Raw genomic sequence first — 113,064 nt, 5'->3', positions numbered from 1 at the left:
TCGAAGGCCGGCGCGAGCGGGCCGTCCTCGTCGCCGGGCAGCGCCTGCAACTGCACGCCGAGCTGCGCGGCGATGGCCTTGATGCCGGGATAGGCCAGCGTGTCCAGGCAGATCGCCTGGCCCGGCCGGGACAACTGCGACAGCAGCGCCACCAGCGCGCTGTGGATGCCGGGCGCGATCAGCACGGTCTCCGCGCTGCAGGCCGGCACCAGCCGCCGCAGCCAGCCGGTGGCCACCGCGCGGTCGGCCGGCGTGCCGCCGAAGTCCTGGTAGCGCAGCAGCGTGTACGGATCGGTGGCGCCCATCAGGCGCGTCATCGACTCGCGCAGCCGCGCGGCCAGCGCCGGCGGCTCGGGCGGCATGTTCATGGTCATCTCGGCGCCGGTGCCGGCGCGCAGCGGCAGCGCCGGCGCGCGCCCGCGCACGTAGGTGCCGCTGCCGGCCTTGGTGTCGATCAGGCCACGCTTGCGCGCCTCGTTGTAGCCGCGCGCCACCGTCGTGTAGTTGAGCTTGAGCGCGTCGGCGAGGTCGCGCAGCGCGGGCAGCCGGTCGCGCGCCTGGAGGCGGCCGCTGGCGAGCGCCTCCTCGATCAGGTCGGGAATCATCAGATAGGCCGGCTTCGGACTCTCTGCGATGCGCTTTTCCCAATGGTTCGTCAGGCCAGACAAGGCGGGCTCCGGTAGCTGGATTCGAGCCTCAAGGCTAGCACCAAGCGATTGCTTTTCCCAAGCAATATTGATTGCATCAATTCGCGCAGCATGATGGTGCGTGAACGAGCCTGATTGCACCGATTGAGCGCATGCGATCGCCCCGCCGGCCGCGCCGCGGTGCATTCCGGGCAGCCGGCGCGTGGCCGCGAGGTGGCAATCGCGGTACTCGCCGCGCGCGAATCGCTGCCGATCACTGATGCGATCAATGCGGCTGCGCCTGCCAGATCGCAGATTGATCGCATGGCCATGCCGCGCGGATGGCATACCGGTTGCACAAGGTTCCACGTCGGCCCCCCGGCCGATCGATCGATCGACGGATCGCTTGATCGACTGAACCCCAACGAATTGGAGCAAAAACATGCCCGCAGTGAACAAACCGGCCCACAAGAAGGGCGATTTCCTGGTCGACTACGAAGAGAAGGTCTTCGAGGACGTGAAGGCCGAGCCGGGCGAGAAGGCGCTGGTGACCTTCCACACCGTGGCCTTCGAAGGCTCGATCGGCTTCGTCAACATGCTGCAGGCCACCCGCCTGCAGCGCAAGGGCTTCGAGACCTCGATCCTGCTGTATGGCCCGGGCGTCACGCTGGGCCTGCAGCGCGGCTTCCCCACGCTGGGCGACGAAGCCTTCCCGGGCCACCTGAACTTCAACAAGCAGCTCACCAAGTTCATGGACGAAGGCGGCAAGGTCTACGCCTGCCGCTTCGCGCTGCAGGCGCTGTACGGCCACGGCGAAGCCTCGCTGATCGAAGGCGTGCGCCCGATCAACCCGCTCGACGTGCTCGACCTCAAGCTCCTGCACCGCAAGGAGAACGCGCTGATCATCGACACCTGGACGGTTTAAGCACAGAGAGGCGGGTATCACCATGTCACAGAAACGCATCGTGCGCGCAGCCGCGGTCCAGATCTCCCCGGACCTCGAACACGGCGAGGGTACGCTCGGCAAGGTCTGCGAGGCGATCGACAAGGCCGCCCTGGAGGGCGTGCAACTGATCGTCTTCCCCGAGACCTTCGTGCCGTACTACCCGTATTTTTCCTTCGTGCGGCCGCCGGTGCAGGCCGGCGCCGACCACATGCGCCTGTACGAGCAAGCCGTGGTGGTACCCGGCCCGGTCACGCACGCCGTCGCCGAGCGCGCGCGCCGGCACGGCATGGTGGTGGTGCTCGGCGTCAACGAGCGCGACCACGGCACCATCTACAACACCCAGCTGATCTTCGACGCCGACGGCCGCCTCGTGCTCAAGCGCCGCAAGATCACCCCCACCTACCACGAACGCATGATCTGGGGCCAGGGCGACGCCGCCGGCCTCAAGGTCGCCGACACCGCCGTCGGCCGCGTAGGCGCGCTAGCCTGCTGGGAGCACTACAACCCGCTGGCGCGCTACGCGCTGATGACCCAGCACGAGGAAATCCACTGCAGCCAGTTCCCGGGCTCGCTGGTGGGCCCGGTCTTCGCCGACCAGATCGAAGTCACCATCCGCCACCACGCGCTGGAGTCGGGCTGCTTCGTGGTCAACGCCACCGGCTGGCTGACCGAGCAGCAGATCGCCTCCGTGACCACCGACCCGGAGCTGCAGAAGGCCCTGCGCGGCGGCTGCAACACCGCGATCATCTCGCCCGAGGGCAAGCACCTCGCCACGCCGCTGCGCGAGGGCGAAGGCCTGGTGATCGCCGACCTGGACATGTCGCTCATCACCAAGCGCAAACGCATGATGGACTCGGTGGGGCACTACGCGCGCCCCGAACTGCTGAGCCTCGCCATCAACGACCGGCCGGCCACCACGGTCTCGGCCATGAGCACCGCATTCGCCAACTTCAACGGGAGCCCCCAACATGCACTCCAGCGAGACGACGCCGGCCTCGAGCCGGCAGTTGATGACTGAGCTTCAATCCGTCGGCATGCGCCTGGAAGACCCGCGCGCGGGGGCGGCCAGCCGCCGCGGCGGCGCGGGCCCGTCGGACCACAAGGCGGTGACCATCGACGGCGTGACCATCATGGTGCCGGTGCATACCAGCACGGCCTGGGATTCGCCGTTCGTCGCCTCCGCGCCCGACGCCAGCGGCGCGGTCAGGCTCACGCGCGGCACCATCCCGATCGCCAGCATCAGCTTTCCCAGGACGCCGCGCTTCTACGCCATGCAGACGATGGAAGGCGTGCCCTACTCGCACATCGCCACGCTGCACGGCGCCGACGTGCTGGCCACCACCGTGCTGCAGACCTGCATCCGCTACGAAAGCCGGCGCAAGACCTGCAAGTTCTGCTCGATCGGGCAGTCGCTCGCGGCCGGCCGCACCATCGCCCGCAAGACGCCCGAGCAACTGGCCGAGGTGGCGCGCGCCGCGGTGCTGCTCGACGGCGTCAAGCACATGGTGCTGACCACCGGCACGCCGCCCACGCCGGACCGCGGCGCCAGCATCCTGTGCGACAGCGCGTTCGCCATCCGCGCCGCGGTCGACCTGCCGATCCAGGCGCAGTGCGAGCCGCCCGACGACGACCGCTGGTTCAGCCGCATGCGCGCGGCCGGCATCGACACGCTCGGCATGCACCTGGAAGTGGTCACGCCGTCGGTGCGCGAGCGCATCATGCCGGGCAAGGCCTCGGTGCCTCTGTCCCGCTACATGGAGTCGTTCAAGGCCGCGGTGGCGGTGTTCGGCCGCGGCCAGGTCAGCACCTACATCCTCGCCGGCCTGGGCGACACCGCCGAGGCCATCCTGTCGATCTCGCGCGAGCTGCTCGACATCGGCGTCTATCCGTTCGTGGTGCCGTTCGTGCCGATCTCCGGCACGCCGCTGGAAGACCACCCGGCGCCCACGCCCGAATTCATGAAGTCGGTGCTGCAGCCGCTCGGCGCGATGGTCGCCGCGGCCGGCATGCGCTCGGCCGACATCAAGGCCGGCTGCGGCAAGTGCGGCGCCTGCTCGTCGCTGTCGTCCTACGAAGGGCTGGCAGCATGAAAGCCGATCTCTGCGTCGAAGTGCCGGCCGCCGAGGTCCTGCGCGTGCGCTGGGCCGACGCGGCCTGGGAAAGCGAGCAGGCCTACCGCCTGCGGCGCGCGGTGTTCTGCGACGAGCAGGGCATCTTCGCCGGCGACGACCGCGATGCCGTCGACGACGTGGCCCAGCTGCTGGTGGCCGTGGTGTCCCGGCCCGGCCAGCCGGAGCAGGTGGTCGGCACCGTGCGCATCCACGAGAGCGAGCCCGGCGTGTGGTTCGGCTCGCGCCTGGCGGTGGACGCGGCCTTCCGCCGCCACGGCAAGATCGGCGCCACGCTGATCCGCCTGGCCGTGAGCAGCGCCAACGCGCTGGGCTGCCAGCGCTTCCTGGCCCACGTGCAGAGCCAGAACGTGCCGCTGTTCCGGCGCCTGCACTGGAGCGTGCTGTCGGAGGAAACGCTGCTCGGCCATCCGCACCACCTGATGCAGGCGGACCTGAACATGTACCCGCCCTGCCACACGCCGCGCGAAGGCTTCGTCGCCGAAGGCAGGGCCGCGCGATGACGCTCGACGAACTCGTGCGCGCGCAGCGCGCCAGCCGCGGCTTCGGCCACAAGACCGACATCGCCGGCATGCTGTCCTCGCTCGGCAGCGCCCTGCCCGGCGGCGCGCGCGACCTCGACCAGGCCGTGGCCGTGGGCGACGACTGCGCCGCCATCGCCGACGGCGGCGGCTACCTGCTGTTCGCCATCGAAGGCATGGTCAGCGACTTCATCCGCACCATGCCGTGGTTCGCCGGCTACAGCGCGGTGATGGTCAACATCAGCGACGTGTGCGCGATGGGCGGGCGCCCGCTGGCGGTGGTCGACGCGATCTGGAGCCAGGGCGTGGACGATGCCGCCGAGGTCTTCAAGGGCATGGCGGCGGCGGCCTCGCGCTACGGCGTGCCGATCGTGGGCGGGCACAGCAACGCCCGCGCCGACCAGGCCCAGCTCGCGGTGGCCATCCTCGGGCGCGCCACGCGCCTGCTCTCCAGCTTCGCCGCGCGTCCCGGCCAGCGCCTGCTGATGGCGGTGGACCTGCGCGGCGCCTTCGTCGAGCCGTATCCGTACTGGAACGCCTCCACCGAGGCGCCGGCCCAGCGCCTGCGCGGCGACCTGGAGATCCTGCCGGCGCTGGCCGAGGACGGCCTGTGCGCCGCCGCCAAGGACATCAGCATGGCCGGCACGCTCGGCACCGCGCTGATGCTGCTGGAGTGCTCCGGCGTGGGCGCCGTCATCGACCTCGCGCGCATCCCCGCCCCGCCCGGCGTGGACCCGCAGCGCTGGCTGAGCGCCTTCCCCAGCTTCGGTTTCCTGCTGGCCGTGGACGAGCAGGACGTGGAAGCCGTGGGCGCGCGCTTCCGCGCGCGCGGCATCGCGTGCGCGGACATCGGCGCCATCGACGCCACGCGCGCGGTGCGGGTCGAGCGGGACGGCGAGCGCGCCGTGCTGTGGGACTTCGCCAGCGACGCCTTCATCGTGCCGCGCGGCACGGAACCGCTTACCGCATAAGGACTACCCATGCCAGTCACGCATTTCCGGGTGCAATGGCCGGACAACAGCCAGGCCACCTGCTACTCGCCCTCGTCGGTCGTCACCGAGTATTTCGCCGCCGGGCAGGACTATCCGCTCGAGGACTTCCTCGCGCGCGCGCGCCAGGCGCTGGGCAGCGCCTCCGAGCGCGTGCGGGCCAAGTACGGCTACGCCTGCTCCTCGGCGATGGACCAGCTCGAGCAGATCGAAAACACCGCCGCCAGGTGGAGCGCCCAGCCGGACGCCACCGTGCGCGTGCTCGGCTTCGGGCGCTAGCGCGGCCCGGGCAGCACGCCAGTCATTCGCGCATCACCGCTATCTACGAAGGAACCATCATGTCCAATACTCTCGGCGCAAGCCAACCCGGCGGGGCAGCCGCCAAGCACTACAGCGTGATCGTGGTCGGGGGCGGCCAGGCAGGCCTGTCCATGAGCTACTACCTGCAGCAGGCCAGGATCGACCACCTCGTGATCGAGAAGCACACCATCACCCACACCTGGCGCAACCAGCGCTGGGATGCGTTCTGCCTGGTCACGCCCAACTGGCAATGCGCGCTGCCCGGCTACCCGTACCGGGGCAGCGACCCCCACGGCTTCATGAAGAAGGACGAGATCGAGGCCTATCTGGACGGTTTCATCCGCATGGTCGACGCGCCGGTGCTCGAGCACACCGAGGTGCGCCGCGTCAGGCCGCGCGAGCACGGCGGCTACGAGGTCTTCACCTCGAACGGCGACTTCACCGCCGACCAGGTGGTGGTGGCCTCGGGCGGCTATCACGCGCCGATCGTGCCGCGCATGGCCGAGCGGCTGCCGGCCGGCATCCGCCAGATCCAGTCGTCCGAGTACCGCAACCCGCAGGCGCTGCCCGAAGGCGCGGTGCTGGTGGTGGGCTCCGGCCAGTCCGGCGCGCAGATCGCCGAAGACCTGCACCTGGCCGGGCGCAAGGTCTACCTGGCGGTGGGCGAGGCGCCGCGCTGCGCGCGCTTCTACCGCGGCCGCGACGTGGTGGACTGGCTGGCCGACATGCAGTACTACGACATGCCGGTGGAAGAACACCCGCTGCGCGAGGGCGTGCGCGACAACACCAACCACTACGTGACCGGGCGCGACGGCGGGCGCGACATCGACCTGCGCAAGTTCGCCAGCGAAGGCATGGAACTGTACGGCGTGCTGGACGACTACCGCGACGGCCACCTGCGCTTCGCGCCCAACCTGGCGGCCAACCTGCAGGACGCCGACGACACCTACAACCGCATCAACGCCGGCATCGACAAGTACATCGAGAAGCAAGGCATCGCGGCGCCGCCGGCCAGCGTCTACGAGCCGGTGTGGCGGCCCGCCGGCGAGCGCACCGCGCTGGACCTGGGCAGCGCCGGCATCGGCAGCATCATCTGGTGCATCGGCTTCCGCCCGGACTTCAGCTGGCTGGAAGTGCCGGTCTTCAACGGCCGCGGCTATCCCGGCCACGTGCGCGGCGTCACCGCGCAGGCCGGCCTGTACTTCCTCGGCCTGCCGTGGCTGCACACCTGGGGCTCGGGCCGCTTCTCCGGCATCGCGCGCGACGCCGAGTTCCTGGCCGCCAAGGTGATCGCCGCGCGCACCGGCGAAGAAGCGCTGGCGGCCTGACATGCACCGCGCTCGCACCGACTACGTGGCGGGCATGCCGCAGTTGTCGTACACGGGGCTGTCGGAGAACTGGCTGCTCAAGACCTGCGGCGACCTGCACTGGCAGGGCCTCGCCGCGCTGGCCGGGCAGGCCGTGCCGGAGTTCCGCGACGCCGGGGGACACAAATCCTACGCCGCCTTCCTGGCGATCCGCGTGCGCGAGGCCGCGCTGGAGACGATGGGCGAGCACGCGGCATTCGCCATCGACAGCGAGCTCCAGCGCGTGACCGGCGCGCGCCACCACAGCACGCACCGCGTGATGGCGGGCGAGGCGCGCCGCGCCGAGGTGACGATGATGTCCACCTTCATCCGCCGCGAGCGCGAGCGCGACAACCGCTCGGTGGTGCGCGCGGCCTTCGGCCCCGCGCCCGAGGCGCCGCTGCCCGCCGCCGCCGAGATGGCGACGCTGGCCAAGCGCTTCCGCGCGGGCGACTGGGGCGCGCACCTCGGGCTGGCGCAGACGCTGGCGCCCGCGCGCCACACCGCCGAATACCTGCCCTGCCCGTACACCGACTTCAACGGCGCCGACCTGCTCTACTTCGCCAGCTTCCAGGCCATCGTCGACCGCGCCGAGTGGCAGTGGCAGCGCTTCGAGGAACCGCCCGCGGTGTCGCAGCGCGACCTGTTCTTCCACGGCAACGTCAACCTGGGCGACGCGCTGGAATTATCGTTCAGCGCCGTGCACAGCGGCCCCGGCGGGCTGGCGCACTGGTGCGAGATCCGCCGCGCCAGCGACGGCGAGAAGATCGCCGACGTGGTCACGCGCAAGCACTGGAGAACGCGATGAGCAACGGCCACCACGGCGTGCCCCGGCGCGCCGTCTATACCGCCGCCGACCTCGACGGCATCGCCCATCTGGGCACCCTGCCCGGCGAGGCGCCGCTCGTGCGCGGCGTGCACCGCACCATGTACGCCGGCAAGCCGTGGACCATCCGCCAGTACGCCGGCTTCGCCGACGCCACCGCTTCCAACCTCGCCTACCGCACCGCGCTGGCGCAGGGCGCGCAGGGCCTGTCGGTGGCGTTCGACCTGCCCACCCACCGCGGCTACGACTCGGACCACCCGCTGGCGCAGGCGGACGTGGGCATGGCCGGCGTGGCGGTCGATTCGGTCGAGGACATGAAGCGCCTGTTCGCGGGCATCCCGCTGGAGCGCGTCTCGGTGTCGATGACCATGAGCGGCGCGGTGCTGCCGGTGCTGGCCGCGTTCCTGGTGGCCGGCGAGGAAAGTGGCGTGCCGCTGGCCCGGTTGAGCGGCACCATCCAGAACGACATCCTCAAGGAGTACATGGTCCGCAATGCGTGGATCTTCGCGCCGGCGCCGTCCATGCGCATCGCCGGCGACGTGGTGGCGTGGCTGGCGCGGCACGTGCCGCGCTTCAACGGCATGTCGATCTCCGGCTACCACTTCCAGGAAGCCGGCGCCGACCCGGTGCTGGAACTGGCGCTGGCATTGGCCAACGGCCAGGCCTACGTCGAGGCCATCCGCGCGCGCGGCATCGGCGTGGACGAATTCTGCGGCACGCTGAGCTTCTTCTTCGGCGTGGGCAAGGATTTCTACCTGGAGATCGCCAAGCTGCGCGCCGCGCGCCTGCTGTGGTGGGAGATCATCCAGGCCGCCGGCGGCACCAGCGCGCGCGCCGGCGCGCTGCGCACGCACTGCCAGACCTCGGGCTGGTCGCTGACCGCGCGCCAGCCGCTCAACAACGTGGTGCGCACCACGGTGGAGGCGATGGCGGCGGTGTTCGGCGGCACCCAGTCGCTGCACACCAACGCCTACGACGAAGCGCTGGCGCTGCCCGGCGCCGACGCCGCGCGCCTGGCGCGCGACACCCAGCTCATCCTGCAGCGCGAGATGGGCCTGTGCGAAGTGGCCGACCCGTGGGCCGGCTCCTACATGATGGAGTCGCTGACCGACGACGTGGCGCGCCGCGTGCGCGCGCTGATGGCCGAGATCGCGGCGCGCGGCGGCGTGCTCGCCGCGCTCGAATCGGGCTGGGTGCATGCCATGATCGCGCGCGGCGCCGCGCGCACGCAGGCCCGCATCGACTCGGGCGAGCAGGCCATCATCGGCGTCAACCAGTTCCGCGGGCCGGACGAGGAGCCGGCCTGCTTCATGGTGGACGGGCGCGCGGTGCAGGCCGCGCAGGCGCAGCGCCTGGCCGCGCTGAAGCAGGCGCGCGACCCGGCGGCGCTGCAACGCGCGCTGGCCGCGCTGACGGCGGCGGCGCGCGACGGCGGCGGCAACCTGCTCGCGCTCGCCATCGAGGCCATGCGCTGCCGCGCCACCGTGGGCGAATGCACGGCGGCGCTGGAACAGGTCTGGCCGCGCCATCAGGCCAGCCCGGTGTTCGCCGCCGGCGAATATGGCAGCGCGCGTGGCAACGCAGGCGACACGGACGCCGCCTGGGAACAGGCTTGCGCCCGCGTGCGCGCGCTGGCCGCCGGGCTGGGCCGCGCGCCGCGCGTGCTGATCGCCAAGCTCGGGCTGGACGGGCACGACCGCGGCGCCAAGGCGGTGGCCGCGGCGCTGTCCGACGCCGGCTTCGCCGTCACGCTCGGCCCGCTGTTCCAGCAGCCCGAGGACGTGGCCGCCGAGGCCGCGCGCGGCGGCTACGACGCGATCGGCATCTCCACGCTGGCCGGCGCGCACCTCGCGCTGCTGCCGCGCTTCCTGCGGGCGCTGGCGCAGCGGCAACCGGGCACGCCGGTCTTTGCCGGCGGCATCGTGCCGGACGCCGACGCGCGCCTGCTGCTCGGGCTGGGCGTGCGCGGACTGTTCGGGCCGGGCACGCCGATGGAGGCGATCGCCGTGCGGTTCGCCGACGCGGTGGCGGAGACTGCGGCGCCAGCGGCAGACACGAAACACGCGGCGCCGCCGCGCGTGCTGCACGAAAGCCTCTGAACCTGCGGTCCGGCTGACCGGGCGCGCCGCCTTCAGCGCTTGCCGCGCGCCTTGCCCGGCCGCCGCGGCGCCGGCTGCGCGTCCTCGCGGATCATCTCGATCAGCGCGCGCAGCCCCGCCGGCACGTGGCGGCGGCCCGGGTAGTACAGGCTGAGCCCGTCGAACGGCGGCGTCCAGTCTTCCAGCACGCGCACCAGCGTGCCGGCGGCGAGGTCCGCCTCCACGCTCCACTCGGTGAGATAGGTCAGGCCCATGCCGTCGCGCGCCGCGTCGAGCATCAGGTAAGGATCGTCCAGCGTGAGCTCGCCCTGCACGTCCACGCTGAGCGCTTCGCCGTGGCGCGAGAATTCCCAGCGGTAGAGCGTGCCGCTCGGCAGGCGCGTGCGGATGCAGCGGTGCGCGAGCAGGTCGGCCGGCGCGCGCGGCGGCGGGTTGGCGGCGAAGTACGCCGGGCTGCCGACCACGGCGAAGCGCTGCGGCCGCCCCAGCGGCACCGCCACCATGTCCAGCGGCACGCTTTCGGCCAGCCGGATGCCGGCGTCGAAGCCGGCCACCACGATGTCGATCAGGCGCCCTTCGGTGACGATGTCCAGCCGCATCTCGGGATAGCGCCGCAGGAACGCCAGGAACAGCGGCATCGCCTGCCGCGCGGCGCCCGACGAGGTATTGATGCGCAGCGTGCCGGAGGGCGTGTCGCGGTGGCTGCCGGCCTGCTCCATCGCGCCGCGGATGGCCGACAGCGCGGGCGCGATGCCGGCCACGAACTGCGCGCCGGCCTCGGTCAGCGACACGCTGCGCGTGGTGCGGTGGAACAGCCGCACGCCGATGCGCGCCTCCAGCGCGGCGATGGCATGGCTGAGCGCCGAGGTGGAGACGCCCAGCTCGGTGGCCGCCGCGCGGAAGCTGCGCAGGCGCGCCACCGCGGCCACGCCTTCGAGCTCGCCGAGTCCGGAAGTCTGCATTGTCCTAAATTACTCAATAGTTCGTGCGGAATTATATGGCTAGACCGGCCAATGCCGCGGGCTTATCTTCTGCCCCATGTTCCTACGCATCCTGCGCATTCCCGGAGTTCCCATGCATCGCATCGAACAGATCTACATCGACGGCGCCTTCGTCACCCCGCACGGCGAGGAATGGTTCGACCTGTACAACCCCGCCACCGCCGCGCCCAGCGGCCAGGTCCGGCTGGCCGACGCGCACGACGCGCGGCGCGCCATCGCCGCAGCCAGCCGCGCGTTTCCCGCCTTCTCGCGCACCAGCAAGGCCGAGCGCATCGAGTGGCTGCGGCGCATGCACGCCGCGGTGCAGGCGCGCGAGGACGAGCTGTTCGAGGCCATCGTCGCGGAGTACGGCGCGCCGGTGTCGCGCGGGCGCTGGATGGCGCAGCATGCCGCCAGCGTGCTGCTGGAGGCGGCCCGCGTGCTGGAGGACTACGCCTTCACGCGCCGCATGGGCACGGCGGACGTCATCATGACGCCGCTCGGCGTGGCCGGGCTGATCACGCCGTGGAACAGCAACGGCAGCTTCATCTGCGGCAAGCTCGCGGCGGCCGTGGCGGCCGGCTGCACCGCCGTCATCAAGCCCAGCGAGATGAGCGCCGTGCAGACCCGCATCGTCACCGAGGCGCTGCACGAGGCGGGCCTGCCGCCCGGCGTGTTCAACATCGTGACCGGCCGCGGCGAGGTGGTCGGCGCCGAGATCAGCGCGCACCCGGACGTGGCCAAGGTGTCGTTCACGGGCTCCACCGCGGTCGGCAAGGCCATCCTGCGCGCCGGCGCCGACACGCTCAAGCGCGTCACGCTGGAGCTGGGCGGCAAGTCGCCGGTGCTGGTGCTCGACGACGCCGACTTCGCGCAGGCGGTGCCGCTGGCGCTGCAGGCCGGCTTCATGAACAGCGGCCAGGCCTGCATCGCCGGCACGCGCATCCTGGTGCCGCGGCAGCGCCTGGCCGAATTCGAGGCGGCCGTGGTGGCGGAGGTGGCGCGCATCCGCAGCGGCGACCCGCGCGACCCCGAGACCGCCATCGGCCCGATGGTCAGCCAGAAGCAGTGGGAGCGCGTGCAGCGCTACATCCGCATCGGCATCGGCGAAGGCGCGCGGCTGCTGGCCGGCGGCGAAGGCCGCCCGCAGGGCACGCGCGACGGCTGGTTCGTGCGCCCGACCGTGTTCAGCGGCGTGCGCAACGACATGACCATCGCGCGCGAGGAAATCTTCGGCCCGGTGCTGGCGATCCTGCCTTACGGCGACACCGAGGAAGGCATCGCCATCGCCAACGACACCAGCTACGGCCTGCAGGGCTACGTGCTGTCCACGGACGCGGCGCGCGCCCGCGCGGTGGCGCAGCGCATCGAGGCCGGCCGCGTGCTGGTCAACACGCTGGCGCACGAGCCGGCCGCGCCGTTCGGCGGCTTCAAGCAGTCCGGCATCGGCCGCGAGTACGGCACCTTCGGGCTGGAAGCGTTCATGGAGCCCAAGTCGCTGCTGGGCGTGGCCTGAGCGCGGCGGCGCGCGCGCCTCACGCGGGGTCGCGCGCGCCCTCGGCGCCGGCCTGCCGCAGCCCCAGCCGGGTCAGCCGCAGGGATGTGGATTTTTCAAGCGTGGCACCGTCGAATGCCAGCAATTGCGCATCGAGCAGGCGCTGGATCTGCCACCAGGCGATGTGCACGTCGTGCTCGAGCGACGGCGGGTGCTTCAGTATCGCCGCGGGAATCCGCCCGCCCCAGGGATTGACCGCCAGGGTCAGCGTGGCCCCCTGGCGCATTCGCAGAAGAATCTCGTCTTTTCGCATTGCAAAGCACTCCCCGCACCCCGGTGCTGCGAAAAAAACGATTCTCCTGCGTTGCCTCGACGTGTGTCCGTCGATGGCGTGCGCGTCACGTCTTGCGGCGTTGCGTATTGCATATTGCATATTGGCGGCGCCGGGAGCGGAATCCCTGCGCCACGCCGCGTCTGCCCATCCCCAAAGCCGGGGAAATCATTGCCGCGACGGCCCGCGGAAGTCAAGCAAGATGCGTTCCCTGCTCGCGGATGCCGCCGCGCCGCCGCGCCATCACGCGCCCGCGCCGATCACCGAGACGTTGACCGCCACGATGCCCAGCGGCTCGCGCCCGGCGTCGCCGGCGGCGTCCGCGCCGGTCCAGCCGCGCAGCGTGTCCCGCAGCGCGTGCAGCAAGGCGCCGTTGTCCTCCGTTTCCTCATCCAGCCCCAGCAGCACCTCGAACGCGGCATCGTGCTCGCCCGCGGCCTGCAGGCGCGCGTCGAGTTCGGCCAGCACCGCGTAGACCGCGCCGGCCATCTGCTGCACGAAGCCGCGCTGCACGCCCAGCGCGACGCAGGACGCGCGGATCCACGATTCCACCAGCGTGACGAAGATCACGCCGGTTTCGTCGGCATTGATCTCGAACGCGCAATAGCCCACGGGATCGAGGTCGCGCGCGAGGATCAGGCGGTAGAACAGCACCTGCCCGCAGATCTCGTCGCTGTCCATGTCCATCTCGAAGGCCTGGCCCGGCTCCCAGTCGTCGCTGTCGAGCGTCTCGCCGCTGGCCTGCGCGCCGCCCTGCGCGGCCAGTTGCGCGCGCAGCCCGGCCAGCACTTCCTCGCGGCCCGGCGCCTGCGGCGGTTCGGTGTAGATGGCGAAGCGGCCGGCCTCGGCGCCGTCCAGGAAGCCGGCGCCCATCAGCGGCGAGAGTTGCAGCGGCAGCGGCTCCTGCAGGGCCTGGCGCAGGGTGTCGGTGTTGGTGGAAGCGGTCATGGCGTGGATAGGAAAGGAAGGGAGAAGACGCGGAAGAGGCGGAAGACGGAGAAGATGACGACGATGTGGCATTCGGAAGGCAGCGGCGAGTTTGCCACAGATACGGCACGCCGAGCCACCGCGCGGGGCGCTGTGCCACAATCCTGCACGCGGGCCGCGCCGCCCTCCCCATGAAACACAATTCCCGCCAGCGGCCGCCGGCATCACCCACCCGCGATCCCGATTCCTCCAGCCAGAAAAAGGAAGCAGCATGCCCTCCCGCCGTGAGTTCCTGAAGACCGTGCCGATCGCCCTGGCCGCGGGCCTGGCGGCCACCGCCGCCGCGCCCGCCGCGGCGGCCCTGCTCGACGAGCAGGACCCGCAGGCCGTCGGCCTCGGCTACAAGGCGGACACCCGCAAGGTCGACCAGGCCAAGTACCCGAAGCACGCGGCCAGCCAGACCTGCGCCAATTGCCAGTTGTTCCAGGAAGGCAGCAGCCCGGCCACCGGCAGTTGCGTGCTGTTCGGCGACAAGCAGGTCGCGGCGGCGGGCTGGTGCAGCGCCTGGGAACAGGGCTAGCCCATCGCCGTGAACAGCAGGCCGGCGATGCCCAGCCCCACCGCGGCCAGCGCATCGCCGGCGATCAGCCCGCCGCCCACCAGCGAGGTGGTGCTCATGTCGGCGGGCAGCGGGTCCGCCGCCGCGCGCCGGCCCGGCAGCGCGTCGACCACGCTGGCCACCACGCCGCCGGCGGCAAACCAGGCCGAGGTCGGCAGGTTGACGAAGCCGCCGAACGAAGACGCATAAGGCGAAGGCAGCAGCACCGTATCGACCAGGAAATCGAGCACGCGGCCCTTGCCGCCGGCCGCGACAAGACGCTGGTAGCCCGCGCGCGACCTGACCAGCAGGCGCAGCAGCGCGGTGGCCAGGCCGAGGCCGATCCCCAGCGCCACCGCGGTGCGCTGGTGCGGCAGGTCCTGCGCCAGCCCGCGCAGCGCGCCGACGATCTTGTAGGTCATGGCCGAGGCCCAGCGGTGCGGCTGCGCGTCGGCGGCCAGCATGGTCTGGTCCAGCGCCAGTTCGGGATAAGCGCGCATGAACAGGCGCGCGAACAGCACCGCCAGCACCGCGCCGGCGGCGATGCCGGCCACCTGGAAGCGGAACTGCACGGTGCGGTCCGTGCCCAGGCGCCAGCCGGTGGAGCGGTCCTGCTGCATGTCGCAGGCCTGGCCGGTGGACACCAGCAGCACCGTCGCGGCGATCAGCCCCACCTGCGGGTCCTTCAGGCCGAGCGCCGCCATCAGGATCACCGACAGCACGAAGGCCGAGGAAATCGGGTTCTGGTCCACCATGCCGACCGAGATGCCGTTGACCATCGCGAACAGGAACACCAGCACCACGGCCAGCAGCAGGTAGCCCGGCGGCTGGCCCAGCAGGCCAGATCCCACCGCGACGATGGCCGCGCCCCAGAACACCACCCATGCCAGCAGCCGCCACGACGCGCCGCCCGGCGCGCGCGGCTGGGATGCGCGCGCCTCGCGGACCGCCCGGCCCTGCCGCCAGGCGCGCCGCAGCAGCAGCGACATGTCGACCAGCGCCGCGCCCATGATCATGCCCAGCGCGATCAGGAACGTGATCTTGCGGAACGGGTCGCCCGGCGCCAGCCAGCCGATCGAGATGAAATACGGCACCAGCGCCTGGCTCGCGAGCCCGGCCGCCAGCGCCGCCAGCCCGATGCGCGCGCCCACGATCATGCCCGCGCCGAAGGTCGAGGCCGACAGGTCCACCGCCGCCAGCAGCGCCACGCGCGCCGCGCCGACGCCGCAGGCCACGCCCAGCGCGGCGCCGCCGGCCAGCCGCGCGACCGAAAGCCGCAGCAGCACCGGATCGGTCAGCGCGCGCAGGATGTTGGCCACCGCCAGCCCGGACGGAAACGTCAGTTGCAGGCGGTCCACCAGCACCGGCGTGTACAGCATGCCCACGCCCACGCCGAACATGCCCACGCACAGCATGTACAGCATCAGCTGCCACAGCGGCGGCTCCGGCAGGCCCATCCACGTCATCGCCTGGATCACCACCGCCATCGCGCTCATGCCGGCCACCGAGGCGGCAATGGTCTGGATGTAGTTGGCGCCGTGGCGCCCCTGCGCGCCGTAGCCGTAGGTGATGGTCGAGCCCAGGATGCCGGCCAGCACCTGCCCGCCCACGAAGAAGCCGAGCGAGAAATTCATGTAGGCCGCCGCGACCCCGCCCAGCGGCCCCAGCACCAGCACCCCGACCGCGCCGAGCAGCGCGTAGTAGCCCCAACTGCCCTGCGCCGGCAGCCACTCCCAGCGGCGGCCGGCGGGCACGGCATCGCCGGGCGGTGGAACGGTGGCTTCCGTCATTGGCTTTCCCATGCGCCTTGGCGTCGGTCGGATCTGCGGAGGTGGAACGGCAACGGCGGCAACACGGTGGGCGCCGTCACGCGGGAGATGCTGGAAGCGATGCTACCGCAACGCCGCGCGGCGGGGATGGGCGGGCTGGCGGAAAGAAGGAAAGGATGGCGGGAAGGGAATGCGGCGCGGCCGCCACGCGGTATCCGCATGGCGAAAAAAATCCGGACACGTCGGTGTCCGGAAACCCATTTGCTGACTCAGATCGTGTCACAAACCTGAGACAACAAATAATAATGATTATCATTTGCCTGGTCAAGATATGTATACCAAGTCTGTCATGCGCCCGCGGCCGGTGATCGAAATGACTGGCGCCAAGCCCGAGGCGCAGTCTTTGTTTCCGTATCCACGCCGGCGCGGAACGCGACATGGCGCGCGCCATTGCCGCGCGGGTCCGGCGCCAGGCCGACGCCCTGCTGGCGATGGCGCCGGCGATCCCGCCGGTCGGCCAGGACCTGCCGTGGGCGCCCCGCTCAGGCGGTCTTGCGCTGCGCCGCCAGGTGCCGCCCCGCGTCCGGCGCCATGCGGACGTAGCCGATCAGCGAGACCAGCGTCAGCACCCCGGCGAACAGGAAGGCCCAGCGGAAATCGCCCAGCGTGAAATGCGGCAATCCGCCCGGCTGGGCCGACTCGCCGCGCAGCGCCGCGGCCACGCGCAGCGACAGCGAGCCGAACGCGATGCCCAGGCCGATGGTCATCTGCTGGGCGGCGTTCCACAGCGTGTTGGCGCCGCTCATCTGCGCCGGCGGAATGTCGGCATAGGCCAGCGAGGCGAGCGTGGAGAACTGCATCGAGCGCGTCACGCCGTACACGAACACCACGAACAGCACCAGCGCCAGCGGCATGTCCGAGGTGAGCAGCCCGCAGGCCACGATGAACACGCCGGCGAGCGCGGTGTTGACGATCGCCGTGGAGCGGAAGCCGTAGCGGTGCAGCACGGGCGTGGTGAGCGCCTTCATGCCGAGGTTGCCGACCGCGCTGGCCAGCAGCAGCAGCCCCGCGCGGAACGCGGACAGGCCGAAGCCGACCTGGAACAGCAGCGGCATCAGGTACGGCACCGCGCCGATGCCCACGCGCGTCAACGACCCGGTAATGACCGTGACGGAGAAGGTCGGCACGCGCAGCGTGGTGAAGTCGAGCAGCGGATGCGGGTGGCCCGCCGCGTGGCGCACGGTCAGCACGCCGGACAGCAGCCCCGCCGCCACGCAGCCGCCCGCCAGCGCCAGGCTGGCGCCGTCCTGGCTGGCCAGCTCGGTGCCGTACAGCACCAGCGTCAGGGTGGCGCCGCCGAGCAGGAAGCCGATCACGTCGAGCGGCTTGCGCTCGGCCGCGCGCGCGTTGCGGATCATCATGAAGGTGGCCACCAGCGCGGCGATGCCGAACGGCACGTTGAGCAGGAAGATCCAGCGCCAGGACGCATAGGTGGTGATGAAGCCGCCGATCGGCGGCCCCACCACGGGCGCGGCGATGGCCGGCCAGGTGATGGTGGAGATGGCCTTGATGAGATCGCGCTTGTCGGTGTTGCGCACCACGATCAGGCGCCCCACCGGCACCATCATCGCCCCGCCGATGCCTTGCAGCACGCGCGCCGCGGTGAACTCCGCCAGCCCGCTGGACGCGCCGCACAGCACCGAGGCCACCGTGAACACCACGATGGCGCCGCCGAACACGGTGCGCGAGCCGTAGCGGTCCGCGATCCAGCCGCTGATCGGGATGAACACCGCCAGCGCCAGCATGTAGGCGGTCATGCCCAGGCTGAGGTCGTTCGGCCCGACCCCGAACGACTGCGCCATCTGCGGCAGCGCCGTGGCGATGACGGTGGTGTCGAGGTACTCCATGAAAAAGGTGGCGGCGACGAGATAGGGCAGGAATCTCATCGAAGACTGGCTTTGCATGGTTGTCATGGACTGGCGCGCGCGGACCGGCGGGATGCCGTCCGGCGTCGGGGAGGGTTGATCTTGGCGGCGGCCCGGGCTGGCGCCGGGGCGAAAGCGCCATGATACCGGGCATCGGCGCCGGCCGTTGCCCGCCCCGGGCGGCTCAGCGCGGCAGGTGCACCGGGTCCATGTGCGTCATCACGTCGAGCACGTCGGTCACTTCCATCGCGCGCCGGCGCGCCTCGAGGGCGATGTGGTGGCCGGCCTCCACCGTGAGCGCGCCGTCGATCTCCAGGTGCACGTCGGCCAGGACGAAGTCGCCCATCTTGCGCGTGCGCAGCCCGTGCAGGCCGTGCACGCCGGGCGTGCCGAGCATGGCCTCGCGGATCGCCGCCACGGTCTGCGCGTCCACGGCGCCGTCCATCAGGTCGTGCATGGCCTCCCACGAGAACTTCCAGCCCATGCGGCTGACCATCAGGCCGACCACCAGCGCCGCGATCGGGTCGAGCATGTGCACGCCCAGCATGTTGCCGCCGATGCCGAGCGCCACCACCAGCGAGGACGCCGCGTCCGAGCGCGCGTGCCAGGCATTGGCCGCCAGCATGGCGGAGCGCACGCGCTGGGCCACCGCCAGCATGTAGCGGAACAGCAGTTCCTTGGCCGCCAGCGCGCCCAGCGCCACCCACAGCGCGATCTCCTTGACCGGCTGGATCAGCTCGGGATGCTCCAGCTTGCTCACCGCCGTCCACAGCATGCCCACGCCGACCGCCAGCAGCAGGATGCCGATGCCCAGCGAGGCGGCGGTCTCGAAGCGCTGGTGGCCGTACTGGTGGTCGGCGTCGGCGCCCTTGCGGCTGTGGTGGCTGGCGAACAGCACCACGAAATCGGAGATCAGGTCGGACAGCGAGTGCACGGCGTCGGCGATCAGCGCCTGCGAGCCGGCGAACAGCCCGGCCGCCATCTGCATGCCGGTCAGCAGCAGATTGACGCCGACGCTCACCAGCGTGCTGCGGCGCGCCTCCTCGGTCTTGGTCGGCGCGCCGGCGCCGTCGTGCTCGCCGGCCATGCGCGCCTCGGCCCTCGCGCGGCCCTCGCCGGGCCCCACGGCGCTCATCGCGCCGGCGCGGCGCAAGTCCGCCCGCGCCGCTCCAGCCATTCGAACAGCATCATGCCCGCCAGCATGGCCAGCACGAACACCGCGCCCTGCCACGCGCCGGCGCCGAGCAGCACCAGCGCCGGGCCCGGGCAGATGCCGGCCAGGCCCCAGCCCGCGCCGAACAGCAGGCTGCCGCCGACGAGGCGCGCATCGATGCCGCGCGCGCCTGGCAATCGCATCGGCAGCCCGAGCAGCGACACGCGGCGGCGCCGCGCCAGCGCGAACGCCACCAGACCGAGCGCGATGGCGCCGCCCATCACCAGCGCCAGGGACGGGTCCCAGGCGCCGGCGAGGTCGAGAAAGCCCAGCACCTTGGCGGGATTGGCCATGCCGGCCAGGATCAGCCCGAGGCCGAACACCAGCCCGGCCAGCAGCGCCGACAACAGGGAAGACAGCGGGGAAGACAGCGGGGAAGCCACGCGCGCGGCGCCGTGGGACGCGGTATCGGGAGTCGTCATGGGCGTGGCCATCTCAAGCCCCGACCAGATGGCGGACCACGTAGACCGTGGCAAAGCCGGTGGCCATGAAGGCCAGCGTGGCCACCAGCGAGCGCGGCGACAGCCGCGACAGCCCGCACACGCCATGCCCGCTGGTGCAGCCCGAGCCGTAGCGCGTGCCCAGCCCGACCAGCAGCCCGGCCACGGCCAGCACGCCGGTGCCGGCCTCGATGCGGATCTCCGGCAGCGCCGCGAACAGGCGCCAGCACAACGGCGCCGCGACCAGCCCGGCCACGAAGGCCAGCCGCCAGGCCACGTCCCCGCGCGCCGGGCGCAACAGGCCGCCGACGATGCCGCTGATGCCGGCGATGCGCCCGTTGAGGAGGATGAACAGCGCCGCGGCCAGCCCGATCAGCAGGCCGCCGGCCAGTGCCGGCAGCGGCGTGAAATGCGTCCAGTCGATTGTCATGATGGTCTTGTGGGGTTCCCGGCCCGCCGTGCCGCGGATGGCGCCGGTGCCGCCGGCCGCGCGCCGCCCGGCGCCGACGCGACGGTCGATGCCGCGGTCGACGGGATAGTCGATGCGGTAGTCAATGCGGTAGTCGATGGGATAGTCAATGCGACATCAGCACAGGAATCTCTGCTTGCCGCATCAGCGTGCGCGTGGTGCCGCCCGTGACCAGCTCGCGCAGGCGCGCGTGTCCGTAGCCGCCCGCGATCAGCAGGTCGGCCCGCAGCTCGCGCACCGCGCCCAGCAGCAGCGGCCCGGGCCGCTGGCCGCCCGGCGCGGCATGGATGGCGGCCACGATGCCGTGGCGCGCGAGGTGCTCGCACAGCGCGGCCGGCGCGGCATGCGGCTCGGGCGCGCCGCCGTCGGCGCCCGGCGCGCTGATCACGCTCACGCGCGCGGCCCGGCGCAGCAGCGGCATGGCGTCGGCCACCGCGCGGGCGGCCTCGCGGCCGCCGTCCCAGGCGATGGCGACGTGCCCGCAGTCCAGCCGGCGCACGCCCGGCGGCACCAGCAGCACCGGCCGGCCCGCCTCCAGCATCACGTATTCGGGGGTCTGCGCCACCAGCACCGGCAGCGACTCCAGCCCCGGCAGCCGGGCCAGCACGATCAGGTCGGCCAGCCGCCCTTCCCGGGCCAGCGCCCAGCCCGGCTCTTCCTCGATCAGGCGATGGTTGCAGCCCAGCTCCGGCGCGGTTTCCTGCATGACGCGGTGGAAATCGGCGCTGGCCGCCGCGGCCTGGGCCAGCAACTGGCGCCGGGCCAGCTCGGCGTAGCGGCCGGCGTCGTCGCCGGCACCGCGGAACGGCTCCAGGCGCGTGCCGGTCGCGGTCACGCCGGTGACGTGGGCGGCACTGTGCCGCGCCAGCTCCGCCGCCAGGCGGACCCGGTCGGCGCAGCCCGGGTCCGGGCCAAGTTCGACCAGCAGGGTCTTGAATTCCATGATGTCTCGGGCTCCGGGCAGAGGACGGTGTAAGAACGGTGGAAGAACAGTCAGCAAAGGCGGCGAATGGCCGCGCCGCAATTATGCCAAGCCCGGGCGTGCCTTGGCAGCCCCGCCGGCGCGCGCCCGGTGAGCGCCGAAAAAATAACTTCAGGATCGGGGCCGCCATGCCGATAGCAATGCCAGAGCCGAGTCATTGTCACGCAGGGCCCCGTCGGGGCGGGCAGGCATTATCGGTCGTTAGCGACGTTTACCTCACCCATGCCAGACAGAGACAAAGCGCTCGGCATAGCCGACCCCCATCTGCTATTCCGCAATTCGCTCGAACAGGCCACCGATGCCGTCTTCGTGGTGGACGCGGATGGCCAGGTGATCTTCCTGAACGCGGCGGCCGAGACGCTCTGCGGCGCCTGCCGCACGCAGGTGCTCGGCCGGCACGTCGACACGCTGGTGCAGCCGCTGCCCGGCGCCGGCCCGCAGCCCGCCGGCGAGCATGGCGAGCTGCTGCCGGCGGTGCAGGTGCTGCGCCCGGACGGCGGACGGCGCTTCGGCTTCCTGGCCGAAGCCGTCGCCACGCCGGGCAGCGCCGCGCTGCGCACCCTGCTGGTCAAGGTGCCGGACGGCGCCGGCGTCGGCCGCGACGACCATCCGCTGCTGTCGGTGATCGCCGACGAGATCGACAGCGCGGTGCTGGTGGTGGATACCGACTGGCGCATCGTCTATGTCAACGCCGGCCTGACGCGCCTGCTCGGCTACGCGCCGAGCGACATGTTCGGCCGCACGCCCGCCGACGTGCTGGCCGGCGAGTTCACCGACCCCGCCGCCATGCGGCGCCCGCAGGCACAGCGCGCCGCGCCCGCGGTGGAGCGCCACGAGGCGCTGATCTACGCGCGCGGCAACAGCCCGCTGTGGGTGTCGGTCACGGTGCGCCACCTGGTCAGCACGGTGGGTGGGCACCACCACGGCATCGTCATCCTGTCCGACATCACGCAGAAGAAAACCTACGAGCTGCTCCAGCGCAAGGTGCTGCACGCGATGGTGATGGATCAGCCGCTGCCGGCGGTGATGGAGCTGATCTGCCAGGAAGTGCAGCGCGTGGCGCCCTCGGTGGTCGCCTCCGTGCTGCGCGTGGACAGCGAGCGGCGCTTGCGCCCGCTGGCCGCGCCGGCGCTGCCGCCCGAGTACTCGGCGGCGCTCGACGGCGTGCCGGTCGGGGCCGCGGTGGGCTCCTGCGGCACCGCCGCCTGGCTGGGCGAGCCGGTGGTGGTCAGCGACATCGCCACCGACCCGCGCTGGGCGGACTTCCGCCACCTGGCCCTGCCGCTGGGCCTGGCGGCCTGCTGGTCGTACCCGATCAAGGCCGGCGACGGCCGCGTGCTGGCCACGCTGGCCTTCTATTTCCGCAGCGTGCGCGAGCCCGACGCCTTCCACCAGCAGGTGGTGGAAGTCTGCGCCTGGCTGTGCAAGCTGGCCTTCGAACGCGACGACGCCGCCGAGCGCATCCAGCAGCTCGACCACTACGACTCCCTCACCGGCCTGCCCAACCGCAGCCAGCTGCAGCGCCAGGCCGGCAAGCTGCTGCTGGCGGCGCGCCAGGCCGGCGCCGCGCTGAGCGTGCTGTTCGTCGACCTGGACCGCTTCAAGTACATCAACGACTCGCTCGGCCACAGCGGCGGCGACAAGATGCTGCGCGAGGTGGCCAAGCGCCTGGTCGCCCACGCCGGCGAGAGCGCGCTGGTGGCGCGCCTGTCGGGCGACGAGTTCGCGCTGGTGCTGCCCGGCGCCGACCGCACCCGCACCATCGCCACCGGCCAGCGCCTGCTGGTGGCGATGCGCCAGCCGCTGCGCATCGACCACGCCAGCATCGCGCCCTCGGCCAGCATCGGCATCAGCCTGTTCCCGTCGGACGGCGACACGCTGGACTACCTGCTGCACTGCGCCGAGATGGCCATGTACGACGCCAAGGCGGCCGGGCGCAACCTGTTCCGCCTCTTCAGCATCGAGATGAACTGGGCCGCGCAGGAGCGCCTGGCGCTGGAATCGGCGCTGCGCGACGCGCTGCTCAACGAGGAACTCCACCTCAACTTCCAGCCGCAGGTGTTCCTGCGCGACGGGCGCCTGTACGGGCTGGAAGTGCTGGTGCGCTGGCACCACCCGCATTTCGGCAAGGTGCCGCCCGACCGCTTCGTGCCGCTGGCCGAGGACGCCGGCCTGATCGGCACGCTGGACCGCTGGGTGCTCGAGCGCGCGTGCGCGCAGCTGGCCGCCTGGCGCCACGAGGGCATCCCGGTGCCGACCATCTCCGTCAACATCTCGCCGGGCAGCTTCCGCGACCCGGCGCTGGCCACCGACGTGGCCGAGACGCTCTCGCGCCACGGCCTGCCCGCCCATGCGCTGGTGCTGGAGATGACCGAGGGCCTGCTGATGGAGGACGATGCCGGCATCGCCGCCACCGTCGCCGCGATCCACGCGCAGGGCGTGCGCCTGTCGATGGACGATTTCGGCACCGGCTATTCGAGCCTGGGCTACCTGCGCCAGTTGCCGGTGCATCAGCTCAAGCTCGACAAGAGTTTCGTGATTGACCTGGAGAGCGACGCCGCCGCGCGCGAACTGGCCAGCGCCGTGATCCGCATCGGCGACAGCCTGAAGCTCGCGGTGGTGGCCGAAGGCGTGGAGAACGACGCCCAGCGCCAGTTCCTGCTCTCGCAGGGCTGCCACATGGGCCAGGGCTACCTGTTCTCGCGCCCGCTCGATGCCGACGCCGCGGCGCAGTGGATGAAGTCGCAGCACCCGGCCGAGCGCGCGGCCCCGCAGCCCAACCACTCGCTGCGCTAGGCCGGCGCGGCGGCCCGCGTCACGATGCGCGCAACACCTCCGCCAGCGTGCCGAACAGCGTGTCGATCTGCGCCGGCGCGATGACCAGCGGCGGCGACAGCACCATCGTGTCGCCCGCCGCGCGGATCAGGCAGCCGCGCGCCAGGCAGGCCAGGTGCGCCGCATGACCGCGCTGGCCGGGCTGGCCCGGCAGCGGCTCCAGCTCGATGGCCGCCAGCAGGCCGATATTGCGCACGTCCGCCACGTGCGGCAGGCCGCGCAGGCCGTGCGCCGCGTCGGCCCATTGCCGCGCCAGGTCGTTGGCGCGCGTAAACAGCCCCTCGCGGCGGTAGATGTCCAGCGCCGCCAGCCCGGCCGCGCAGGCCAGCGGATGACCCGAATAGGTGTATCCGTGCGGCAGCTCGATGCTGCCCGGCGCGCCCTGCATGAGGGCCTCGTACACATGGCCGCCCACCAGCGTCGCGCCCATCGGCACCGCGCCGTTGGTCAGGCCCTTGGCGCTGGTCATCAGGTCCGGCGCCACGCCGAAGGCCTGCGCGGCGAACGGCGCGCCCACGCGGCCGAAGCCGGTGATGACCTCGTCGAAGATCAGCAGGATGCCGTGCCTGTCGCAGATCTCGCGCAGGCGCTGCAGGTAGCCCACGGGCGGCACCAGCACGCCGGTGGAGCCGGACACCGGCTCGACGATCACGGCGGCGATGGTGGATGCGTCGTGCAGCGCGACCAGGCGCTCCAGCTCGTCCGCGAGGTGCGCGCCCCACGCCGGCTGCCCGCGCGAGAACGCCATCGCCGCGCGGTCGTAGGTGTGCGGCAGGTGGTCCACCCACGGCAGCAGGTTGCCGAACGGCTTGCGGTGGCCGGCAATGCCCGACACCGACAGCCCGCCGAAACCCACGCCGTGATAGGCGCGCTCGCGCCCGATCAGGCGCACCCGCTGCGGCTCGCCGCGCGCGCGGTGATAGGCCAGCGCGATCTTGAGCGCCGAATCCACCGCCTCCGACCCGGAATTGGAAAAGAACACGTTGGACAGGCCGGCCGGCGCCTCGGCCACCAGCGCCTCGGCGAACGCGAAGGCCAGCGGGTGGCTCATCTGGAACGACGGCGCGTAGTCCAGCTCATGGGCCGTGCGCGCGATGGCCTCGACGATCTCCGGGCGGCGGTGCCCGGCGTTGACGCACCACAGCCCGGCCATGCCGTCGAGCACGCGGCTGCCGTCCGGGCGCAGGTAGTACATGCCGTCGGCGCCCGAGAACATCTGCGGTTGCGGCTGCTGCTTGAAGCGGCGGTTGGACGTGAACGGCATCCAGTACGCGGCCATCGCGGCGGCGGGATCGGCGTCGGAGACAGAAATGGAAGCGGAAGCGGAGTCAGAAGCGGGCAATACGCTGTGGGCGGTCATGGCGGGGCTCGTCGAAGTGGCGTTGCGGTAAGGTACGGTCCCAGCCATTTTGTACTAAATATTAACAAAGTACAATGTTGCGCGAATACGGCCCATGCCCGCGGGACAGGCGCGCGCATAGCCGCACCGCGCCCGGCACGGCCGCGCATTGCGATGCGTTCGGAGGAAGGGAGGCGGCGTGAAAGGCGGAGTGACAAGCCGCGTGACAAGCGGCGGCGCGGCCGCTCAGTTGCTGTGGGCGCGCGCGTTCAGCAGGTGCCGGCGCATCAGCGCGGCCGCCCATTCGCGGTCGCCCAGTTCCAGCGCGTCGAGGATCTGCAGGTGCTCGCGGCAGGCTTCGACGAGGTCGATCTCGCGGTAGAACGCGGCATGCTCCTCCAGCCGGCGCAACTGGGTCTGCTGCTGCACCGCCTGCACGATGAAGCGGTTGCCGGAAAAGCGCGCCAGCATCTCGTGGAACGACGTGTTCAGCGCGAAGAACCCGGCCGGCGACAGGCTCGCGCCGCCGTCCGCGATGACCTGCTCGTAGGCCTTGCGGCAGCGCGCGACCTGCGCCTTGTCGGCCTCGAAGGCCGGCTCCAGCAAGGCGCCGCATTCCACGATCATGCGGAAGCGGTAGCTCTCGGCCAGCGCCTCCGGCGTTTCCAGCGACGGCAGGAAGCGCCAGCCGTGGCCGGCGCGCTTCTCGATCAGGCCGTCCGCCGCCATGCGCGTCAGGGTCTTGGCCAGCAGGCTGCGCGACACCGGATAGGCGCGCAGCAGCTCCTTCTCGGTCAGCGTGTCGGGCAGCTGCTTGCCGGCGCGGCCGTCCACCAGCTGGCGGTACAGCTCGTCGCCGCCCATGCCGGACTCGCCGAAGTCCGGCACCGCGGCGCCGTGCGCCGGCGCCTCGACGAAATAGCCGCTGTTGGCGCGGTAGCGGATCAGGCCATGCCCGGCCAGCAGCCGCAGCGCCGCCCGCACCGGCGTGCGCGACACCGCGAAATGGCTCGCCAGGGTTTCCTCGGCGAGGTGCGCGCCGGGCGCCAGCTCGCCCTCGGCCACCTGCCGCGCGATGCGGCGCGCGAGGTCGATCTGCAGCGGCGAGGCCGGTTTGCTGGAAGCGGGCATGGGCAGTGGGATCGGGTGGCGCCGGTGGCGCAAGCCGTGCCGGCGCGCAAGCGGCGCGGCCGGACGAGAGCCGCGATGGTAGCCCCGAAGCCGGGCGCGCGCAAATATTGCCGGCAGCCTTATTGTATTTTAAAACAATCTAGTACATATCCATCTCGCCGCATGCCGGCCCAGGAAAGCGCCGGTCCGGCGCCCCGCGCGGGCCTCGCCGCGCGTCATGCAAGCGTGCCGGGCGGGCCGCCGGCCGCGGGCACGGCGCCGCGTGGATTACCATTCCATCCATTGCACCTTGCTCCACCCACGGCCGCTCACGGAATCCGTCGCCATGCCCATCCCCTACCTGCGCAGCCTCGCCGGGCGCCAGCGCAGTCCGCAAGCCAACCGGCAGCTCGCCTGCTACCTCAGTTTCGTCGCCGGCGCCGCCAACGCCGGCGGTTATCTCGCGGTCCAGCAATACACCTCGCACATGAGCGGCATCGTCTCCGCGATGGCCGACCATCTCGCGCTCGGCGAGGCCGGGCTGTTCCTGGAGGGGCTGGGCGCGCTGCTGTCCTTCCTGGCCGGCGCCGCCACCTCGGCCGTGCTGATCAACTGGGCGCGGCGCGAGGACCTGCACAGCGAATACGCGCTGCCGCTGCTGCTGGAAGCCGTGCTGCTGCTGTGCTTCGGCCTGATGGGCGGCAACCTGGAGATGCACCGCTGGGCGCTCGGCACCGCCACCGTGATCGTGCTGTGCTTCATCATGGGCCTGCAGAACGCCATGATCACCAAGATCTCCAATGCCGAGATCCGCACCACCCACGTCACCGGCATGGTGACCGACATCGGCATCGAGCTCGGCAAGCTGTTCTACTGGAACGCCACCGGCGCCGTCGCCGGCAAGCCGGTGGTGCTGGCCAACCGCTCCCGGCTGCGCATGCTGGCCACGCTGGTGGGGCTGTTCTTCGGCGGCGGCGTGATCGGCGCGCTGGGGTTCAAGCACCTGGGCTTCAGCGCCACGCTGGCGCTGGCGGCGCTGCTGCTGGCGCTGGCGGTGGTGCCGGTGGCCGACGACGTGCGCGGCCACCTGCGGCGCGCGGTGGTGCGCTGCCGCGTCTGGGCGCGCGAAGTGCTGCGCGACGTACATGCGCTGTGGCTGGCCGCGCGCGACCCGCGCACGCCCTGGTATGCCAAGGTGGTGGCGCTGCTGGTGGCGGGCTACGCGCTGTCGCCGCTCGACCTGATCCCGGATTTCATCCCCGTGCTGGGCTATCTCGACGACGTGGTGCTGGTGCCGCTGGGCGTGCTGCTGGCGGTGCGGATGGTGCCGCCCGAGCTGATGCGCGAATACCGCGCGGCCGCCGTGGCCGCCGCGCAACGCCCGCGCAGCCGGATCGCCGCGGTGGTGATCGTGCTGTTGTGGATCTGCGTCACCGTGCTGACCGGCGCGCTGCTTGCCCGCCACTTCGGCCGGCCATGATGTGACGGCTCGCCGGCCCCGCCCCGAAAAGGCCGGCAAAAGGTTGGCGCGGACACATTGCCTTGCATTCGGGCGCCCGGCGGCTCACTACACTCGAATCATCGAGCGGCACGAGCCGCCTGTCCCGAGCCAGCAACGCATCATGCAGCAAGACGCCGACATTCCCACCGTGACCTGCCTGCAGGGCCTGCGCGATCTGGCGGCCCTGCTGACCGCCGGGTCCCTGCTCCAGCGCGCCACCTTGCAGGTCATCGCCGAATACGAGCGCGAAGCGCGCGACTCCGAAGACCGCTACAGCGCCCTGCGCCACTGCTGGGACTGAGCCCGGCCCGGCGGGTTCAGTGCTGGCAGGCCAGCGGCACGCGCGCACCGCCGTCGCGCGCCAGCGGCAGCAGCGCCGGCGCCAGCGACTTGAGCAACTGCACCGACAAGGCGCTGGTGAAGGCGTAGCGCGCCGCGTAGGGCTCCTGCACGTAGGCGGTGACGTTGCCGAAATAGCGCTCGCCGAGGAAGAACACGAAGGTCGCCGAGCGGCTGACCACGCGCGACGAAATCAGCCGGCCGCCCGGCCCGTAGACCTCGTAGCGGTGGTCGCCGGTGCCGGTCTTGCCGCCGGCGACGATGCCGCTGCCCGCCAGCGCCGAACGCAGCGACCCGGCCGTGCCCGAGTTCACCACCCCCACCAGCGCGGCGCGCACCACCTGCGCCAGGTCCTCGCTCAGCAGGCGCTTGCCGTGCATGTCCAGCCCGAACACCGTGGCATACGGCGTGCCCTCGGCAAAGTCCAGGCGGCGCAGCGCGGTGGCCTGCTCGCGCACGCCGCCGTTCTGGATGATGCCGACCAGTTCCGCCAGCGCCGCCGGGCGGTCGCCCGCCGCGCCGATGGCCGAAGCGTAGGACGGCGTGATCGCGCCGAACGGATAGCCCAGCCGCTGCCAGCGCCGCGCGATCTCGCCGAAGGCCTGGCGCTCGAGCTGGCCGCGGATGCGCCGGGTCTGCCCGCCCGGGTTGCGGGTCTTGAACAGCCATGCGTAGACCTCCTGGCGCTGCGCGGTGCTGTCGCGCAGGACCTCGTCCAGGCTGGCGTCGGGGTGCTGGCGCAGGTAGTCCAGCAGCCACAGTTCCAGCGGATGCACGCGCGCGAGGTAGCCGCGGTCGTTCAGGTTGAAGCTGCGCGGGCCGTACTTGCCGTACATCCTGGCCAGCGCTTCGTCGGTCAGCGGCGCCTTGGCGATCTTCGGCAGCGTGGCGCGCATGATCCTGGCGAACTGTTCCAGGTCCATGTCCGGCTCGATGCTGCGCAGCGTGACCGCCAGCCCGACCTGGCTGAAGCGCCGGTTCTCCAGCGCGCGCCGGAACCGCTCCGGCCAGGTCTTGCCGCGGTACTTGCCGTAGAACGCGCGCAGGTAGTCGCTGCCCTCCTGGTCGGCGAAGCGCACCAGGTAGGCGCGGCGCTGGGGCGCGGCCGGGTTGTTGAGCCATGCGTCGGCGTCCGGGTGCAGCCGGTAGGTTTCGTAGCGCACGATGTCGCGCATCAGGCGCACGAACACCAGGTTGACTGAATGCTCGAAGGCCTCGCGCACCGGCATGATCTTCAGGTTTTCCCAGCGCTCGAAGTTGGAGAAGGTCTGCAGGCCGCCGCCGGTGAAGAAGGCCTCGCCCGCGCCGCCGGAGTACTTGCGCAGCATGGCCGCCTCCAGCATCGCGCGCAGGCTCTTGTCGGGCTGCGTCAGCAGGTAGTTCTGCGCCCACAGGCTGAGCGCGTCGAGCCTGGCCGGCGTGACCGCCTTGAGCTGCGCGGGCGTCATGGCGGAGAACGCCTCGTGCAGCTCGGAGAGGATTTCCAGGTAAGTCACCAGCGTGCGCAGCTTGGCGGTGGAGCCCAGGTTGAGGCGCGCGCCGCGGTTGAGGTCGAACGGCAGGTCGAGGTTGTCGGCCTGCACGCGCAGCAGGTTGGCGCCGCCGGCGCGCTCGTACAGCGTGAAGCTGATCGCCAGCCGGCCGGGGTCGTCGCCGTCGCGCAGCAGGTTGCGGCCGTACAGCCCGGTGGCGCGGGCGCCGTCGCGCGTACCGGCCTTGAGCAGCGCATCGGTGACGACGCGCTGCAGCCCGGTGTCGATGGTGCTGTGGGCGGTCAGGTCGAGGCGGTCGAGCTCGTAGCTGCTGCCCAGGCCGAGATAGCGCAGCAGGTCGGTGCGCACGCCGCTGATGGCCTTGCGCGAGACGAAGGAGATCTCCGGGCGGTCCTGCGCGCCGGCGTCCTCGCCGCGCAGCCTGAGCGGCTGGGCCAGCGCGGCGTCGCGCAGCCACGGCGGGATGGCGCCGGCGGCGGCCAGCAGGCGGAGGTAGCTGTCGGTCAGCGCCGCCAGCGCGGCGGTGTCGCGCCGCAGGAAATGCGACGGCCCGCGCTGCGCGATGATCAGCGACAGCGCCTCCTTGAACACGCGCGCCTGGGTGGCGCCCTGCTCGCCCGGCAGCGGGCCGCTGCCCGGCCCCGGCCCCATGCCGGCCGCGCCCAGCAGGCGGTTGGCCTCGCCGAAGTCCTGGCCGTACCAGGCCCACAGCCCGTCGCCCAGGCCGTTGATCTCGCCCACGCCGGCGCGCGCCGACAGCGGCACCGTGTTCAGGTAGTCGAGCAGGATGCGCTGGCGCGCGCCGATGGTGTCCGGCCCGTCGAGATAGGCCCGCATGGACGCGCTCGCCATCTGCCGAAGCTTCTCGTGCGGCGAGCCGGTGCGCCCGGCGCGCGAATGGCGGTACTTCTCGATCTGCGTGGCCAGCGTGCTGCCGCCGGGCGCCTCGTGGCGGTCGTTGAACAGGCGCACGCCCTGGTCCATCGCCGCGCGCGTGAAGCGGCGCACGTCGAGCGCGGGGTTGCGGGTGGGGAACTCGGGATCGAGCAGGTCGCGGTTCTCGATGTAGAGCAAGGCATTCACCAGCACCGCCGGGATGTCCCGGAAGCCGGCGTAGGCGCGGTCCGGCGCCGGCGCCGCGCCGAAGGGCTGGTCGTTGCAGTCGAGCAGCGCCAGGCCGGCCCGGGTCTTCTCGCGGTAGGGCGCGAACAGGCCGGAATCGGTGATCTCCAGCAGGCGGGCGGACCAGCGCGCCTGGCGCTCGCGCCTGTAGCCGCGCGCCTCCAGCAGCTCGGTGAACTGCGGCAGGCGGCTGTAGCCGAAGCGCAGGTCGTAGGGGCCGTCGTCGGGGAAGCGGATGCGGTCGCTGGGCCCGGCCGCGTCGGCGTAGCCCGCGTCCCTGACGCGCGCCGAGAAGTAGCGGGCCTGCAGGCGCGAGGTGGACAGCTCCTCGGCCACGACCGCGTACAGGACATAGCCGCCCCCCACCAGCAGGGCCAGCATCACGAGCCTGGGCCAGAGACGTCGTCGCACGATTCAGGTCCGCTTTCAGGTCCGTCCCGCAAGGAAACCGGGGCATGCCCGGCGCGTCGGCCAGCACTGGCCGCCTGCTGGCAACGATGGCACCAATCGGGCGCCTCCGTCACAACGTATACCCTAGACTAATGCGGCCTGACGCACAAAGTGCGCGTGCAGCATCATGGCCGCCGGCCGCGCGCCGGGCGCCTGGACGCGGAACGCGGCGATGGCCCGGGCCGGGATTTGATCTTGCTCAATATCCGGCGCCGCGCGCGTCAAGTCCGGGCCCGACAGTCCGTTAGCGTAGACATCCCAATTTCATAACTGCCGCGAAGATGAAAAACCTGAGCGTACGCATTGCCCTGCTGGCCATTCTGGTGACGTTTGCATTGATGATCGTATTCGGCGCGGTAGTCGGCGTGTTCGCGCTCGGCGCCGCCAACCAGGCCACGGTGCGCGTACAGCAACTCTCGGCCAGCACCCTGCTGCTCAACGACGCCTACAAGGACATGACGCGCGCCCGCGCCGCGCTTTCGCGCGCCTACGCCTCCGCGCGCGAAGGCGGCGGCGGCGTCAATGCCGACGCGCTGGCGGCGGCGGCCAAGTCGCTGGGCAGCGCGGCGCAGCGGATGCAGCGCTTCGCCGCCGCGCCCGCGCAGGACGGCGAGGCCGACGGCCAGCGCCGCCAGCTCGCGCAGGCCGCCCAGCAGCACGCCGGCGCCATCGAGCGCGCCGCGGCCGCGCTGCGCGCCGGCGACCCGGCCGCCTACGCGGCCATCAACGACCAGGACATCACGCGCTCGGGCGCGGACTTCTCCACCGCGCTGGAACAATTCCAGCAGCAGGCCAGCGCGCTCTCGCTGCACGAGACCGAGACCAGCGGCACGCGCTACCGCCTGGTGGTGAAGCTGGTGGCGGTGGGCATCAGTGCCTCGCTGGCGCTGATCGTGGCCGTGCACCTGGGCCTGCGCACCTTCGTGGTGGCGCCGCTGGCCGCCGCCGCCGAGCATCTCGACCGCGTGGCCGAGGGCGACCTCACGCAGCGCGCCGAAACCGCCAGCGGCAACGAAGTCGGCCGCGTGCTGGGCGCCGTGGCGCGCATGCAGGCGGCGCTCACGCGCACCGTCAGCCAAGTGCGCGCCAGCTCGGACTCGGTCAACATCGGCGCGCGCGAGATCGCCGCCGGCAACGCCGACCTGTCCGGCCGCACCGAGCAGCAGTCCGCCTCGCTCGAGCAGACCGCGGCCAGCATGGAGCAGTTGACCTCCACCGTGGGCAACAACACCGAAAGCGCGCGCCAGGCCAGCGCGCTGGCCGCCGAGGCGGCCCGGCTGGCCACGCGCGGTGGCGACGACGTGCGCGGCGTGGTGCAGACGATGGGCGACATCAGCAGCAGTTCGCAGCGTATCGCCGACATCATCGGCGTGATCGACGGCATTGCCTTCCAGACCAACATCCTGGCGCTCAACGCCGCCGTGGAAGCGGCGCGCGCCGGCGAGACCGGGCGCGGCTTCGCGGTGGTGGCGGGCGAGGTGCGCGCGCTGGCGCAGCGCAGCGCGCAGGCCGCGCGCGAGATCAAGAACCTGATCGACGACTCGGCCAACAAGGTCGCCGCCGGCAACGCGCTGGTGGCGCAGGCCGGCCACACCATGAACGAGGCGGTCGAGGCCGTGCAGCGCGTGGCCCGCATCGTGGAGGACATCTCGGCCGCCTCGCTGGAGCAGAGCGCGGGCATCGTGCAGGTCAGCCGCGCGGTGACGCAGATGGAGGAAGTCACCCAGCAGAACGCCGCGCTGGTCGAGCAGGCCGCGGCGGCGGCCGGTTCGCTGGAGACGCAGGCGCGCCAGCTGGCCGAGGCGGTGGGCGCGTTCCGGCTGGCGCCGGCCGCGTGAGCCCCCTGCCCGGCTACGCCGCCAGCCCGCGCTGCAAGGTGGTCTTGAGCATCGAGAACACCTGGCGCGCCACCGGGTTGGCGGCGTTGGGCCGCGCCCACAGGTAGTAGGTCACGTCCGGCAGGCGCGGCAGGCCGTCCTTGTCGCCCAGCACGCGCATGTCCGCGCCGAGCAGGTCGATGCTGCGCGCGGTGATGCCCAGCCCGGCGCGGATCGCCGCCTTGATGCCGATCAGGCTCGGCGCCAGGTAGGCCGAGCGCCACGGCACGCCGGCTTCCTTGAGCGCTTCCAGCGCCAGCCGGCGGAACAGGCTGGGCTCGTCGGCCAGGATCAGCGGCACCGGGCTGCCCGCCTCGTAGGCGAAATCCGCCGCGCACACCCAGATCGTGGGCGAGGTGCGCAGCACCAGCCCGTCCAGGCTGGCGTCCTCGCGCGTGGAGACCGTCAGGTCGATCTCGCCGCGCCGCAGCGACTCCATCAGGAACGGGCTGCGCCCCACGTGGATCTCCAGCCGCAGCGCCGGCGACGCCCGCGCGATGTGCGACAGCAGCGGCGGCAGGATGGTGTCGGCCACGTCGTGCGGCGCGCCGATGCGCAGCGAGCCGGTCAGGTCGCCTTCGCGCAGCACGCGCAGCGCCTCGTCGTTCAGGCCCAGCAACTGGCGCGCGTATTCCACCAGCTTGTTGCCGTGCCGCGTGAGCTGCTTGCCGCGCCCCTGCCGCTCGAACAGCGGCAGCGCCACCTGCTCCTCGAGGCGTTGCATCTGCTGGGTCACGGCGGACTGCGTGCGGTGCAGGTGCTCGGCGGCGGCGCCGAAGGTGCCGCGGTCGGCAATGGCCACCAGCGTGCGCAGCAGGTCGAGGTCGAGATTACGCATTCATCAGACTTGCTTAAGTGTTTTTATCGGTGATTAAGTGGTTTTGGCCGGCAAGGTTCATTAAAGTGAGGCCAGACAACGCCTCCGAGCGCCCCGCAAACCCGAGAACCATAAGACTGAGCAAGGATTCTAGAGATATGTCGATCGCACAACAACGCCAGCAAGCCGTTGGGGACGCCATCCGTTCCATCAAGGACATCGTCGCCGCCGGCGGCGTCACCCGCGCTTCGCTGGACGCCGTGCTGGGCCAGGTCAAGCAACTGGCGGCCCAGCCGCAACTGTGGGCGCAGGACGAGTTCGCGCCGCCCGAGGACGGCGAGCGCCAGGCCCGCTACCTGATCGCCGAAGACGCCGACCAGACCTTCGCGCTGTACCTGAACGTGATGCGGCCCGGCAAGCGCATCCCGCCGCACAACCACACCACCTGGGCCTGCGTGGCCGGCGTGGTCGGCACCGAGTTCAACGACGTCTACCTGCGCACCGACGACGGCAGCCAGCCGGGCGTGGGCACGCTGGCGCACGCGCGCACGGTGGAGGTCGGGCCGGGCAGCGGCATCGCGCTGCTGCCCGACGACATCCATTCGGTGGAGATCCGCGGCGACAGCGTGATCCGCCACCTGCACATGTACGGCCGCGCGTTGGAGACCCTGACCGAGCGCCTGTCCTTCGACCTCGAAACCGGCCGCTGCCAGATCATGAACGTGGGCGTCAAGACGCGCCGCTGACCGCCGCCGGGCGGCACCGGGCCGGGTCGTCGCGCCGGCCCGCGCCCGCCCCGGGGCTTCCCGCTTTCCCCGCTTTTCCCGTTACGACGCATTTCCCCTTGCCTCCCGCGCTCGCGCGGCCACGAGGCAGGCCCCCTTCTTGCCTGGACCAACCGCATGCCCCAGCCACTTTCCGCTCATCCCGCCCTGGTCGATCCCGCCACGCTCAAGGCCTGGCTGCACGGCCCCGGCGAAATCGCCCTGCTCGACGTCCGCGAGCACGGCCAGTATGGCGAAGGCCATCCCTTCCACGCCGTGCCGCTGCCATACAGCCGGCTCGAGCTCGAGATCGGCCGCCTGGCGCCCAACGCGGCCGCGCGCATCGTGCTGGCCGACGACGGCGACGGCGTGGCGGCGCGCGCCGCGCGGGCGCTGGCCGGGCTGGGCTATGCGGCCGTGTTCGTGCTCGACGGCGGGGTGCCGGCCTGGCAGGCCGCCGGACATGCGCTGTTCGCGGGTGTCAACGTGCCCTCCAAGACCTTCGGCGAACTGGCCGAGCATCACTACGGCACGCCGCGCGTGTCGGCGCCGGAGCTGGCCGCGATGCTGGCCGGCGAGCGCCCGCCGGTGGTGCTGGACGGGCGGCCCGCGAGCGAATTCCGCAAGATGAACATCCCCGGCGCCGTCTGCTGCCCCAACGGCGAGCTGGCCTACCGGCTGCGCGACCTCGTGCCCGACCCCGCCACGCCGGTCGTCATCAACTGCGCCGGGCGCACGCGCAGCATCATCGGCGCCCAGACGCTGATCAACCTCGGCGTGCCCAACCCGGTGTTCGCGCTGGAAAACGGCACGCAGGGCTGGTACCTGAACGACTTCGCGCTGGAGCACGGCGGCACGCGGCGCTATCCGGACAATGCCGCGCCGGCGGGGCTGGCAGAGGCGCGCGCCGCGGCCCGCGCGCTGGCCACGCGCTTCGCGGTGCCGCACGCCGGCGCCGGCGAGGTCGATGGCTGGCTGCGCGACCCCGCGCGCACCACCTACCTGTGCGACGTGCGCACGCCCGAGGAATTCGCCGCCGGCTCGGTGCCGGGCGCGCAGAACACGCCGGGCGGCCAGCTGGTCCAGGCCACCGACCAGTACGTCGGCGTGCGCCGCGCGCGGCTGGTGCTGATCGACGCCGACGGCGTGCGCGCCCCGGTGGCGGCAAGCTGGCTGCGCCAGATGGGACACGACGCGGTGGTGCTCGAAGGCGGGCTCGGCGCCGCGCTGGCGGCGGGGCTTGCCGCGTCCGCCGGCCCGCGCGCGCCGGCCTGCGCGCTGCCGCGCGTCGGCGCGCGCGACCTCGCCGCGGGGCTGGCGGCGGGCCGGCTGCTGGCGCTCGACGTGCGCCCCAGCATGGCCTACCGCGCCGGCCACGTGCCCGGCAGCCGCTGGTCGATCCGCCCGGTGCTGGCGCGCGACCTGGCCGGCGTGCCGCGCGACATGCCGCTGGCGCTGATCGGCGACGAAGACGGCGTGGCCCTGCTCGCCGCGGCCGAGCTGGCCGCGCTCGGCTTCGGCGGCGTCAGCCTGCTCGACGGCGGCATGCGGGCGTGGCAGGCCGCCGGCCTGGCGCTTGCCGACGATGCCGGTGCGGCGGTGCTGCCCGACGCGCGCTGCATCGATTTCCTGTTCTTCGTGCACGACCGCCACGACGGCAACAAGGAGGCCGCCCGCCGCTACCTGGCGTGGGAGACCAACCTGATCGGCCAGCTCGACGAGCAGGAGCTGGCCACTTTCCGCTTCGCCTGATTCGCCGCGCCGGGTCGCGTTTTTGCTTGTCCGCTCGTCCACTTGTCCGCTTCAGACATCGCTCCACGCCCAAAGCCAGAAAAGGAGGTCCCCATGTCTCGCCCCACGCAAGTCCTCGCCGGCGCCCTCGCCGCCACCGCCGTGCTGTGCGCCGGCCTCGCGGCGGCCCAGCCGCTCGCGCCCGTCGGCGGCTTTCCGGCCCAGCCGCTGCGCATCGTCTCGCCGTTCCCGGCCGGCGGCGGCAACGATGCCGTCACGCGCATCGTCGCCACCCACCTGGGCGAGGTGCTGGGGCAGACCGCCGTGACCGACAACCGCGGCGGCGCCGGCGGCAATATCGGCACGCGTTTCGTGGCCGAGTCCAAGCCGGACGGCTATACCCTGCTGACCTCGCAGGTCTCCGTGATGGCGGTCAACCCCTCGCTCTACAGCGCGCCCGGCTTCGACCCGGTGAAGCAGTTCGCGCCGGTCACGCAGATCAACGCCGCGCCGCTGGCCATCGTGGTGGCCGCCAACGCGCCGTGGCAGAGCTTTGCCGAACTGGCCGCGCAGGCCAGGGCCCAGCCGCACAAGATCACCTTCGCCACGCCCGGCAACGGCACGCTCTCGCACCTGGTCGGCGTGGTGCTGGACAAGGACAGCGGCGTCGCCCTGCAGCACGTGCCCTACAAAGGCGCGGGCCCGGCCATCAACGACCTGCTGGGCCACCAGGTGGACGTGCTGATCACCTCCACCTCGTCGGTGGCGGGCTTCATCCAGGGCGGGCGCATGCGCGCGCTGGCCGTCACCAGCCCGCGCCGGCTGGGCGTGTTCGCCAAGGTGCCGACGCTGGAAGAGCTCGGCTACCGCAATGCCCGCTTCGAGGACTGGTACGGCGTGTTCGTGCCGGCCGGCACCTCGCCCGAGCGCATCGCCCTGCTCAACCGCGCCATCGTGCAGGTGCTGCAGATGCCGGAGGTGGTCAAGCTCATCAACGACGGCGGCAGCGACGTGGTGGCCAGCAAGCCCGATGCGTTCGCGGCCCAGCTCAAGGGCGACATCGCGCGCTGGTCGCAGATCGTCAAGCTGTCCGGCGCGCACGTGGACTGAGGCCCGACGATGACACACCGCCCCCTGACCCGCCTCGTCCACGGCGGCCGCGCCACCGCCGTGGACGGCGGCCGGCCCGTCAATCCGCCGCTGGTGCGCGCCAGCACGGTGCTGTTCGATTCCACCGCGCAGATGCGCGAGATGCGCGGCCGGCGCGGCAGCGAGCGCCTGTTTACCTACGGCGCGCGCGGCACCCCGACCGCCTTCGCGCTCGAAGACATGGTCACGGAACTCGAGGGCGGCTACCGCACGCGCCTGTTTCCGACCGGCCTGTCCGCCGCGGCCATGACCCTGCTGGCCTGCCTGCGCCCGGGCCAGCACGTGCTGCTGCCCGACTGCGTCTACGAGCCGGTGCGCAGGCTGGCCACGGGTTTTCTCGCCCAGCACGGCATCGCGGCCGGTTTCTACGCCGGCGACGGGCACGACCTGCAAGCCCGGCTGCGGCCCGAGACGCGGCTGGTCTACGTGGAAACGCCCGGCTCGCTGGCCTACGAGATGTGCGACCTGCCCGCCATCGCCGGCATCGCCCACCGCCACGGCGCGCTGGTCGCCGCCGACAACACCTGGGGCTCGGGCCTGCTCTACCGCCCGCTGGCGCTCGGCGCCGACATCTCGCTGATGGCCGCCACCAAATACCTGTCCGGCCATTCCGACGTGATGATGGGCACGGTCTGCGCCACCGAGGCCGCGTGGCCCGCGCTGGCCGGCGTGGCCGACGCCTTCGGCATCGCCGTCAGTCCGGACGACGCCTACCTGGTCCAGCGCGGCATGCGCACGCTCGGCGCGCGCATGGCCCAGCACGAGCGCGGCGCGCTCGCGGTGGCGCGCTGGCTGCAGGCGCGCGCCGAGGTGGCCGAGGTGTTCTGCCCCGCCCTGCCCGGCGACCCTGGCCACGCGCTGTGGCGGCGCGACTGCCACGGCACCAACGGGCTGCTGTCGTTCGCGCTGCGCGAGGCCGCGCCGGGCGCCGCCGGGCACTTCATCGACCACCTCGCGCTGTTCGGCATCGGCGCCTCGTGGGGCGGCTTCGAAAGCCTGGCGGTGCTCGCCGACATGCGCGGCGCGCGCAGCGTGACCGACTGGTCGGCGCGCGGGCAGGTGGTGCGGCTGCATATCGGGCTGGAAGACAGCGACGACCTGATCGCGGACCTCGCGCGGGGCTTCGAGGCGATGGCGCGGATGGCCGCATACGGCATCGACAGCGACGGCGGCGGCGAACAGCACCAGTGACACGCGCCGCCCATGTGCTAGCATTGCATGCAACGCAAGCACGGGAGCCGGCATGGCAACGCTGACAATCCGCAATATCGACGAGGCGCTCAAGGCGCGCCTGCGCCTCGAAGCCGCCCAGCACGGGCGCTCGATGGAAGAAGAGGTGCGCGCCATCCTGCGGCAGGCGCTGAGCAAGCCGTCTCGCACGGAGGGGCTGGGCAGCCGGATCCGGACGCATTTCGCGCACCTGTCCGACCCGGGCGTGCCGCTGCCTCCCCGCGACGAGCCGCCGCGCGCGGCGGACCTGCCGGAATGATCGTCCTCGACACCAACGTGCTGTCGGAGCTCATGCGCGCGGCGCCGGACGCGGCGGTCGTCGCGTGGCTGGACCGCGCTTCCGAGCAGGCCTTCGCGGTGACGGCCGTCACCGTCGCCGAATTGCTCACCGGCATCGCCCTGCTCGCGGATGGCCGGCGCAAGGCCGGGCTCTACGCGGCGGCGACCGGCATGCTCGACGCGGAATTCACCGGCGCCGTGCTGCCGTTCGACGCCGAAGCCGCGGGCTGCCATGCGGAGATCGTCGCCATGCGCACCCGGGCCGGCCGCCCGATCAGCATGGCCGACGCGCAGATCGCGGCGATCTGCCTGCGGCACGGCGCCGTGCTCGCCACCCGCAACGGCAAGGACTTCGGCGGCATCGGCCTGACCGTGGTCAACCCGTGGCACGACTGAGCGGGACCTTCCTGCCCACCTGCATCCGCCCATGACCGACCACGCCGACGCCGTCTTCACGCCCCACGACCAGCAGCGCTTCTACGACCTCGTGGCGGCGCGCCGCGACATGCGCCATTTCATCGCCGGCGCGACCGTGGACGAAGCCGTGCTGCTGCGCCTGCTGCGGGCCGCGCACGCGGCGCCTTCGGTCGGCCTGATGCAGCCCTGGCGCTTCATCCGCATCGCCGATCCGGCCATGCGGGAGGACATCGCCGCGCTGGTCGAGGCCGAGCGGCAGCGGACCGCGCTGGCGCTGGGCGAGCGCGATGCCGAATTCCTGCGGCTGAAGGTGGAAGGCGTGCGTGAATGCGCGGAGCTGCTGGTGGTGGCGCTGGCGCCGGACGACGGCACGGTGTTCGGCCGGCGCACCATGCCGCGCGAGATGGCGCTGTGCTCGGCGGCCTGCGCGATCCAGAACCTGTGGCTGGCCGCGCGCGCGGAAAACCTCGGCATGGGCTGGGTCTCGATGTTCGCGCCCGAGGCGCTGGCCGCGCGGCTGTGCATGCCGCCGGGCGCGCAGCCCATCGCCATCCTGTGCCTGGGGCCGGTGCGCGCGTTCTATCCGGCGCCGATGCTGGAAATCGAGAACTGGCGCCACGGCCGGCCGCTGGCGGCGTTCGTGGCGACGGACGGCTGGGACACGCCGGCGTCCTGAGCCGCGCCTCAAGGCGCCACGGAGGGCTCGCGCTTCATGGTGCGCAGCACGAAGGTGGAATGGCTGTGCCGCAGGCCGGGCAGCTTGTACAGCTTGTGGCGCAGGAACTGCTCGTAGCCTTCGGTGCCGGCGACCGCCACCTTGATGAGGTAGTCGTACTCGCCGGTCAGCAGGTAGGCCTCCATCACCTCGGGCAATTCGGCCAGCGCCTCGCCGAAACGGTCGAGCATGTCGTCGTCGTGCCGGTCGAGCGTGACCTCGATCAGCACGGTGTCGGGCAGGCCGAGCGCTTTCTGGTTCAGCAAGGCCGCATAGCCCTCGATCACCCCGCTGTCTTCCAGCGCGCGCACGCGGTTCCAGCACGGCGTGGGCGACAGGCCGACCTGCTCCGCGAGCTTGAGGTTGGAGAGCCGGCCGTCGCGCCGCAGCGCGCGCAGGATGCGGCGGTCGGTTTCGTCGAGTTTGGGAGAGCTTGCCATGACTTTGCGTGACCGAAAGAAGGATTCACCCACGATCCTATCATTCACGGATAATTCATCTCCATATTTGTGGGAATGGCAGGGAATAAAGAAGCCCATTCCGCACCGCCGCTGGTAAATTTGTCGCATGAATCCGACGCCGCTTTCCAGCCCTGCCATGCCCCCCATGCCCACCCTGAATCTCGCGCTGCGCCTCGACCGCGGCGATGTCTTCGGCGCCATCGAATGGACGCTCGCCAATGCCCGCCGCACCGGCCTGACCCTGGCCGGCATGGATTTCGATGCCGCCGCGCCGTGGGCGCTGACGCTGTCGGTCGCCGCCGCGGACGCGGACCTGCTGGACCTGTTCGTCAGGCGGCTCGGGAACGGCGTGGACGTGCTGGAAGTGCGCGAGGTCGCCGCGGCTGCGCCCGCCACCGCGCTTGCCGCCGCCGCGCCGGCTCGGTATCCTCAGGCCGCCAACAGGCTGCCCTCGGGAACGTCTCATGCCGCTTCGTCTTCCACCCCTCTCGGCGCTGCGCTTCTTTGAAGCCGCCGGCAGGCACCAGAGCTTCAAGCTCGCCGCCGCCGAGCTGAACGTGACGCCGAGCGCGGTCAGCCACGGCATCACCGGCCTGGAACAGGCGCTCGGCGTGGCGCTGTTCGTGCGCGAGCCGCGCGGGCTGGCGCTGACCCCGGCCGGGGCGGACTACCTGGCCTACATCTCCGAGGCCTTCGCGCTGATCGCCACCGGCACGCAGCGCCTGCCGGACCGCCGCGCCGGGCGCACCATCGCCGTGAGCTGCGCGCCGACGCTGGCGTCGCGCTGGCTGCTGCCGCGCCTGCACGATTTCCGCCGCCGCTGGCCGGACGTCAACGTGACCGTGAATACCTCGCGCCGGCTGGTGGGATTCCCCGCCGACGGCTTCGACTTCGCCATCCGCATGAGCCGCGCGCCGGTGCCCGGCACGGCGTGGGACCGCCTGTTCGGCGAGCAGTTGCTGCCGGTATGCAGCCCGGCCTGCCGCGCCGGCACGCTCGACGCGCAAGGCCATTTCGATCCGCGCCTGGCCACGCTGATCCACGTGGACACCGCCGGCGAGGACTGGCCCGCGTGGCTGGCCGCCACCGGCATGCCGGACGCGGCGCCGGCCGGCAACCTGCGCTTCGACACCATCCAGCTCGCGCTGGAAGCCGCCGCCGCGGGCCTGGGCGTGGCGCTGGGGCGGCGGCCGCTGGTGGACCGCGAACTGGCCGCCGGCACGCTGGTCACGCTCGGCGCGCCGCCGCTGGCCGCGCGCACGGCCTACTGGCTGGTCAGCGCCGAGGGCGCCGCCGAGACCCGGGGCCGGCCCGATCTCGCCGGCTTCCGGCAATGGCTGCTGGCCGAGGCGCGGGCCTGCGCGGAGCCCGTCGCGCCACCAGTAGCGCCGGCGCCGGCCCTGCGCTGAGCGCGGGCACAGGTGAGCCCGCCTCACGCGCAGCCGAATTCTTTTCCTTTGTCGCGCGTGCCGCCCGCTGCCAGTATTGGCGCAGGAGGAACACCACCATGCCGACGGCGCCAGCCCAAGACCACCACGACCCGCGCAGGGGTTCCCTGCGCAACCCCGCGCTGCCGGTAGTGATCGCGGCCGCGCTGATCCTCAGCGCGGCGATGGGCGTGCGGCAGACCTTCGGGCTGTTCCTCGGTCCCCTGTCGTTCGACCGCGGCATGCCGGTCACGCTGATCGCGTTCGCCATCGCGCTGCATAACCTCGTATGGGGCCTGGCCCAGCCGTTCGCCGGCGCCGCGGCCGACCGCCACGGCTGCGCGCCGGTAGTGGCGTTCGGCGGCGCGGCCTTCGCGGCGGGCCTCGGGCTGGCGGCGGTGGCGCCGTCGGGCGCCATGCTGGTCATCGGCATGGGCGTGCTGGTCGGCATCGGCATCAGTTGCACCAGCTTCGGCGTGGTGCTGAGCGCGGTGGGCCGCGTGGCCACGCCCGCGCAGCGCAGCATGGCGATGGGCATCGCCAGCGCGGGCGGCTCGCTCGGGCAGGTGCTGGTGGTGCCGCTGGCGCAGTCGGTGCGCGCGGGCGCGGGTGTCGGCGCCTCGCTGTTCGTGCTCGCCGCGGTGATGCTGCTGGCCGCGCCGCTCGGCCTCATGCTCGAAAAGCGCCACGCCGGCGGCGCGCCCGCGCGGCAGGCGCCGGCGGAGCCGCTGCGCCCGGTGCTGGCGCTGGCAAGCCGCCACCGCGGCTACCGGCTGCTCACGCTCGGTTTCTTCACCTGCGGCTTCCAGCTAGCGTTCATCGGCACCCACTTGCCGGGCTACCTGACGCTGTGCCACCTGCCCGCGGGGCTGGGCGCGACCGCGCTGGCGCTGATCGGGCTGTTCAACATGGCGGGAAGCTGGACCTGCGGCTGGCTGGGCGGGCGCTTCCGCCAGCAATACGTGCTGGGCTGGCTCTACCTCGTGCGCGGCGTGGCCATCGCCGCCTTCCTGCTGCTGCCCAAGAGCGCCACCTCGGTGATGGTGTTCGCGGCCGTGATGGGCCTGACGTGGCTTGGCACGGTGCCGCTCACCAGCGGGCTGGTGGCCAAGGTGTTCGGCACGCGCCATCTCGGCACGCTGTTCGGCGTGGTCTTCCTCAGCCACCAGATCGGCTCCTTCCTCGGCGCGTGGCTGGGCGGCTTCATGTTCGACCTGACCGGCTCCTACTCGCTCGTGTGGGCCGCCACGGCGCTGGCCGGGCTGGTGGCGGCGCTGCTGCATTTCCCGATCGACGACAGCGTGGCCGGCACGCCCGCGCCGCCGCCAGCGCCGCGCGGCGCGGCTCCGCGCTCCGCCTGACCCGCCACCGGGACGCTACCGGTTGTCCGGCAGCAGTTCGATGCCGTCCAGTTCGGCGGCGCAGGTGTCGCGCACGATGGAAACGAAGTCGCGCACATAGGGCCGCTGCGCCAGCGCCGCCGGCGTGGTCGCGTACAACTCGCTCCACAGCCCCCGCGCGCCGATGCGCTTGGCCAGCACGTAGTCGTGGTCGACATAGTTCTTCACGCCCCAGTTCGGCAGCGCGGCCACGCCGCGGCGGCTGGCCACCAGTTGCAGCACCGCCACCGTAAGCTCGGCCGTGCGCCGCTGCAGCTTGATGCCGGCGGGCTCCAGCACCTCGCGGATCAGGTCGATGCGCTGCTCGGGCACCGGGTAGGTGATGAGCGTCTCGCCGGCGAGGTCCTGCGCCTCGATGCGGCGCTTGTTGCGCAGCCGGTGCTCGTTGGCGATCACCGCCAGGATCTCGAAGCGGAACAGCGGCGCCACCGCCAGTCCGCGCTTGGCCGGCGGCAGCGAGCCGATCACCATATCGGTCCGGCCTTCGGCCAGCAGCGCCAGCGGGTCGGCATGGAAGCCCGCCACCAGGTCCACCTCCACTTCCGGCCAGCGGCGGCGGAACTCGTCCATCACCGGCATCAGCCAGTCGAAGCAGGTATGGCATTCGAGCACGATGCGCAGCTCGCCGCGCGTGTCGCCCTTGAGCCGCGCGAGGTCGCGCTCGGCCGTGCTGATGGCGGCCAGCGTCTCGCGCGCCAGCGCCAGCAGGCGCTCGCCGGCGGGCGTGAAGCGCAGCCCCTGGCGGGTGCGGTCGAACAGCGGCAGGCCGTAGTGCGACTCGATGCCCTTGATCTGGTGCGACAGCGCCGACTGGCTCACGTGCACGCGCTCGGCCGCGGTGGCGAGCTTGCCCGATTCGGCGATCGCCACGAGGGAACGCAGGTGCCTGACTTCGATCATGACTGGCCGCTCCGCCTGATATGAAACTGATTCATACGTTGATTAAATCTTATCGCTTGATTCATTCTACGCCGGATCCGACACTGGGCGCCATCGTCACACACCACATACGGAGTACCAGATGGCACGGACACATATCGCGGGCTTTCCCCGCATCGGCGCCCAGCGCGAACTGAAATTCGCCCAGGAAGCCTTCTGGCGCGGCGAGACCGCCGAATCCGACCTGCGCGAAGTGGCCGCCGGCCTGCGCCGGCAACACTGGCAGGCCCAGGCCGAGGCGGGCCTGGACAGCGTGGCGGTGGGCGACTTCGCCTACTACGACCAGGTGCTCGGCACGAGCGCGCTGCTCGGCGCCCTGCCCGCGCGCTTCGGCTTCGACGCGAAGCAACTGAGCCTGGCGCAGTATTTCGAGCTGGCGCGCGGCAACAAGGCGCAGCCCGCGCTGGAAATGACCAAGTGGTTCGATACCAACTATCACTACCTGGTGCCCGAGCTTGGACCCGACACCCGCTTCGACGGCGGCGTGGACTGGTTCTTCGACGAGGTGGACGAGGCGCTGGCGCTGGGCCTGTCCGCCAAGCCGGTGCTGATCGGGCCGGTCACTTACCTGTGGCTGTCCAAGAGCCACGTCGAGGGCTTCGACCGCCTGAGCCTGCTGCCGGCGCTGGCGGCCGCCTATGCCCGCATCCTGGCGCGCCTGCGCGAGCGCGGCATCGAGTGGGTGCAGATCGACGAGCCGGCGCTGTGCCTGGACCTGGAGCCGGCCTGGCTCGACGCCTATGACAGCGCCTACGCGGCGCTGGCAGGCAGCGGCGTCAAGCTGCTGCTGGCCACCTACTTCGACACCGCCGCCGACCACGCCGCGCGCGCCGCCGCGCTGCCGGTGCAGGGCTTCCACGTCGACCTGGTGCGCGCGCCGCAGCAGCTCGACGCATGGCGCCGCGTGCTGCCGGCCGGCGCGGTGCTCTCGGCCGGCGTGATCGACGGCCGCAACATCTGGCGCGCCGACCTGCGCCGCGCGCTGGCCGTGCTGGCGCCGCTGCGGGCCGAGCTGGGCGAGCGCCTGTGGGTGGCGCCGTCCTGCTCGCTGCTGCACGTGCCGGTGTCGCTCGCGGCCGAGCACAAGCTCGATGCCGAGATCAAGAGCTGGCTGGCCTTCGCCACCGAGAAGCTCGCCGAGGTGAACGTGCTGGCGCGCGCGCTCGACGAAGGCGAAGCCGCCGTCGCCGCGCAGCTTGCCGCCAACGACGCCGCGCTGGCCTCGCGCCGCAACTCGCGCCGCGTGGTCAACCAGCAGGTGCAGGCGCGCATGGCCGCCATCACCGCCGACATGGCCGAGCGCGACAGCGCGTTCGACGTGCGCATCGCCCGCCAGCGCGACGCGCTGCAACTGCCGGCGCTGCCCACTACCACCATCGGCTCGTTCCCGCAGACCGCGGCGATCCGCCAGACGCGCGCGGCCTACAAGCGCGGCGACATCGGCGCGCTGGAATACCTGCAGCGCATCCGCGCCGAGATCGAGACCGCCGTGCGCAAGCAGGAAGCGCTGGGTCTGGACGTGCTGGTGCACGGCGAGGCCGAGCGCAACGACATGGTGGAATATTTCGGCGAGCAGTTGTGCGGCTATGCGTTCACCGCCAACGGCTGGGTGCAGAGCTACGGCTCGCGCTGCGTCAAGCCGCCGGTGATCTACGGCGACGTGTACCGCCCCGAGCCGATGACGGTGGAGACCACGCGCTACGCGCAGTCGCTCACCGAGCGGCCGATGAAGGGCATGCTCACGGGCCCGGTGACGATGCTGCAATGGTCGTTCGTGCGCGACGACCAGCCGCGCTCGGCCACCGCGCTGCAACTCGCGCTGGCGATCCGCGACGAGGTGAGCGACCTCGAGCAGGCCGGCATCCGCGTGATCCAGATCGACGAGCCCGCGCTGCGCGAGGGCCTGCCGCTGCGCAAGGGCGACTGGGCCGCCTATCTCGCCTGGGCCGTGCATGCCTTCAAGATCTCGGCCGCCTCGGTGGCGGACCAGACGCAGATCCACACCCATATGTGCTATGCGGAGTTCAACGACATCCTGCCGGCCATCGCCGCGCTCGACGCGGACGTGATCACCATCGAGACCTCGCGCTCGGCGATGGAGCTGCTCGAAGGCTTCGGCGAGTTCGACTATCCCAACGAGATCGGGCCGGGCGTGTACGACATCCACTCGCCGCGCGTGCCCAGCGTGGAGGCCATCACGCATCTGCTCGAGCGCGCCTGCGAGGTGATCCCGCCTCAGCGGCTGTGGGTCAACCCGGACTGCGGCCTCAAGACGCGCGCATGGCCGGAGACCGAGGCCGCGCTGGCCAACATGGTGGCGGCCGCGCGCGCGCTGCGCGAGCGCGTCGGCAACGACGGCGCCGCGCGCTGGCAGCGTGCCGGCGCCGCGGGCCAGGCGGCGCATCACGCCACGCAAGCCTGCGACTGCGCCGGCCACGCGCGCTGAACCGGCGCGCCGGCCCGTCGCGCGGGCGGGTTGGCGCCGCCGTTTTCCCGCCGGCTTTCTTCCCTTGCGTCGCTGTGTCACATAGCGTGCGGCAAGCCTTGTTTCGTATCGTACGCGGCTTGTCCAGCACGATACGAGGCGCGTGTCCCACGCAGGACCGCCGCCACAAGGGAAGAAGATGAAACGAAGCAGATACTGGAGGCGGCGCGCGGCCGCGCTGCCCGCCGCGGCATTCACCACGGCCGCGCTGGCGCAGGCCGGCGCCGATGTCACGGTGACGCTGCCGGCCGCCACCGTGACCGCCCGCGCCGAAGGCTCGCTCACGGTGCCCGCCGTGAGCCAGCAGAAGGAAACGCTGTTCGGCACCGCCGGCTCGGTCGGCTTCGTCGACGCCGCCGCGTATGGCGACAGCTACGCCAGCAACCTGCGCGACGTGCTCAAGGACGCGCCGGGCGTGTACGTGCAGGAGCGCTACGGGCAGGAGCTGCGCCTGTCGGTGCGCGGCTCGGGCATCGCGCGCGGCTATCACGTGCGCGGGCTGGAAATCCTGCAGGACGGCGTGCCCACCAACTTCGCCGACGGCAGCGGCGACTACTACCAGATCGACCCGCTCGCGCTGAGCGCGGCCGAAGTCTACAAGGGCGGCAACGGGCTGGCCTACGGCAGCACCACGCTCGGCGGCGCGCTCAACTTCACCACGCCCACGGCGTTTACCGCCGAGGCGCGCAACGAGGTGCGCGTGGACGGCGGCAGCTTCGGCACGGCGCGCGCCAGCGGCCAGGTCTCGCGCCAGATCGGCGCATTCGATTTCCTGGCCAGCCTGAGCGTCAACCACGCGGACGGCTTCCGCGCCCACGAGCGCGGCCAGTACGAGCAGTTCAACGCCAACTTCGGCTACCGCTTCAGCCCCGCGGTGGAGACACGCTTCTATCTCGGCGCCTACGTCGTCGACCAGCAGCTGCCGGGCTCGCTCTCGCTCGGCGACGCGCTCGGCAGCCCGCGCAAGGCTTCCGCCAGCGCGCTCTCGGGCGACCAGGCGCGCGACACACGCACCGAGCGCGTGGCCAACGTCACCACGGTGAAGCTCGACAGCGGCCAGCTCGACTTCAGCACCTGGGTCATCCACAAGAGCCTGTACCACCCGATCTTCCAGGTCGTCGACCAGGACTACTGGACCTACGGCTTCGCGCCGCGCTACACCGGCACGCACACCATCGGCGGCCTGCGCAACCAGGTCATCGCCGGCGCGCGCTTCTTCGGCGGCAACAACGATGCGCGCCAGTTCGTCAACAACGCCGGCAACCGCGGCGCGCAGACCCTCAACGCGGCGCAGGACGCCTACAACTACGAGGCCTATCTCGAAGACCGCCTGTGGATCACGCCCACGTTCGCGCTGATGGCCGGCGCCAAGGCCTACCGCAGCGTGCGCGACTACCACGACTACGGCGGCCTGCCCGCCAACCCGGCGGCCAGGTCGGACCGCGCCACCTTCAGCGGCGTCAATCCCAAGTTCGGCGTGCTGTGGGAACCCGCGCGCGACGTGCAGGCTTTCGCCGACATCACGCGCAGCACCGACGTGCCGGACTTCACCGACCTGAGCCAGACCATCGCCGCGACCACGCGCTTCGTGCCGCTGGCCGCGCAGCATGGCTGGACGATGGAGATCGGCACGCGCGGCAAGCGCGAGCGCTTTGCCTGGGACGTGACGGCCTACCGCTCGCTGGTGCGCGACCAGTTGCTGCAGTACACCACCAACCCGGACGTGCCCGCCTCCACCTTCAACGCCGGGCGCACCACGCTGCAGGGCGTGGAGCTGGGCGTGTCCGGCGACGTGCTGCGCAATGTGTTCGGCGCCGGCGACGCGCTCACGCTGTCGCAGCTGTGGAACTACAGCGATTTCCGCTTCGACAACGATGCGCAGTACGGCAACAACCGCATCGCGGGCGTGCCCGAGCACGTGCTGCGCACCACCGTCGCGTACAGCCGCGCGGGCGGACTGCGCGTGGCCGGCACCATCGACTGGGTGCCGGGCGGCGCCTACGTGGACTATGCGAATACCTTGCGCACGCCGGGCTACGCGCTGTTCGGCCTGCAGGCCAGCTACGCGTTCCGGGGCGGGATGACGGTCTTCCTGGATGCCAGGAACCTGGGGAACAAGCGCTACGTGAGCGACTTCAGCACCGTGACGGACGCGCGCACGGCGAACACCGCGGTGTTCTATCCCGGCACGGGGCGCGCGTTCTATGCCGGGGTGAGGTACCGCTTCTGACAGACCGCGGCCGGGGCGGCGAGACCCGCCGCCCCGGCGCGTCCGGTCAGTCGATCCGCTCCACCGGCGGCGCCACCCAGGTGCCGTCGAGCACGGACTGCCCGGGCCAGTAGACGCGCAGCATCAGGTTGAAGCCGTCCGGCGGCGCCGGCAGCCAGTTGGATACCTGGCTGCCGGGCGGGCGCGCGTTCTGGATGGCGATGTCGAGCGAGCCGTCGCGGTTGTACCTGAGGCGGTCGCGGTCGCCGATGGCGTAGCGGTTCAGCGGGTTCGCCACGAACGCCTGCTTGTCGTTGTAGAGCGTGAGCGACCAGAACGCATTGGTCGGCGGCAGCTGGTTCTTGTCGAAATGCATGACGTAGCGCTTCGACCCGTCCAGCGGCTTGCCGGCCGAATCGACGCGCGTGGCGGGATAGACCGCATCGGCAGGCAGGTTGGCGCCCAGCCCCACCCACGCGACCAGCGCGCGCTTGCCATAGGCGGTGCCGTAGTTGCCGAGGTCTCGGCGGACCGTCCATTCCGCCCCGGTATCGGCGGCGCGCTTGGCCGCGCCCGCGATGCCGGCCAGCGCGGTGGTGGCGCCTTCCTGCACGGCGCGGGCCGTGGCGGGCTCCAGCGCCGTTACCGAGAACGGCGCGCCGGGCACGATGCCGAGCTTCCTGATCGACTCGACCATCGCCGCGTCGGCCGGCGCCGGCGGATTGGCCGGCAGCAGCGCGGCGAAGCGCGTGAAGAAGGCCTGCGCGTCCATCGCCGCGACCTGCTCGGCCGGCGGCGTTTCCGTGTCCACGGCATTGCCCGCCGGCGCCGCCTGCGACCGCGCCTTGCCGCCGCCCTGCCACGCCGACAGCGGCATCAGGCGGTACTGGTTCTGCAGGCGGCGCACCGCCGCGTAGTCCTTCTTGCCGTTGGTCTGGGTGCGGCCGATCAGCCAGACCATCTCGGTCGGGGCGCGGATTTCCTTCACGCCGGGCGGCAGCGTGCCGGTCCAGCGCGGGCCGGTGATGGCGAACACGGCTTTCCTGGTGCCCGTGGTGCGCTTGCCCGGCGAGGCGAACACATTGGTCCACGCATCCATCATCGGCATCAGGTAGTAGCGGCCGCGGGTATCGGGCAGCGACAGGATCTGCGGCTCCTCGCTCAGGTCCAGCCATGCCGTGGAATAGAGCGTGTCGGCGTTGGGGCTGACCACGTCGGTAAACGTGGCATCGGGAAAGCCGCGCATGTGCGCGAAGGTATTGGCCGGCGTGCGCGCGGTCATGACCTCGCGCGTGACGTCCATCAGCACCAGCGGATAAGCGTAGGTGAATACCTGGGCCGACAAGGCCTTGACCGTCGCATCCGGCTGGCTGGAGGCGCCCTGCGGCGCCTGCGCCTTCTGCGGTCCCGCGGCGCAACCTGCCAGCAGCAGGCCGAGGGCCGCCGCGCCCGCGATCTGGCGAATCGAAAAACTCATGACCCCGATCCCTTTTTTGGTTTGACTACCCGTCGTGCCGGTCACCGCTGAAGCGGAGATATTTTCCCGCACGAACGTGTGATTTTATTCGAACGATGATGGGCTGGCGAGTCCGGGCTTGTCAATTCGCGTGTCTGAATTAATGCGGTGCAGCGCACCAACGGCCGGCCTTATGGCCGGTGCGCCGGCGGGCCGGACGAAACCCCGCGCCGGCCGGCGCCGCCTGTGTCCGCATGGTTCTTGCGGGAGCGCGCCCGCGCGGCCCGGCCGGCTCGCGCCCCGACTCGCCGCGCGGCCACCGGGCCGCCCGGCCATTGATGCATTGACGCGCCGGGGCCGGCGCGCCATCCAGTTCTGCCTTTCCGCCAGGATTAGAGGGTAAACCACCCTCTGATCAGCCATTAAATACCGCCAAAAATAAGAGCATTCTTATATTAATTTCCAAAAACCGTAATTAGAATTCTCTCATCGCTGGCAGAGAAATTTCCTACGCCAGCCACGGAACCATCTCAACAGGGGGAGAGAAAAACAAGACGGGAAAATCATCCAACGGGGAAACACCAGACTATCCGGATCGAGACAGCAGGACCATTGAATAATCAATGGCCCCTGCCCGGCTACTGTCCGATATTACTGCCCGCGAAAATCGCGGGATAACCAGATTCATTCGATCAGAAAAATGGCACCCGCGGCCGGCCCGCGGGCGCGGGGCCGCCTTTTGTCCGGCGGATCCATAACACCTGTATTGCACCCGCACCGGAGGCGCCCTCATGTCCAGCTGGAAACGATCCTTTCTTTATCGTCTTGGCCCGGGCATCGCCCTGTCCCTGTCCCTATTCCTGTTCCTGCCCGGCTGCGGCGGTGGCGGCGATGGCCCGGCCAGCGACAACATGCCATCCGCGGTGCCGGGCGCGCCCACCTGCACGGCGCCGGCCGAAGTCACCGCCGATACCGTGCTCGACAGCGCCTGCGTCTACAGGCAGGCCTTCACCATCACCCGCTCCGGCGTCACGCTGGATTGCAACGGCGCGCTCATCGACGGCCGCGGCACCGACGCCAAGGGCATCTACGTGAACTCGCGCGGCAACCCGCTAAGCAACGTCACCATCCGCAACTGCCGCCTCAAGGACCAGGCCTCGGCGGGCATCGCGGTCGGCTGGAGCGGCTCGCTCGCGGCCAGGCTGCAAACCTACTCCCGCGACGACATCTACGCGCGCACGCCGCAGCAGGTGCTGATCGAGAATGTCAGCGTGGCGGGCGCGGGCGACACCGGCATCTATATCGAGACCTACGCCTCCGGCATCACGCTGAGCCATGTCACCGTGACCGGCTCGCGCGGCCCGGGCGTGTACCTGGACGCCTCGACGCGCGACAACCGGATCGTGGACTCCACGTTCACCGACAACGGCGTGCCGCGCACCCGCGAAGCCATCGCCATCGACTCCTCGGCCGGCAACGTGATCGCCGGCAACCAGTTCAGCGGCAACGCCCTGGCCGCCATCGCGCTCTACAAGAACTGCGGCGAGAACCAGGGCCCGACGCGCTGGCAGCACTCGGACCGCAACCTGATCCAGGACAACGATTTCGCCGCGCAGAGCGTGGGCGTGTGGATCGCGTCGCGGCAGAGCCGGGACCTGAGCAACTGGAATTGCGGCGATCCCTCCTACTATGCCGGCCGCTATTTCCTCGATTATGCGCAAGACAACCGGGTGATAAGCAACCGCTTCAGCAATGTCCGGCAGGGCGTGATCGTGGAGGACGACAATAATACGGTGAGCGGAAATACCTTTTCCGGCAGCAGAAGCGCCGACATCGTGACGGGCGCCCAATATCGCGCCATGTATCTCGGACGCCCCGTTTCGGGGCTGGTCGCGGAAAACAATACCTACCTGCCGTAGACGACGGGAAATGGCGGCAAGCTAACAGGAACCTTCCGATCAATAGGAATCCCCCGAAGGGGCGGGATTGTACCTGCGCGGTTGCGCACTACAATCCCGCTGCACAACACCGACGCCACACCGGAAACGCTGCCCGATGCCATACGGCAACACCAGCAGGGACCTTCAGAGTCTCTCAGAGGCGCGATACGGAGCAGGAATTACACAGGAAGCACCGCAATGACGTTTTATCTTCTGGGGTTCCTGGCTTTCGAAGCCATGTGGTTCTTTCCATTCAGGAAGGTCTTCCGCGCCGCGCACTTCGGCGCACCCTATGCCTACCTGTCGCTGATCCCGCTGATGGGTCCGCTGTTGTGCATCTGGATCCTGGCGGCGCGGCCGTGGCCGCTCAAGACCAAGCTCGTGCGCACCTTCTCCGTGTCCTGAGGGCCGCGCCCTGCGGCGCGCCGGCCACGGCACCATGCACGGAACACCGTGGCGAGGACATCGCGCGGTTCCGCCGGATGCCGAACGTCCATGACCATGCAGCGGCGGTCGCACCGCCCATGCGTGGCTTGAGCGGGAGGCATTGGCGTGGATCGGCGCCGGGGCCGGTCACGCGGCGGCGATGCTGCCCGGATGCAATCCGAATGCGGGCGGCGGTCAGGCCGGCGCGCCGGCCAGCCGCGCGCGCTCGGCCGCCGCCGCGAGCCAGGCCGCGGCCTGGTCCGGGATCGTGACCGGCAGCATGTGCCCGCCGGGCACCAGTTCCAGTTCCAGCGCCGGCAGCTTGTCCTTCATGGCCTGCCCGTGCGCGCGCCAGTCGAGGATGGCGTCGGCCGTGCCGTACAGGATGCTGACCGGCAGCGCCAGCGACGCATAGCGCCCGGCCATCGCGGGCAGGTCTTCCTCCAGGCTGGTCATGTCGGACGACGCGGCATAGAACGCGCCCGGCCGCAGGCCGAGCAGGCCGCCGCCGGCGGTGCCGAAATCCGCCGGCGGGCGCTCCGGGCTGAAGACGAATTCCAGCATGTCGCGCCCGCGCAGGATCGAGCGCGGGATGGCCAGCGTCCACGCAACCACGCGCCGCAGCGCGGCCGGCGACACCGCCAGCGCGCGGAACACGGCGGGCGGGCCCGCCACCGGATGCGTGAGCGGCGCGATCAGCGCCAGGCCGGCGGCCGTGCCCGGATGATCGAGCGCCACGCCGAGCGCGACCGCGCCGCCCAGCGAATGCCCCACCAGCAGCGGGTCTTTCAGGTCTAGCGCCCGCATGAACCGGGCGATGACCTCGCTCTGCTTGCGCAGGCGCGCCGACATGCCCGCCGGACGGGTCGAATACCCCGAGCCGGGCCGGTCGACCAGGATCACGCGGAAGCGCGGCGTCAGCCGCTCCAGCAGCGCGTAGGAGAAATTGCCGGTCTGGCCGCCCAGCCCGTGCACCATCACGATCACCGGCCCCTGGCCCTGGTCGATGTAGTGCAGGCGGGCGCCGTCGATCTCGATGAACTTGCCGCGCGGCGGCAGCGCCTTCTCGACCTTGCGCGCGATGAACGCAGTGAATGCCACCAGGCCGGCGATGACGGCGGCGACGATGGCGATGCAGGCAATCAGTATGGTCATGGCGTCCTTTCCTCAACCGTGCGCCGATTCCGCCGCCCGGGCGGGCGCCGGCGCGCGCGGCGCGGCCGGGCCGGCCCGGCCGAATTCCATCGCATCATCCTCCACTTTGCCGAACTTGAGCGCCATCAGGTCGAACAGGTAGTTCTGGTGGACCCGCCACGGACGCTTGCTGCCCTGCCGGGGCAGAATGCCGCTGGCGCGCTGCACGTAGCCCGAGGTCAGCGACAGCGAAGGCTCGTCGTCGCCGGCGGCGTGGCCGCGCCGCGGCGCGCACCAGTCATGGCCGTTGGCCTCCATGTGGTTGACGAGCCGGCAGACGTACATCGACGACAACTCCGCCTTCAGCGTCCACGACGCATTGACGTAGCCCATCGCCACCGCCAGGTTGGGCACGTCGCTGTACATCATGCCCTTGTACATGAAGGCCTGCGCCGGATCGGCGGGCACGCCGTCCACCTCGATCCGCATGCCGCCCGCCACCTTCAACTGCAGGCCGGTGGCGGTGACGATCACGTCCGCGTCGAGCTTCTGCCCGGAGCGCAGCTGCAGGCCGGTCTCGGTGAAGGATTCGATATGGTCGGTCACCACCGACGCCCTGCCCGCCCGGATCGACTTGAACAGGTCCGAGTCCGGCACCAGGCACAGGCGCTGGTCCCACGGCTTGTAGGCTGGCGAGAAATGCTTGTCGACGTCGTAGTCCGGGCCGAGCTGCGCGCGCGCGGCCTCGAGGATCTTGCGCTTGACCAGTTCCGGCTTCCTGCGCGCGAGATGGTAGAAGTACATGCCGAACAGCACGTTCTTCCAGCGCGTGACCCGGTGCGCCATGCCGGCCGGCAGCCTGCGCCGCAGCCAGGCGGACACCGCGTCGCTGGACGGGCGCGCGACGATGTAGGTCGGCGAGCGCTGCAGCATGGTCACGTGCGCGGCGCGCTTGGCCATCTCCGGGAGCAGCGTCACGGCGGTGGCGCCGCTGCCGATCACCACCACGCGCTGGTCGTCGTAGACGAGGTCCTCGGGCCAGTGCTGGGGATGCACCACGCGGCCGCCGAAGCGCTCCATGCCCGGCCAGCCCGGCATGTAGCCGTCCGCGTAGTCGTAGTAGCCGCTGCACAGGTAGAGGAAATTGCAGGTGAAGCGCGCCGGCTCGCCCTGCGGACCCACGGCGGCGTCCACCGTCCAGCGCGCCGTCTCGGACGACCACGACGCGCGCGTGGCGCGGTGGCCGAAGCGGATGTGGCGCTCGATGTCGAAGGTCCTGGCCGTGTCGCGGATGTATTCGAGGATGGCGTCGCCGGCGGCGATCGACTTGTCGCTGCGCCACGGCCGGAAGCTGAAGCCGAGCGTGTACATGTCCGAGTCGGAGCGCACGCCGGGATAGCGGAACAGGTCCCAGGTGCCGCCGATGGCGTCGCGGCCCTCCAGGATGGCGTAGCGCTTGCCCGGGCAACTGGTCTGCAGGTGGTAGGCCGCGCAGATGCCGGACAGCCCGGCGCCCACGACCAGCACATCGAAATGGTGGACCTGCTCTTGCGGCGCCTGCCGCGCCGGGGGATGCGCCTTGTCTGCGTTGCCTGCTAGCATCGGTTGTCTCCTATTCCTGTTGGCCGGTCGTGGCCGGGCACCTCGGCATCGCATTTCCTGCGTCTTGCACGTTTGCTCGTTTGCGCGTTTGCGCATTGCCGTGGTGCCCGCGTGCCGACTTCCGACTAGACTAGGGTGTTCACCCTAATTAATCAACCGGGATCGCCCGAACCAGGGCTTTCCCTTAAGCCCTGGCCTCGCGCGCCACGCAAGACATGCTGCATACCAAACACCGCCGACCCGATCCGGCCACCCGCGCGGAGCGCCGCCCATGAGCGCGGACAGCGCCGCGGCGCGGCGGCCCAAGACCCGCGAGCGCATCCTCGCGGCCTGCCTGAGCCTGTTCAACGAGCGCGGGCCGATGACCGTGACCACGGCGGAGATCGCCGCGGCGGTCGGCATCAAGGAAGGCAATCTCCATTACCACTTCAACCGCAAGGAGCAGATCCTCGAAGCGCTGTTCGACGCGTTCGAGCACGCGCTGCGCGACACCGCCGTGGCCGACCTCGCGCAAGGCGACGCGCCGCAGCGCTTTGCCGGCTATCTGAGCGGCTGGTTCAGCCTGATGTGGGAATGGCGTTTCTTCTACCGCGACGCGGCCGCGATCCGCGCGCTCGCCCCCGCCCTGCGCGCGCGCACCGAGGCGCTCGCCGACGACGGCCAGCGCCACGTGCGGCGCGTGTTCGCCAGCATGGAAGCGGCGGGCCTGCTGCGCGCCACGCCGGCGCAGCTCGACCACCTCGTGGTCAATAGCTGGATCGTGTCGACGTACTGGATCGATTACCTGCGCTCTCGCCACGGCATCGACGCGCTGCGGCGCGAGCACATCAGTTGGGGCGCGTCGCAGGTGATGAGCCTGTTCTCGCCCTATCTCACCGAAACGGGACAGGCGCTGCTGAATATCGATACGGCGCGCTAGCCGGCCATTGCGTTGCCAGCCACGACAGGCAAAGCCGTTTCACTGCGAGGGATGCGGCCGGCAAGGCCAGTGACTGGATCGAGGAGCGCTTCGCCGGCCAGCCTGCGCCCGCGGCTACCGCGGCGCCCTGCTTCGGCGAGTGACCGACGACCGCACCGCCGATTGGCCTGACGCGAAGCTGGCGTATCGGGGCGGGTGTCGATGTAGGGAATATGGTTGCGGGGGCAGGACTTGAACCTGCGACCTTCGGGTTATGAGCCCGACGAGCTGCCAACTGCTCCACCCCGCGGGCCGAAATATACGCGGATCGGTGGCATCTGGATACCCCTGGGCGGGAAAAAACCGGAAAAGCGCCTGGCCCGGCGGCCCGGCGACCCGTTTGCGGCGCGGCGTGCCCGGCAGCGCGGTGACGTGGTGGCGTGATGGCGAAGCAGTGCGGCGTTCGCTTTCAGCTATTGCCGTCGATCCACTTCCTTGCCCAGGCATAGGCCGCCGCCTTCGCCTCGTCGGGCGTGGCGTGCTGGCTGCCGATCGCCCTCGCGTCCTGGACGATGGCGCCATCCTCCCAGATCGCGCACGACGCCATGTGCAGGCCGGCCTTGATGGTTCTGCAGAACACGTGGATGACGTACCCCTTGTATTCCGCCTTGTACTCCGTGGTGCCGCTGTCCATTTGGCGTGCCCGTCCGTTCTCGCCGCGGGGCGAATCCTGCGCCGCATCCTAGCATGCGCCCCCGCGGCAAGGCCCTGGCATTCCCCTCTTGCCGGCGGCCTGCAATCTGCAAAAAGCACGCTATACTGTATATCCATACAGTACTACATGAGGCCAAGAAATCATGTTCAGCTGCAATCCCGGCACCCTCTACCTGTACAGCCAGCGCCCCGCCGCGGCCCGGCTGTCGATCCGCTGCCCGCTCCTGACGGTGGACGACCCGCTGCTCACGGCCGACACCTGGAATCCCGAAGCCGAGGCGGCCGCGCAGGCCGCCGGCGCCACGCTGTACCTCTCGGGCATCGACACGGCGGCCCTGAAGGCGCTGCCGTGGACCATCGACGCGCTGGCGTTCGAGCGCGACGGCGCGCGCATCAGCTTCAGCATCGCCGAAGGCATGGAATTCCTCAGCCCCGTCACGCTGTGCCTGCGCACGCGCGGCGAGCGCCGCTACGCCACGCTGCAGGAAACGGCCTGCGAGCCTTGAGCGGAACCGCGCAAGGCCGCGCGCAGCCGCATCGCGCAGCCCGGCCGCCAAGCGCCGCCGCTGTTCCGCTGCTTGAGGTTCAGGCCGCGGCAGCGCTCGCCGCGCGGACGCCGGCGCTCTGCTCGAGGCGCGCGAGCAGGCGCTTGCCGTGCTCCACCACGGCCGGATCAGCGGTCATCTGGTAGCGGACGATCATGCCTTCGAGGCACAGCATGGCTTCCTCGGCCACCTCGCCGGGTTCCGCCAGCCCCAGCCGCCCGGCGATGTCGGCAAGGTACGCGCTGAGCGACGCCTTGTGCGCGACGGCCTGCTGCAGATGCTCCGGCACCCCGGTGCTGCCCGCCTCGGCCACCACATTGATGAAGGCGCAGCCGCGGAAGGTGTCCTGCGCGAACCACGCGCCCAGGGCTTCGGCGATCACGCCGAGGCCCGGCGAGACGGCAAAGCGCGCCTCCACCTCCTCAGTGAACCAGTGCATCCAGAAGTCATGGCGCCAGTCGAGAAAGGCGGAAATCAGTTCGTTCTTGGAGGCGAAATGCCGGTACAGCGACATCTTCGCCACATCGGATTCGGCAATGATCTTGTCGATGCCGGTCGCCCGGAAGCCGTCCTGGTAGAACAGGCGTGCCGCCGTGTCGAGAATCCGGTCCCGGGCCGAGGGCTGTGCCATGGCGCCCTTCCTTGAAATGAGATAGACAACTCAGTATTGCAGACAGACCTGTCTCTGTAAAGCCGGGGCATGGCGCCGGTACCGCGCCGGCTCTGCGATGCCCCCATTCGGCCCGGCAAACGGAACCCCCGCCGCGCATCCGTCACCTGGTATGACCGAATTCGCCGGAACTGATCCTGTTCGGCCGGCGGCCCACCGGCTAGCCTTGTGCCCTCTCCTCACTCAAGCCGCCCGCGCCCGCCCCCGGGTAGCGGCTGCCGCGATCTTTGCCATGTATTCGTATGACACCGTCGACCAGCAGGTGGTCGACCAGCGCGTCGCCCAGTTCTCCGACCAGACCACGCGCTTCCTGGACGGCCGGCTGACGGAAGATGAATTCCGCGTGCTGCGCCTGCAGAACGGCCTCTACATCCAGCGCCACGCGCCGATGCTGCGCGTGGCGATTCCCTACGGCATGCTCGCCAGCCGGCAGCTGCGCAAGCTCGCCCATATCGCGCGCCGCTGGGACCGCGGCTACGGCCATTTCAGCACCCGCCAGAACATGCAGTTCAACTGGCCACGCCTGGAAGACGCGCCCGCCATCCTCGCCGAGCTGGCCACGGTGCAGATGCACGCGATCCAGACCAGCGGCAACTGCATCCGCAACACCACCACCGACCACCTCGCCGGCATCGCGCCGGACGAGATCGTCAACCCGCTGGTCTGGTGCGAGATCATCCGGCAATGGTCGATGCTGCATCCCGAGTTCGCCTTCCTGCCGCGCAAGTTCAAGATCGCCGTGAGCGGCGCGCGCACGGACCGGGCCGCGGTGGGCGTGCACGACATCGGCCTGCAGGCCGTCAGCCGCGACGGCGAGACCGGCTTTCGCGTGTGGGTGGGCGGCGGCATGGGCCGCACGCCGATCGTGGGCAAGCTGATCAGCGAATACGTGCACTGGTCGGACCTGCTGACCTACCTGCAGGCCACGCTGCGCGTCTACAACCTGCACGGCCGCCGCGACAACAAGTACAAGGCGCGCATCAAGATCCTCGTCAAGGACCTCACCCCGGCCGTGTTCGCGCAGCAGGTCGACGAGCAATGGCAACGCATCCGCGGCGGCCCCGACACGGTCAGCGCCGAGTTCGTGCAGGACATCGCCGGCCGCTTCACCACGCCGGCCTACGATCCCGCCGCGGCCGGCGACGACGACCCCGCGGCCGCGCTAGCGGAACAGGACCCGCGCTTCCGGCGCTGGCTGCGCAGCAACGTCCATGCCCACCGCGTGGCCGGCTATTGCTCGGTCACGGTATCGCTCAAGGCCACCGGCAGCCCGCCGGGCGACATCACCGCCGACCAGATGGATGCCGTCGCCGACCTCGCCGACACCTACGGCTTCGGCGAACTGCGCGTCTCGCACGAGCAGAACCTCATCCTCGCCGACATCCGCCGCGTCCACCTGCATCAGGTCTGGCAACGGCTGGACCCGTTGCGGCTGGCCACGCCGAACATCGGCCTGCTGACCAACATCATCGCCTGCCCGGGCGGCGACTTCTGCTCGCTCGCCAATGCCGTCTCCATCCCGCTGGCCGAGGCCATCCAGCAGCGCTTCGACGACCTCGACTTCCTCCACGACATCGGCGAGCTGGACCTGAACATCTCCGGCTGCATCAACTCGTGCGGGCACCACCACGTGGGCCACATCGGCATCCTCGGCGTCGACAAGGCCGGCGAGGAGTGGTACCAGGTCACCATCGGCGGCCGCCAGAACGGCGCGCTGTCCGGCGAGCGGCGCGACATGGAAGACGGCGCCGGCGGCGCGGCCATCGGCAAGATCATCGGCCCGTCGTTCGCGCGCGAGGAAATCCCCGACGTGGTGGAACTGCTGGTGCAGACCTACCTCTCGCTGCGCGAGGACGACGAGGAACGGTTCATCGACGTGGTCGAGCGCACCGGCATCGAGCCGTTCAAGACCGCGGTCTACACCGACGCGCGGATCGTCCAGCGCAAGCTGCAGGCGGAGAGCGCACGTGTCTGAGGCCCGCATGACAAACCCGGTCGCCAACGTCATCCGCAACGGCGCGCTCGAGCCGGACAAGTGGCGCGCCTTCGTGGCCAATGACGGCGAAGGCGATGAAGGTGGTGAAGTTGGAAAAGGCGACGGCGCCGATGCGCCCGCCGCGCTGCCGCCCGACGAGGACGGCTGGCTCGTCACCGCCGCCACCTGGCTGGCGATGAAAGCCCGGCTGCGGCAGCGCGAGCATCCGGTCGCCGTGTATCTCGCGCCGGACGCCGACCCCGAGCTGCTGCTCGAGCCCGGCGCGAACGTCATCGACCCGGCCGGCATCGCCCACCTGGCGATCGACTTCCCCGTCTACACCGATGGCCGCGGCTACTCGCTGGCGCAGTTGCTGCGCACGCAATACGGCTGGACCGGCGAGCTGCGCGCGGTGGGCGACGTGATGATCGACACGGTGCACTACATGGCGCGCTGCGGCTTCGACAGCTTCGCCATCAAGCCCAGCCACGATCCGCGCGCGGCCCTAGAAGCGCTCGGCACGTTCACGGTCCATTACCAGAAAGGCTACCGGCGCCCGGCCACGCCGGCCTGAGCGTCCGGCGCGGGCGTCCAGGCCGGCAGCACCTCCTGGGCGAACGCGACGAAGGCCCGCACGGCCGCGCTGCGGTAGGCGCCCCTGCGCTGGAGCAGCGCGGCCTCGCGCGGCGGCAACGGCGGCTCCAGCCTGACCTTGCGCAGGTCGCCGCTGTCCTGCGCGATGGCGGCCGGCAGCACCGTCATCAGGCGGCCGCGCCGCACCGCCTCGACCACCGCGCTGACCGAGTTCGCCTCCAGCGCGACCTGCGGCACGATGCCCTGGCGGCCAAGATAGTTGTCGATGTAGTGGCGCGTGGCGAACTCCTGCGTCAGCAAGGCGAACGGCTCGTCCTGCATCTCCTTGCGCGTGAGCGGCGTGCGCCGCCTGGCATAGCGGTGCCCCGCGCCCACCACCAGCGCCAGCGGCTCCAGCAGCAGCGGCTGCGTGTCGATGTCCGCCAGCCGCACGTCCTTGAACGCGATGCCCATGTCGAGGCTGTCCTGCAGCAGCATCTGCTCGATCTGCGCCTGCGGCATCTCCAGCACGCTCAAGACGATGCCGGGATAGCGCTCATTGAAATCCATCACGAGCGGCCCGACCAGATAAGGCGTGAACGTCGGCGTCATCGCCAGCCGCAAGCTGCCGCGCGTCAGTTCCTGGACGTCGTGAACCGCCCGCTTGCCCGCCTCCAGATCCTGCAGCGCGCGCCGCGCATAGAGCAGGTAAGCCTGCCCGGCATCGGTGGTGCGGACGCTGCGGCCCGAGCGGTCGAACAACTGCACGCCGAGCGTGTCCTCCAGTTGCCGGATCTGCTGCGAAAGCGTCGGCTGCGAAACATGCAGCGCCTCGGCCGCGCGGGTGAAATTGCCGCATTCGGCAACGGCGAGAAAGTAGCGGACATGGCGGAGCAGCATCGGGATCAACGATTGGGATTGGCTATGGGAGGGATGGTAAGCCAGTCCCTGGACCAATAGCGGATCGCACCCGGACTTTCGTGCGCCGCCGCCGGAACCGCTTCGCGGCGCACCGCGCCCGGCCATTTATCGCAGCGACAAATAAACCGTTGCGTCACAAATATATCGTAGCTACAATTATTGGATGCGCATCAGCTTCGATCCCGCCAAGGAAACCGCCAATCAAGCCAAGCACGGCGTGTCATTGGCACTCGCCGCGCAACTGGACTGGTCCGAAGTGATGGCATGCGCCGACGACCGCCGCGACTACAGCGAAGTGCGCGAGATCGGTTTTGGCGTCATCGCCCGGCGCCTCTACTGCGTGGTGTTCACCCAGCGCGGCAGCACGATGCACATCATCAGCATGCGCAAAGCAAACAAGCGCGAGGTAAAACTCTATGTCGACCAAATCTAGGATCATCATGCCGACGGACGAAGAAGACGCGGCAATCAACCGCGGCATCGCCGCCGACCCCGATACCCGCGAGTTGACTGCGGAGGACGTCAAGAACATGAAGCCGGTCGGCAAGCGTGGACGTCCGAAGCTCGCAAATCCGAAGGAGCTTGTCAGCATCCGCTACGACGCGGATGTCCTGGAGACGTTCCGGGCAAGTGGCGATGGCTGGCAGACCCGCATGAATGACGCCCTGCGGGACTGGTTGCTCACGCATCGCCCGTAAGCCGTGTAAGGCGAGCATCGGCGCGAAGACCAGGCAACTCTCCGGCACGCATCGCCCGCACAGGGTTCTGTTGCCCTCAAATGGCGAAGGGCTTCCATTGCTGGAAGCCCTTCAAATAAGGTGGTGCGGCTGGCAGGATTCGAACCCACGACCCCTTGGTTCGTAGCCAAGTACTCTATCCAACTGAGCTACAGCCGCACGCGAGGTCGCAATTGTAGCGCAGCCATGCCTGAATGCAAGCGTTTTTTACAGCCATGTGTCAGGCCGTTTCCCCGCCACGGCGGGGCTTACCAGCGATAGCGCGCGCCCAGCGTGCCGCCCGGGTTGCGTCCGGCCTTGAGCTTGATCCACAGTTTGACGCCGCCGTTCGTGCTGCCGTGCGCGCCGACGTTGACCGACAGCAGCCCGCGCAGCATGTCGGGGTCGATGCGTGTGCCGTTGATGTTGATGGCCTGCTTGTGGTCTTGCCAGAGATCGGCCTCGACGAACGGGTAGACCCCGTTGGCGCCGTTGAGCCGGGTCGGCTGGGTACGGTAGAGCCGCACCAGCACTTCGGCCGCGCTCGCGTCCGCGGGCTGGCTGCCGAGGAAACCCGTGCCGCTGCGGTCGAGCGCCGGCTGGTAGGCGAGCTGCACGCGCGGCTGGATCGTCAGGCCGCCGCTGCGCGGCAGCACGGTGTCGAGCGACAGCGCCATGCTCTGCACGCGGTTGCCGACATGGCCCGTGGCCGAGGTGGCGTCGTCGAGGTGCACCGACACGGCGGGCCACGCGGCGCGCGGCGCCGGGTCCGCGTAGGCGGGCAGCGGGCTTGGCGCGTCGTTGTAGGCCGTGGCGGGCGTGCCGGACGAATGCGTGGTGGCGGGCCGGCCCCAGCCGCCGAGCGAGGCAACCAGGACAGGCTGGCCGCCGCGCGCCGCGCCGGCCGGCATGGCCGGCGCCGCGGCAACCGTATCGGCGGCCATGCCGGCCGGCGCGGCGCCGAGCGTATTGGCGGCGACGATGACCGCATCGCTGCCGGAGACCTGCGCGGGCGGTTCGCCTTCGAGCTGGTCCCAGCCGAAGGCGGCGGCGCCGCCGGCTGGCCGTTCCTCGCCCTGGGCGAGGCTGGCCACGATCATGGCGAGTATCGAGCAACAACACTGGCGGCACGGATGGGGATGGAGATGGCGATCGTGAATACCCGGGCAATGCCCGCTGGCACCGACCTGCGCCCTGCTCGGAGACCACGCGCCCCTGGCCATGACCGCACCTCTGGCTTGAAAATCCGCTACGGCTTTGCTTGAGCATAGGTCAAAGCCCTCGCGACCGTAAGGGCGCTCCGTGGGCGCCCCCGCGCATCTGCGTGTGCCACCGCACGGCGGCAATGCGAGGGGGTTCCGCGTTTGCCGGCGCGCGAAGAGGAAACGAGGAAACGAGGACTGGCGCAGAGAGATGCGCGATGGCGGGTCCGCATGGACCGGCGTGCGGACGATGCAAACCTGAAACAGAACGGCGCTGAAGGCGCGAAGCCGGCGCGTACCCGCGGGCCAGGACCGCGCCGCCGGAAGCTCGCCTCGCGCCACCAGAGTCTCATCGCAAAACGAGCGCCGCAAAAAGAAAAAGGCCGCTGCATCTGCAACGGCCTTTCTCATCGAGTCTTGGTGCCCAGAAGAGGACTCGAACCTCCACAGTGTTGCCACCGCTAGGACCTGAACCTAGTGCGTCTACCAATTTCGCCATCTGGGCTTCGTTTTGCTGCGTGAACTGCTGCAGCGCTGCGAAGAAAAACATTATGGCAAGTTCGGATTCGGCTGTCAATACCCCCCGCACGCATTTTCTGGCGCCGGCGGCGCTCATGGCTGGAAGCACACCTGCCCCGGCCGGCCCGGCAGATGCAGCGTGGCGGTGGCCGGACGCGTGCTGGCGACCACCTTGCCCGCGCGCAGCACCATCAGCCGCGTGGCGCGCAGCCGGATCGCCTCCACCGGATCGCGCGCCTGCAGCAGCACGAGGTCGGCGCGGCATCCCGGCGCGATGCCGTAGCCTTCCAGCCCGAGGATGCGGGCCGGGGTCTCGGTGACGGCGGCGAAGCACGCGCGCATGGCGTCCTGCCCGGTCATCTGCGCCACGTGCAGGCCCATGTGGGCAACCTCCAGCATGTCGCCCGAGCCGAGCCCGTACCAGGGGTCCATCACGCAGTCGTGGCCGAACGCCACCGGCACGCCCGCGGCCATCAGTTCCGGCACGCGCGTCATGCCGCGCCGCTTCGGATAGGTGTCGTGCCGGCCCTGCAGCGTGATGTTGATGAGCGGGTTGGCGACGGCGGCCACGCCGGACTGATGCATGAGCGGGATCAGCTTGGATACGTAGTAGTTGTCCATCGAGTGCATCGAGGTCAGGTGCGAGCCGGCCACCCTGCCCTCCAGGCCCAGCCGCACGGTCTGCGCGGCCAGCGTCTCGACATGGCGCGACAGCGGGTCGTCGGTCTCGTCGCAATGCATGTCCACGCGCAGCCCGCGCTCGCAGGCCAGCTCGCACAGGATGCGCACGGAGTCGACGCCATCGCTCATGGTGCGCTCGAAATGTGGAATGCCACCGACCACATCCACGCCCATGCCGAGCGCGCGCTTGAGGTTGTCGAGCGCGCCGGGCGCGCGCAGCAGCCCGTCCTGCGGGAACGCCACCAGTTGCAGGTCGAGGTAGGGTTTGACCTTCTCGCGCACGTGCAGCAGCGCTTCGGTGGCGAGCAGGCGCGGGTCGCATACGTCCACGTGCGAGCGGATCGCCAGCAGGCCCTTGGCCACGGCCCAGTCGCAATAGGTCAGCGCGCGCTCGACGATGGCGTCCTGCGTCAGCAGCGGCTTGAGTTCGCCCCACAGGGCAATGCCCTCGAGCAGCGTGCCGGACTGGTTGATGCGCGGCTGGCCGTAGGACAGCGTGGAGTCCATGTGGAAATGCGCGTCGACGAACGGCGGCGTCACCAGTTGGCCGGCGGCGTCGACCTCGGTGGCGGCGTGCGCCTTGAGCGCCGGCTCCACCGCCTTGATGTGGTCGCCGGCGATGCCGACGTCGATGCCGGTGCGGCCATCGGGAAGCGTGCAGTTGCGCAGGATCAGGTCGAGCATGGCGGGTTCTTTTTCTGGGAGACGGGATGGATCAGCGTTCGCCCTTGCGATAGGGCTTCATCAGCGCCTGCGGATAGGTGGCGCGCCGCGCCACCAGCACCAGCGCGAGGATCGACAGCACGTAGGGCAGCATCAGGTAGAGCTGGTATGGCAGCGCCGGCAGGCCCGGCAGGCTGGCGCCGCTTTGCTGCAGGCGCAGTTGCAGCGCGTCGAAGGCGGCGAACAGCAGCGCGCCGGCCAGCGCGCGGCCCGGGCGCCACGAGGCGAACACCACCAGCGCCACGCAGATCCAGCCGCGGCCGTTGATCATGTTGAAGAAGAAGGCGTTGAAGGCCGACAGCGTGAGAAAGGCGCCGCCCACCGCCATCAGCGCCGAGCCCGCCATCACCGCGCCGATGCGCATGGCGCCCACGCGGATGCCCTGCCCCTCGGCCGCGGCCGGGTTCTCGCCGACCATGCGCACCGCGAGGCCGAGCGGCGTGCGGTACAGCAGCCAGGCCACCAGTGGCACCAGCGCCAGCGCGAGCAGGGTCAGCGCGGTCTCTTCCCCGAACACCGGGCCCAATACCGGACCGAGCAGCGGCACCTCCGCCATCCAGCGCATCGGCGCGAACGGCACGATGGTGGGCGGCGTGGACACCGAGGCAAAGCCGAGCCGGTAGGCGTAGTAGGACAAGCTGGTGGCCAGCATGGTCACGCCCAGCCCGGCGACGTGCTGCGACAGCGCCAGGCTCACCGTCAGCCAGCCGTGCAGCAGGCCGAACGCCAGCCCCACGGCCGCGGCCACCGCCACGCCGCCCCACAGCGGCAGGCCGTGATAGACCGCCAGCCAGCCGCCGAAGGCGCCGGCCACCATGATTCCCTCGATGCCGAGGTTGAGCACGCCGGCGCGCTCGCACAGCAGCACGCCGAGCGTGCCGAACACCAGCGGCGTGGCCACGCGCAGCACCGCGATCCAGAACGGCGCCGAGGCCAGGATGTCGAGCAGTTCCATCAGGCCACCTTGCGCAGGGCGTCGAAGCGGATGCGGTAGCGTGCCAGCATGGTCGCCACCAGCATGGACAGCAGCGCCACCGCCACGATCACGTCGGCGATGGCGTTGGGCACGCCCACCGCGCGGCTCATGCCGTCGGCGCCGACCAGCACGCCGGCCACGAACACCGAGGCCGCCACCACGCCCAGCGGATGCAGCCCGGCCAGCATGGCGATCACCACGCCCGCGTAGCCGTAGCCCGGCGAGATGTCCAGCGTCAGGTAGCTGGTGCGGCCCGCCACCTCCACCACGCCGGCCAGCCCCGCCAGCGCGCCCGACAGCAGCGCGGTCCACATCGTCACGCGCCGCACCGGCACGCCGACGAAGGCCGCGGCGCGCGCGTTGGCGCCGACCGCGCGCATGTGCAGGCCGAACACCGTGAAGCGGTTGACCGCCCACAGGATCAGCGCCAGCGCGCACGCCAGCAGCAGGCCGCTGTGCACGCGCGAGCGCGCCATCAGCTTCGACAGTTCCAGCTCGGGCACCAGCGGCACCGACTGCGGCCAGCCCATCGCGGTGGCGTCCTTCATCGGTCCGTCCAGCATCATCGAGACGAACAGCAGCACGATGAAGTTGCCGAGCAAGGTGGTCACCACCTCGTCCACGCCGAGCCGCGTCTTGAGCCACGCCGCGCCCAGCAGCAGCAAGGCGCCGGCCAGCATGCCGGCCGCCACCATCAGCGCGAAATGCACGGCCACCGGCAGGTGCTCCGCCCACGGCGCCACCGCGCCGTCGACCTGCCCGCCCACGGCCACCGCCGCCAGCGCGCCGAGGTACAGCTGCCCCTCCGCGCCGATGTTGAACAACCGCGCGCGGAACGCCACCGCCACCGACAGCCCGGTCAGGATCAGCGGCGTGGCGCGCGTCAGCGTCTCCGACCACGCGAAGCGCGAGCCGAAGCCGCCTTCGAGCAGCAGCGCATAGGCGCGCCCCACCGGCGCGCCGGCCCAGCGCACCAGCACCGCGCAGATCAGCAAGGTGGCCGCGATGGCCAGCACGGGCGCGGCCAGCATGGCCACGCGCGACACGCCGCTCCGGGGTTCAAGCCGCATGCAGCACCTCCGCGTCGCTGGCGCCGCCCGGCGCGCCGCCGCCGGCGCCGGCCATCGCCAGGCCGAGCGCCGCGAGCGTCCAGTCCGCCGTCGGGCGCGCCTCGGTCAGGCGGCCGGCGTGCATGACCGCGATGCGGTCGGCCAGCGCGTGCAGTTCGTCGAGGTCTTCCGAGATCAGCAGCACGGCCGCGCCCTCGCGCGCCGCCTCCAGCAGGCGCGCGCGCACGTAGGCCACCGCGCCGATGTCCAGTCCCCAGGTCGGCTGGCTGGCCACCACCAACAGCGGCGCGCGGCCCTCGCCGCGCACCGACAGCGCCCGGCCCAGGATCAGCTTCTGCATGTTGCCGCCGGACATGGTGCGCGCCGGCACCTCGATGCCGGCGGTGCGCACGTCGAAGCGCGCCACCAGTTCGCGCGCGAAGCGCTGCGCCGCCGCGCGGCGGATCACGCCGGCGCGCGAGAAGCGCGGCTGGCCAAGCTGCTCGCTGGCGGCGTTCTCCCACACGGCAAGGTCGCCCACCACGCCGACCGCATGGCGGTCCTCCGGCACGCGCGCGACACCCGCGCCGATCCACGCGCGCGGGCGCGCCGGCATCGGCTGGCCGGCCAGCGTGACGCGGCCTTCGGTGGCCGCCAGCGTGCCGCTGAGCAGTTCCGCCAGCGCCGCCTGCCCGTTGCCGGACACGCCCGCGATGCCGACGATCTCGCCGGCGCGCACCCGCAGGCTGAGCCGGTCGAGCCGCATGCGCCCGTCCGTGCCGCGCGCGCCGGCCTGCTCCAGCGCCAGCACCACCGGCGCGGCATCGCCCGCGGCACCGGCGGCCCGCTCCGGCATGGCGACCGCGCGCCCCACCATCAGTTCGGCCAGTTCCGCCTTGCTGGTCTGCGCCGCCTCGCGCTGCGCCACCAGCTTGCCGCCGCGCAGCACGGCGATGCGGCTGGACACGCGCAGCACTTCATCGAGCTTGTGGCTGATGAAGATCACCGACAAGCCCTCCGCGATCAGTTGCGCCAGCGTGGCGAACAGCGTCTCGGCCTCGTGCGGCGTCAGCACCGCGGTGGGCTCGTCGAGAATCAGCACGCGCGCGCCGCGGTACAGCGCCTTGACGATCTCCACGCGCTGGCGCTCGCCGACCGACAGCTCGCCCACGCGCGCGCCCGGCCGCACCGCGAGGCCGAAGCGATGCGCCAGCGCCAGCACCTTCGCGCGCGCGGCGCGGCGCTCCAGCCGCCATTGCCACAGCGGCTGCGTGCCGAGCAGGATGTTGTCGAGCACGGAAAGATTGTCGGCCAGCGTGAAATGCTGGTGCACCATGCCGATGCCGGCGGCCAGCGCCGCGCGCGGCTGGCCCGGCGGCAGCGGCCGGCCGTCGACCTCCACGGTGCCGGCGTCGGCCACGTAATGGCCGAACAGGATGCTGACCAGCGTGCTCTTGCCCGCGCCGTTCTCGCCCAGCAGGGCCAGCACCTCGCCGCGCCGGAGTTCCAGCGAGATGGCGTCGTTGGCCAGCAGCGTGCCGAAGCGCTTGGTGATGCCGTTCAGGCGGAGGATGGGAGTTGGCATGGAAACGAAATGCGGAGCATCAGGAATACCAATGGTTCGCTCCCCTCTCCCACAAAGTGGGGAGGGGAGAAAGACGGGACCGGCGCTACCAACGCCAGCCTCACTGCGTCGACTTCGGCTCCGTCTCCACCACCTTCACCACGAACTTGCCGTCGAGAATGGCCTTCTCCTTCGCCTTGACCTTGGCCATCACGTCGGCCGGCACCTTGCCTTCGAAGGTGCCCAGCGGCGCCAGCTCGGCGCCCTTGTACTTCATCAGCGAATACGAGCCGTAGTCCTCGTTCTTGAACTGGCCCGACTTGACCTTGGCCAGCGCCGCGGCCACCGTGGGCTCCATGTTCCACAGCGCCGAGGCCACCACCGTGGCCGGATACTGCGGCTGGGTGTTGATGACGTTGCCGATGGCCAGCCGGCCCTTCTCCTTGGCCGCGTCGGAGACGCCGAAGCGCTCGGCGTAGAGCACGTCCGCGCCCTTGTCGATCATGGCGAAGGCGGCTTCCTTGGCCTTGGGCGGATCGAACCACGAGCCGATGAAGCTGACCGTGAACTTCACCTTGGGATTGACCTCGCGCGCGCCTTCCATGAAAGCGTGCATCAGCCGGTTGACCTCGGGGATGGCATAACCGCCGACCATGCCGATATGGTTGGTCTTGGTGATGCCGCCGGCGATCATGCCGGTCAGGTAGGAAGGCTCCTGGATGTAGTTGTCGAACACCGAGAAGTTGGGCGCCTGGGGCTTGCCGGACGAGCCCATCAGGAAGGCGGTCTTGGGATAGTCCCTGGCCACCTTGCGCGCGGCCGCCTCGACCGCGAAGGATTCGCCCAGGATCAGCGCCGAGCCCTGCTCGGCATACTGGCGCAGCACGCGCTCGTAGTCGGCATTGGACACGCTTTCCGAGAACACGTAGTCGATCTCGCCGCGCGCCTTGGCCTCGTTGAGCGCCTTGTGGATGCGCGACACCCACTGCTGCTCGACCGGCACCGTGTACACGGCCGCGACCTTCACCCTGGCCTGCGCCCATGCCGGCTGCACGCCGGCCAGCGCGCTTGCGCCGGCGGCGGCGGCCGCCAGTTTCAACCAGGTCCTGCGCTTGCCCTCAAACCTCATGGTTTTCTCCCCTTGTTGACGATAACTCCACGGCCAGGCCGGCCGGTTCCAGCCCGCAACCGCGCAGCAGCAGCCGCACCAGGTGGTCGGTGGCCTGTTCGAAATCGCGCTGGCCCAGGTGGCTCACCCCGAGCACGGCGCATACCTGCGACTCAAAATCGGCATAGGTCTGGGTGGCGGCCCAGATCGTGAAGAACAGGTGCCGCGGATCCACGCTGGCCATCTCGCCGCGCGCGATCCATTCCTTGATGACGCCGGCCTTGCGCAGCACCAGCGCGCGCAGCGCGCCGCTGAGCACGTCGCGGATCTCCGGCGCGCCGTGCAGCAGCTCGTTGGCGAACACGCGCGAGGCGTCCGGGTGGCTGGCCGACAGCCGCATCTTGGCGCGGATGTACTGCTCCAGCGCCACCTGCGGGCGCTGCCCGGCGTCGATGATGTCGGTCTCGGACAGCCACAGCGCCAGCGTGTGCGCCAGCACCGCGCGGTACAGCGCCTGCTTGGTGCGGAAGTAGTAATGCAGGTTGGACTTGGGCACGCCCGCGCGCGTGGCGATCTCCGCCATCGTGGCGCCGGCGAACCCGGCGCGCGCGAACACGTATTCGGCCGCGCGCAGGATCAGCGCCTCGTTCTCCTGGCGGATGCGCCCGCCAGCCGCCTCCCGCTGCGGCGGGAAGCATGGCGGCTGCGCCGTGGCCGGCGCGCCCATCACTTGGTGCCGTAGAGCCTGTCGCCCGCGTCGCCCAGGCCGGGCACGATGTAGCCGTGCTCGTTGAGCTCCTCGTCGATGGCCGCGGTGACGATGGCCACGTCCGGATGCGCCGCCTGCAGCGCGCGCAAGCCCTGGCGCGAGGCGATCAGACACACGTACTTGAGCGTGCTCACGCCGGCTTCCTTGAGGCGGTTGAGCGCGGCGATGGCGGAATTGCCGGTGGCCAGCATCGGGTCCACCACGATCACCAGCCGCTCGTGGATGTCCTCCGGCATCTTGAAGTAGTACTCGATCGGCTCCAGCGTCTCCGGGTCGCGGTACAGGCCGATGTGGCCCACGCGCGCGGCTGGCAGCAGGTCCAGCATGCCGTCCAGGAAGCCGTTGCCGGCGCGCAGGATCGACACCAGGCACAGCTTCTTGCCGGACAGCACCGGCGACTCCATCGGCGCGATCGGCGTCTTGATGGCGATGGTCTCCATCGCCAGGTCGCGCGTGGCCTCGTAGGTCAGCAACTGGCTGATCTCGCGCACCAGCCGCCGGAAATTGTCGGTGGTGGTGTCCTCGCTGCGGACCAGCGTGACCTTGTGCTGCACGAGCGGATGGTCCACCACCATCACCGAAGGCGTGACGGGCGGTACGGCGGAAAGGTCGGTCATGTTGCGCTCCTCGGGAGGCGAATCGCGAAAAGGTCGTGCCGCGCGCGGCGGGAAAGCGCGCGGCGCGGCGGCTAGAACACCGTGCCGTCGCTGTCGATGGCGAAGGGCGGCGCGCCGCCCGGCCTGCGCTTGGCGGCAATGCGCCGTCCCGCCGCCCAGGTGCCGCCCTCCAGCACGCGCGCCAGCGGAAAGGCCTCGGCCGACAGCCCGAGCGCCTCGCGCACCGACGCCGCCACCAGGTCCAGCCCGGTGACGGTGAGCGCGCGCCACTCCACGATGACCGGCTCGTCCACCGTATGCGTGACGCTGGCGAAGGCGGGATCGCGCGGCACCATCAGCTCGAAGTCGAACAGCAGGCCGCCGTTGCGGTATTCGGGCAGGCCGGTGAGGACTTCCAGTCCCGTCACGGTCAGGCCGGCGTCCTCGAGCGGCTCCAGCAGCGAGTACGTCAGCCATTGCGTGAGCTTGTGGAACGGCACCAGGCCGTCGGCGCAGGCCGGGTGATGCCAGCAGTCGCCCAGCGAGACGCCCTCCAGCTTGACGCGGCCGGGCCACACCGGCCCCAGCGCCACCAGCAGCGTGGTCAGCACGAAGCCGGCTTCGATGCGGCCGTCGACGGCGTGCGCCTTGAGGTAGTCGTACAGGTTGCCCAGCCGCGCCGGCGTGCCGAACACGGCGGGCGTGGCCTGCGCCACCTCGCCCAGCCGGCGCAGCAGCCCGGCGCGGCCTTCCAGGCCGACCAGCGGGTTGTGCTGCGCCACCTGGAACGCGGTGGCGATGGACGACGCATCGATGCGCATCAGCCGCTCGGCATCGGCGCGCAGCGGCTGGCCGAGCTGCGCGGAAAAGCCGCCGCGCGCGAACAGGTCGAAGCTGGCCACGCCGAGCCCTTCCGAGCGCGTGAGCAGCAGGTCGCTGGCCGGGTCGCGGTAGCGCCAGTCGGGGCCGGCGCCGGCGTCGAGCAGCACGCTGGGGATCACCAGGTCGATGCCGATGCGGGCCCGTTCCTCGCGGTCCGCCTCGCCGGACAAGCCGCCGCGCTCGCACAGGATCTGCCAGCGGTCCAGCCGCTCGCCGCCCTGGCCGCTCTCGAAATGGCGCCAGCGGCTGTGATACGGCACGTTCAGGTCCGGATAGCGCTGGCGGATGGTGGCCGCCACGTAGTCGGCCACCGCCGGGATGCGGTCCGGGTGCCAGGTAAACAGCTCGGACGCGCCCGCCGCCACGTGCCCGGTCACGGCCGCGCAGCGCGTGCGCACGGCCTGGCCGGTCAGCAGCGCCGCGGCCGGATGCCCCGGCGGCACCGGGCTGGCCCAGCCGGGCGCATCGGTGAAGCCGCCGGACGCGCCGCCCGGCGCGCCCGCTTCAGGTGTCTCGTTCATTCGTCCAGTCCTCTACCCTTTGCCAGCGCCAGTTCTTCCGCGTCGGGCGGGGTATAGCTCGTGAAGTAGCCAGCCGCTACCTTGGCGTCGATTTCCACGCGGGCGTCGGCCGGGATCAGCGCATCGGGAATCGCCACCTGCTCGACCACTTCGATGCCCTGCGCGGTCAGCGCCCCATGCTTCATGTTGCTCATCGAGGCCCAGCGGTCGATGCGCTTGATGCCGAGCCAGTGGAAGACGTCGGGCATGAGTTCCTGGAAGCGCATGTCCTGCACGCCGGCCACGCATTCGGTGCGCGCGAAATAGGTCTCGGCACGGTCGCCGCCGACCTGGCGCTTGCGCGCGTTGTAGACCAGGAACTTGGTGACTTCGCCCAGCGCCCGGCCTTCCTTGCGGTTGTAGACCACCAGGCCCACGCCGCCCTGCTGCGCCATCTCGATGCAGACTTCGATGCCATGCGCGAGATAGGGCCGGCAGGTGCAGATGTCGGAGCCGAACACGTCGGAGCCGTTGCATTCGTCATGCACGCGGCATGCCACGCGGGTCTCGGGCTTGCCGAGCTTGCCGACGTCGCCGAAGAAATACAGCGTCATGCCGCCGATGGGCGGCAGGAACACCTTCAGGTCGGGCCGCGTCACCAGTTCCGGGAACATGCCGCTGGTCTGCTCGAACAGCGCGCGGCGCAGCACGCTTTCCTTGATGTCGAAGCGCCGCGCCAGCCCCGGCAGGTACCACACCGGGTCGATCGCGGCCTTGGTGACGCGCACGTCGCCGTTGGCGTGCAGGATCTGGCCGTCCGGCACCAGCCGCCCGGCGGCGATGGCGCCGGCCAGCTCCGGCATGTTGATGTGGGCGCGCGTGATGGCGATCGACGGGCGGATGTCGATGCCCGCCGCGATGCGGTCGGCAAACGCGGTGGAGACCAGGTGGCCCCACGGGTCCAGCGAGACGATCTTGTCCGGGTCGGCCCACTGCGGATGCGGGCCGATCACCTCGGCCGGCGCGGTGTCGGTCAGGTCGGCGCGGTGGTCGCGCTGCAGCTTGCCCGAGGCCACCGCCAGCGCGCGATAGACCGCGTAGGCGCCCGAGTGGGTGCCGATCACGTTGCGCTGCGCGGGATTGGTGAGGCTGGCGATCACGGGACCGCGCTCCGCGGCGGTGGCCGCACCCCAGTGGATGGGCTCCGCCGGCTTGTCGCGGCGCGCGTGCGAGGTCAGGACGATATGATCGGACATGGCAGCCTCGGAACAGGAATCCTGACCAAACGGTCAGGTTTACGATTCCATAGTAGGCAACCTTCATGCCATATCCCAATGCTCGTTTTTACCGTATGTTGCGCGGCCAACCCTGCCGCGCAGCGCCCGGGCGCACCGTGCGCGTGCGGCCCGCCGCCGGCTTGTGGTGCAGCGGCACCATGTGAAAGCGGCGCCCGGCCTGGGTGGGCCGGGCGCCGCCTGGAACGCGCCGCGCAGGAAGCCGGGCCTGCCGGCCGGCAGCTCAGGTGGAGCGCTCGCGCCCCACCGGCTGGCGCCGCGCCGCGGACCCGGCGCGGGCCGGCCACAGCGCCTGGCGCATCGCGCTCAGCGGCGCCCCGCTTTCCACATAACGATGGAACAGCGTGCCGGCCACGTTGCTCAGCAGCCATGCCGCGACCATGCCGAGCGCATTGAGCACCGGCTGCTGTGGCGCAAGATGGAACACCACCGCGTTGACCACCAGGCAGACCGGGAAGTGGACCAGGAACACCGAGTAGGAAATGCGCCCGAAAAATGCCAGCGCGCTGGCGCGCGGCCAGTGCTCCAGCCAGCCGCCGCGGCGCGCCATGCCCAGCAGCAGCGCCACCGCCAGCGCCACCGCGATGCGCAGGCGGAAATCCACGATCAGCGCGGCCGCCACCGCCGCGCCCAGCACCAGCAGCGCCACCGGCGAGCGCTCGGGCGCGGAGGCCCAGTACGCCAGCGTGCCCATGCCGTAGGCACCGAAGAAATAGATCGCCCACATGTCCCAGGCGGCATCGCGGTTGAACCAGAACAGCGACGCCAGCGCCAGCGCCGACACCGCCAGCATGCCCAGCGCCGCGCCGCCCGCTTCCAGCCGGCGCGCGCACAGGCGCGCCGCCCACAGCGCCACGATCAGCAGCGCGAACAGCTGCAGGTCGATGGCCACGTACCAGACGCCCGCCGAGAGCGCGTCGAAATCGAGCACGTTGTGCAGCAGCAGCACGTGCGCCAGGAACTGGTGCAGGCCCGGCGCGCCGGGAATGGAATCGTGATGCATCCAGGTGCGCGCGATCGCGGCGCCGGCGATGGCGATCAGGATGGCCACGGTGTAGGGCACCACCAGCTTCTGGTAGCGCCGCCAGATCGCCAGCAGCGGATGCGGCACCATCAGGTGGCCGCCGGGCGCGAGGCTGCGCGCCGCCAGGAAGCCGCTGATGACGAGGAAGGCCTGCACCGCGATGCGCGCGTACTGCGAGAACCAGTCGAGCAGGTCGGGGGCCAGCACGTGGGCCACATCCGACATCGGGCCGTAGAAAGCAAGGTGATGCAGCACGATCAGCTGCGAGCTGATCGCCTTGAGTGCGTCAATGCACGCCATGCGCGAAGGACGGGGGCTCATCGTTATTTGTTATAAGAATGCGACAAAGTGCAGGAGGCGTGATTCTACTCCTATGTGTGCATGGCGCACCGCCGCGGTGCGGTACCCGCCCGCCGCGTCACTTTCCCGCCACTGCCCGATTCCCCGTTCTCGTGCGCTCCCCCGGTTCAGCCCGGTTCAGCCCGCCCGCCGGCACGAAAACCACAGCAGCGCCGCCGCCGCGCCGAGGCCGACCCAGTAGTCGGTCGGCGCGCCGCCCAGCCAGTGGACATGCCACGGCACGAACGCCGGCGCGAAGCGCGCCACGCCGTAGGCCGGGTTGAGCACGAACCAGAGAAAGTCCTCCGTGATCCAGAACAGCATGATGCAGGCGAGCACCCGGGCCTCGGCGCGCCAGTTCCAGCGCCCGGCGAACAGCAGCGGGAAATGGAAGAACAGAGCCACGCACGGAAACACCCAGGCGTGATAGCCGGTCATGGGGCGCCCGCCCCAGAAGATGTCCAGCAGCCAGTGGCGCTCGATGCGCCAGGTCGGCAGGTTGGCGGCCCAGCCGGCGGCGCCTTCGATCTGGATCTCGACGTTGGCGAAGAAGTACGCCATCAACAGGGTCCAGCCGACCGTCAGCACCAGCGCCAGCGGATGGCGCGGGGGCCAGGCCTGCGCCTGCCGCGGCAGGGCCGAGAGGTTCAGGGAGCGCATCAGTGCGCCCCCGCCAGCACCGGCGCCGGCTGCGGCCGGCCGGGCAGTTGCGCCAGCACGGTCTGCAGCACGCGCCGCGCCGCCGCCGGCCGGCCCAGCGCGCGGGCGCGCTCGCGCATCTGCGCCAGCCGCGCCGGCTCGGCCAGCAGCAGGCGCACGCGGTATTCGAGCGAGACCAGGTCCACCGACTTGAGCGCCGCGCCCTGCTCCAGCAGGTAGTCGGCATTGCGCTCTTCCTGCCCGGGGATCGGCGCGTTGACGATCATCGGCACGCCCATCGCCAGGCACTCGGAGGTGGTGAGGCCGCCCGGCTTGGTGATGACGAGGTCGGAGCAGGCCATCAGCCGCGCCACCTCGTCGGTGAAGCCGAACGGGAACAGCCGGCCCGGCCGGGCGGCGGCGAGCGCCCCGAGGCGCGCCAGCGCGGCCTCGTTGCGCCCGGCCATGACGATCAGCTGGAAGTCGTGGTCCAGCCCAAGCAGCGCGCCGGCCACCTCGTCCAGGCCGCCGAGGCCGGCGCCGCCGCCCATCAGCATGATGGTGCGCCGCGCCGGGTCCAGCCCGAAGTGCGCGGCGCAGGCCTGCCGGTCCTGCGGCGCGGTGAAGGCCGGCACCACGGGGATGCCGGTGGCATGGACGCGGTCCGGCTCGATGCGGCTCGCGCGCATGCGGAAGGCGATCTCCTCGCTGGCGGCGAAGTAGCCGGTCATATGCGGGATCACCCACATGCCGTGCAGGTCGAAGTCAGTCACCTGCACCCACACCGGCACCGCCAGGCGCTGGCGGCGCACCTCGTGCATCAGGATCTCGGCCGGCAGGAAATGCGTGCAGACGATGGCGTCCGGCGCGAACTCGTCGATCGCGCGGCGCAGCGCGCGCGTGCTCAGGCGCTCGGCGGCGCGCCGCAGCTTCTGCATGGGCGCGGCCGGGTCGGCCTCGGAAGTGTGAGCGTAAAGCATGCCCCACAGGGCCGGATAGCTGTTGACCAGCTTGATGTAGAAATCCGTGTAGAGCTTGCGGAAGGTGGCGGGCACGTAGCCCATCACGTCGAGATGCAGGGTCCGCACCTCGGGGAATTCGGCCTGCGCGGTCAGGCGCAGCGCCTCGGCCGCGCGCATGTGGCCGGCGCCGGCGGAAACGCTGAGAAACAGGATCTTGTGCGGCGGCGGGGGCGGCATCGGGGGCATCGGTTCCGGGTCACTTCATGACAAAGGACTTGATCAGGGTCAGCTCGCCGGGCTTGCGCATCGGCACGCGGAAGACCTGCTGCTTTTCGTTGGGCGTGTTCTCGTCCGTGATCACCGCCACCTGCGCCACGGTGATCGCCTCGGGCCCCGCGCCGCTGCCGTAGTAGTTCACGTAGACGAGGTAAGTGCCGGGCGGCGGCGCGGCGATCGAGTAGATCTCCGGCCCGTAGCCGGTGGTCACGTCCACGTCGAGCGCGCCGCCGTTGCCGGCCACGCGGTTGGCGTAGAAGGTGTGCTGGCCGTCGGGCGCCACCACGTGCAGGTCCAGGTCGGTCGCGTCGCTGTCCCAGGACAGTACCACGCGCAGGCGCGGGCGGGTCCGGCCCTGGTAGCCGTCGTAGAACTGCACGCGCTTGCCGGCGCCCTGCGCGGTGCGCATCTCCACGCTGTTGCTGCCGCCGGAGAAGGCGTAGGGCCGCGAGAAGCTGCCGTCTTCTTCCACCCGCTGCGGCATGGCAACGCCGTTGACCACCAGCGTGGCGACCTGGCCGGCGCCGCGCCGCCCGCGGGCTGCCGGCGCGGCGGCGCTGGCCGCATCGCCAGCATCGCCCGCGTCGGCCTTGGGCGAGGCACGGATGCGCCCGGCGATCATCGCGCTGGCGGGCTGCCCCGCCGGCGTGGACACCGACACCGCCGGATAGTGGACCTCCTGCGTGTAGGCAGCCGTGTCGCCGGCGGCGTTGCGCCAGCCGTTGCGCGGCGTGGTGAACTCGATGGCGTCGCCGGCGTGCGCGGCGGTGGCCAGCAGCGGCAGGATCAGGCTGGCTAGAACGAGGTTCGGCTTGCGATGCATATCCACGGTCCCATCGCCCTTGCGGGCATTGTCTTTCCCGGCGGCGGGCTTCAGAAGCGCACCGACTTCATCAGCGCCAGTTCGCCCAGCTTGCGCAGCGGCATCACCAGCGTCTCGCGCTTTTCGTTGAGGGTGTTTTCGTTGTAGATCAGCGTGAGCTTGGCGGTGATCAGGTCGCGCGCGTTCGCCCCGGACTGGAAGTTGTAGCCGCTCGCGTCGAAGTTGCCCCAGTAGTTCACGTAGAACAGCCACACGCCGGGGCGCGGCGCGGCGCTGGAGAAAATTTCGGGACCGGCGCCGTCCACGCTGTCCACGTCGAGCCCGCCGCCCTCGGCCAGCAGCGGACTGGCCCAGAAAGCGTGCCCGCCTTCGGGCGAGATCACATGGAGGTCGACTTCCGCCTTGGGATCGTCCCACGTCAGCACCGCGCGCAGCTTGGCCTGGACCTTGGTGGCGTCGGCCTCGTAGAACTGCAGGCGCTGGCGCGCGGCGCCGTCGGCGGAGATGATCTCCACGCTGTTGGAGCCGCGCCCGAACGCCCACGGCCGCGCAAAGCGGCCCTGCTCGTCGGCATAGAGCGGCATGGCGTTGCCGTTGACCACCAGCGTGGGCGGCTTGCGGCCTGCGCTGCCGGCCTGGCGCAGGCGGCCTTCGATCAGCGTGCGGTATTTCTGCGCGCCGCGGTCCACCGGCGGCTTGGGATAGGCCGCCGTGTAGCGCTCCAGCTCGCTGGACAGGCCGCTGTGGCGCCAGCCGCCGGCGGGGCCGTCGAGGTCGGCCACCGGACCGGCCGTGGCGGCCAGCGGCGCCAGCGCGCAAGCCAGCGCCACGCGGCGCCAGCAACGCGAAAAAAGAGAGTGGCGGGTCATGAGGGATCTTCCGTGCGCACCAGCCGGCGCGCGAGGCTTTCGACGAACGACTCGTCCTGGCCGCGCGGATGGCGCGCGAATGCGAGATGCAGGTATTCGTGCGCCAGCGCGATGCGGTCGTCCTCGCTGGCGAGCCGGTGGATGTAGAGCCGGTTGCGGCGCGCGTCGGCATAGGGCCGGCCTTCGCGCACCTCGCACACCGCGGGCAGCGGCGGCGCCTCGAAGCCGGGCTCGGCGCCGAGCCGGCGCTGCCATTGCGGCGCGCGCTGCGCCAGCCATTGGCGCGCGCCGGCCACCGCCAGGCAGTCGCCGGCCACCGGGCTCTGGAACGAGGTCAGCGTGGCCTGCGGCCACCAGCGCGCGAGGATGGCGTCGAACGCCTGCCCCTGCGCGGCCGCGCGCCGGGCCTCGGTCCACGCCATGCGGCCCTGGCCGCCGGCATCGTGGTGGTAGCGCACGGCCACGCCGGACAGCACCAGCGTGTCGGTCTGGTCGGCCGCGCGCCGCGCCGCCGCGCCGGCGGGACGCGGCAGCACGCGCTGGGTGCGGCTGCTGTCGGCGATGCGGAAGCAGCCCTGCTCGCGCGCGGCCTGCTGGACCAGGTAGCTGCGCGCGGCCACGGCCAGCGCGCGGGCCGCCTCGGGCTCGGCGGTGTCGCCTTCGCGCTCCACCACGCGCGCCACGTAGTCGTTGAGGCCGAAGCGCCCGACCACGCGCGGCGCGGCGCCGGCCGGGCGCAGCAGGCTGAGCTCGCCGCGGCTTGCCACGCGCGCGCTGTTGCCGTTGGCGAACTCGGCGCGGAAGCTGCCGTCGAGCGGGCCGGCCGGCGCGGCCTTGCCATCGGCGCCGCGCACATCGCGCAGCGGGTAGCGCTCGAACAGGTCGACCAGCACGCAGGCGCCGTCGTCGGGCACCGGCACCGCGGCCAGCAGCGGCCGCAGCAGCGGCGCCGCGCGCCGCAGCACACTGGCGCTGGCGCCCTGCCCGCCCAGCCACGCCGGGCTGCCGTCGGCCAGCCAGCCGGCCGCGCCGCCGATGGACGCGCCCGGCCGCGCCGGATCGGGCATGGTCCAGGTCTTGGCGCGCAGCAGGCTGCCGTAGTCGGCCAGCGTGCCTTCGCCGCGCCCCACGGTCAGCACCGACACCAGCGTGGCCGAGGCGGCCTGCTGCGCGGCGGGCGGCACCGCGTGCAGCGCCGCCAGCAGCTCGGCCACCGGCACCGCATGCTCCGGGCGCATCGCCTGCATGTCCTGCAGCCAGGCGGGCGCGCCAGCGTCCTGCCAGAAGCGGCGCCAGTCGGCGCCCGACAGACCCAGCCGGCGCGGCTCGAAATAGCGCCCGCACGACCGCACCAGCGCATGCTCGCGGTCGATGCCCTGGCCGGCCGTGCAGCAATAGACTTCCTCGGGGTCGCCGCCGCGGCAGGTGTAGTCCTCGGTGCGCTGGTCACGGCCCACGAGGTAGCTGTAGACGAACAGCTTCCACACGCTGCCCAGCGGCGTGCGCAGGCCGGCGGGCAACGGCGCGGGCGCGCTCTCGCCGCCGCCGCCGAGGCGGTAGAGCCGCGCCTCGCCGCCGGCCAGCCGCGCGAAGCGCAGCGGCTCGCCGCCCTGCGCCTGCGCCGCGGCGAACGCGGGCGCGACGCAGGACAAGGAAATCAGCAGCGCAAGACAATGCACCAAGCGGCGCGCCCCGCGGCGCCCCGCCCTGCCTGCCGTCACGGCCGCGCGCATGCCGGCCTCACTCCACCGTCAGCGGGAAGGCCGCGGTCTTGCCGTCGCCCTGCAGGGCCTTGGCCTCCGGCTGGTACATGCGGAAGTAGCGCACCGGCGGCAGGCTGAACTTGCCCGGCAGCGAGAACCGCACCAGTTGGCGCAGCACCACGGGCCGCTCCAGCGCGACCACCGGCTGGTGGTACGACAGCATGCCCATCTCGTAGGTCACGGCACGCTGGAACGGCTGCAGGCCGGTGGCCTTGTTGTCGGGGTCGGGCAGGCCTTCGATGCGCAGGCCCCAGGTGGTGCCCTCGACTTCGCCGCCCGGCGGCAGCGGCGCCTCGACCAGTCCGTAGCGGTAGGTGCCCTGGCGCGGGCTCAGCACGATCTCGTCGACGTAGAGCGTATTGCTGTCGAGCTTGTCGCCCGGCTTGACCGGCCTGGCCGAGAACGCCAGGCCCGCGGTGCCGGCGGCGGCGGGATCGGCCGGCCTGCCGCCCTTGTCGGCCTTGTCGGCCTTGCCCTCCTCCCCGGCCGGCACCAGCCGGTAGAGCTTGCGCTCGATGCCGACCGGCAGGCCCGGCGCCTCCTGCGCGCGGCTGCGGTACGACACCACCGCATTGGTGTTGTACGACTGCGATGCCGCGTCCATGTTCGGCGCAGCCGCCAGCGTCAGCGCCTCCGGCAACTGCGCGCCGGTCCAGCGCCATTCGGGCAGGCCGAGCGGGCCGCGCGCGGCCTGCCAGTTGCCTTGCGGCGCGCGCGGCGCGGCGCCGGCCTCGCCGGACAGGCCGCGGCCAAGGCCGCCGCCGAGCGCCTTGTCGAGCCACACCAGGGTCACGGCGCGGTCGATGGTCGGGCTGGCGGCGCCGGCGCGCGACAGCAGCGCCTGCACGTCCGAGGCGGCGGCGCCCTTGCCGGCCATCAGCAGCAGGCTCTGCACCAGCGGCGAAGGATCGGCGGCCAGCGCCTGGCGCGCGGCGTCGGCCGCGCTTGCCAGCCCTTCGGGCATGGGCTGGCCGATCTGCTTGTAGAGCTGCGCGGCCAGCACGGTGGCCACGCGGCGACCCTGCGGCGAATCGGGCGCGGCGAAGACCAGGCTGTCGCCGGCCCCCACGGCGGCGCTTGCATCGCCGCCGGGCCGGCCCAGCTCGGCGGACACGCCGCCCAGCTGCGTCGCCACCGGCAGGCCCATTTCGTTGATGAACCACAGCGCCAGCACGCGGTGCAGCGGCGGCTCCTTCATGCTCTGCTTGTAGGCATCCAGCGTGCGCTTCCAGTGGTCGGGCGGCAGGCTGACGCCGACCGCGCGCGCGGCCAGCCAGTCGGCGTAGTAAGCGTAGGCGGTCAGCAGCGCGCTGTTGCCGAGCGTGTCGCCCCACCAGCCGAACTGGCCGTTGACGCCGGCCAGCAGCGCCAGACGCTGGCGCTGGGTGCGCACCAGCGCATCCAGGCCCTGCGTGTCGCCGCCGGTATTGGCGCCGGTATTGGCGCCGATACTGGCACCGCTCGCGGCCAGGCTGCGCTGGGCCAGCGCCAGCGGAATCAGGCGGCTGGCGGTCTGCTCGGTGCAGCCGTAGGGATAGGCCAGCAGGTCGTCGGCCACGCGGGCGAACTGGCTGGCGGCGCTGTCGACGAAACGCAGGCGCACGTCCTGCGCGTCGGCCGGCAGCTTGAACGCGGCGTTGGCGCCCGACAGCGGCAGCGTCAGTTCGCGCTGCGACAGCCAGCCGGTGGGCTCCACCGTCAGCGTGGTCTGCAGGCGGTCCACCGCCTTGCCCTGCTGCCGGATCTCGGCGCTGACCGTGCCGCTGCGCAGCGCGCCCGGCGCCACCGGCAGGCGCACGTAGTTGGCGCCGCGCTTGAGCGTGACGCTCTGGCTGACGTTCAGGCCCGCGCCCGTGGCCACGAGGTCGGCGGCAACGTCCTGCTCGCCCTGGTTGAAGGCGACCATGTCGATGCGCGGCGCATCCTCGGCGCGGTAGCGCTGCGGGCCGGTCCACTTGAGGTACAGCGCCTTGTCCGAGCGGATGTTGGCGGTGCGCTGGCCGACCGTGCCGTCCGCGGCGATGGCGCGCACGGTGATGCGCCAGCGGGTGAGCGAGTCCGGCATGACGAAGGTCATGCGCGCGCGCCCGTCGGCGCCGGTGCGCAGGCTGGCTTCCCACGCGGCGGTGTCCTTCTCGTCGCGGCGCGGGCGCTCCAGCACCTTGACGCCGCGCTCGTTGTAGCGGCCGCGCTCGGGGCCGGCGCCGCCCTGCTGGCCGGAGACGGCCAGGTCGTAGCCGATGAAGTTCAGGCTGGAGGTGGTGCGCACGCTGTTGCGGCGCGGATGGTAGAAGAAGTCGACGATGCTCGGCGCGATCTCGGGCTGCAGCACGTAGACCATTTCGTCGACCACGCTGACCGTGAGGTTGGCCGGCACCGGCTTGCCGCCGAAGGCGCTGCTCAGGTCCAGCGTGACGGTCTCGCCGGGCGCGTAGACCGGCTTGTCGCTCTTGACGGCCAGGTCGATGGTCGGCTGCACCACGGCGATGCCGGCGTTCTGGAACACGTAGTCGCCGTCCTTCACGTACAGCACCGAGAACGTCATGTTGGGGCTGAAGCCGTTGCCGACCTTGATGCGCGCGCGCCACTGCCGGTCCGTGACCTTTTCCAGCGAGAGCCAGTCGCCGCCCCTGGACAGCAGGCCGCGGCGCTCGACGCGGTCGCGCTCCAGCGTGAGCAGCGCGTCCTCCACCGCCAGCGGGAACGTCACCAGCGCCTCGGCGGTGTCGCCGATGCGGTAGCGGTCGCGGTCGAACACGATCTCGATGTTGCCGGGCACGGTCTGCAGGCCTTCGCCCGCGACCCAGTGGCTGGCCGCCGCCAGCAGGTTGCCCGCGGCGTCCTTGACCGACAGCGTGTACGAGCCCGGCTGGTCGAACTTCACCGGGAACGACAGCGCGCCATTGGCGGCCGCGCCCAGCTTGCCCTCGGTGCGCGCGCGCGATTCGAGCCGCACCAGTTCCCAGCTGGCGGGCGCCTGCGCCGGCGCCTGGGCGGCCAGCGCCTGCAGCGTGAAGGTCACGCTCTGCCCGGCGTTGGTGAAGTTGGCCGGGCCGGTCAGCTTGTACGGCGTGGCGCCGCGCGCGATCAGCAGTTCGCGCGTGACCTTGACGCGGTAGGCCGCGCCGTCGTTGGCGAATACCGTGACCACGTAGCGGCTCGGCTCCCTGGCCGCCGGCAGCGCGAGCGTGGCGTTGCCGCTGCCGTCGGTGGTCAGTTCCTGCTGCTCCAGCTTGACCGGGAACAGGCCGGCGTAGCGCAGTTCGCCCTCGACCATCGTCACCTGCTGCGCGCGCAGGCTGACCGACAGCCTGGCGTCCTTGACCGGCTTGCCGTCGGGATAGCGCAGCTGGATCTTGCCCTTGACGGCCTCGCCGGTGGCGTAGTCGGCCTTGTCGAGCGCGAGGTTGACGTCGAAATGCGGCTTGATGTACTCGGCCACGCGGAAGGCGCCGCCGTAGGTGTTGCCGCCGTAGTCGAAGCGCAGCGTGTAGCCGCCGGCCAGCGCGTTGGCCGGCAGTGTGAAGCGCGCGTCGGCGCCGTTGTCGGCGTTGAGCACGGTGCCGAGCGAGGCCAGCGGCGCGCCGTTGGGGTCGAGCACCTCGAGCTTGATGTCGCCGGCGGCGGCGGGCGCCGACTCGGTGGCGCTGCGGAAATTGCGGCCGATGAACTTGACGCGCACCTCGTCGCCAGGGCGGTACAGCGGCCGGTCGGTGAAGGCGAACAGCTTGGTGTTGTAGATCTCGCTGTCGTAGTAGAAGTTTTCCGAGATGAAGGCGCCGCCCGCCGGGTCCACGCCGAGCAGGTAGCTGCGCTCGGGGCTGGCGTGCGCGAGTTCCGCCGCGCCGTCGGCGCCGGTGGCGGCGCTTTGCAGCACGCCGAGGCCGTCGGTCCACGCCAGGCTGGCGCCGCTCACGGGGCGGCCGCTCTTGCGCTGCGCGGCCCACACCAGCATGCCGTCGGCGGTGCTCTTGGTGATGGCCACGGTGTCCGAGACGAACAGCAGCGTATGCGCGCGGTAGGTGCCGATGATGCCTTCGACGATGTACAGGCCCGGCTTGAGCTTGCCCAGCGGCACCATCACGTTGCCGGCGTCGCGCGGCAGGAATTCGCTGCTGCTGCCTTCGAGCTTGACGTCCTTGGGCGGCGCGATCTCCTTGGCGTCCCAGATCGGGTAGCGGAAGCGCGCCACCACGTCGTAGCCCTTGAGCGGCTCGTATTGCGGGTTGTTCTCGAAGCGCGTGGGCTGGGCGATCTGGTCGCCCATGCTGAACTGCGGCGCGTCCTCCACCGCCTTGCTGCGCGTGGCGAACGACAGCACGCGCTGCCAAGCGCGGCGCGCCTGCTTGTACCAGCTGTCCCACAGGTAGGACAGCGTGTTGGCCAGCCCTTCGCCGCGGTAATTGGCCTTGACGTCGATGCGGTGCAGGTTCTTCTGCGCGCGCAGGAAAGCGAGCGGATCGGCCACGCGGTAGACCAGGATGTCGGCGCCGCCGTAGCGCTGCAGTTCCGCCTTGTACTCGCGGCCCGGCGCTTCGAGCCGCACCTGCGCGGTCTGGTCGCTGCCGAAGCTGGCGTCCGAGAGCAGGAAGAACGGCTGGCCCTGGAACGCGGCGTAGCCGCTGGGCGGCACCGTGTCGAGCGTGGCGCCCGGCTGCCCTTCGGCGCTGGCGGCGTGGGCCGCGCCCAGCAGGGCAAGCGCCAGCAGCAGGCGGGCGGTCACGGAACGCAGGAGCGCGCGGGCGCGCGTCATGACGACAGGCATCGTCTTTACCTCGACAAAAAAGCGAAACGGAATACGCCGATGAAATTGGGATTGCCGTCCTGCGGCTGCCAGCGCGAATCGTTCCATTGCATCAAGCGGGAAAGGGTGACGGCACGCAGACCGTTGTCGGTGCGGGTCACGGTGCCGGTGTGGTAGGCCAGGGACTGGCCCATCCAGATCATCAGGTGCTGCTCGTCGCCCTGGTCGTAGAACAGCAGGTCGCCGGGCAGCGCCAGATTGACGTTGCGCGCGACGAAGCGGCTGTTGCCCTGCACCAGCGCGAGCGCCGAGGCATAGGCGCCGGTGCTGCCGTCGGCGCGCGTCCAGCGCTGGCCGAGCGTGCGCTGGGCCGCGGTGAGATTCAGCTCGGGCGGAAGCTGGCGCGCGGAGGCCGCGCCCTGCATGCCGTTGGCGCGCAGCCAGCGTGCGTCGTGCACGCGCAGCGCCTCGCCCACGGCGAAGCGGACCAGGCCGGCGCAGTCGCGCTGGTACCAGCGCGGGGTCGGGCCCTGCCGCAACTGCTCGCCGACGATGCGCACGAACCACGCGCGGAACACCGCCGACTGCGCGGGGTCGAGCAGATCGGCCGCGGGCACGTCGGGCGCCAGGCCCGACAGCGCCAGCGCGCGGCCGATGCCGGCCAGCGGCAGGCCGGCGGCGGCCAGCACCGCCAGCGCGGCGCGCCGGCCGCGCAACGCTGCCGTCACTGCGCGGCCTCCGCCGCCCGCGGCTGCGCCGCGCTGGCCAGCACGCCGCGCGGCGCGCCGGACTGCCGCCACGTCACCGGCACCCAGGCGCGGCCCGAGGGCAGGCTGTCGGCCAGCACCAGCGACATCGCCGGATAGGCGCCGAGCGCCTTGAGCTTGGGGAACAGATGGGCGCGCGCCGCGTTCAGGAACAGCGCTTCCTGCTCGGCCGGCAGCGCCTTGGTGGCCTCGCGCCGCACCAGCGGCGCCAGCGTGGACGGGGTGAAGCTCAGCACCGTGCGGGCCTGCTGCTCGCGCGGCATGGTGTCGGCCGCCGCCGGGAAGCGCTTGCCGCGCACCGCCAGCGCGTCGTCGACCAGCGTGGCGTCCGGCGAGAACAGCACGGTATCGCCGGCCAGCGCCAGCGTGACGGGGAAATAGGCGCCCGCGGACAACTGCTCGGCGAACGGCGCGCCCTTGGCTTCGCGCGTGCCGTAGGGCGAGCTGACCGGGCGCGACCACAGATCCGCGCCGCCGGCGCCCTTGCTGGCCTGCACGGGCAGCCGCGCGTAGCCGCCCTGCTCCGCGGCGGCCTTGGGCTCGTAGGCGCCGATGACCTGCGCGAACAGGCTGGCCAGCAGCGGCCGCAGCGCGGCCGCCGCCGACGCCGACTTGAGCCGCGCCATGAACAGCGGCGCGACCAGCGCGGACTTGCTGTACCAGCACACCGCGGCCGGTCCTTCGAACGCCTGGCCGACCTGCGCGGCCAGTTCGTCCTGGGCGCCGCTGACCTTCTGCAGCATCTTGCCGGCGGCCTGCCAGTCGACCGGCAAGGTGGCGCAGGCGGCCGGATCGGCCGGCAGGGCCTGCCAGAGCGCGGCGGCATTCCACTGGTCCGGCAGGCGGGCGCCGTCGACCAGCACCGCGCTGCTCCAGTCGGCGCCGCCGCCGGCGGCCTTGGTATCGGCGCTGGCGAAATCGAAGCGCAGCGCTTCGATGCCGGGGAAGAAAGCCTGGTAGCCGAACGAGAGATAGTTCACCCCGACCACCGCGCGGTGCCCCTTCGGCGCGCCCTTGGCGGGCTCGAGCGCGAACGACCGCAGCGGCGCCTCGCGCGCGGCGGCATCGTCGGACAGCCACGCCGCCACCGCCTTGGCGCGCGCGCCGATGGGCTTGCTCTCGGCATCGAGCAGCATGCCCGCCTCCGACAGCACCACCAGGCGGTCGCCCTTGCCGGCGATCAGCAGGCTGCGCGCGGCTCCGATGCGCAGCGCGTAGAGCGGCGTGCCGTCGATCTCGCCGGCGCGCGTGAGCTGGGCATCGGCCGGCGCCACGGTGGCCAGTGCCTGCAGCACCTTGGCCAGCCCGTTGCGCTCCATCGCCAGCGCCCAGTAGCGCAGCGTGCCGTCGGCGCCGCGCCACGCCATCAGGCGGCCGGGCTCGTCGAACACGCGCTTGAGCAGGCTGTCGGACCAGTCGAGGTCATGCTCGAAGGCGATGCGGCGCAGCGCGCCGGCCACCGACAAGCGGCCCTCGTTGTCCTCGTAATAGTTGACGAAGTCCTCGGTGAGGACATCGCGCAGCAGCGGCACGCGCAGCATGTCGCGCGGCAGGCTGGACAGGCTCTCGCTGTCGACCAGCGCGTCCGGCCGGCCGAAATCGAGCTCGACCTGCCGCGGCTGGCCCTTCCACGGCCTGCCGAAAGGATGCCAGACAAGCTGCACCGCCACGCCCGCAGCAACCGCCAGCGCGGCCACGCCAAGCGCGATTTTCCTGCGCGACATCTTCATGGTCCCCTTCCCGTTTTCTTGGTCGCCCTACTCTTGGTCGCCCTACGTCACGAACGCGGCGCGCCCGGTAGCGTACCGTGCACATCGATCCCCTCGCAAGCGGGGCGCTGTGAAAATTTGTGATAGATCCGGCTCTGTCTGTCACACAGTCGGCACGATGATGCCGCCCGCGGGCAAGAAAATGCCCGCGCGGCAGAGCCGGGCGGGCATTGGCGATTCGCACCTTGGTGTCGAATCGTCCAAATGAGATCGTCCAAATGAAAAGGGGCCGCGCTGTGGCGCGGCCCCTTCGATTCTTGCTGGCGTTTACGCTGCCTTGCCTTTCCTGACGACCACGACGGTCTTGTCCTTCCCGGCTGCTTTGCGGGCAAGCACCGCGCCCTTTCGCAAGGATTCGACCTCCCCCGCCAATCCGGCCTCTTCAAAGCTAAGGTCCGAACGCCTTCCCGTGCCCTTTGCGGCACGTTCAATCTCCTGGCGCGTCGAAGGGCGCAATTTCTTGGCTAGCATGCTGGCAAGCGCCGTCATAACCGAATTCCGTTTTCCTGCATGTATCGGTTGAGTATAGCCCACGACCGGCTGTCAGGCTTCAGGTCGAACTCCATCAATCTGCCGGCCCCGTTCTCATACCACCAGGCGCGTCCCTCCTCGGAGTCCATCAGATCGAGGACCGTCGTGGCGTATTGCAGAGGCTCGGGCAACCTTGCCCGCTCGCCAGGTTCCAGTTCGGCATCGTAGCCGAGCCGCGGCCACGTGTAGTAGCCATTGAAGTGGGCGCTGTCGCGGCTGCCGACAGCTTCGGTGACGATCTTCGAGAAGTCTTGCGCCGACGCCTCGGTGGCCTCGATTGCGAAACTCCTGACCCCAAGCCCCTGGTTCTGATATTCCGTCTTCAACAAGAAGGACTCATTGACGATCAATACCAGCCCGTCTTCTCCCGTTCGGATCTCGCGAATCATCTCGGTGAGCATCTTGTGCCTGACCGTGAGGAAGATGGCCTTTGCGGATTCGGCAACCTGGATGCGGGAATCGTCCATGGCACCCGCGAGCCGGGCTATCTGGGCAGGCTGCATGGCGGCACGGGTATCTTCAGAGACGGACGGGTCATATGAAACATCGACCTTCCCGTTGAAATGTGCCTTGGTAATATCATCTCTGGCATCCACGGCGGCGATCTTAGCAGCCTCGGCACAGTCCTCTCAAGATCGGCAGGCCGCCGGGCGCCCGGCAGTTCCGGCAACGTGATCGCCCGGAACACCCATGACTGCCACCTACCGTGATACGCGTGGCGCGGAGCGGGCCGAAATCGAGCCGACCGGCTCATTCCTGCCAGACAGCCCAAGCCCGGCCTGGCCTTCACGGTGGCGAATTTACTTATGACCAAGATGTACTTTGTGCACCGCGGCAACGCGCGTAGCCTTCGTTTTTTTGAGAATTTCGCCACGATGCTGCCGTTTGCCACCCTCCGCCGCGCCGGCGCGGCGCGCGCTTCCCGCCTGCTGGCCGGGCTCGCGCTTGCCGCCAGCGCCATCGCCGCCGCTCCCCACGCCGCCCTGGCCCAGGGCGCGAGCCCGGTGCTCGACAAGATCCGCAGCACCGGCACCATCGTGCTCGGCTACCGCGAATCGGCGCTGCCGTTTTCCTTCGCCGACGACAAGGGCCAGCCCGCCGGTTATGCCGTGGACCTGTGCCTGCGCGCCGCCGAGGCCGCGCGCGTCAAGCTGGGCCTGAACGCCATCAAGGTGCGCTGGATGCCGCTCACGCCGCAGAACCGCATCCCGGCCGTGGTCAACGGCCTGGTCGACCTGGACTGCGCGCCCAACACGAATTCGCTGGAGCGCCAGAAGCAGGTGGCGTTCAGCGTGTCGCACTACATCTCGACGGTGCGCATGCTGGTGCGCGCGGATTCGGGCATCCAGTCGTTCGACGACCTGCGCGGCAAGACCGTGGTGACCAGCGCCGGCTCCACCGGCGACCGCCACGTGCGCCGCCTCAAGGGCCAGTACGGCTTCCACGACGTCTACGCCAAGGACCACGGCGAGTCCTTCCTGCTGCTCGAATCCGGCCGCGCCCAGGCCTTCGTGATGGACGACGTGCTGCTGGCCGGCCTGCGCGCCCGCGCCAAGGATCCGTCGCAGTACGTGATCGTCGGCCCGGCGCTGTCGACCGAGCAGAACGCGCTGATGATGTCGCGCGCCGACCCGGAATGGAAACAGCTGGTGGACCAGACCCTGGCCTCGGTGTTTGCCGGCCCGCAGGTGGTGGCGCTGCAGAAGCAGTGGTTCCAGCAGCCGATCGGGGCGCGCGGCATCAATCTCGCGCTGGCGCCGAGCGCGCAGGTGCGCGAAGCGTGGAAGCACCCTTCCGACGTCGCCACCGAATAAGCGCGGCCGTCCCGCCCCCGAGGAATCCCGCAGCCGGCAGGCTCGCGGGATTTTTTTGCGCCTGGCGACGCACAATTCCGCAATGCCGCGCCCTCCGCATGGAGCACGACGCACATTCGCGGCGGCTGGCAAGCAAGAGCCGGCGACTACGGCAATAGCGGCTTTCCATAGGCCGGCATCAACCGTGTTCCCGGCAATACAACGCCGACCGCCGCAAGTTGACAAGCCGGCGAAATGTTGGCGACACTGGGCCCGAGCGGACAAACCGGCAGGGGCGGCCAGGCTCAGGCAAGGCGCATCTCCCCACGGCGATTTTTCCGCGCACTCGAACCGCCGCGAGGCGGCATTTTCCAGGAGAAACCATGAACAAGTTCGTCGCGACAGCCATCGCGCTTTGCATCGGCGCCGTTTCCGTGGCTGCCCAGGCCCAGACCGGCGGGAAGAAGTTCGACCCGTACAGCCAGGGAGCCAAGTCGGGCGAGAAGTTCGACCCGTATACCCAGGGCGCCAAGTCCGGCGACAAGTTCGACCCGTACACCCAGGGCGCGAACAAGAGCACGCGCGCCGACCTGACCGGCGATGCCTCGGCACCGGCCGCCAAGAAATCGCACAAGAAGAGCAAGAAGACCAAGAAAGCCGCTTCGGCAGCCGCCGCAAGCTGACCGGCGGCAGCCGGCCGCACCGCATGAAGCCCGCCAGCCGGCGGGCTTCATGCTTTCAGGCATCCGTGCGCGGGGTCACGGCGGACCGCGCGGCAGCGCTCAGGGCGCGCCCAGCTCCAGCGCGGTCACGTCGATGCGCTCGACCTTGCTTTCCTTGTTGTCCTGCTTGTCCCGCTGCCGGACCTCGGTGCGCAAGACGAAGGCCTCCGCCGGGCAGTACCAGTCGGTGACGTTCAGCACCGCTGGCTCCACCTGCACCACTTCCTCGTCCACCATCAGCGGCCCCAGCGAGGTCCGCTTCTCGTAGGTGATGGGCATGCATTCCTTGCGGCCCAGCACGGTGTCGATCATCTGGCGCTTGCCGACGTGGCGCGTGCCGACGTTGATCGACGCATAGAGCGCGCGCATGTTGCCAATGGCTTCGTCCCGGCCCAGCGGATAGATCTGCAGCGAGACGCTGGACTCGAAGGTCTCGCCGTCGAGCGTGCCGCCTTCCCGGATGTCCTGCCCGGCGTAGTTGAACACGCCCTGCCCGCGGAACGCCGCCTCGCCGTACATGCGGGCATAGCGCCCCTGCGCGTTGATCACGGCATGCTCGCTTTCGATGCTGGTCCGGGCCGTGCTGGCGCGGCGCTCGATGTTGACCATGTGGATCTGGTCCATGATGACCGGCGGCCCCATCAGCGCGGAGAGCGCCGACTTGGAGCGCACTTCGAGCTGCGCCCGGCAGCCGTCGGCGCTCTTGGTGGCGTGGCGCAGCGTCATGGTGATGGAAGTGGGCATGTCGCCGTCGCCTTCCATCTGCACGCGCGCGCCGGAGCGGAACCACGGCGCGTCGCACAGGAACGCCGCGGAGCGCGCCACGGCTTCCATCGGCATCTGCGCCGCGGCCTGGCCCTGCGGCGCGGCCTGGGCGAGCGCGGAGCCGCCGTGCGCCAGCAGTCCCGCCGCCAGGGCGGCCACCCCGGCCAGTTGCGCCTTTGTCCTCACATGATTCCTGTCTAGAATGATTTCACGCCCCCGCTGGTCCCGGCAAGGCACCGCGCGCCAGGGCGGGCAGGCGTGTGCGCCCGCGCTGGACCAATGTACTGGCAAGTGCCCTGAAAAGTGCCCTGGATCCCGCGTCCGCCGGTTCGGCGGGCTCCGGCATCGGGACACTAGAAAGTAGCGCTTTTTCGCTGGCTTGTCTTGTCGGTCTTCGTCGATGCAGGCCACATGCCCGCCGCGGCAGCCTGCCGTTCGTCAGGGAGTTTCCATGCTTCACTACTACGCCAAGCTCTGGTGGGTCGTCGGCCTGCGCGGCGCGTTCGCGCTGCTGTTCGGCATCTGCGCGCTGTTCGCGCCCATTGCCACGCTGGCCGCGCTGGTGCTGGTGTTCGGCGCCTTTGCCGCGGCCGACGGCGTGACCGCGCTGGCAATGGCCATCTCGGGCAGCCAGCGCGAGGCCAGCGACCGCGGCATCCTGGCGCTGCAGGGCCTGCTCGGCCTCGGCGTGGGGCTGCTGACGTGGTTCAGCCCGGTGGTCACGGCATTTTCGCTGCTGTTGTATATCGCGGCCTGGACGCTGGCCACCGGCGTGCTGCAGATCGTGGCCGCCATCCGCCTGCGCAAGGACATGCCGAACGAATGGTGGCTGGTGCTGGCCTGCGTGGCCAGCATCGTCTTTGCGTTCCTGCTGCTGTGGCAGCCGCTGGCCGGCGCGCTCGCGCTGCTGTGGCTGATCGGGGCCTGGGCGCTGGTCTGGGGCGTGCTCCTGATCGGCGTGGCGCTGCGCCTGCGCGGCGCCCGCAACGGGCCGGCGGCGCCACTTCCGGGCTGACGGGCCGCGCGCGACAGGCCTCGCGGGCACCGCCCGCCCCCGCCGCAGGCGGGGAACCCCGGCGGTCGTGCTAACATTGCGCGCCGCGCCACAAGAGGGCGCGGTTTGCCGTTGGCGAGTACCGCCCGGGCGGCCTGCGCCGGCATGGCTTCGGCTTGTTGTCCACCGAAGCGGCCGCTGCAGCGTTGTGATGTGTTTCCTGCACGCGAGCCGCCCCCGAATCCGCCCGATCCGGGCTGGCCACCGGCACGCGATGCACTGGCACACCCACGGCCGATCCGGCGCACCCGGCGGCACGGCGCCATGCCGTGCCCCGCCGGGGATCGCCCGTCATCATTGCCATGACGCCCATCCGACCGTTTCCAGGAGATGTATGCGTAGTTCCGTGACCTCGCGAGATGCTTCGCGAAACACCGCGCAGGGTGTTTCGCAATCCGCCGGCCTGCCGCTGGGCGCGATTATCCTGGTCAGCCTGCTTATTCTCCTGGTCTGGTTCGGCACGCTCGAGGCGCGCCACCTGCTGCGCTCGGACGAAGGCCGCTACGCGGAAATCGCCCGCGAGATGTTCGCCAGCGGCGACTGGGTCACGATCCGCTACAACGCGCTCAAGTATTTCGAGAAACCGCCCTTCCACATGTGGGTGACGGCGCTGTCGTACACCCTGTTCGGCGTGGGCGACTGGCAGGCGCGGCTGTGCGTGGCGCTGTCCGGCATGCTCGGCCTGGTGGTGTCGATGAAGGCCGCGGCGCGCTGGTACGGCACCCGCGCCGCCCTGCTGACCGGCCTGGTCCTGGTGGCCGCGCCGATGTGGAGCGTGGCCTCGCACTTCAACTCGCTCGACATGACGCTGTCCGGCGCGATGGCCTGCGTGCTGGCGTTCATGCTGCTGGCCCAGCACCCGGCCGCCACTCCGGCCGCGCGCCGCTACTGGATGTGGGCGTGCTGGGTGGCGATGGGCGTGGCGATCCTGACCAAGGGCCTGGTGGGCATCGCCCTGCCGGGGCTGGTGCTGGTGATCTACACGCTGATCGCACGCGACTTCGGCCTGTGGAAGCGGCTGCATCTGGCCAGCGGCATCGCGCTGATGCTGATCGTCACGGTGCCGTGGTTCTGGCTGGTGTCGGAGCGCAACCCCGAATTCCTCCATTTCTTCTTCATCCACGAGCACTGGCAGCGCTACACCTCCACGGTGCACTCGCGCAAGGGCCCGCTCTGGTATTTCGTGCCGCTGCTGGTGGCCGGCTTCCTGCCGTGGCTGGGACTGGCGCCGCGCATGTGGCAGGTGGTGCGCGGCGGCGCCGCGGCGGCGCACGCCACCGGCACCCGGCCGTTCCAGCCGGCGCTGCTGCTGGCGGTGTGGGCCATCGCCATCTTCGTGTTCTTCAGCCTGTCGGGCTCCAAGCTGCCGGGCTACATCGTGCCGATCTTCCCCGCGCTGGGCATGCTCGCCGGCGTGGCGCTGCAGCATATCGACGACCGCAGCTGGCGCCGCCAGATGAACGGCATGCTGGCGATCGCGGTGGCCGGCCTGCTGGCCAGCCCCTACGTGGCCACGCTGAATTCCGACAACACCCCCAACGAGCTGTACCGCCTGTTCGCGGTGTGGGTCGGCGCGGCCTTCGCGCTGATGATCGTCACCATCTTCGCCGCGCGCTGGCTGCTGGCCCGCAAGGGCCTGATGGTCAGCATCACGGTCTACGCGGTGGGCCTGTTCGGCAGCTTCACGGTGGCGCTGCTCGGCCACGAGGTGATGGGCCGGCCGACCTCTGGCGTGGACATGGTGCCCGCCATCGAGGCGGTGCTGACCGACGACATGCCGATCTACGGCGTGCGCATGCTGGACCACACCCTGCCGTACTACCTGCGCCGCACCACCATCATGGTGGAATGGCCCGACGAGCTGGAGTTCGGCACCCAGCAGGAGCCGCAGAAATGGCTGCCCACGCTGGATGCCTTTATTGCAAAATGGCAGGATGGCCAGCGCGCCGTGGGGATCATGTCCGCCGCGACCTACCGCCTGCTGCAGGAGCGCAACGTGCCGATGTACAAGATCGCGCAGGACAAGCGCCGCGTGGCGGTGGCCAATTTCCCGCTGCCGGGCCAGACCCCGGCGGCCGCACAGCCCTCCGCACAGCCAGAACCGAACCGCGCCCCATGACGCTTTCCACCTTCGCATTCATCTTCACCGGCGTGCTGCTCAATGCCTGCGCGCAACTGCTGCTCAAGGCCGGCACCAACGCCATCGGCGCCATCACGCTGGAGCGCGCCACGCTGCTTGCCACCGCGCTGCGCGTGCTGACGCAGTGGCCGGTGCTGGCCGGGCTGACGCTCTACGTGGTGAGCGTGGGCGTGTGGATCGTCGGCCTGTCGCGCGTGGACGTCTCGATCGCCTACCCGATGCTGTCGCTCGGCTACGTGGTGAACGCGCTGGCGGCCTGGTGGCTGTTCGGCGAGATGATCGGCCCGCTGCGCGTGGCCGGCATCCTGCTCATCCTCGCCGGCGTGTTCCTGATCGCCCGCTCGTGAGCGCCATCCCAACGTACCGCAAGGCCCGACCGTCATGACCGCACCCGCTGCCCAAGCCTTCCTGCCCTTCGTCAAGCCGTCGATCGACGCCGACGCCATCGCCGAGGTCGGCAAGGTGCTGGCCTCGGGCTGGATCACGTCCGGCCCCAGGATGCACGCGTTCGAGGACGCGCTGTCCGCGCTGTTCGGCGGCCGCCCGGTGCGCACCTTCGCCAACGGCTCGGCGACGATGGAAATCGCCCTGCGCATCGCCGACATCGGCCCCGGCGACGAGGTCATCACCACGCCGATCACCTGGGTGGCCACCGCCAACGTGGTCGTCACCGTGGGCGCCAAGCCGGTCTTCGTCGACGTCGACCCGCGCACGCGCAACCTCGACCTCGACGCCGTGGAAGCCGCCATCACGCCGCGCACGCGCGCCATCATGCCGGTCTACCTGTCGGGCCTGCCGGTCGACATGGACCGCCTCTACGCCATCGCGCGCAAGCACGGCCTGCGCGTGATCGAGGACGCCGCCCAGGCCATCGACTCGCGCTGGCACGGCCAGCGCATCGGTGCCTTCGGCGACCTGGTGAGCTTCAGCTTCCAGGCCAACAAGAACATCACCAGCGTCGAAGGCGGCTGCCTGGTGATGAACTCGCCGGAAGAAGCGCTGCGCGCCGAGCGCCTGCGCCTGCAGGGCGTGATCCGCAGCGGCCCGGACGGCATGGACGTGGAGGAACCCGGCGGCAAGTTCAACCTGACCGACGTCAACGCCGCCATCGGCCTGTCGCAACTGGCGCACCTGGATCACGTCACCGCGCGCCGCGCCGAGCTGGCCGAGGCGTATTTCCGCAGCGCCGCCGACCACGGCCTGGCCGGACTCGGCATCGAGCTGCCGCTGCCGCGCGACGGCGAGCTGGCCACCACCAACTGGCACATGTTCCAGGTGGTGCTGCCGGCCGCGCGCATCGCGGGCGGGCGCACCGCCGTGATGGACGCCATGCGCGAGCGCGGCATCGGCACCGGCGTGCACTATCCCGCCCTGCACCTGTTTACCTACTACCGCTCCCTTGGCTGGCGCGAAGGCATGCTGCCCCATGCCGAGCGCATCGGACAGGGCATCCTCACCCTGCCGATGTTCCCTGCGATGCAGGCCGCCGACGTGGAGCGGGTCTGCGCAACCCTCAGCGAAACATGCAAACGCCTCCTCAAATGAGCCCCGTCGAGGTCTCCGTCGTCATTCCCGTCTATAACGAGGAAGACGGCCTGCAGGCCCTGTTCGACCGCCTCTACCCGGCGCTCGACGCCCTCGCCTGCAGCTACGAGATCATCTTCGTCAACGACGGCAGCCGCGACCGCTCCGCGCAGATCCTGGCCAGCCAGTACCGGCTGCGCCCGGACGTCACGCGCGTGGTGCTGTTCAACGGCAACTTCGGCCAGCACATGGCCATCCTGGCCGGCTTCGAGCAGACCCGCGGCCAGATCGTCATCACGCTGGACGCCGACCTGCAGAATCCGCCGGAAGAAATCCCGCGCCTGGTGGCGACCATGCGCGAAGGGCACGACTACGTCGGCACCATCCGCCGCGAGCGCAACGACACGGCCTTCCGCCGCGTGGCGTCGCGCGCCATGAACCGGCTGCGCGAGCGCATCACGCGCATCAAGATGACCGACCAGGGCTGCATGCTGCGTGCCTACGACCGCAACGTGATCGACACCATCAACGCGTGCCGCGAGGTCAACACCTTCATTCCCGCGCTGGCCTACACCTTCTCCTCCAACCCGGTCGAGATCGTGGTCGAGCACGAGCAGCGCCACGCCGGCGAATCCAAGTACTCGCTGTTCCAGCTCATCCGGCTGAACTTCGACCTGGTGACGGGCTTCTCGATCGTGCCCCTGCAATGGTTCTCGGCCATCGGCACGCTGCTGTCGCTGGCCTCGGGCGGGCTGGTGGCGGTGCTGCTGGTGCGCCGCTTCCTGCTCGGCGCGGAAGTGCAGGGCGTGTTCACCCTGCTGGCCTTCAACTTCTTCCTGGTCGGCATCATGCTGTTCGGCATCGGCCTGCTGGGCGAGTACATCGGCCGCATCTACCAGGAAGTGCGCAACCGCCCGCGCTACCGCATCCAGGCGGTGCTAGAGGGCAACCCCGAAACACAGAAAGGCCAGCCGGCCACGGAGCCATCGTGCGCGCAGTAGTCTTCGCCTACCACAACGTCGGCGACCGCTGCCTGCGCGTGCTGCACGCGCGTGGCATCGAGGTGGCGCTGGTCGTCACCCACCGCGACCGCCCGGACGAGAACATCTGGTTCCGCCGCGTCGCCGATACCGCCGCCGAACTCGGCGTGCCCTTCATCTACGGTGAAGACCCCGCCGACCCGGCGCTGGCCGAGGCGGTGGCCGCGGCGCGCCCGGACATGATCTTCTCGTTCTACTACCGCGCGATGATCCCCGCCGCCGTGCTGGCGCTGGCGCCGCGCGGCGCGTTCAACATGCACGGCTCGCTGCTGCCGAAGTACCGCGGCCGCGTGCCGGTGAACTGGGCCGTGCTGCGCGGCGAGACCGAGACCGGCGCCACGCTGCACGCGATGGAAGCCAAACCGGACGCCGGCTACATCGTCGACCAGACCGCCGTGCCGATCCTGCCGGACGACACCGCGGGCGAGGTCTTCGAGAAGGTCACGGTGGCCGCCGAGCAGACGCTGTGGCGCGCGCTGCCGGCCATGATGGCCGGCAACATCGTCCCGCTGCCCAACCGCCTTGCCGAAGGCAGCTACTTCTCCGGCCGCAAGCCGGAGGACGGCCGCATCGACTGGCAGCAAGATGCCGCCCGGGTCTACGACCTGGTGCGCGCGGTGGCGCCGCCCTACCCCGGCGCCTTCACCGACATCGGCGCGCGCCGCTTCGTGGTGGCGCAGGCGCGCCGCCCGCACGGCGCCGCGCCCGCCCTGCCGGCGGGCGCCCGGCCCGGCCTGCACGTGGCCGGCGGGCAGATCGTCGGCCTGTGCGGCGACGGTGAAGTGATCCTGATCCGCGAATTATTCGACGCGGGCGCACCGGCACAGGCCGTTTCGCCCGACGCACTCTCTACATTTCTTACCGCATCGTCCAAAGAGGAACACCGATGAAAAAGGTCCTGATTCTTGGCGTCAACGGCTTCATCGGCCACCACCTGACGCGCCGCATTCTCGAAACCACGCCGTGGGAGGTCTACGGCATGGACATGGCCAGCGACCGCCTCGGCGACCTGATCGACCACCCCCACATGCACTTTTTCGAGGGCGACATCACCATCAACAAGGAGTGGATCGAGTACAACATCCGCAAATGCGATGTCGTCCTCCCCCTCGTCGCCATCGCCACCCCGGCCACCTACGTGCGCCAGCCCCTGCGCGTGTTCGAGCTCGACTTCGAGGCCAACCTCCCCATCGTCCGCGCCGCCGTCAAGTACGGCAAGCACCTCGTCTTCCCCTCGACCTCCGAGGTCTACGGCATGTGCCACGACGACGAGTTCGACCCCGATACCTCCGAACTCATCTGCGGCCCCATCAACAAGCCCCGCTGGATCTACGCCTGCTCCAAGCAGCTGATGGACCGCGTCATCCACGCCTACGGCATGGAGCAGGGCCTCAACTACACCCTGTTCCGCCCGTTCAACTGGATCGGCGCCGGCCTCGACTCCATCTTCGAATCGAAGGAAGGCTCCTCCCGCGTCGTCACCCAGTTCCTCGGCCACATCGTGCGCGGCGAGCCGATCAAGCTGGTCGACGGCGGCGCCCAGAAGCGCGCCTTCGCCGACATCACCGACGGCATCAGCGCCCTCATGCGCATCATCGAGAACCCCAGCGGCATCGCCACCGGCAAGATCTACAACATCGGCAACCCCGCCAACATCCACTCGGTGCGCGAACTCGCCGAGATGATGCTCAAGATGGCCGCCGACTACCCGGAATACGCCGAACTCGCCCGCCAGACCCAGATCGTCGAGACGTCCTCGGGCGACTTCTACGGCAAGGGCTACCAGGACGTGCAGAACCGCGTGCCCAAGATCGACAACACCGTCGAAGAGCTCGGCTGGAAGCCCGCCGTCAGCATGGAAGACGCGCTGCGCGCCATCTTCGAGGCCTACCGCGGCAAGGTCGTCGAGGCCCGCACCCTGGTCGACTCGGCCAACTGAGGCCCGCGCCGATGGCACGCATCGCCCTCAAGGTCGACGTCGACACGCTGCGCGGCACCCGCGAAGGCGTGCCGGCGCTGCTCGCCATGCTGGCCCGCGTGCGGGCCGAGGCCACCTTCCTGTTCAGCCTCGGCCCGGACCACACCGGCTGGGCGCTGCGGCGCGTGTTCCGGCCCGGCTTCCTGCAGAAAGTCTCGCGCACCTCGGTGGTGTCCAACTACGGCCTGCGCACGCTGATGTACGGCGTGCTGCTGCCCGGCCCCGACATCGGCCGCAAGGCCGCTGCCGAGATGCGCGCCGCGCGCGCGGCCGGCCACGAGTGCGGCATCCATACCTGGGACCACGTGTACTGGCAGGACAACGTGCGCGCGCGCGACGCGGCCTGGACCCGGCGCCAGATGCAGAGCGCGTTCGACCGCTACGTCGACATCTTCGGCGAAGCCCCGCCCACGCACGGCGCGGCCGGCTGGCAGATGAACGACGAAGCGTTCCGCCAGATCGACGACTGGGGCATGGCCTACGCCTCCGACGGGCGCGGCAGCGCGCCGTATATCCCCACCGTGGACGGCGTGGCGCTGCGCCACGTGCAGATGCCCACCACGCTGCCCACGCTCGATGAACTCATCGGCGTGGACGGCCTGACCGAGGACAACGTCCACGAAGCCGTGCTGCGCCTGAGCGGCGACGGGCGCGACCACGTCTTCACGCTCCATACCGAACTCGAAGGCGGCAAGCTGGCGCCGGTGTTCAACCGGCTGCTGGACGGCTGGCGCGCGCAAGGCCACGAACTGGTGTCGATGGCCACGCTCTACCGGCATCTCGACCGGACCGCCTTGCCGCTGGCGCCGGTCACGTGGGGCGCCATCGAAGGCCGCAGCGGCGAATTGATCGTGCAGCCCTGAATACCGGCAACGCATCCGCATTGCCATCGGTTTGCTCCCCTCTCCCGTTTCATGGGAGAGGGGAAACTCCGTGCGGCAAAGCGAATTCCCCGGCTGGCTAATCCCTCACCCCCGCCCCGCCTTCGCCAGCCGCAGCCCGTTGAACACCACCAGCAGGCTCGCGCCCATGTCGGCGAACACGGCCATCCACATGGTGCCCAGGCCCGCCGCGGTCAGCGCGAGGAAGATCACCTTGATGCCGAGCGCCAGCGCGATGTTCTGCTTCAGGATGGCCGAGGTGCGCCGCGACAGCCGGATGAACGTGGGGATCTTGCGCAGGTCGTCGTCCATCAGCGCCACGTCGGCGGTCTCGATAGCGGTGTCGGTGCCGGCCGCGCCCATCGCGAAGCCGATGTCGGCGCGCGCCAGCGCGGGCGCGTCGTTGACGCCGTCGCCGACCATGCCCACCACCACGCGCCCGGCGCCGCCCGCGGCGCCTTCGCCGCCCTTCACGCTCAGCGCGGCGATGGCATCGGCCTTGTCCTGCGGCAACTGATTGCCGCGCGCCTCGTCGATCTGCACCTGCGCGGCGATGGCCTGCGCCGTGTGCGGGTTGTCGCCCGACAGCATCAGCGTGCGCACGCCCAGCGCGTGCAGCTCGGCCACGGCCTGGCGGCTGTGGTCCTTGACCGTGTCGGCCACGCCGAACAGGGCCTCGACACCGTGGTCGGCGCCCAGCACCACCACCGTCTTGCCTTGCCGCTCCAGCGCTTCCAGCGTGGCCTCCAACTCGGGCGAGCACAGCCCGCGGTCATGGATCAGGCGGTGGTTGCCGAGGTAATACGCGCGGCCGTTGACGGTGCCGCTCACGCCGTAGCCGGGCAGCGCCGCGAAGTCCCGCACGTCCAGCGGCGCGATGCCTTCGGCGCGCGCCGCGCTGGCCACCGCCATCGACACCGGATGGTCCGAGCGGCCGGCCAGGCTGGCCGCCACCGCGCGCGCCGCCGCGCTTGCCGCGGCGCCGCCCGCGGCGATCTCGCCGAGCGGCTGGAAGTCGGTCTGCGCGGGCTTGCCGTGCGTGATGGTGCCGGTCTTGTCCAGCGCCAGCCAGGCCAGGTCCTTGCCCTGCTCGAGATAGATCCCGCCCTTGATCAGGATGCCGCGCCGCGCCGCCGCGGCCAGGCCGCTGACGATCGTCACCGGCGTGGAGATCACCAGCGCGCACGGGCAGGCGATCACCAGCAGCACCAGCGCCTTGTAGATCCACGCGCTCCAGTCGCCGTCCAGCGCCAGCGGCGGCACCACCGCCACCAGCACCGCGCCGAGGAAGACCAGCGGCGTGTACACGCGCGCGAAGCGGTCGACGAAGCGCTGCGTGGGCGCGCGGCTGCCCTGCGCGGCCTCGACCGCGTGGATGATGCGCGCGAGCGTGGAGCCGCTGGCGGCGGCGGTCACTGCGTATTCCAGTTCGCCGGCCTGGTTGATGGTGCCGGCGAACAGCGCGTCGCCCACGCCCTTGTCCACCGGCACGCTCTCGCCGGTGATGGGCGCCTGGTCCAGCGTGGACTGGCCGCGCAGCACGCGGCCGTCGAGCGCCACGCGCTCGCCCGGGCGCAGCCGCACCAGCGCGCCGACGGCCACCGCGCGCGCGTCGACCGCCTGCCAGCTGCCGTCGGCCTGCCGCACCGTGGCCTGCTCGGGCGCCATCGCCATCAGGCCGCGCACGGCGTTGCGCGCACGGTCCAGCGAGGCGGCCTCGATGCGCTCGGCCAGCGCGAACAGCACCATCACCATCGCCGCTTCCGGCCACTGGCGGATCAGCATCGCGCCGGTCACGGCGATGCTCATCAGCGCGTTGATGTTCAGGTTGCCGTTGGACAGCGCGATCCAGCCCTTCTTGTACACGCCGAGGCCGGCGATGGCGACCGCCGCCAGCGCCAGCACCGGCGCCAACCAGTCCTGCCCCGGCACCTGCAGCCAGCCCACCGCTTCCGCGCCGAGCGCCGCCGCGCCGGCCAGCGCCAGCGGCCACCACGGCCTGGCGGCCTGCGGGGCGAGCTCGGCGGCCTGCTCCGAGAGCGGCTCGGCCTTCATGCCGAGGCTTTCGATGGCGCGCACCACCGGGTCCAGCGAATCCAGCGTGTGGTGCACCGTCAGCACGCGCTGCATCAGGTTGAACTGCAGCCCCGCCACGCCCGCCATGCTGCCGAGCTTGTTGCGGATCAGGGTTTCCTCGGTCGGGCAGTCCATCGCGTCGATGCGGTAGGTGGCCATCGCGGCGCCGGCCGGCACGTTGGCGGCGGGCGCGGGCGCCATGCCGGCCGAGGCGCATCCGCCGCCGCAGCAGGCGGACGCGCTGGCATGGCCGTGCGGCTGGCCTTGCGCGTGATCATGTGCGTGATCGTGCGCGTGCTGATGGTCCTGGCCGTGGTTGCTGTCGTGGTCGTGGTCGCAGCAATGCGCATGGCCATGCGCACGGTTTTCCGTCTGATCGTGCGCATGGTCATGGCGGTCGCCCTCCCGCTCGCGGACGGCGGTGTGGTCTGGCGTGGCGTCGGACATGGCGGTGCTCCCTGCTTTGTTGTGCTTGCCGTCCATTTAAGACCCTGGAGCGGCTACAGGGTCAAGCGCCGGAAGTGAATTGCCTGCCGCATGGCCTGTCGGGGAACCCTCGCCACGTTTCCCGCTCAAACCCGCCATTCCCGCCAGCCAGGGGACAAGACCCCGGCCGCATCTTGGTCATATCCTGGCCGTATCGCGGTCAAAGCCGCTGCCTATATAATCCGCCGCATGCGCCGTTTCCTGATCCTGCTGTTCGTGCTCCTGCTGCCGCTCCAGTTCGCCTGGGCGGGCGCCGCGGCCTATTGCAGCCATGACGGCCAGCAGGACCGCGCCGACGCGATCGGCGCGAAGTGGCATTTCGGCCATCACAGCCATGCCCACCACGGCGAAGCCGCCGACCACCGCGCCGCCGGCGACAAGGACAGCCAGGACGGCAGCGGCAAGACCAAGCTGCCCGACCTCGACTGCGCGGTCTGCCATTTCGCCGGCGCGCAGCTCGTGCTGCCCGACTTCTCCGGCGCCGGCGCGCACTTCGGGGTAGCGATCAGCTACCACGCGCTGGCCCCGTCCTTCCTCTCCGCGCCGGGCACCACGCCCGACCGCCCCCAGTGGCCGTCCGCCTGACCGGCGAGACGACCCCACTCCTTTCCAGACTCCCGTCTCGCCGAGCTTCCCTGGTCTTTTTCCGGTGAAATTCGATGAGAACACTTGTAATGCCGCTCGGGCTGGCGGCAGCTTTGCTCAGTCCCGCCGTGCCCGCCCAGGGCGCGGCGCCCGCCGCCATGCCCGCCATGCTGCCGGCGCCGCAGGCCGAGGAAGCCGCCGGCCCGCTGACGCTGGACGACGCCCTCGCGCTGGCAAGCGCGCGCAGCTTCACGCTATCGGCCGCCGGCCATGAGCTCGATGCCGCCGAGGGCGGCATCATGCAGGCCCGCGTCCTGCCCAACCCCGAAGTCGCCGTCCTGCTCGAGGACAACCGCCGCGACACCCGCACCACCACCGCGCAGATCAACCTGCCCATCGAGCTCGGCGGCAAGCGCGCGGCGCGCATCGGCGCTGCGCAGAAGGCGCGCGAGCTGGCGCAGTCCCGGCTCGGCGCGGCGCATGCCGGCCTGCGCGCGGCCGTGGTCGGCGGCTTTTTCGGCGTGGTCGTCGCGCAGGAGCGCCTCAAGCTGGCGCGCGGCGCGGCCGAGATCGCCGCCAAGGGCGCGCAGGCCGCGGCGCGCCGCGTGGCGGCCGGCAAGATCGCCCCGCTCGAGGAAAGCAAGGCGCGCGTCGAGCAGGCCAACGCCGAACTGGAGGTGGCCGACGCCGAGGCCGGGCTGGCCGCCGCGCGCCTGTCGCTGGCCAACCTGTGGGGCAGCGGCGAGGCCCGCTTCAGCGAGGCCGCCGGCAACCTCGACGCGCTGCCCGCGCGCCCCGACACCACCAGCCTGATGCAGGCGCTCGACAGCGCCCCCGAACTGCTCAGCAGCCGGCTCGAACTCGAGCGGCGCCAGGCCGTGATCGGCGTGGAGCGCAGCCGCCAGTACCCCGACCTGACCCTGAGCCTGGGCAGCAAGCGCGACAACGGCGCGCAGCGCGGCACCATGCCGGTGGTCGGCGTGGCCCTGCCGCTGCCGCTGTTCGACCGCAACCAGGGCAATCTCTACGCCGCCACGCGCCAGGCCGACAAGGCCGCCGACGAATACCGCGCCACCCAGGTGCGCCTGTCCGGCGAACTGCAGCAGGCCGCGCAGCAGCTGACGGTGTCGCGCGCCTCGGCGCAGGCGCTGCGCGGCACCGTGCTGCCCGCCGCACAGCAGGCCTACGAGGCCGCCACGCGCGGCTTCGAGGCCGGCAAGTTCAATTTCCTCGACGTGCTCGATGCGCAGCGCACCTGGTTCCAGGCGCGCGTGCGCTATCTCGGCGTGGTCGCCAGCGCCTACCAGGCCGCCACCACCATCGACCGCATTCTCGGCCGCTAGCGCCAAAGGAACCCCATCATGGCAATCAACACAAAGCAGAAAACCGCCGTCGCCGTCATCCTCGCCGGCGGCGCGCTGGCCGGCGCGGCGCTGATCTTCGCCGGGCGCGGCAGCGATACCGGCGCGCACGGCGGCGACACCCACGCGGAAGCCGCCGCCCACGGCAACAGCGACGGCAACGGCGAAAACCACGACAGCACCGCCGGCCCCAACGGCGGCCAACTGTTCCGGCAGGGCGACGCCGCCGTCGAAGTGCTGGTGGCCGAAGCCGGCCCCGGCGAAGGCGGCTCGCGCCTGCGGCTCTGGGCCTCGCGCGCGGGCCAGCCGCTCGCGCCCGCCGGCATCAAGGCCGCCGGCGAATTGCGGCGGCTGACCGGCGAGCGCGAGCGCCTCGCCTTCGCGCCGGCCCAGGCCTACCTGCAAAGCGCGGCGGCCATCGGCGAGCCGCACGCCTTCGAAGCCAGCCTCGACGTGACCCTGCCCGGCGCGAGCGCTCCGCTTGCCATCAAGCTGCGCAAGGAGGAAGGCCTGGTCGAGATGACGCCCGCGCAGATCCAGGGCGCGGGCCTGACGCTGCAAGGCGCCGGCCCGGCCCGCATCGAAGGCACCGTGTCCTTCCCCGGCGAGATCCGCTTCAACGAAGACCGCACCGCGCACGTGGTGCCGCGCGTGGCCGGCGTGGTCGAGGGCGTGTCCGCCAACCTGGGCCAGCAGGTGCGCAAGGGCGACCTGCTGGCGGTGCTGGCCAGCACCACGCTGTCGGACCAGCGCAGCGAGCTGCTGGCCGCGCAGAAGCGCCTGGAACTGGCCGAGACGACCTTCCGGCGCGAGAAGAAGCTGTGGGAGGACAAGATCTCCGCCGAGCAGGACTACCTGGCCGCGCGCACCGCGCTGCAGGAAGCCCGCATCGCCACGCAGAATGCCGCGCAAAAACTCACCGCCATCGGCGCGTCCGGCAGCGCGGGCGGCGGCACGGACAACGCGCGCGCGCTCAACCGCTTCGAGCTGCGCGCGCCGTTCGACGGCACCGTGGTGGAAAAGCATCTCGCGCTCGGCGAAGCCGTGGCCGCCGACGCCAACGTCTTCACCATCTCCGACCTGAGCACCGTGTGGGCCGAGTTCGTGATCGCGCCCAAGGACCTCGACCGCGTGCGCGTGGGCGAGAAGGTGCGCATCGCCTCGACCGCGTTCGACGGCAAGGCCGAAGGCACGGTCTCCTACGTCGGCTCGCTGCTGGGCCAGCAGACCCGCACGGCCACCGCGCGCGTGACCCTGGCCAACCCCAAGATGGCCTGGCGCCCGGGGCTGTTCGTCACCGTGGGCGTGACGGATTCCAGCGCCGAGGTGCCGGTCGCCATCGACGCGCAGGCGCTGCAGAGCCACGGCGACCAGCAGGTGGTGTTCGTCGCCGTGCCGGGCGGCTTCCTGGCGCAGCCGGTCAAGACCGGGCGCGGCGACGGCAGGCTGGTCGAGATCACCGAGGGCATGCGGGCCGGCTGGCAGTACGTGGCCGGCAACAGCTTCATGGTCAAGGCGGAACTCGGCAAGGCCGGCGCCGAGCACAGCCACTAAGCGGAGACCGACATGTTCGAACGACTGATCCGCTTCGCCATCGCGCAGCGCTGGCTGGTGCTGCTGGCCGTGCTGGCCATCGCCGCGCTCGGCGCGTACAACTACAGCCGGCTGCCGATCGACGCCGTGCCCGACATCACCAATGTGCAGGTGCAGATCAACACCGCCGCGCCCGGCTATTCGCCGCTGGAGGCCGAGCAGCGCGTGACCTACCCGATCGAGACCGCCATGTCCGGCCTGCCCGGGCTGGAGCAGACCCGCTCGCTGTCGCGCTACGGGCTGTCGCAGGTCACGGTGATCTTCAAGGACGGCACCGACATCTACTTCGCGCGCCAGCTGGTCAACCAGCGCATCCAGGAGGCCGCGCGCAACCTGCCGCCGGGCGTGGCGCCGCAGATGGGCCCGATCTCCACCGGCCTCGGCGAGATCTACCTGTGGACCGTGGAAGCCGAGGACGGCGCCAGGAAGCCCGACGGCGGCGCCTACACGCCGACCGACCTGCGCGAGATCCAGGACTGGGTCATCAAGCCGCAGCTGCGCACCGTGCCCGGCGTGACCGAGATCAACTCCATCGGCGGCTTCGCCAAGGAATACCTGGTGGCGCCCAGCCCCGAGCGCCTGGCCTCCTACGGCCTGAGCCTGCAGGACGTGGTGGCCGCGCTGGAGAAGAACAACGCCAACGTGGGCGCCGGCTACATCGAGCGGCGCGGCGAGCAGTACCTGGTGCGCGCGCCGGGACAGGTCAGGTCGGTCGACGACATCCGCGAGATCATCGTCGGCAGCGCGCAGGGCCAGCCGATCCGCATCCGCGACCTGGCCGAGGTCGGCATCGGCCGCGAGCTACGCACGGGCGCGGCCACCGACAACGGGCGCGAGGTGGTGCTGGGCACCGTCTTCATGCTGATCGGCGAGAACAGCCGGGCCGTGTCGCAGGCGGTGGACAAGCGCATGGCGGCCATCAACCGCTCGCTGCCGGCGGGCGTCAAGGCCGTCACCGTATATGACCGCACCCTGCTGGTGGACCGCGCCATCGCCACCGTCAAGAAGAACCTGATCGAGGGCGCGGCGCTGGTCGTGGTGATCCTGTTCCTGTTCCTCGGCAACCTGCGCGCGGCGGTGATCACCGCGCTGGTGATCCCGCTGTCGATGCTGTTTACCTTCACCGGCATGGTGACGTACAAGATCAGCGCCAACCTGATGAGCCTGGGCGCGCTGGACTTCGGCATCATCATCGACGGCGCGGTGGTCATCGTCGAGAACTGCGTGCGCCGCCTCGCCCACGCGCGCCAGCGCCACGGCAGGCCGCTCACGCGCGGCGAGCGCTTCCACGAAGTGTTCGCGGCCTCGCAGGAGGCGCGTCGGGCGCTGGTGTTCGGCCAGTTCATCATCATGATCGTCTACATCCCGATCTTCGCGCTCACCGGCGTGGAGGGCAAGATGTTCCACCCGATGGCCATGACCGTGGTGCTGGCGCTGGCCGGCGCGATGATCCTGTCGGTGACGTTCGTGCCGGCGGCAGTGGCGCTGTTCATCGGCGACAAGGTGGCCGAGAAGGAAAACCGCCTGATGCTGTGGGCCCGGCGCGCCTACGCGCCGCTGCTCGGCAAGACCCTGGCCAACACGCCGGTGGTGCTGGCCTTCGCCGCGGTGGCCGTGCTGCTCAGCGGGCTGGTGGCCACGCGCCTGGGCAGCGAGTTCATCCCCAACCTCAACGAAGGCGACTTCGCCGTGCAGGCGCTGCGCATCCCGGGCACCAGCCTGACGCAGTCGCTCGCCATGCAGCAGCAGATCGAGACCCGGCTCAAGGAGAAATTCCCCGAGATCGAGCGCGTCTTCGCCCGCACCGGCACCGCCGAGATCGCCTCGGACCCGATGCCGCCCAATGCGTCCGACGGCTACATCATGCTCAGGCCGCGCGCGCAGTGGCCCGATCCGGGCAAGACGCGCGAGCAGCTGCTGGCGCAGATGGAGGCCGAACTGGAAACCATCCCCGGCAACAAGTACGAGTTCTCGCAGCCGATCCAGTTGCGCTTCAACGAACTGATCTCCGGCGTGCGCAGCGACGTCGCCGTCAAGATCTTCGGCGACGACAACCAGGTGCTGGAGGACACCGCGCAGAAGGTCGCCGGCGTGCTGCGCGGCATCCCCGGCGCGGCCGAGGTCAAGGTCGAGCAGACCAGCGGCCTGCCGGTGCTCACGGTGGACGTGGACCGCGCCCGCGCGGCGCGCTACGGCCTCAACATGACCGACGTGCAGGACACCGTGGCCATCGCCGTGGGCGGGCGCGACGCGGGCATCTTCTTCCAGGGCGACCGCCGCTTCAACATCGGCGTGCGCCTGCCCGAAGGCATCCGCGCCGACGTCGAGGCGCTGCGCCGCCTGCCCATCCCGCTGCCGCGCGGCGGCGCCGCGCGCAACGGCGAGGCCGCGCCGGCGAGCTACATCCCGCTCGGCGAGATCGCCACGCTCACGCTCGCGCCCGGCCCCAACCAGGTCTCGCGCGAGAACGGCAAGCGCCGCATCGTGGTCAGCGCCAACGTGCGCGGCAGCGACGTGGGCAGCTTCGTCCCCGCGGCCATGAGCGCGCTCGACCGCCAGGTCAAGGTCCCGGCCGGCTACTGGATCACCTGGGGCGGCACCTTCGAGCAGCTGCAGTCCGCCACCACGCGCCTGCAGATCGTGGTGCCGGTGGCGCTGCTGATGGTGTTCGTGCTGCTGTTCGCCATGTTCGGCAACGTGCGCGACGGCCTGCTGGTCTTCACCGGCATCCCGTTCGCGCTGACCGGCGGCATCCTCGCGCTGTGGCTGCGCGGCATCCCGCTGTCGATCTCGGCCGCGGTCGGCTTCATCGCCCTGTCCGGCGTGGCCGTGCTCAACGGGCTGGTGATGCTGTCGTTCATCCGCAGCCTGCGCGAGGAAGGCAAGCCGCTCGACGAAGCCATCCACACCGGCGCCCTCACGCGGCTGCGCCCGGTGCTGATGACCGCGCTGGTGGCCTCGCTCGGCTTTATCCCGATGGCCATCGCCACCGGCACCGGCGCGGAAGTGCAGCGGCCGCTGGCCACGGTGGTGATCGGCGGCATCCTGTCGTCCACCGCGCTCACGCTGCTGGTGCTGCCGGTGCTGTACCGGCTGGCGCACCGGCGCGAGGCGGAGCAGGAGGGAGAACAGGATGTGGGACAGCAGGACGGCGGCGGCGAGGCGGAAACCGGCGCGGCGCGGTCGCCGGCGTGACGGCGTGACGGCGTGGGGGGCCGCACAAGGCGGCTCCCGACTGCCAGCAGCGCTCCGCATGCCGAAGGTTTGCTCCCCTCTCCCATGCAATGGGAGAGGGGAGAACTCAGCCGGTGGGCTGGTCTTGTCGACAGCGCCGAGCCAAAGCGACGCCTCGCCTTCGTTTCAACCCCGCCCTACCCGCCCACGCGCTGCGCCAGCACGTTCACGACCGGGAACGACAGTTCCAGCACCGTTTCGCCGGGCAGGCTGCGCACGCTGACGCTGCCGCCGTGCAGGCGCATGATGGTGTCGACGATCGCCAGCCCCAGGCCGGCGGAGGACGAGGAATTGCTGCGCGCGGGATCGCCGCGGTAGAAGCGGCCGAACACGTGCGGCAGCGCTTCGGGCGGGATGCCGGCGCCGCCGTTGCCCACACGGATGGTGGTGGCGGCGCTGCCGGCCGCCACGCGGATGTCGACGGCGCTGCCGGCCGGCGCGTGGCGCAGCGCGTTGTCGACGAGGTTGGTCACGGCGCGGCGCAGCAGGGTCTGGTCGGCGCGCACCGTGCCCTGCCCGCTCAGCCGCAGCTTGATGTCGCGGTCGGCGGCCACGGCCTCGAAGTATTCGGCGACCTTGTCGAGCTCGGCGCGCGCGTCGAGCTCGCGCACGTTCATGGCGACCTGGGCATGGTCGGCGCGCGCCAGGAACAGCATGTTCTCGATCATGCGGGCCAGGCGCTCGTATTCCTCGAGGTTGGATTCGAGCAGGCTCTCGTACTCCTGCACCGTGCGGTTCTGCCCGAGCGTGACCTGGGTCTGGCCGATGAGGTTGCTGATGGGCGTGCGGAAATCGTGCGCGAGGTCGGCGGAGAAGTCGGACAGGCGCTGGAAGCCGTCCTCCAGGCGGGCCAGCATGTCGTTGAGCGCGTCCACCAGCACGCGCAGCTCGGACGGCGCCTGGCCGGCGTCGAGCCGGGTGGCGAGCCGGCTCACGGTCACGGCCGAGGCGTCCTCGGCCATGCGCCGCAGCGGGCGCAGGCCGCGCCGCGCCAGCACGCAGCCGAGGCCGGCGGCGGCCGCGGCGCCGCACAGCGTGGCCCACAGCATCTGCGACTGGTAGGCCTTCATCAGGGCGGCGCGGTAGCCGGCGTCGCGCAGCACCACGATCTCGACGGTGCGCTCGCTGTCGCCCAGCTGGCCGAGCGCGGCGATGCCGCGCGAGGCCACGCCGTTGCGGGGATACCAGGTATGCAGCCGCGACTTGTCCGGCGTGGTGGCCGCGGGCAGCACCGGCAGCGCCGGCACCGGCTCGTGGCGCGGGTTGAGCGTGACCAGCGGCTCGCCCAGGCCGTCGCGCACCAGCAGGATCAGGCCTTCGTGCCCGAGCGCGAGGTCGGCGAAGCGATGGGTGTCGGCGCGGATCTCGGCCTCCGACCTGACCTCGCGCAGCAGGTGGCGCACCAGCAGCACCTCGCTGACCAGTTCGCCCTCGTCGCGGTCCTGCAGCTGGGTGGCCAGCGCGCCGGCCAGGTAGGTGCTGACCGCCACCAGGATCGCCACGGTGGCCGCGCCGTAGGCCAGCGCCATGCGCGCTGTCAGCGAGGCCGGCAGGCGCATCACGGCGCGCGCCAGGCCGCCGTCCTGCGCGGGCGCCCCGTTCATCGGGCGTCCTCTTCGTCGAGCACGTAGCCCATGCCGCGGCGGGTATGGATCAGCTTGGCCGGAAACGGGTCGTCGACCTTCGCGCGCAGGCGGCGGATGGAGACGTCGACCACGTTGGTGTTGCTGTCGAAGTTCATGTCCCAGACCTGCGAGGCGATCAGCGAGCGCGACAGCACCTCGCCACGGCGGCGCGCCAGCAGTTGCAGCAGCGCGAATTCCTTGGAGGTCAGCTCGAGCTTCTGCCCGCCGCGCGTCACGCGGCGCTTGACGGTGTCGATCTGCAGGTCCGCCACCTCCATCAGTTCGCTCTCGCGCAGCGGCCCGCGCCGCAGGATGGTGCGGATGCGCATGACCAGCTCGGCGAAGGCGAAGGGCTTGACCATGTAGTCGTCGGCGCCGAGCCCGAGGCCTTTCAGGCGGTCGGACAGTTCGTCGCGCGCGGTCAGGAACAGCACCGGCGTGTCGCGCTCGCGGCGCAGTTCCTGCAGCACGGTCCAGCCGTCCATGCCGGGCAGCATGACGTCGAGCACGATCAGGTCGTACTCCTGCCCGCGCGCGTGGGCGAGACCGTCCACGCCGTCGCGCGCCAGATCCGCCACGAAACCGGATTCACTCAGGCCCTTGCGCAGGTAGTCCCCCGCCTTGGGCTCGTCTTCCACGATCAGTATGCGCATTTCCGTTCACTCCGGGCCGGCGTGCGGCCGTTTGCCGCCATCGGCCCGGCCCCGCCAAGCCGACAAGCTATACGAGGAAGCGCGGCCGCGGCCGAACATGTCAACATTGTCATGTTCGCGTCACGCTCAGGCGGCTTTCAATGCGGGTACAATACCGCATCCATTTTTGCCCGGTTTCGATGAAACGCGCCCTCCGCTGCTTCCTGTTGTGCCTTGCCATGATCGCGCTGCCCGCACAGAGCATCGCGGCGGCGGTCATGATGGTATGCAGCACCGCGCAGTCGATCCGGGCGCCGCACCACCACGCCATGCCGGCGGCGGCGATGGCCGCGATCTCGGTCGATTCGCCGGCCATCGAGTCGATGATGCTGCGCCACGCCGCCATGAAGTCGGCGGCGGAAGCGGCGCTCGCCGGCGAGCATTGCCATGATGACGCGGCGGCGCACGAGATGCCCGCCGCTGCCGACGACGATATGGCCGCCGCCGGGCCGCTCGCGCTGCATCCCGCCGACCCGCACGCCGGCCACCACCACGCCGGTCACGGCGCCGGCGGCACGTGCAGCGCCTGCGCGGCCTGCGCCGCCGGCGCGGTGATCCCCACCATCCTCCCCGAA

At 70.9% G+C, this 113,064-nt stretch carries 97 protein-coding genes and 3 tRNA genes (2 of these 100 running past the window's edge); 50 read left to right on the top strand and 50 right to left on the bottom strand.

Going from position 1 to position 113,064, the window contains the following annotated elements; genetic code table 11:
* Window positions 1-668: the 5' portion of an aminotransferase-like domain-containing protein gene (locus tag AC3WXD_RS02940; protein ID WP_020202502.1), read on the bottom strand. It extends 724 nt beyond the left edge of the window; only the first 668 of its 1,392 coding nucleotides appear in the window; it begins with the start codon at window positions 666-668; its stop codon lies off the left edge, out of view.
* Window positions 669-1,068: 400 nt separating this feature from the next.
* Here AC3WXD_RS02940 and AC3WXD_RS02935 point away from each other — a divergent pair, with 400 nt between their 5' ends.
* The 9 genes from AC3WXD_RS02935 to scpA are packed head-to-tail and all read left to right on the top strand — an operon-like array spanning window position 1,069 to window position 9,782.
* Window positions 1,069-1,551 (top strand): MSMEG_0572/Sll0783 family nitrogen starvation response protein, encoded by a 483-nt coding sequence (locus tag AC3WXD_RS02935; protein WP_020202501.1) that lies wholly within the window; start codon window positions 1,069-1,071, stop codon window positions 1,549-1,551.
* Between the two features lie 22 nt (window positions 1,552-1,573).
* Complete coding sequence (locus tag AC3WXD_RS02930; RefSeq protein ID WP_020202500.1) at window positions 1,574-2,590, top strand: Nit6803 family nitrilase; 1,017 nt, start codon at window positions 1,574-1,576, stop codon at window positions 2,588-2,590.
* Complete coding sequence (locus AC3WXD_RS02925) at window positions 2,583-3,662, top strand: MSMEG_0568 family radical SAM protein (RefSeq protein ID WP_059411719.1); 1,080 nt, start codon at window positions 2,583-2,585, stop codon at window positions 3,660-3,662. Before AC3WXD_RS02930 ends, AC3WXD_RS02925 begins: the two co-directional genes overlap by 8 nt.
* Window positions 3,659-4,204 carry an MSMEG_0567/Sll0786 family nitrogen starvation N-acetyltransferase gene (locus tag AC3WXD_RS02920; RefSeq protein ID WP_020202498.1) on the top strand — a complete coding sequence of 182 codons (546 nt, stop codon included), beginning with the start codon at window positions 3,659-3,661 and terminating at the stop codon, window positions 4,202-4,204. Before AC3WXD_RS02925 ends, AC3WXD_RS02920 begins: the two co-directional genes overlap by 4 nt.
* Window positions 4,201-5,193: a sll0787 family AIR synthase-like protein gene (locus AC3WXD_RS02915; protein WP_492323002.1), complete on the top strand. Its 993-nt coding sequence runs from the start codon at window positions 4,201-4,203 to the stop codon at window positions 5,191-5,193. The genes AC3WXD_RS02920 and AC3WXD_RS02915 overlap by 4 nt, the downstream gene beginning before the upstream one ends.
* A 9-nt stretch (window positions 5,194-5,202) precedes the next feature.
* Window positions 5,203-5,490, top strand: a complete 288-nt coding sequence (locus AC3WXD_RS02910) for an MSMEG_0570 family nitrogen starvation response protein (protein ID WP_059411721.1) — start codon at window positions 5,203-5,205, stop codon at window positions 5,488-5,490.
* A 59-nt stretch (window positions 5,491-5,549) separates the two neighbouring features.
* The gene (locus AC3WXD_RS02905) at window positions 5,550-6,839 is read left to right on the top strand and encodes an MSMEG_0569 family flavin-dependent oxidoreductase (RefSeq protein ID WP_492323001.1); all 1,290 of its coding nucleotides are present in this window, start codon (window positions 5,550-5,552) and stop codon (window positions 6,837-6,839) included.
* Between the two features lies 1 nt (window position 6,840).
* Entirely contained in the window at window positions 6,841-7,665 is an 825-nt protein-coding gene (locus tag AC3WXD_RS02900; protein WP_059411723.1) for a Pnap_2097 family protein, read from the top strand.
* Complete coding sequence (gene scpA / locus AC3WXD_RS02895; RefSeq protein ID WP_492323000.1) at window positions 7,662-9,782, top strand: methylmalonyl-CoA mutase; 2,121 nt, start codon at window positions 7,662-7,664, stop codon at window positions 9,780-9,782. Before AC3WXD_RS02900 ends, scpA begins: the two co-directional genes overlap by 4 nt.
* Before the next feature lie 32 nt (window positions 9,783-9,814).
* Here scpA and AC3WXD_RS02890 read toward each other — a convergent pair whose 3' ends face one another.
* On the bottom strand, window positions 9,815-10,744 hold the full coding sequence (locus AC3WXD_RS02890; RefSeq protein ID WP_020202492.1) for a LysR family transcriptional regulator: 930 nt from the start codon (window positions 10,742-10,744) through the stop codon (window positions 9,815-9,817).
* Window positions 10,745-10,856: 112 nt separating this feature from the next.
* Between AC3WXD_RS02890 and AC3WXD_RS02885 the strand changes: the two genes are divergently transcribed.
* Entirely contained in the window at window positions 10,857-12,278 is a 1,422-nt protein-coding gene (locus AC3WXD_RS02885) for an aldehyde dehydrogenase family protein (RefSeq protein WP_020202491.1), read from the top strand.
* Between the two features lie 19 nt (window positions 12,279-12,297).
* On the opposite strand, the gene AC3WXD_RS02880 is transcribed toward AC3WXD_RS02885, so the two are convergent.
* Both AC3WXD_RS02880 and AC3WXD_RS02875 read right to left on the bottom strand, forming a co-directional pair.
* Complete coding sequence (locus AC3WXD_RS02880) at window positions 12,298-12,570, bottom strand: hypothetical protein (RefSeq protein WP_155888032.1); 273 nt, start codon at window positions 12,568-12,570, stop codon at window positions 12,298-12,300.
* 261 nt (window positions 12,571-12,831) lie between these two features.
* Complete coding sequence (locus tag AC3WXD_RS02875; protein WP_492322999.1) at window positions 12,832-13,536, bottom strand: hypothetical protein; 705 nt, start codon at window positions 13,534-13,536, stop codon at window positions 12,832-12,834.
* Window positions 13,537-13,786: 250 nt separating this feature from the next.
* Between AC3WXD_RS02875 and AC3WXD_RS02870 the strand changes: the two genes are divergently transcribed.
* The gene (locus AC3WXD_RS02870) at window positions 13,787-14,095 is read left to right on the top strand and encodes a high-potential iron-sulfur protein (protein WP_059411727.1); all 309 of its coding nucleotides are present in this window, start codon (window positions 13,787-13,789) and stop codon (window positions 14,093-14,095) included.
* Here the strand turns inward: AC3WXD_RS02870 and AC3WXD_RS02865 are convergent.
* The 6 genes from AC3WXD_RS02865 to AC3WXD_RS02840 form a co-directional block, all read right to left on the bottom strand.
* The gene (locus tag AC3WXD_RS02865) at window positions 14,092-15,903 is read right to left on the bottom strand and encodes an OPT/YSL family transporter (protein ID WP_454733227.1); all 1,812 of its coding nucleotides are present in this window, start codon (window positions 15,901-15,903) and stop codon (window positions 14,092-14,094) included. The two genes, AC3WXD_RS02870 and AC3WXD_RS02865, sit on opposite strands and share 4 nt — an antisense overlap.
* Before the next feature lie 521 nt (window positions 15,904-16,424).
* On the bottom strand, window positions 16,425-17,828 hold the full coding sequence (locus AC3WXD_RS02860; protein ID WP_492323351.1) for an MFS transporter: 1,404 nt from the start codon (window positions 17,826-17,828) through the stop codon (window positions 16,425-16,427).
* Window positions 17,829-17,991: 163 nt separating this feature from the next.
* Window positions 17,992-18,894 carry a cation diffusion facilitator family transporter gene (locus AC3WXD_RS02855; protein ID WP_454734023.1) on the bottom strand — a complete coding sequence of 301 codons (903 nt, stop codon included), beginning with the start codon at window positions 18,892-18,894 and terminating at the stop codon, window positions 17,992-17,994.
* Window positions 18,895-18,938: 44 nt separating this feature from the next.
* The gene (locus tag AC3WXD_RS02850) at window positions 18,939-19,442 is read right to left on the bottom strand and encodes a DUF6691 family protein (protein ID WP_020202484.1); all 504 of its coding nucleotides are present in this window, start codon (window positions 19,440-19,442) and stop codon (window positions 18,939-18,941) included.
* A gap of 13 nt (window positions 19,443-19,455) precedes the next feature.
* Window positions 19,456-19,890 carry a YeeE/YedE family protein gene (locus AC3WXD_RS02845; protein ID WP_059411729.1) on the bottom strand — a complete coding sequence of 145 codons (435 nt, stop codon included), beginning with the start codon at window positions 19,888-19,890 and terminating at the stop codon, window positions 19,456-19,458.
* A 145-nt stretch (window positions 19,891-20,035) separates the two neighbouring features.
* Entirely contained in the window at window positions 20,036-20,872 is an 837-nt protein-coding gene (locus AC3WXD_RS02840) for a universal stress protein (RefSeq protein ID WP_492322998.1), read from the bottom strand.
* A gap of 261 nt (window positions 20,873-21,133) precedes the next feature.
* Between AC3WXD_RS02840 and AC3WXD_RS02835 the strand changes: the two genes are divergently transcribed.
* The gene (locus AC3WXD_RS02835) at window positions 21,134-23,707 is read left to right on the top strand and encodes a sensor domain-containing protein (RefSeq protein WP_492322997.1); all 2,574 of its coding nucleotides are present in this window, start codon (window positions 21,134-21,136) and stop codon (window positions 23,705-23,707) included.
* Window positions 23,708-23,726: 19 nt separating this feature from the next.
* On the opposite strand, the gene aptA is transcribed toward AC3WXD_RS02835, so the two are convergent.
* Entirely contained in the window at window positions 23,727-25,025 is a 1,299-nt protein-coding gene (gene aptA / locus AC3WXD_RS02830; RefSeq protein WP_059411731.1) for an omega-aminotransferase AptA, read from the bottom strand.
* Between the two features lie 306 nt (window positions 25,026-25,331).
* Window positions 25,332-26,216 carry a GntR family transcriptional regulator gene (locus AC3WXD_RS02825; RefSeq protein ID WP_492322996.1) on the bottom strand — a complete coding sequence of 295 codons (885 nt, stop codon included), beginning with the start codon at window positions 26,214-26,216 and terminating at the stop codon, window positions 25,332-25,334.
* 325 nt (window positions 26,217-26,541) lie between these two features.
* On the opposite strand from AC3WXD_RS02825, the gene AC3WXD_RS02820 reads away from it, so the two are divergent.
* A complete protein-coding gene (locus tag AC3WXD_RS02820) occupies window positions 26,542-27,675 on the top strand; it encodes a DUF1275 domain-containing transporter (protein ID WP_020206546.1) in 1,134 nt (377 codons plus the stop codon).
* A 142-nt stretch (window positions 27,676-27,817) separates the two neighbouring features.
* A complete protein-coding gene (locus AC3WXD_RS02815; protein WP_454733224.1) occupies window positions 27,818-27,997 on the top strand; it encodes a hypothetical protein in 180 nt (59 codons plus the stop codon).
* 16 nt (window positions 27,998-28,013) lie between these two features.
* Here AC3WXD_RS02815 and AC3WXD_RS02810 read toward each other — a convergent pair whose 3' ends face one another.
* Window positions 28,014-31,061, bottom strand: coding sequence for a transglycosylase domain-containing protein (locus tag AC3WXD_RS02810; protein WP_492322995.1), 3,048 nt, complete (start codon window positions 31,059-31,061; stop codon window positions 28,014-28,016).
* Window positions 31,062-31,381: 320 nt separating this feature from the next.
* On the opposite strand from AC3WXD_RS02810, the gene AC3WXD_RS02805 reads away from it, so the two are divergent.
* Window positions 31,382-32,938: a methyl-accepting chemotaxis protein gene (locus AC3WXD_RS02805; RefSeq protein WP_059411735.1), complete on the top strand. Its 1,557-nt coding sequence runs from the start codon at window positions 31,382-31,384 to the stop codon at window positions 32,936-32,938.
* 13 nt (window positions 32,939-32,951) lie between these two features.
* Here AC3WXD_RS02805 and AC3WXD_RS02800 read toward each other — a convergent pair whose 3' ends face one another.
* Window positions 32,952-33,815: a LysR substrate-binding domain-containing protein gene (locus AC3WXD_RS02800; protein ID WP_020206541.1), complete on the bottom strand. Its 864-nt coding sequence runs from the start codon at window positions 33,813-33,815 to the stop codon at window positions 32,952-32,954.
* A gap of 137 nt (window positions 33,816-33,952) precedes the next feature.
* On the opposite strand from AC3WXD_RS02800, the gene AC3WXD_RS02795 reads away from it, so the two are divergent.
* The 7 genes from AC3WXD_RS02795 (at window position 33,953) to bluB (ending at window position 40,040) form a co-directional block, all read left to right on the top strand.
* Window positions 33,953-34,540: a cysteine dioxygenase family protein gene (locus AC3WXD_RS02795; protein ID WP_492322994.1), complete on the top strand. Its 588-nt coding sequence runs from the start codon at window positions 33,953-33,955 to the stop codon at window positions 34,538-34,540.
* A gap of 156 nt (window positions 34,541-34,696) precedes the next feature.
* Window positions 34,697-36,310, top strand: coding sequence for a rhodanese-like domain-containing protein (locus tag AC3WXD_RS02790; RefSeq protein WP_492322993.1), 1,614 nt, complete (start codon window positions 34,697-34,699; stop codon window positions 36,308-36,310).
* Window positions 36,311-36,403: 93 nt separating this feature from the next.
* Window positions 36,404-37,399, top strand: coding sequence for a Bug family tripartite tricarboxylate transporter substrate binding protein (locus AC3WXD_RS02785; RefSeq protein ID WP_020203380.1), 996 nt, complete (start codon window positions 36,404-36,406; stop codon window positions 37,397-37,399).
* 9 nt (window positions 37,400-37,408) lie between these two features.
* Window positions 37,409-38,629, top strand: a complete 1,221-nt coding sequence (metC, locus tag AC3WXD_RS02780; protein WP_492322992.1) for a cystathionine beta-lyase — start codon at window positions 37,409-37,411, stop codon at window positions 38,627-38,629.
* Window positions 38,630-38,681: 52 nt separating this feature from the next.
* Window positions 38,682-38,927, top strand: a complete 246-nt coding sequence (locus AC3WXD_RS02775; RefSeq protein WP_454733218.1) for a FitA-like ribbon-helix-helix domain-containing protein — start codon at window positions 38,682-38,684, stop codon at window positions 38,925-38,927.
* On the top strand, window positions 38,924-39,343 hold the full coding sequence (locus tag AC3WXD_RS02770) for a type II toxin-antitoxin system VapC family toxin (RefSeq protein WP_059411739.1): 420 nt from the start codon (window positions 38,924-38,926) through the stop codon (window positions 39,341-39,343). The genes AC3WXD_RS02775 and AC3WXD_RS02770 overlap by 4 nt, the downstream gene beginning before the upstream one ends.
* Before the next feature lie 31 nt (window positions 39,344-39,374).
* Window positions 39,375-40,040, top strand: a complete 666-nt coding sequence (gene bluB / locus AC3WXD_RS02765) for a 5,6-dimethylbenzimidazole synthase (protein WP_492322991.1) — start codon at window positions 39,375-39,377, stop codon at window positions 40,038-40,040.
* An 8-nt stretch (window positions 40,041-40,048) separates the two neighbouring features.
* On the opposite strand, the gene AC3WXD_RS02760 is transcribed toward bluB, so the two are convergent.
* A complete protein-coding gene (locus tag AC3WXD_RS02760) occupies window positions 40,049-40,519 on the bottom strand; it encodes an Lrp/AsnC family transcriptional regulator (RefSeq protein ID WP_020203375.1) in 471 nt (156 codons plus the stop codon).
* A gap of 127 nt (window positions 40,520-40,646) precedes the next feature.
* Here AC3WXD_RS02760 and AC3WXD_RS02755 point away from each other — a divergent pair, with 127 nt between their 5' ends.
* The 3 genes from AC3WXD_RS02755 (at window position 40,647) to AC3WXD_RS02745 (ending at window position 43,328) form a co-directional block, all read left to right on the top strand.
* Complete coding sequence (locus AC3WXD_RS02755; protein ID WP_492322990.1) at window positions 40,647-41,048, top strand: hypothetical protein; 402 nt, start codon at window positions 40,647-40,649, stop codon at window positions 41,046-41,048.
* Complete coding sequence (locus tag AC3WXD_RS02750) at window positions 41,005-41,949, top strand: LysR substrate-binding domain-containing protein (RefSeq protein WP_492322989.1); 945 nt, start codon at window positions 41,005-41,007, stop codon at window positions 41,947-41,949. The genes AC3WXD_RS02755 and AC3WXD_RS02750 overlap by 44 nt, the downstream gene beginning before the upstream one ends.
* A gap of 98 nt (window positions 41,950-42,047) precedes the next feature.
* Window positions 42,048-43,328 carry an MFS transporter gene (locus AC3WXD_RS02745; RefSeq protein WP_492322988.1) on the top strand — a complete coding sequence of 427 codons (1,281 nt, stop codon included), beginning with the start codon at window positions 42,048-42,050 and terminating at the stop codon, window positions 43,326-43,328.
* Window positions 43,329-43,343: 15 nt separating this feature from the next.
* Here the strand turns inward: AC3WXD_RS02745 and AC3WXD_RS02740 are convergent, their stop codons facing one another.
* Complete coding sequence (locus AC3WXD_RS02740) at window positions 43,344-44,267, bottom strand: LysR family transcriptional regulator (protein ID WP_454733214.1); 924 nt, start codon at window positions 44,265-44,267, stop codon at window positions 43,344-43,346.
* Window positions 44,268-44,388: 121 nt separating this feature from the next.
* Here AC3WXD_RS02740 and metE point away from each other — a divergent pair, with 121 nt between their 5' ends.
* Complete coding sequence (metE, locus tag AC3WXD_RS02735) at window positions 44,389-46,752, top strand: 5-methyltetrahydropteroyltriglutamate--homocysteine S-methyltransferase (protein ID WP_059411743.1); 2,364 nt, start codon at window positions 44,389-44,391, stop codon at window positions 46,750-46,752.
* Window positions 46,753-46,930: 178 nt separating this feature from the next.
* Entirely contained in the window at window positions 46,931-49,021 is a 2,091-nt protein-coding gene (locus tag AC3WXD_RS02730) for a TonB-dependent receptor family protein (RefSeq protein ID WP_492322987.1), read from the top strand.
* Window positions 49,022-49,067: 46 nt separating this feature from the next.
* Here AC3WXD_RS02730 and AC3WXD_RS02725 read toward each other — a convergent pair whose 3' ends face one another.
* Complete coding sequence (locus AC3WXD_RS02725) at window positions 49,068-50,477, bottom strand: DUF1254 domain-containing protein (protein ID WP_492322986.1); 1,410 nt, start codon at window positions 50,475-50,477, stop codon at window positions 49,068-49,070.
* A gap of 770 nt (window positions 50,478-51,247) precedes the next feature.
* Between AC3WXD_RS02725 and AC3WXD_RS02720 the strand changes: the two genes are divergently transcribed.
* A complete protein-coding gene (locus tag AC3WXD_RS02720; protein ID WP_492322985.1) occupies window positions 51,248-52,375 on the top strand; it encodes a right-handed parallel beta-helix repeat-containing protein in 1,128 nt (375 codons plus the stop codon).
* A gap of 219 nt (window positions 52,376-52,594) precedes the next feature.
* Window positions 52,595-52,801: a hypothetical protein gene (locus AC3WXD_RS02715; RefSeq protein ID WP_020203366.1), complete on the top strand. Its 207-nt coding sequence runs from the start codon at window positions 52,595-52,597 to the stop codon at window positions 52,799-52,801.
* A gap of 216 nt (window positions 52,802-53,017) precedes the next feature.
* On the opposite strand, the gene AC3WXD_RS02710 is transcribed toward AC3WXD_RS02715, so the two are convergent.
* Window positions 53,018-53,977 carry an alpha/beta fold hydrolase gene (locus AC3WXD_RS02710; protein ID WP_492322984.1) on the bottom strand — a complete coding sequence of 320 codons (960 nt, stop codon included), beginning with the start codon at window positions 53,975-53,977 and terminating at the stop codon, window positions 53,018-53,020.
* Between the two features lie 12 nt (window positions 53,978-53,989).
* Entirely contained in the window at window positions 53,990-55,558 is a 1,569-nt protein-coding gene (locus tag AC3WXD_RS02705; protein WP_492322983.1) for a flavin-containing monooxygenase, read from the bottom strand.
* 271 nt (window positions 55,559-55,829) lie between these two features.
* On the opposite strand from AC3WXD_RS02705, the gene AC3WXD_RS02700 reads away from it, so the two are divergent.
* Complete coding sequence (locus AC3WXD_RS02700; RefSeq protein ID WP_492322982.1) at window positions 55,830-56,477, top strand: TetR/AcrR family transcriptional regulator; 648 nt, start codon at window positions 55,830-55,832, stop codon at window positions 56,475-56,477.
* A gap of 213 nt (window positions 56,478-56,690) precedes the next feature.
* Here the strand turns inward: AC3WXD_RS02700 and AC3WXD_RS02695 are convergent.
* Window positions 56,691-56,766 (bottom strand) — tRNA-Met (locus tag AC3WXD_RS02695).
* Between the two features lie 159 nt (window positions 56,767-56,925).
* Window positions 56,926-57,150 carry a DUF6566 family protein gene (locus AC3WXD_RS02690; protein WP_020203362.1) on the bottom strand — a complete coding sequence of 75 codons (225 nt, stop codon included), beginning with the start codon at window positions 57,148-57,150 and terminating at the stop codon, window positions 56,926-56,928.
* A gap of 163 nt (window positions 57,151-57,313) precedes the next feature.
* Here AC3WXD_RS02690 and AC3WXD_RS02685 point away from each other — a divergent pair, with 163 nt between their 5' ends.
* A complete protein-coding gene (locus AC3WXD_RS02685; protein WP_492322981.1) occupies window positions 57,314-57,676 on the top strand; it encodes a hypothetical protein in 363 nt (120 codons plus the stop codon).
* A gap of 79 nt (window positions 57,677-57,755) precedes the next feature.
* Here the strand turns inward: AC3WXD_RS02685 and AC3WXD_RS02680 are convergent, their stop codons facing one another.
* On the bottom strand, window positions 57,756-58,346 hold the full coding sequence (locus AC3WXD_RS02680) for a TetR/AcrR family transcriptional regulator (RefSeq protein WP_020203360.1): 591 nt from the start codon (window positions 58,344-58,346) through the stop codon (window positions 57,756-57,758).
* 271 nt (window positions 58,347-58,617) lie between these two features.
* Here AC3WXD_RS02680 and AC3WXD_RS02675 point away from each other — a divergent pair, with 271 nt between their 5' ends.
* Entirely contained in the window at window positions 58,618-60,360 is a 1,743-nt protein-coding gene (locus AC3WXD_RS02675) for a nitrite/sulfite reductase (RefSeq protein ID WP_492322980.1), read from the top strand.
* Window positions 60,361-60,367: 7 nt separating this feature from the next.
* The gene (locus AC3WXD_RS02670; protein WP_492322979.1) at window positions 60,368-60,934 is read left to right on the top strand and encodes a DUF934 domain-containing protein; all 567 of its coding nucleotides are present in this window, start codon (window positions 60,368-60,370) and stop codon (window positions 60,932-60,934) included.
* Here AC3WXD_RS02670 and cynR read toward each other — a convergent pair.
* Window positions 60,907-61,833 carry a transcriptional regulator CynR gene (cynR, locus tag AC3WXD_RS02665; protein WP_454733205.1) on the bottom strand — a complete coding sequence of 309 codons (927 nt, stop codon included), beginning with the start codon at window positions 61,831-61,833 and terminating at the stop codon, window positions 60,907-60,909. The genes AC3WXD_RS02670 and cynR overlap by 28 nt on opposite strands.
* 184 nt (window positions 61,834-62,017) lie before the next feature.
* Between cynR and AC3WXD_RS02660 the strand changes: the two genes are divergently transcribed.
* Both AC3WXD_RS02660 and AC3WXD_RS02655 read left to right on the top strand, forming a co-directional pair.
* Window positions 62,018-62,287 carry a BrnT family toxin gene (locus tag AC3WXD_RS02660; RefSeq protein WP_492322978.1) on the top strand — a complete coding sequence of 90 codons (270 nt, stop codon included), beginning with the start codon at window positions 62,018-62,020 and terminating at the stop codon, window positions 62,285-62,287.
* On the top strand, window positions 62,271-62,552 hold the full coding sequence (locus tag AC3WXD_RS02655; protein ID WP_492322977.1) for a BrnA antitoxin family protein: 282 nt from the start codon (window positions 62,271-62,273) through the stop codon (window positions 62,550-62,552). Before AC3WXD_RS02660 ends, AC3WXD_RS02655 begins: the two co-directional genes overlap by 17 nt.
* Before the next feature lie 121 nt (window positions 62,553-62,673).
* Here AC3WXD_RS02655 and AC3WXD_RS02650 read toward each other — a convergent pair.
* The 23 genes from AC3WXD_RS02650 to AC3WXD_RS02540 form a co-directional block, all read right to left on the bottom strand.
* A tRNA-Arg gene (locus AC3WXD_RS02650) sits at window positions 62,674-62,750 on the bottom strand.
* 89 nt (window positions 62,751-62,839) lie between these two features.
* Window positions 62,840-63,670 (bottom strand): hypothetical protein, encoded by an 831-nt coding sequence (locus AC3WXD_RS02645; RefSeq protein ID WP_492322976.1) that lies wholly within the window; start codon window positions 63,668-63,670, stop codon window positions 62,840-62,842.
* A gap of 520 nt (window positions 63,671-64,190) precedes the next feature.
* Window positions 64,191-64,277: transfer RNA gene (locus AC3WXD_RS02640), tRNA-Leu, on the bottom strand.
* A 107-nt stretch (window positions 64,278-64,384) separates the two neighbouring features.
* Window positions 64,385-65,656 (bottom strand): amidohydrolase family protein, encoded by a 1,272-nt coding sequence (locus AC3WXD_RS02635; protein WP_492322975.1) that lies wholly within the window; start codon window positions 65,654-65,656, stop codon window positions 64,385-64,387.
* A 31-nt stretch (window positions 65,657-65,687) separates the two neighbouring features.
* Window positions 65,688-66,650, bottom strand: coding sequence for an ABC transporter permease (locus tag AC3WXD_RS02630; RefSeq protein WP_020203349.1), 963 nt, complete (start codon window positions 66,648-66,650; stop codon window positions 65,688-65,690).
* Complete coding sequence (locus AC3WXD_RS02625) at window positions 66,650-67,741, bottom strand: ABC transporter permease (protein WP_492322974.1); 1,092 nt, start codon at window positions 67,739-67,741, stop codon at window positions 66,650-66,652. The genes AC3WXD_RS02630 and AC3WXD_RS02625 overlap by 1 nt, the downstream gene beginning before the upstream one ends.
* Entirely contained in the window at window positions 67,731-69,305 is a 1,575-nt protein-coding gene (locus AC3WXD_RS02620; protein ID WP_492322973.1) for an ABC transporter ATP-binding protein, read from the bottom strand. Before AC3WXD_RS02620 ends, AC3WXD_RS02625 begins: the two co-directional genes overlap by 11 nt.
* Before the next feature lie 100 nt (window positions 69,306-69,405).
* Window positions 69,406-70,413, bottom strand: coding sequence for a BMP family protein (locus AC3WXD_RS02615; protein WP_029043691.1), 1,008 nt, complete (start codon window positions 70,411-70,413; stop codon window positions 69,406-69,408).
* Entirely contained in the window at window positions 70,403-71,119 is a 717-nt protein-coding gene (locus tag AC3WXD_RS02610; protein ID WP_059411762.1) for a TetR/AcrR family transcriptional regulator, read from the bottom strand. Before AC3WXD_RS02610 ends, AC3WXD_RS02615 begins: the two co-directional genes overlap by 11 nt.
* On the bottom strand, window positions 71,119-71,778 hold the full coding sequence (gene upp, locus AC3WXD_RS02605) for a uracil phosphoribosyltransferase (RefSeq protein WP_020203344.1): 660 nt from the start codon (window positions 71,776-71,778) through the stop codon (window positions 71,119-71,121). The genes AC3WXD_RS02610 and upp overlap by 1 nt, the downstream gene beginning before the upstream one ends.
* 71 nt (window positions 71,779-71,849) lie before the next feature.
* Window positions 71,850-73,160: a URC4/urg3 family protein gene (locus tag AC3WXD_RS02600; protein WP_454733200.1), complete on the bottom strand. Its 1,311-nt coding sequence runs from the start codon at window positions 73,158-73,160 to the stop codon at window positions 71,850-71,852.
* Window positions 73,157-74,395, bottom strand: coding sequence for a GTP cyclohydrolase II (locus tag AC3WXD_RS02595; RefSeq protein ID WP_020203342.1), 1,239 nt, complete (start codon window positions 74,393-74,395; stop codon window positions 73,157-73,159). Before AC3WXD_RS02595 ends, AC3WXD_RS02600 begins: the two co-directional genes overlap by 4 nt.
* A gap of 262 nt (window positions 74,396-74,657) precedes the next feature.
* Window positions 74,658-75,779, bottom strand: coding sequence for an acyltransferase family protein (locus AC3WXD_RS02590; RefSeq protein WP_059411764.1), 1,122 nt, complete (start codon window positions 75,777-75,779; stop codon window positions 74,658-74,660).
* A 156-nt stretch (window positions 75,780-75,935) separates the two neighbouring features.
* A complete protein-coding gene (locus tag AC3WXD_RS02585) occupies window positions 75,936-76,457 on the bottom strand; it encodes a hypothetical protein (protein ID WP_492322972.1) in 522 nt (173 codons plus the stop codon).
* Window positions 76,457-77,635: an MGDG synthase family glycosyltransferase gene (locus AC3WXD_RS02580; RefSeq protein ID WP_492322971.1), complete on the bottom strand. Its 1,179-nt coding sequence runs from the start codon at window positions 77,633-77,635 to the stop codon at window positions 76,457-76,459. The genes AC3WXD_RS02585 and AC3WXD_RS02580 overlap by 1 nt, the downstream gene beginning before the upstream one ends.
* A gap of 19 nt (window positions 77,636-77,654) precedes the next feature.
* Window positions 77,655-78,497, bottom strand: a complete 843-nt coding sequence (locus AC3WXD_RS02575; protein ID WP_492322970.1) for a YfaP family protein — start codon at window positions 78,495-78,497, stop codon at window positions 77,655-77,657.
* A 50-nt stretch (window positions 78,498-78,547) separates the two neighbouring features.
* The gene (locus AC3WXD_RS02570) at window positions 78,548-79,366 is read right to left on the bottom strand and encodes a YfaP family protein (protein WP_492322969.1); all 819 of its coding nucleotides are present in this window, start codon (window positions 79,364-79,366) and stop codon (window positions 78,548-78,550) included.
* Complete coding sequence (locus AC3WXD_RS02565) at window positions 79,363-81,099, bottom strand: DUF2300 domain-containing protein (RefSeq protein ID WP_492322968.1); 1,737 nt, start codon at window positions 81,097-81,099, stop codon at window positions 79,363-79,365. The genes AC3WXD_RS02570 and AC3WXD_RS02565 overlap by 4 nt, the downstream gene beginning before the upstream one ends.
* 7 nt (window positions 81,100-81,106) lie before the next feature.
* On the bottom strand, window positions 81,107-85,894 hold the full coding sequence (locus tag AC3WXD_RS02560) for an alpha-2-macroglobulin family protein (protein ID WP_492322967.1): 4,788 nt from the start codon (window positions 85,892-85,894) through the stop codon (window positions 81,107-81,109).
* A 5-nt stretch (window positions 85,895-85,899) separates the two neighbouring features.
* Window positions 85,900-86,601: a DUF1175 domain-containing protein gene (locus AC3WXD_RS02555; protein ID WP_155888091.1), complete on the bottom strand. Its 702-nt coding sequence runs from the start codon at window positions 86,599-86,601 to the stop codon at window positions 85,900-85,902.
* Entirely contained in the window at window positions 86,598-88,370 is a 1,773-nt protein-coding gene (locus AC3WXD_RS02550) for a DUF2138 family protein (protein ID WP_492322966.1), read from the bottom strand. The genes AC3WXD_RS02555 and AC3WXD_RS02550 overlap by 4 nt, the downstream gene beginning before the upstream one ends.
* A 306-nt stretch (window positions 88,371-88,676) precedes the next feature.
* Complete coding sequence (locus AC3WXD_RS02545) at window positions 88,677-88,898, bottom strand: hypothetical protein (protein ID WP_020203332.1); 222 nt, start codon at window positions 88,896-88,898, stop codon at window positions 88,677-88,679.
* A complete protein-coding gene (locus AC3WXD_RS02540) occupies window positions 88,895-89,536 on the bottom strand; it encodes a hypothetical protein (protein WP_492322965.1) in 642 nt (213 codons plus the stop codon). Before AC3WXD_RS02540 ends, AC3WXD_RS02545 begins: the two co-directional genes overlap by 4 nt.
* Before the next feature lie 279 nt (window positions 89,537-89,815).
* Here AC3WXD_RS02540 and AC3WXD_RS02535 point away from each other — a divergent pair, with 279 nt between their 5' ends.
* Complete coding sequence (locus AC3WXD_RS02535) at window positions 89,816-90,754, top strand: amino acid ABC transporter substrate-binding protein (RefSeq protein ID WP_492322964.1); 939 nt, start codon at window positions 89,816-89,818, stop codon at window positions 90,752-90,754.
* Between the two features lie 362 nt (window positions 90,755-91,116).
* Window positions 91,117-91,416 carry an amino acid ABC transporter permease gene (locus tag AC3WXD_RS02530; RefSeq protein ID WP_492322963.1) on the top strand — a complete coding sequence of 100 codons (300 nt, stop codon included), beginning with the start codon at window positions 91,117-91,119 and terminating at the stop codon, window positions 91,414-91,416.
* Window positions 91,417-91,515: 99 nt separating this feature from the next.
* Here the strand turns inward: AC3WXD_RS02530 and AC3WXD_RS02525 are convergent, their stop codons facing one another.
* Window positions 91,516-92,406: a hypothetical protein gene (locus tag AC3WXD_RS02525; protein WP_059411773.1), complete on the bottom strand. Its 891-nt coding sequence runs from the start codon at window positions 92,404-92,406 to the stop codon at window positions 91,516-91,518.
* Window positions 92,407-92,671: 265 nt separating this feature from the next.
* Here AC3WXD_RS02525 and AC3WXD_RS02520 point away from each other — a divergent pair, with 265 nt between their 5' ends.
* The 8 genes from AC3WXD_RS02520 (at window position 92,672) to AC3WXD_RS02485 (ending at window position 100,819) form a co-directional block, all read left to right on the top strand.
* The gene (locus tag AC3WXD_RS02520; RefSeq protein ID WP_492322962.1) at window positions 92,672-93,235 is read left to right on the top strand and encodes an HdeD family acid-resistance protein; all 564 of its coding nucleotides are present in this window, start codon (window positions 92,672-92,674) and stop codon (window positions 93,233-93,235) included.
* A 373-nt stretch (window positions 93,236-93,608) separates the two neighbouring features.
* Window positions 93,609-95,393, top strand: coding sequence for a glycosyltransferase family 39 protein (locus tag AC3WXD_RS02515; protein ID WP_492322961.1), 1,785 nt, complete (start codon window positions 93,609-93,611; stop codon window positions 95,391-95,393).
* The gene (locus tag AC3WXD_RS02510; protein ID WP_454733189.1) at window positions 95,390-95,761 is read left to right on the top strand and encodes a DMT family transporter; all 372 of its coding nucleotides are present in this window, start codon (window positions 95,390-95,392) and stop codon (window positions 95,759-95,761) included. The genes AC3WXD_RS02515 and AC3WXD_RS02510 overlap by 4 nt, the downstream gene beginning before the upstream one ends.
* Window positions 95,762-95,795: 34 nt before the next feature.
* A complete protein-coding gene (locus AC3WXD_RS02505; RefSeq protein ID WP_492322960.1) occupies window positions 95,796-96,959 on the top strand; it encodes a DegT/DnrJ/EryC1/StrS family aminotransferase in 1,164 nt (387 codons plus the stop codon).
* Window positions 96,938-97,939 (top strand): glycosyltransferase, encoded by a 1,002-nt coding sequence (locus AC3WXD_RS02500; protein ID WP_029044451.1) that lies wholly within the window; start codon window positions 96,938-96,940, stop codon window positions 97,937-97,939. The genes AC3WXD_RS02505 and AC3WXD_RS02500 overlap by 22 nt, the downstream gene beginning before the upstream one ends.
* Window positions 97,927-98,868 carry a formyltransferase gene (locus AC3WXD_RS02495; protein WP_492322959.1) on the top strand — a complete coding sequence of 314 codons (942 nt, stop codon included), beginning with the start codon at window positions 97,927-97,929 and terminating at the stop codon, window positions 98,866-98,868. The genes AC3WXD_RS02500 and AC3WXD_RS02495 overlap by 13 nt, the downstream gene beginning before the upstream one ends.
* Complete coding sequence (locus AC3WXD_RS02490) at window positions 98,865-99,917, top strand: bifunctional UDP-4-keto-pentose/UDP-xylose synthase (RefSeq protein ID WP_492322958.1); 1,053 nt, start codon at window positions 98,865-98,867, stop codon at window positions 99,915-99,917. Before AC3WXD_RS02495 ends, AC3WXD_RS02490 begins: the two co-directional genes overlap by 4 nt.
* A gap of 11 nt (window positions 99,918-99,928) precedes the next feature.
* Complete coding sequence (locus AC3WXD_RS02485) at window positions 99,929-100,819, top strand: polysaccharide deacetylase family protein (RefSeq protein ID WP_059411779.1); 891 nt, start codon at window positions 99,929-99,931, stop codon at window positions 100,817-100,819.
* Window positions 100,820-100,924: 105 nt separating this feature from the next.
* Here the strand turns inward: AC3WXD_RS02485 and AC3WXD_RS02480 are convergent, their stop codons facing one another.
* Entirely contained in the window at window positions 100,925-103,360 is a 2,436-nt protein-coding gene (locus AC3WXD_RS02480) for a heavy metal translocating P-type ATPase (RefSeq protein WP_492322957.1), read from the bottom strand.
* A 228-nt stretch (window positions 103,361-103,588) separates the two neighbouring features.
* On the opposite strand from AC3WXD_RS02480, the gene czcI reads away from it, so the two are divergent.
* From czcI to AC3WXD_RS02460, 4 genes are all read left to right on the top strand, one after another.
* Window positions 103,589-103,984, top strand: coding sequence for a cation efflux protein, CzcI family (gene czcI, locus AC3WXD_RS02475; protein WP_020204869.1), 396 nt, complete (start codon window positions 103,589-103,591; stop codon window positions 103,982-103,984).
* A gap of 74 nt (window positions 103,985-104,058) precedes the next feature.
* On the top strand, window positions 104,059-105,327 hold the full coding sequence (locus AC3WXD_RS02470) for a TolC family protein (protein ID WP_492322956.1): 1,269 nt from the start codon (window positions 104,059-104,061) through the stop codon (window positions 105,325-105,327).
* A gap of 18 nt (window positions 105,328-105,345) precedes the next feature.
* Window positions 105,346-106,899 carry an efflux RND transporter periplasmic adaptor subunit gene (locus AC3WXD_RS02465; RefSeq protein ID WP_492322955.1) on the top strand — a complete coding sequence of 518 codons (1,554 nt, stop codon included), beginning with the start codon at window positions 105,346-105,348 and terminating at the stop codon, window positions 106,897-106,899.
* A gap of 12 nt (window positions 106,900-106,911) precedes the next feature.
* On the top strand, window positions 106,912-110,133 hold the full coding sequence (locus AC3WXD_RS02460; protein ID WP_492322954.1) for a CusA/CzcA family heavy metal efflux RND transporter: 3,222 nt from the start codon (window positions 106,912-106,914) through the stop codon (window positions 110,131-110,133).
* 176 nt (window positions 110,134-110,309) lie between these two features.
* Here AC3WXD_RS02460 and AC3WXD_RS02455 read toward each other — a convergent pair whose 3' ends face one another.
* A complete protein-coding gene (locus tag AC3WXD_RS02455) occupies window positions 110,310-111,776 on the bottom strand; it encodes a heavy metal sensor histidine kinase (RefSeq protein WP_492322953.1) in 1,467 nt (488 codons plus the stop codon).
* On the bottom strand, window positions 111,773-112,450 hold the full coding sequence (locus tag AC3WXD_RS02450) for a heavy metal response regulator transcription factor (protein ID WP_020204864.1): 678 nt from the start codon (window positions 112,448-112,450) through the stop codon (window positions 111,773-111,775). Before AC3WXD_RS02450 ends, AC3WXD_RS02455 begins: the two co-directional genes overlap by 4 nt.
* 179 nt (window positions 112,451-112,629) lie before the next feature.
* Between AC3WXD_RS02450 and AC3WXD_RS02445 the strand changes: the two genes are divergently transcribed.
* Window positions 112,630-113,064, top strand: partial view of a hypothetical protein gene (locus AC3WXD_RS02445; protein ID WP_492322952.1) — the 5' portion only. 105 nt of this gene lie beyond the right edge of the window; 435 of the gene's 540 nt are visible here — the first part of the coding sequence; it begins with the start codon at window positions 112,630-112,632; its stop codon lies beyond the right edge, outside the window.

The sequence above is a fragment of the Cupriavidus sp. FW216-B1 genome (genome assembly GCF_058789195.1).
The sequence above is the reverse complement of the archived record's forward strand: the minus strand, read 5'-3'. Positions and strand labels throughout refer to the sequence as shown.

Bases quoted from the DNA above. Each gene is read 5' to 3' on its own strand.
- metC (WP_492322992.1), top strand. From the start codon at position 37,409: ATGACACACCGCCCCCTGACCCGCCTCGTCCACGGCGGCCGCGCCACC.
- AC3WXD_RS02915 (WP_492323002.1), top strand. From the start codon at position 4,201: ATGACGCTCGACGAACTCGTGCGCGCGCAGCGCGCCAGCCGCGGCTTC.
- AC3WXD_RS02530 (WP_492322963.1), top strand. From the start codon at position 91,117: ATGAACAAGTTCGTCGCGACAGCCATCGCGCTTTGCATCGGCGCCGTT.
- AC3WXD_RS02865 (WP_454733227.1), bottom strand. From the start codon at position 15,903: ATGACGGAAGCCACCGTTCCACCGCCCGGCGATGCCGTGCCCGCCGGC.
- AC3WXD_RS02730 (WP_492322987.1), top strand. From the start codon at position 46,931: ATGAAACGAAGCAGATACTGGAGGCGGCGCGCGGCCGCGCTGCCCGCC.
- scpA (WP_492323000.1), top strand. From the start codon at position 7,662: ATGAGCAACGGCCACCACGGCGTGCCCCGGCGCGCCGTCTATACCGCC.
- AC3WXD_RS02775 (WP_454733218.1), top strand. From the start codon at position 38,682: ATGGCAACGCTGACAATCCGCAATATCGACGAGGCGCTCAAGGCGCGC.
- AC3WXD_RS02560 (WP_492322967.1), bottom strand. From the start codon at position 85,894: ATGCCTGTCGTCATGACGCGCGCCCGCGCGCTCCTGCGTTCCGTGACC.
- AC3WXD_RS02800 (WP_020206541.1), bottom strand. From the start codon at position 33,815: ATGCGTAATCTCGACCTCGACCTGCTGCGCACGCTGGTGGCCATTGCC.
- aptA (WP_059411731.1), bottom strand. From the start codon at position 25,025: ATGGCCGCGTACTGGATGCCGTTCACGTCCAACCGCCGCTTCAAGCAG.
- AC3WXD_RS02860 (WP_492323351.1), bottom strand. From the start codon at position 17,828: ATGAGATTCCTGCCCTATCTCGTCGCCGCCACCTTTTTCATGGAGTAC.
- AC3WXD_RS02610 (WP_059411762.1), bottom strand. From the start codon at position 71,119: ATGGGCGCGCCGGCCACGGCGCAGCCGCCATGCTTCCCGCCGCAGCGG.
- AC3WXD_RS02890 (WP_020202492.1), bottom strand. From the start codon at position 10,744: ATGCAGACTTCCGGACTCGGCGAGCTCGAAGGCGTGGCCGCGGTGGCG.
- AC3WXD_RS02615 (WP_029043691.1), bottom strand. From the start codon at position 70,413: ATGAGGTTTGAGGGCAAGCGCAGGACCTGGTTGAAACTGGCGGCCGCC.
- upp (WP_020203344.1), bottom strand. From the start codon at position 71,778: ATGACCGACCTTTCCGCCGTACCGCCCGTCACGCCTTCGGTGATGGTG.
- AC3WXD_RS02925 (WP_059411719.1), top strand. From the start codon at position 2,583: ATGACTGAGCTTCAATCCGTCGGCATGCGCCTGGAAGACCCGCGCGCG.
- AC3WXD_RS02660 (WP_492322978.1), top strand. From the start codon at position 62,018: ATGCGCATCAGCTTCGATCCCGCCAAGGAAACCGCCAATCAAGCCAAG.
- AC3WXD_RS02900 (WP_059411723.1), top strand. From the start codon at position 6,841: ATGCACCGCGCTCGCACCGACTACGTGGCGGGCATGCCGCAGTTGTCG.
- AC3WXD_RS02545 (WP_020203332.1), bottom strand. From the start codon at position 88,898: ATGACGGCGCTTGCCAGCATGCTAGCCAAGAAATTGCGCCCTTCGACG.
- bluB (WP_492322991.1), top strand. From the start codon at position 39,375: ATGACCGACCACGCCGACGCCGTCTTCACGCCCCACGACCAGCAGCGC.
- AC3WXD_RS02850 (WP_020202484.1), bottom strand. From the start codon at position 19,442: ATGACGACTCCCGATACCGCGTCCCACGGCGCCGCGCGCGTGGCTTCC.
- AC3WXD_RS02705 (WP_492322983.1), bottom strand. From the start codon at position 55,558: ATGCTAGCAGGCAACGCAGACAAGGCGCATCCCCCGGCGCGGCAGGCG.
- AC3WXD_RS02565 (WP_492322968.1), bottom strand. From the start codon at position 81,099: ATGCGCGCGGCCGTGACGGCAGGCAGGGCGGGGCGCCGCGGGGCGCGC.
- AC3WXD_RS02490 (WP_492322958.1), top strand. From the start codon at position 98,865: ATGAAAAAGGTCCTGATTCTTGGCGTCAACGGCTTCATCGGCCACCAC.
- AC3WXD_RS02510 (WP_454733189.1), top strand. From the start codon at position 95,390: ATGACGCTTTCCACCTTCGCATTCATCTTCACCGGCGTGCTGCTCAAT.
- AC3WXD_RS02520 (WP_492322962.1), top strand. From the start codon at position 92,672: ATGCTTCACTACTACGCCAAGCTCTGGTGGGTCGTCGGCCTGCGCGGC.
- AC3WXD_RS02905 (WP_492323001.1), top strand. From the start codon at position 5,550: ATGTCCAATACTCTCGGCGCAAGCCAACCCGGCGGGGCAGCCGCCAAG.
- AC3WXD_RS02595 (WP_020203342.1), bottom strand. From the start codon at position 74,395: ATGTCCGATCATATCGTCCTGACCTCGCACGCGCGCCGCGACAAGCCG.
- AC3WXD_RS02825 (WP_492322996.1), bottom strand. From the start codon at position 26,216: ATGCCCGCTTCCAGCAAACCGGCCTCGCCGCTGCAGATCGACCTCGCG.
- AC3WXD_RS02805 (WP_059411735.1), top strand. From the start codon at position 31,382: ATGAAAAACCTGAGCGTACGCATTGCCCTGCTGGCCATTCTGGTGACG.
- AC3WXD_RS02930 (WP_020202500.1), top strand. From the start codon at position 1,574: ATGTCACAGAAACGCATCGTGCGCGCAGCCGCGGTCCAGATCTCCCCG.
- AC3WXD_RS02580 (WP_492322971.1), bottom strand. From the start codon at position 77,635: ATGCCGCCCCCGCCGCCGCACAAGATCCTGTTTCTCAGCGTTTCCGCC.
- AC3WXD_RS02465 (WP_492322955.1), top strand. From the start codon at position 105,346: ATGGCAATCAACACAAAGCAGAAAACCGCCGTCGCCGTCATCCTCGCC.
- AC3WXD_RS02655 (WP_492322977.1), top strand. From the start codon at position 62,271: ATGTCGACCAAATCTAGGATCATCATGCCGACGGACGAAGAAGACGCG.
- AC3WXD_RS02700 (WP_492322982.1), top strand. From the start codon at position 55,830: ATGAGCGCGGACAGCGCCGCGGCGCGGCGGCCCAAGACCCGCGAGCGC.
- AC3WXD_RS02715 (WP_020203366.1), top strand. From the start codon at position 52,595: ATGACGTTTTATCTTCTGGGGTTCCTGGCTTTCGAAGCCATGTGGTTC.
- AC3WXD_RS02690 (WP_020203362.1), bottom strand. From the start codon at position 57,150: ATGGACAGCGGCACCACGGAGTACAAGGCGGAATACAAGGGGTACGTC.
- cynR (WP_454733205.1), bottom strand. From the start codon at position 61,833: ATGCTGCTCCGCCATGTCCGCTACTTTCTCGCCGTTGCCGAATGCGGC.
- AC3WXD_RS02885 (WP_020202491.1), top strand. From the start codon at position 10,857: ATGCATCGCATCGAACAGATCTACATCGACGGCGCCTTCGTCACCCCG.
- AC3WXD_RS02935 (WP_020202501.1), top strand. From the start codon at position 1,069: ATGCCCGCAGTGAACAAACCGGCCCACAAGAAGGGCGATTTCCTGGTC.
- AC3WXD_RS02760 (WP_020203375.1), bottom strand. From the start codon at position 40,519: ATGGCAAGCTCTCCCAAACTCGACGAAACCGACCGCCGCATCCTGCGC.
- AC3WXD_RS02480 (WP_492322957.1), bottom strand. From the start codon at position 103,360: ATGTCCGACGCCACGCCAGACCACACCGCCGTCCGCGAGCGGGAGGGC.
- AC3WXD_RS02710 (WP_492322984.1), bottom strand. From the start codon at position 53,977: ATGACCATACTGATTGCCTGCATCGCCATCGTCGCCGCCGTCATCGCC.
- AC3WXD_RS02625 (WP_492322974.1), bottom strand. From the start codon at position 67,741: ATGCGGCTTGAACCCCGGAGCGGCGTGTCGCGCGTGGCCATGCTGGCC.
- AC3WXD_RS02455 (WP_492322953.1), bottom strand. From the start codon at position 111,776: ATGAACGGGGCGCCCGCGCAGGACGGCGGCCTGGCGCGCGCCGTGATG.
- AC3WXD_RS02620 (WP_492322973.1), bottom strand. From the start codon at position 69,305: ATGCCAACTCCCATCCTCCGCCTGAACGGCATCACCAAGCGCTTCGGC.
- AC3WXD_RS02550 (WP_492322966.1), bottom strand. From the start codon at position 88,370: ATGAAGATGTCGCGCAGGAAAATCGCGCTTGGCGTGGCCGCGCTGGCG.
- AC3WXD_RS02515 (WP_492322961.1), top strand. From the start codon at position 93,609: ATGCGTAGTTCCGTGACCTCGCGAGATGCTTCGCGAAACACCGCGCAG.
- AC3WXD_RS02855 (WP_454734023.1), bottom strand. From the start codon at position 18,894: ATGGCCGGCGAGCACGACGGCGCCGGCGCGCCGACCAAGACCGAGGAG.
- AC3WXD_RS02845 (WP_059411729.1), bottom strand. From the start codon at position 19,890: ATGACAATCGACTGGACGCATTTCACGCCGCTGCCGGCACTGGCCGGC.
- AC3WXD_RS02770 (WP_059411739.1), top strand. From the start codon at position 38,924: ATGATCGTCCTCGACACCAACGTGCTGTCGGAGCTCATGCGCGCGGCG.
- AC3WXD_RS02585 (WP_492322972.1), bottom strand. From the start codon at position 76,457: ATGCGCTCCCTGAACCTCTCGGCCCTGCCGCGGCAGGCGCAGGCCTGG.
- AC3WXD_RS02870 (WP_059411727.1), top strand. From the start codon at position 13,787: ATGCCCTCCCGCCGTGAGTTCCTGAAGACCGTGCCGATCGCCCTGGCC.
- AC3WXD_RS02785 (WP_020203380.1), top strand. From the start codon at position 36,404: ATGTCTCGCCCCACGCAAGTCCTCGCCGGCGCCCTCGCCGCCACCGCC.
- AC3WXD_RS02505 (WP_492322960.1), top strand. From the start codon at position 95,796: ATGACCGCACCCGCTGCCCAAGCCTTCCTGCCCTTCGTCAAGCCGTCG.
- AC3WXD_RS02460 (WP_492322954.1), top strand. From the start codon at position 106,912: ATGTTCGAACGACTGATCCGCTTCGCCATCGCGCAGCGCTGGCTGGTG.
- AC3WXD_RS02680 (WP_020203360.1), bottom strand. From the start codon at position 58,346: ATGGCACAGCCCTCGGCCCGGGACCGGATTCTCGACACGGCGGCACGC.
- AC3WXD_RS02575 (WP_492322970.1), bottom strand. From the start codon at position 78,497: ATGCATCGCAAGCCGAACCTCGTTCTAGCCAGCCTGATCCTGCCGCTG.
- AC3WXD_RS02645 (WP_492322976.1), bottom strand. From the start codon at position 63,670: ATGATCGTGGCCAGCCTCGCCCAGGGCGAGGAACGGCCAGCCGGCGGC.
- AC3WXD_RS02920 (WP_020202498.1), top strand. From the start codon at position 3,659: ATGAAAGCCGATCTCTGCGTCGAAGTGCCGGCCGCCGAGGTCCTGCGC.
- AC3WXD_RS02630 (WP_020203349.1), bottom strand. From the start codon at position 66,650: ATGGAACTGCTCGACATCCTGGCCTCGGCGCCGTTCTGGATCGCGGTG.
- AC3WXD_RS02745 (WP_492322988.1), top strand. From the start codon at position 42,048: ATGCCGACGGCGCCAGCCCAAGACCACCACGACCCGCGCAGGGGTTCC.
- czcI (WP_020204869.1), top strand. From the start codon at position 103,589: ATGCGCCGTTTCCTGATCCTGCTGTTCGTGCTCCTGCTGCCGCTCCAG.
- AC3WXD_RS02675 (WP_492322980.1), top strand. From the start codon at position 58,618: ATGTATTCGTATGACACCGTCGACCAGCAGGTGGTCGACCAGCGCGTC.
- AC3WXD_RS02590 (WP_059411764.1), bottom strand. From the start codon at position 75,779: ATGAGCCCCCGTCCTTCGCGCATGGCGTGCATTGACGCACTCAAGGCG.
- AC3WXD_RS02815 (WP_454733224.1), top strand. From the start codon at position 27,818: ATGCAGCAAGACGCCGACATTCCCACCGTGACCTGCCTGCAGGGCCTG.
- AC3WXD_RS02910 (WP_059411721.1), top strand. From the start codon at position 5,203: ATGCCAGTCACGCATTTCCGGGTGCAATGGCCGGACAACAGCCAGGCC.
- AC3WXD_RS02835 (WP_492322997.1), top strand. From the start codon at position 21,134: ATGCCAGACAGAGACAAAGCGCTCGGCATAGCCGACCCCCATCTGCTA.
- AC3WXD_RS02470 (WP_492322956.1), top strand. From the start codon at position 104,059: ATGAGAACACTTGTAATGCCGCTCGGGCTGGCGGCAGCTTTGCTCAGT.
- AC3WXD_RS02750 (WP_492322989.1), top strand. From the start codon at position 41,005: ATGCCGCTTCGTCTTCCACCCCTCTCGGCGCTGCGCTTCTTTGAAGCC.
- AC3WXD_RS02790 (WP_492322993.1), top strand. From the start codon at position 34,697: ATGCCCCAGCCACTTTCCGCTCATCCCGCCCTGGTCGATCCCGCCACG.
- AC3WXD_RS02755 (WP_492322990.1), top strand. From the start codon at position 40,647: ATGAATCCGACGCCGCTTTCCAGCCCTGCCATGCCCCCCATGCCCACC.
- AC3WXD_RS02450 (WP_020204864.1), bottom strand. From the start codon at position 112,450: ATGCGCATACTGATCGTGGAAGACGAGCCCAAGGCGGGGGACTACCTG.
- AC3WXD_RS02720 (WP_492322985.1), top strand. From the start codon at position 51,248: ATGTCCAGCTGGAAACGATCCTTTCTTTATCGTCTTGGCCCGGGCATC.
- AC3WXD_RS02740 (WP_454733214.1), bottom strand. From the start codon at position 44,267: ATGATCGAAGTCAGGCACCTGCGTTCCCTCGTGGCGATCGCCGAATCG.
- AC3WXD_RS02880 (WP_155888032.1), bottom strand. From the start codon at position 12,570: ATGCGAAAAGACGAGATTCTTCTGCGAATGCGCCAGGGGGCCACGCTG.
- AC3WXD_RS02840 (WP_492322998.1), bottom strand. From the start codon at position 20,872: ATGGAATTCAAGACCCTGCTGGTCGAACTTGGCCCGGACCCGGGCTGC.
- AC3WXD_RS02875 (WP_492322999.1), bottom strand. From the start codon at position 13,536: ATGACCGCTTCCACCAACACCGACACCCTGCGCCAGGCCCTGCAGGAG.
- AC3WXD_RS02795 (WP_492322994.1), top strand. From the start codon at position 33,953: ATGTCGATCGCACAACAACGCCAGCAAGCCGTTGGGGACGCCATCCGT.
- AC3WXD_RS02820 (WP_020206546.1), top strand. From the start codon at position 26,542: ATGCCCATCCCCTACCTGCGCAGCCTCGCCGGGCGCCAGCGCAGTCCG.
- AC3WXD_RS02725 (WP_492322986.1), bottom strand. From the start codon at position 50,477: ATGAGTTTTTCGATTCGCCAGATCGCGGGCGCGGCGGCCCTCGGCCTG.
- AC3WXD_RS02485 (WP_059411779.1), top strand. From the start codon at position 99,929: ATGGCACGCATCGCCCTCAAGGTCGACGTCGACACGCTGCGCGGCACC.
- AC3WXD_RS02635 (WP_492322975.1), bottom strand. From the start codon at position 65,656: ATGCTCGACCTGATCCTGCGCAACTGCACGCTTCCCGATGGCCGCACC.
- AC3WXD_RS02570 (WP_492322969.1), bottom strand. From the start codon at position 79,366: ATGACCCGCCACTCTCTTTTTTCGCGTTGCTGGCGCCGCGTGGCGCTG.
- AC3WXD_RS02685 (WP_492322981.1), top strand. From the start codon at position 57,314: ATGTTCAGCTGCAATCCCGGCACCCTCTACCTGTACAGCCAGCGCCCC.
- AC3WXD_RS02600 (WP_454733200.1), bottom strand. From the start codon at position 73,160: ATGAACGAGACACCTGAAGCGGGCGCGCCGGGCGGCGCGTCCGGCGGC.
- AC3WXD_RS02670 (WP_492322979.1), top strand. From the start codon at position 60,368: ATGACAAACCCGGTCGCCAACGTCATCCGCAACGGCGCGCTCGAGCCG.
- metE (WP_059411743.1), top strand. From the start codon at position 44,389: ATGGCACGGACACATATCGCGGGCTTTCCCCGCATCGGCGCCCAGCGC.
- AC3WXD_RS02500 (WP_029044451.1), top strand. From the start codon at position 96,938: ATGCAAACGCCTCCTCAAATGAGCCCCGTCGAGGTCTCCGTCGTCATT.
- AC3WXD_RS02535 (WP_492322964.1), top strand. From the start codon at position 89,816: ATGCTGCCGTTTGCCACCCTCCGCCGCGCCGGCGCGGCGCGCGCTTCC.